Raw genomic sequence first — 115,343 nt, 5'->3', positions numbered from 1 at the left:
TGTCGATGAACACGAACCCAGTTCGTCGAGCGTTCTCTGATCGTATCATTCCCGGCCCGTCAACTATTCGAATATCGGCGAGAGCGGACAGTGGCACATGAGCACCCGACGGCGTGACGACAGGAAGATTTTCGAGCCGTTCCGGGCTGTCTCGCCATGCCTGAGGGTACCGAAGGTTTATAGGAAACCTCTCCAGCCCCTCCACAGATTCCGACACTTGCATACCGCCAATTGCGGTCTGCACTACGTCCTGAACTTCTCGAACACTCATCATGTATCGGGAGGCGGCATCACGCTTGACGTCGATTTCGATGAAACGCCCGCCAACAGGTCGCTCTGCGTAGGCGGAAGCCGTCCCTTCAATATCAGCGACCGCACGTTCTACTTCGATCCCTATATCTGTAATGACCTCCAAGTCGGTGCCGGATATTTTGACACCGACAGGTGTACGGATACCGGTTGCAAGCATATCGATGCGGTTCTTGATAGGTTGGATCCAAACATTTGTGACGCCCGGAACCTGAACAATTCGATCGAGCTCATTCCGGATTTTCTCCATTGTCATGCCGGGTCGCCATTCTTTTTTCGGCTTGAGTTGGATAGTGGTCTCCACCATCGTTAGAGGTGCTGGATCGGTTGCAGTCTCCGCACGCCCAACTTTACCGTGAACAGTTTCGACTTCAGGCACGGTCGCGATCAGACGGTTGGTCTGCTGCAGTACCTCACGGGCTTTTCCCGTCGAGATCCCGGGGTAGAAGCTCGGCATGTAGAGAAAATCACCTTCGTTCAACTCGGGCATGAATTCAGAGCCAATTCTCTGGTACGGGTACCACATGGACGTCACCAGAACGCCGGCCAACAGTGTTGTTGCCCATGGCCAGGCAATTGCCGCGTCCAGAAATGGGCGGTACACGAACACGACCAAGCGATTTAGCGGATTTTTTCGCTCCGGTAGAATACGCCCCCTTACAAAGTAACCCATCAAGACCGGAACCAGCGTTATCGAAAGGATGGCGGCTGCAGCCATGGCGTAGGTTTTGGTATAAGCGAGTGGCGAGAAGAGCCTACCTTCCTGATTTTCCAGAACGAAGACAGGCAGAAAACTAACCGTGATGATCGCCAGAGAATAAAAAAGTGCTGGTCCCACCTCAGACGCGCACTCTTGCACAATCCGCCATCTGTTCTCTGCTGTGAGCTTTTCTTTTTCCAACCGCCTGTGCATCGCCTCGATCATCACAATCGATGCGTCGACCATCGCACCAATAGCGATGGCTATGCCGCCGAGCGACATGATGTTTGCGTTTACTCCTTGCGCCTTCATCAGAATAAATGCGGCAAAGATTCCCAGAGGGAGCGACAGAAGAATTACGAGGGATGACCGCAGATGAAGTAGAAAAGCCGCGCACACAAGAACAACGACGATGAATTCCTGCGTCAATTTCTTCTGGAGGTTATCGATAGCGCGCTCAATCACACCAGATCGGTCGTAGGTCGTTATGATTTCGACCCCTTCCGGCAGGTTTGAACGCAACTCTTCTATGCGCGCTTCCACCGCTTTGATCGTCGCTAATGCGTTCCCACCCCATCGCAGGATGACCACTCCGCCAACCGCGTCTCCTTGCCCGTCGAGCTCCCCGACACCACGGCGCATTTCAGGCCCCAGGCGGATTTCAGCGACGTCTCCAAGCGTCAGAGCGGCGCCGCGCTCGTTGACCATCAATGGCGCGCTTGCAAGGTCTGACAATTCATCGATGTAGCCCGATGACCTGACCATGAATTCGGCTTCACCCATCTCAATGACGCTGCCGCCCGTCTCGCGGTTGGCCGCCTGAATAGCCGTCCTCAATTGTGCAAGTGTTATGTCATAGGCACGTAGTTTGTTTGGGTCGACGACGACCTGGTACTGTTTGACCATTCCGCCGATGGTGGCGACTTCTGAGACGCCTTCCACGGCTTGTAATTCGTATTTCAGAAACCAATCCTGCAGAGTCCTGAGCTGAGCCAGATCATGATTTCCGGTTCTGTCAACCAGCGCATACTGATAAATCCACCCGACCCCAGTCGCATCTGGGCCAAGTTGTGGTGACACGCCTTCAGGCAAGCTGCCGGTAATCTGGCCCAAATATTCGAGCACACGCGACCGAGCCCAGTAGAGGTCCGTCCCGTCCTCAAAGACGACATATACAAAGCTGTCTCCAAAGAACGAGAACCCGCGAACGTCTTTTGCACCGGGTACGGCCAATAGGGCTGTCGCAAGTGGATATGTGATTTGGTTTTCGACAACTTGAGGTGCTTGCCCGGGATATGGCGTGCGAACAATTACCTGGACATCCGAAAGATCCGGGATTGCATCAACCGGCGTCTCACGAATGGCCCAAATACCCGCAACTCCTATCATGAATGCGAGGGCCAAGATGACGAACCTGTTGGCAAGAGAAGAACGAATGATGGCCGTGATCACTGCGTAACACTCCCATCAAGCGCGACCTCTAACAGCGTCATCGAAAAGTCGGGATTGCGGCGAAGGATCAAAGAAACATCAATCCCTACAGGCAAGTTAGAAACCTCAATCCCCTCCGCAACCGGGAAATCCATGGTCATGCCCGGCATGCCGATCTCAGTCATCGGACCGTGTGTTACATTCGCGGTCCGCGCGTTTGCGTCGATACTGTTAATCCGGCCAGAAACCTGAAGCGGCGGCGCAATAGGCGTTGCCTCGGCCAATACCATTGTCATGCCATCTGCACGCGCGAAAGTCAGAGTCATTTCAGAACCGACTTCGAGCATGTTAGGGTCCAATGACGGCTCTAATGGGAAATCCATGGTCATCCCCGGCATACCAATCTCAGTCATCGGCCCGTGAGTGATGCTTGCAGTTCCCGCCTCAGCATTAACGAGGTTGATCGTGCCGGTGACCACAATCGGTGGAGCAGAAGGCGTCTTGGTTTCTTCAGGTTCAACAGAATCCGTTGGCGTGGAGCCCTCTTCGCGAATTGCCACAATCGAGAACATCCCCCCTTCTCCCTCAGCCAGATCAAACTCAATTGGCATGCCGATAGGCACGGTAGTGAGATCTACTCCGACAACCGACAAATCCATTGTCATGGCCGGCCAACCGAGCTCGGGGATTGGTCCGTGCTCAAGCGTCAATTTGCCATCGGAAGTGACGGCGCGCGCAACACCAGCTCCAGTTCCGGCAATACCGTCGTCCGGCGCAAGCTCCATCAGGCTCAGAAGCCCATCCGCACCCCGCGCGATCACGAAAGCAACCGCGTCGCCAGCATTCAAACGGTCGAGCGAAACACCAGACCTAACCGGAAACTGCGAAGTCATTGCGGGCCAATCGAGGCTTTCGAGAACATCGTGACGAACAGTTGCCATACGATTTTCGGCATCGAGTGAAACCAGGGTGCCTGCCCCGCGTGCTGGTTCGGTATCCGTTGGTGCCATTCGGGTGAAACCGGCGCTCAAAGCACTTTCACTGTCGATTAGAAACTGTGCGGATGCGACAACTTCCTCACCGGGTTCAAGCCCTTGCAGAACTTCTGTTCGACCCCCCTCGCCGAAACTGTCTCGAAGACCTGTGGTCACCAGTCTCGGGCGAAAAGTACCATCGCCTGTTTTCAAGATGACGCGTTCCGCCGAACCAGTACGAATTAGCGCCTCTGATGGAACAGTGAGAACATTCCGGCTTTCATCCGGTATAAGGCTAACGCTGCCAAACATGCCCGGCCGAAGAACGCCGTCGGTGTTATCGAAACTCAGTCTGACGGGAAGAGTTCGGGTTTGCGGATCAAGCTCAGGGTAAACATAGTCGATTTCGCCTTCGAAGGTGCGACCGGGTAGGTGCTCGAACCTTGCTATTGCGCGCATGTCCTCCGACAAACGTGCAATATCTCGTTCGAAAACATCGACGATCAACCATACTTCAGAAAGATCGGTGACCGAAAACGCAAGCGTGCCTGGCTGCAGGTACATTCCATCAGCGGCATTCAGCGCTATGACAACACCGTTTTGAGGCGCCTCAATTTGCACATTTCGAACCAACTCACCGCCCGCCTCGATCTCTGCAACCTGACGTGCGGACATACCGTGGCTGATCAACTTATTGCGCGCCGCGTCCAAAATCCGCGGGTCACCGGCTTCAACTGCGCGTACAAGATCGCCGGTCGCAGCTGCGATCAATGGTGAAAAGAGTTCAAATAAAACTTGCCCCTTCTCAACCCGATCACCGACCGCGCGAACTTTCAGTTGCTCAATCCAACCTTCAACACGCGTATGAACGTGATTGGTCAGGTGTTCGTCAAAGCCGACGAAACCCACCGTCTCGATGCGAGGTTCGATATCAGTCATGCGTGCAACCGCAGTCCGCACACCAATTGCGTTGATTTCCGCAGCGCTTAGGGTGACTTCTTCAGGGTCGCCGGTAGGTTCCTGCCCAGAATAAACCGGGATCAAATCCATACCCATCGGCGATTTTCCAGGTCCAGGCTGCCGAAAATTCGGATCCATCGGTGCTACCCAATAAAGGACCTCTGGTTCGTTCGACTGGCCCTGATCAATTGGATTCAGGTACAGTCTTTCAAGAATGACACCTCCACCCAGGCCAAACGCCAAGGCAAGTACTGATAGTGCCGCATATCTTCCACGCATAATAATCTCCCGACGGTCGCATTGAATGCTGGAACCGAAACAACATGAATGCCCGCGCTTGCGGGCCTGAGGATGTCAGGAGATTTGAGGAGGACGATCGGGAGTCAGAGGTCCCTGAGACAGATGGGTTTCCGAATCCATGTTTCGGTTTTGCTGCCCGAAAGCTGTAGCCAACACAGCAACACTCACTTGGGTAGGATATTCACCAACGCAGCAGATGCCGGAATGACATTCTCCGCTGTGATTTACGTGGCTATCAGTGTGGATTTGGCCAGTCGTCGGATGCAAACCGCTATGGTCGTGTTTGAAGTCTGATGACTTTGCAGCCATTGAAACGCCGTGAGGCTCAGAGGTGCTACTGTTTTTGACGTCACTGCTCGCGACCACAACAGTGCCGACGAAGGTCATCGCCAAGCAGACGCATGTCAGAAACGTCATTCGCAACACTGAGAAGAACTTCCACTCCATCCCGTGCAGTTAGGACGAACGTAACGTGTGTTCAAGCCAGTCGGAGAAAAAAACAGGTGAGTTGGTGCGCTGCATCGAAATGAAGCTGATTCCCGCGAATACACGTAACAAACTGCCAAAATCGGAGGCAGTTCATACGATGAGCGCATCTAAGTTTGGCCGAGGTTCTTCAGGATCGGGCAGTCAGGGCGGTGGTCGCCAGCACATTCGTCGATCAGATGAGACAGTGTAGCATGCATGGCCTTCAGGTCCGCGATCTTGGCATCTATCTCTTTTAGGTTCTGTTTGGCGATATCCTTCACGTCCGCGCTTGCGCGTTCTTTGTCCTCGTACAACGCCAGTAGTGAACGGCAATCCTCAATGGTAAAGCCCAAGGAACGGGCCCGCCCGATGAAGGCCAGTTTGTGCAGTTCCTTTTCGTCGAAATGTCGATACCCGTTCAGACTGCGCCTGGGTTTGATGAATCCGATATCCTCGTAATAGCGGATGGTTTTGGCAGGCAGACCCGAACGTTCTGCTACATCTCCGATATTCACAGCGGTTCTCCTTTTCTATTCAGCAGGCGCTGATCGCAGCGCCTGCTCTTCATTCTGCGAGATCTGTTCTCGCCCAACTTTGATCGGCTTAACCCAGCGCAACCGCAGCGCGTTGGTCAGGACAAATACACTGGACAGCGCCATGGCACCTGCAGCCAGAACCGGCGACAGCAACGGGCCGCCAAACGGATAGAGCACCCCCGCTGCAACCGGTATGAGCAGCGTGTTGTAGCTGAAAGCCCAGAACAGGTTTTGTCGGATGTTACGCATGGTGCGCTGACTAATATCGAAGGCGTTGACCACGCCTGTCAGGTCGCCTGACATCAGAACGACGTCGGCCGCCTCGATGGCGATGTCAGTGCCTGTCCCGATCGCAATTCCTACGTCAGCCGCCGCCAGAGCGGGGGCATCATTGATGCCATCACCCACAAAGGCCAGTTTTCCGCCATTTGAGCGCAGATCTTGCAACGCGGATACTTTACCTTCGGGCAGAACCTCGGCCACGACATGATCGATGCCAAGCTGCGCCGCGATGGATTTGGCTGTAGCGGTATTGTCGCCGGTAATCATCGCTACTTTCAGCCCCAGTCCGTGCAAAGCTTCAATTGCGTCTGGCGTTGTGGTCTTGATTGGGTCCGCCACGGCGATGACGGCTGCGATAACTCCGTCTACGGAGGCATAAAGTGGAGTCTTTCCGTTGATTGCGAGTTCAGCGCCCCGATCAGACAACGCGCCCATTTCAACCCCTTCGCGACTCATCAGGCGGTCGGCCCCGATCAAGATTGTATGGCCTTCGACCGAGGCGCTTACCCCGTAACCGGTGATCGACGTGAAGTCTTCTGGCTTCGAAAGCTCCAGACCACGGGTTTCAGCCGCGCGCACGATGGCCGTGGCGATCGGATGTTCGGATGTGACCTCAACGGCAGCAACAAGGCGCAGAACCTCATCCTCGGCCAATCCTTCGGCCACAATAAGGTCGGTCAGCTCCGGGCGCCCTTCGGTCAAGGTCCCTGTCTTGTCTACCGCAACAACAGTGGTTTCCTGCAGCATTTGCAAGGCGTCGCCCTTTCGGAAAAGGACACCCATCTCGGCCGCACGGCCGGTGCCGACCATGATTGAGGTGGGTGTGGCCAACCCCATGGCGCAGGGGCAAGCAATGATCAGTACCGCAACCCCGGCTACCAACGCCAGGCTGAGCGCGGGATCGGGTCCGAACAACATCCAAACCAGCACAGTCACAACGGCCACAGCGATCACTACCGGCACGAACCACAGCGTGATGCGATCGACCAGGCCTTGAATCGGAAGCTTGGCCCCCTGGGCTTGTTCGACCATTTGAATGATCTGGGCCAACATAGTGTCTGCGCCGACCTTTTCAGCCCGGTACGTCAATGCGCCCGCGCCATTGACTGTTCCGCCGACCACAGTTGCGCCCTCGGTCTTTTCGGCAGGAACCGGCTCGCCGGTGATCATGCTTTCATCGACATATGACGCGCCGGTCACTACGGCACCATCCACCGCGATTTTTTCGCCCGGTCGAACGTGCACAATATCCCCTACAACGATCTGCTCGATCGGTAGCTCGACAACCGATCCGTCGCGCTCAACTCGCGCTGTTTTTGCCTGCAGACCGACCAATTTTCGGATCGCTTCACCAGTTCGCCCCTTGGCGCGCGCCTCGAGGAACCGCCCCAGCAATATGAGAACCACGATCACCGCTGCGGCCTCGTAGTAGACGTTTGCGGTGCCGGCGGGAAGAACACCCGGCGCAAAGGTGGAAACAAGCGAGAACCCATAGGCCGCCGAAGTGCCCAGGGACACCAGAGAGTTCATGTCCGGCGCGCCTTTGAACAAGGAAGGGAAGCCCTTGGTGTAGAACTGCAAACCTGGCCCAAAAAGAACGATCGTGGTCAGAAGGAATTGCAGGTAATAGCTGTTCTGGATGCCGATCGTGCTCGCTATCAGGTGGTGCATGCCCGGAATAACATGCGAGCCCATTTCAAGGATAAAGACCGGCAAAGCGAGCAAGGCGGCAAAGCTTGTTCGCCGGGCCAATTGGCGAATCTCTTTGGCTTTGCGGTCTTGTGGTTCGGTCTGCGTCGCGGATCGCAGGCTCGCCGGATAGCCAGCAGATGCCGCAAGCGCCGCGATGGCTTCGGGTGTTGTGACTCCCTCAGCATAACGTACAGTTGCACTTTCGGTGGCCAGATTGACCGACGCGGACAAGACGCCATCATCTGCTTGCAATGCCCGCTCAACGCGCCCCACGCACGATGCGCAGGACATGTTCTGAATATCCAGCGTTACCTCTTCCGTCCGTGCCGGATATCCGGCGCTGTTTAACGCATCAGCAATGGCCGCTTTATCGGCTGGATCGCGGAAATCGACCTGAACGCTTTCGCTGGCGAGATTAACCGAAGCGGCATCTACCCCTGGCACATCTTTCAACGCGCGCTCGACGCGCCCTACGCAAGAAGCGCAGCTCATACCCTGAACTTGAAACCGTGCATGTGAAATTTCAGTCATATTGTCACCACAAATGTTCTGCTGACGGGCAACATAAGGGTTCCAGCAAGTGGAAGGTCAAGTGATGGGGTTGACTTTCTTTTCCACTAATTTTGGCGATCCAATTTTCACGACTTGACCTTCCTGTGCTGGAATACTTTAGCCGGGACAACGGAAAACAGGAGCAAACATCCATGACGACCCTAAATATCCCGGATATGAGCTGCGGGCACTGCAAGTCAGCAATCGAAAAAGCCGTTGCCACGGTGGATTCCTCCGCACAGTTGGACTTTGACATGGAAAACCGCAGGGTACGTGTCTTAAGCGCCAATCCACTTGATCAAATCCTTGCTGCTCTGAAGTCCGAGGGATACGAAGCCACGGTCGCATGAGACACTTAGGGGCGCATTCTGTCGCCGCCTTGGTTTTATCTTGCGTCTCTGACTGCCTCGATTAGCCGGGTCATTTCATCTTCGGCGATCAGCCCCGGGGCAAGAGCATCTCCAATCACAAACGAGGGGGTGCCACTGAAGCCAAGCTGTCGGGCCAATTCCATGGACACCTGAATATGTGCGTCGACTTCCGGCGCCTCCATATCTGCGCGCAATTGATCCTCGTCCAGGCCGAGTTCACGGACAACTTTCAGTACACTGGCCTCAGTGGCACGACCGTTCAGAGCCATAAGCGCCCAATGAAATTCTTCATATTTTCCCTGATTACGTGAGGCAAGCGCGGCGCGTGCCGCGAAGTCGGAACCTTCTCCGAGTATGGGCCATTCTCGATAGACAACTCGTACATCGGAATCGCCTGCGATTACGTTTTTCACGACCGGGGCAGCGCGTTTGCAATATGGGCAGTTGTAGTCAAAAAACTCGACCACGGTTACATCGCCTTCCGGGTTTCCGATGACAGGCGCATTCGGATCCTGTTCCAGCAATTCACGCTGATTTTCCAAGACGCTTCCAATTGCTTCGGCTTTTGCCTGATCCTCGCGCTGTTGAAGCAGTTGAATCGCCTGCATGATGATCTCAGGGTTTTCCAAAATGGCTTCGAGAGCCAGCCGTTTTACATCGGAGTCAGACAGCTCGTCGGCGCGTGCCATAGGAATGCCAATCGACATGGCGATAGCGACTAAGCCTGCAAGTATTCGTTTCACATCAGTTTCCTTCCGTTTGTTCTGCTTCGGTGCGTTGCTCTTGCAGCTTGCGTTCCCGATCCGGCCAACTCTCCTTGATGAAGGCGAGGATGTCCCAGATATCCTGATCCGACAGAGTGTCCCCGAAGCCTGGCATGCCGCTTTTGACGTCAGCGACACCCATCTGTTTCAAAGTTTGGTCCCCGCCAAACTTTGTATAGTCGAACAACAGCTTGTCGCCGTGATGCCAGGTGTGCCCGGTTCGGTCATGCGGGGGCGCCCGCAAGACGCCATCCGGATCAGGTGTTTGCCAATCCGGCTGACCCTCCAAATCTGCCCCGTGGCATGACGCGCAGTTTTCGGCGTACAAAACTGCACCACGTGCCGAATCCGCCGATGAACTGTTCTGCGCACGCCCACCCAGGCCCCAGCCAGCGACCGCGACAATGATCACCACAGCAGCCAGTGACACCCATTTCGCCGCGCTCTTGTTCATCACGCCACGCTCAGCCAGGTCTTCATACCAGCGGCCTGATGCGACAGCATGTGGCAATGAAACAGCCAGTCCCCCGGGTTATCCGCAACGAACGCAATCTCCCGCGTTTCTATCCGGTCAACCAGGATTGTGTCCCGCAGCGGCCCCAGGCTGCCGTTCGGCAGAACTTCCTGAAAGTGCGTCCCGTGCAAGTGCATAGCGTGCGGAAAGACGGTGTCGTTCTGCATCTGAATCCGGACTATGTCGCCACGCGAAACGGCAGCAAGTGGGTTTTCAGGTAACCCGGCGACACCGTTGAATGTCCAGATCTGCCCTTCCTGGACCAATTCATTGGTGCTCATGACCCGGCCGTTAAAAGTGCCTTGACGCAGTCCGCCCATCGCCCCGCCTTCCATCACCAATGGAACTGTCAAAGCGTCAGAAACATCTTCGAGAAAAGAAGCAGGGTTGGGTGGCAGGGCTGCGATCACACCGCGGTTAGCAGATGTGCCGCTTCCCGAAACCGGAATCTCAGCGATGACAAACGATTCATCGCGTTCGTGAAGAGTTATTTGAACGGATTCGTTCGATTCCGCTGTGACATCAACAATTAAGTCTGCTCGCTGTGCAGGCCCGAAAACAAGGGTTTCAAAATCCTCTGGCTGCCTTACAGGCATGCCATCATAAGCGACCAGTTTCCCGTTTGCGCCACCTACTGAGACATACATGATCCGATCAGTTGCCACGTTGACCATTCGAATTCGCAAACGCTGGTTCGTCAAAACTTCGGTCATGGGCGATATACGTGCGTGAACGTAGTTACCCATGCGACCTGCATGGGTCCAATCATGCATTGCACCAAAATCATCTACTATTTGAGCGTCCTTACCCAACCGCCAATCATCCAGAAGGATCGTGATGTCATGGTCCGTGTCCGGCGGGTCCGTTTCGTCGACGATGAACGCGCCGTAAAGGCCCCTGGCCACTTGTTCCGTTGACTGGTTGTGAGAGTGATACCAGAAGGTCCCCGCGTCCTTCAGAGGCAAGTCATACTGAAATTCGCCGCCGGTTGGTACAGCCTCCTGCGTAAGGCCCGGCACCCCGTCCATATTGTTCGGAACCCGCAATCCGTGCCAATGGATTGCCGTAGGCTGAGGCAGTGAGTTCAGGAGTGTCCGGCGAACCGTTTCGCCCTGCCTGGCACGAATTTCGGGGCCCGGAACACCGCCATCATATCCCCATATCTCGGTTTCAGGATAGCTGTCGGGGGCAACACGTGCCAATCCTGAACGCGCCTCGATTATTCGGGGGGCGGTAGCCGCCCTCCCGATAGTCGGCACTGCGATTAGTGCCGACGTGCCTGCAACGAATTGCCTGCGATTGAGCTTCATGAGGACTTCCCTCCAAAGAAAATTTGATCTCTCACTCGATTATCCCCCGTCGTGCACATCCAGCAGATAGGTCGCCATTGCCTTCCGGTCTTCGTCTGTCAGAAAGCTGGTGCCATAGTTTACGACCTCTCCCATGGCGCCGCCGAAGACATCGCCATCAGGCATGACGCCGGTGCGCAACGCGTAGGCCAAATCATCTACCGTCCAACCACGCTTTTGCAGGGTCTCAAAGTCGATGGCCGGTGCCTTGTCACCGCCCGGCAGGGAGTCACTTCCTTTGAAGTGTTCCGTGTCCGAATTTCTTGCGCCAGCCAGGTTCCTCCCGGTGTGGCAGGCCGCACAATGCGTAGCACCTTCGACCAGTAGCCGACCCCGGTTCCACACTTCGTCATTGCCCGGCACGGGATCAGTACGGGGTGGTTCCAGAAAAGCCGCGCGCCACAGCTTCAGGCCCCATCTCTGATTGAAGGGGAACGCCATTTCCTGCTCTTTTGACGGTTCCGCTACCGGTGCAACCGTTTGCCAGGCGGCCCAGAGATCGGCGATATCCTGATCCGTGAAATTGGCATAGAACGGATAAGGAAAGGCCGGGTAGTAGGGTTGTCCGCCGGGTGACACGCCTTGACGCACAGCGCGAGCAAACTCCTCGATTGTCCAGTCACCGATCCCGTGATCGGGATCTGTGGTCAGGTTCGGTGAAAAGAGCGTGCCGAACGGGGTATCCAACTCCACCCCACCGGCCAAGGGCGCGCCCCCTTTGGCAAAATCTGTGTGGCAAGCGATACAGCCACTTGCCCTTGCCAGATAAGCCCCGCGGTTAACGTCACCCTGAATGTCGAGAGCTTGTAAGGGCTGGCCAATTGGCCAAGCCATCACGGCAACAAGTCCCGCTGACGCCGTTACGGCGGCAGCAAGGCCCAATCGGAATATCGGTCTCATGACGCATTCCTATTCCGACCGAAACTGCGTGTGACATGCCGAGCATGTCTGGCTCAGCATCATGAACACACCATCTGCCGGCATTTCAGAAAGTTGTGCCTGGTTTGGACTGCCGCCCATCATTCCGGCACCCATCATGGATGCGCCGCCCATCATGCCCGAACCATGGCCCGACCCGGACATCATCAACCCGTTGTCCGCCGCAAGCACAAGGCCTTCAGAGTAGGTTTCCAACTGCCTGGCTAACTCTGCAAATGAACCCCAATCCTGCCAGATCTCCGATTTGGCCTCCGAGGGTTTGCCATCAGATCCCTCTGGAAACAGCTTTGTCATGCTCTCGCCAGCGTGACGCCCGATTTTCTTGGCCTCGCTTCGTACCGTTTGCGCATTGTAGGGCGTTTTCCCCTGCATCATCGGCGTAAGGATCTTCATGCTGTCCTTCATCGCGGACATACCATCCATGCGTTCTTTGACGATGCCGGTTGCGCCACCATGCGCCAGGGCGGCGGCTGCGAACAGAGAAACCAGGGCAACGCCTGTGGTCAATTTTAGAATGTTCATTGTTTTGTCCTTGTCGTCTGCTTCGACGCGCCCAAGTTGAGCGCAATTCGACTGGTCAGATCAGGACACGCGGCGGCGGTGGGTCAAACGCCGCGATACCGAGAACCCGGTATTGGGCTCGAGGGATCGAGTATCTTTGTTCAGTATCTTGGGGGCCAGGCGGTGGTGGACCCATCGAAAATAGACCAACAGCGTTGCAAATCGTTCCGCCATGACAATGTCCGGGATGACCCTGCTTGACATGCTCAACGTCCGCTGAGTCCGTTTGGTCAATCACGTGCTGTGAACCACTGCCATGTGCATGAGCAGAATCGGCCGTCACAAGCAGCCCGCCAATGGTCAGCACCATTGACAGTATGATGTAACGAATTGCACTGCTCATTCGGCTCGTCACCTTCAGAAAATCCCGTTTTCCTGCTGCAGCTCTCTGATATACGCCACGATGCCTTTCACATCCGCACGGGTCAAGCCATCGACCGGCGGCATATTGCCGAACTTCCAATGGTGTGCCCGAACTCCATTCTGGACTGCCACATAAAATGACTCGTCGGAATGGTGGCTTGGTTCATAGATTTTATGCACCAAAGGTGGTGCAAGGCCTTCCAGACCCGTTGCATTCGCGCCATGGCACGCCGAGCATTTGGCGTCGAATGCCACTTTGCCGACGGCCGCAAATTCGGTTAGCTGTTCCGGCAGATTGACGTTTTCGATTGGGTCTCCTGGCTCCAGTGCTGACGTATCGGGCGGCGTCATCGAGTGACCTGTTGGTTGCTGATTTAAGTTGTAGACGAACGCGGCGGCGCCTGCGATCACTACTCCGCCGATCAAGAGTGTAAGTTTATCCATCTCTGTTCTTCACATGATTGTCAGTTCTTAGGTTCAACGCGCGCAAAATAAATCGGCCTGACCAAGGTCAGATCAGTTTTACCTGAGTGCCCACAGTGGCCAGTTCGAACAATTCCGCAATCTGCTCGTTGTACAAGCCAATGCAGCCGTTGGAGGATCTTCTCCCGATCTTGCGCGTGTCGTTGGTGCCGTGGATGCGGTAGTATTGCCAGCTCAAATAGAGCGCATGTGTCCCCAGAGGATTCTCAGGACCCGGGCCTACATAGTCAGGCCATGCTGGATTGCGCTCTTTCATTGCCGGCGTTGGTCGCCAAGATGGCCCTTCGACCTTGCGAATAACCGTGGTGTAACCCAGCCTTGTAAGGTCTTCCGTGAGCGGTACACTGGTCGGATACATCCGGTAAACGCTTTCGTCTTCTGACCAATATTGCATGACCTTGGACTGTGTATCGGACAGGATTACCCCGTTTTTTAAGGTATCAAAGTGGTCCTGCCATTTAGCAACGCGGAATGAGGAAACATTGCGGCGCGTCCCCTCAGTTGCCGTTGATTGGGCCCAAACGGCAGGTGCTGGAAAAAGCGTCGTCGCAGCTAACGCGGCAATCACTTCACGTCGCGTAACAACCTTTCTTTCTTTGCTCCGTTTCATGCCTGCCATCCCAAAGTTTATTCTTTTTTTCCGACTCAAATAGCTCGTATGCCCGGTTCCTGCGCTGGAAGGTCAACACGCAAATGACATTTCATATGGGATGCCTCGTCTGAATTGTTGTTGCCGTCGGCGCAGGAATATTTCCTTGGAAGGCGGACCCAAATCATCAAGTCATTGTGGAAAAGCAGTTTTTCTTGGACGTAATTCCAGGCTGCTTTAAGCAAAACCTGACTTTCTTGAATCAACCGAGCACAAAAAAGCAACGCTAACAATTGCTTAGTTCTTGGTGAATTGATGTGATCACCCGTCGATGCGAGGGTATCAGGTACTACAAATGACAAACACAGTGGACTAAACACCATGTGCTTCAAGAAAGCTTTCCAAGCACTGGCCGCACTTATGCTCGTCGGCGCCTGCACCGAAACAACGTCGATATCTGCAGAAAGCGAGCCCGGAACGCTTTCCCGAGTTCCTGACGCCGTTGCCCAGATCGCTGCTCCGGGCCAGGACCTGAACGCCGTTAAAATCATGCCCGAGGACGGTTGCTATTGGTATCGCTACGTGGGGCCGGTTGAAACAACCTACCTGCCACTCAGGACTATTGAAGGGCGCCCAATCTGTACGCGCGCCTGACAAGCGCCTATCAGCTGGTCGCGGTCAGAAGGCGCTCGGGAGGGTAGAGATGAGCCGTGGACCCTGGCCTGACACGATCATAAAGCCCGATGATATGTGGCATCGCCATCCTTACGCAGCCAGAACTTGCGCGACCTCCGATAGATCTTGGATAAGGCGTTCCGTGAATTCGCAGGTATGTGTCGCGACCACCTTCGAACAGATAAAACGCCCTTGATCCCAATGGGTTTGTCGGCCCACCGGGCACACCATCTGCGAATTGCGCATATTCATCAGGGTCGCGTTCAATCATTTCGGCTGTAGGAGTCCAACGCGGCCATTTGGCCTTTCGCTTGATTGTGTAGACACCGGGCTCGTAAAGATTGCCTCGGGCAATGGCTACGCCGTAACGCATTGCTGTGCCACCGTCTTCGATGAAATACAGATATCGTGCCACCGCGTCGACATGAATGTCACCCGGAATAAGTGGTCGATTGGTTTGCACACGCTGAGGCAGGAAACGTGGGTGTAACCCCCAGGGATTGGATGTTGCGGGATCAAAATTGGCTGGCGTTACTTGCGCATCCCACTCCGACCATTGCGAGGCAGCCGCCGACGTCACTCCAAGAACCGGCTGAGAGAAAATGGCGAGCGAGGCTGCAACAAAATGTCGTCTGGTCAGCATTTATAGCCCTCCTGTTGCCTGGTTAGGGCCTGGAGTTAGTATCCAGGGGATTAGACAATCCGCGACGGGGGAAGATTTGTCCATTCAATTGTTCGTTCGATACCGCTACGATCCACCCGCGAGTTTTCAAGGCATAAAGTGACTTAGGCAGCTTCGTGTTTAACCTGAACCTTCACCAAGCCTCGGGACGACAATGCCTGCTATGTTATATCCCCTGAAATCTTCCAGGTTCGGACCGCGTCTATGTACCGAGTAACGCCCTGGGAATTGCAGAACTGGTTTGTCTGCTTCAAATTCGCTTCGCGCCAAATCAGCTTGACCTTCCATCGCGGGAAGGCGCTACCAGAGGTCTCCAATCCCAATTTTGGAGCTGAACGTGAAAGAAAAGCAGACCGCAGACGCGCCGCAAGCGGCAACACCGGTTACCGGTGGCAAGATCATGAAATGGGGCATGATGTCTTGTTGCATTGTCATGGTGACGCCGATCGCTCTCTACTTTATCGCCGGCGGAATGGTTGGCGGGCTTTCTGACTCTTTGAGTCTGTTCGCACCGTTGATCCTGTGCGTTGGAGCACATTTCTTGTTGCACAAGGCGATGGGAAAATCCTGCCATTCGACCAACTCGGAATCGGATCGGCCGAAGGCAACCGACGTCCCCGTGGGGCCGAACACGGTACCCCGGCAATAATCTTCAATCATGAAGTTTCGGTACTCAAGGTCGATCGCCGTGTCGCTGGCCGCTCTTTCGCTGGCGGCCTGCGCACCACGCCCTAAACTATGCCCGTTGCAACCGCCGCAGCCTGAATACGCACTGCCCCAAGGTTGCCGGGTTCAGTGGGAGGGCGCGAAGGTTTCGTGAGCTGATCGTGGGGATGTGACATTCCGGCTCGTTGACCCTCCAGCGCTGGAATCTGGCAGAGACGGGTGCAAAACAACCGATGGCAACGCGCAATGGCAAGAACACTCCTAAATTTATGTATTATGATCTTGGGGTTAATCTTTGGCCAGACTTCCGCCGGGACAAGCCTTGCAGCTACATCCCAAGCGTATGAATCAGAGCCCCTGGTCGCACACATAATTACCGCGCAGGACGGGATCGCGCCTGACGTCAAGACGATCACTGCAGGACTGCATCTGAAACTGGGCGAAGATTGGAAAACCTACTGGAAGTCGCCTGGTGAGGTGGGAATTCCGCCCAAGATCACTTGGAACGGCTCGCAAAACGTCAGCGACGTACAGTTTCACTGGCCCGCGCCGATCCGTTTTCGCGCCTTCGGGATCGAGAATTTCGGGTACAAGGACGAAGTGGTCTTTCCGCTGACCGTCACACTCGAGAACCCCGGAGCGCCAGTTGACTTGAAGGCCGCTGTGACAACGCTGATCTGTTCCGATATCTGTGTGCCGGTCGAGTTTTCGCTGGACTTGTCGCTGACTCAGGGAACGGGTCGGGATCAGGACTCGGCCCGGCTTATAAATGCCTTTCTGTCGCGGGTGCCAACCACGGGAAACACAAGCGGAATGAAGTCCGATGCCGCGACCCTGGATACCGTGTCCGAGATGCTGACGCTGAATTTCACCAGCGACCTGCCCTTTGATGCGCCTGATGTCTTTCCCGACATGGGACGTGATACCGCGTTTGGTGCACCCGACATCCGGCTCGCTGGCGACAGGCGTCAGCTATGGGTGCAGTTCCCGGTCCTCGCTCTGGCACAGGACCCCCCCTCCTTGTCCGTCACGGTTACCGACACCAACCGCGTGGCCGAGTTTTCGCCCCGTACCGACTCTCCCCCTACCCCGCCACCATATGAGATCGCGGCCGCCGAAACTTCAGCCAGCGCGCTGGTCTGGATCATTTTGCTGGCGGTGGGTGGCGGGTTGATTCTGAATGTCATGCCCTGCGTACTGCCAGTGCTTTCGATCAAGCTTTCCTCGGCGGTAAAGGCTCGCGACCGCTCTGCGGCTCAGATTCGCGCCGGGTTCCTGGCTTCGGCAGCCGGAATCCTGACATTCATGTGGCTGTTGGCGGCTATCACCATTGCGGCGCGGTCGCTGGGCTATTCCGTCGGCTGGGGCATCCAGTTCCAGAATCCGCTTTTCCTTGCGGTGATGATCGTGGTGCTGGCGGTTTTTGCAGCCAGCCTCGCGGGCCTGTTCGAGATCACGCTGCCGCAGTCGCTGAACACCCGGCTGGCCCATGTCGAAAAGGGCCGCGTGTCGCTGGTCGGGGATTTCCTGACCGGAACTTTTTCAGCAGTTCTGGCGACGCCCTGCTCGGCCCCCTTCCTCGGCACGGCGGTGGCCTTTGCCTTGACCGGCCGACCGGTGGATATCGTGGCGATCTTCACCGCAATGGGGGTCGGGCTGGCCATTCCTTACTTGCTGGTTGCAGTGCACCCGAAACTCACCACCGCTCTGCCTAAACCGGGGCGTTGGATGGTGGGATTAAAATGGGCCCTGTCGGCGGCACTGCTAACCACGATCGGCTGGTTGGTCTGGGTGATGATCGGGGTGGCCGGAGACACTGCTGCAACTGCTACCGTGCTGGCTGCAACTGTTCTGGTCCTATTGATCTGGAAAAGTACGACGATGCCACCCGTTTTGCGCTGGACAGCCCTGTTGCTGACGCTGACCGCAGCGTTTGCCGCACCGGTTGCGATTGCCGGCAAAGACCGGTCCAGGCTGCTTGAGGCAGCCGGAGAGATTCCATGGATTACCTTCAGCCGCTCCGAAATCGCCCGCCTTGTGTCGCGCGGCGAGGTGGTTTTCGTCGATGTCACAGCCGACTGGTGTCTGACCTGCAAGGCCAACAAAGCGCTGGTGCTGGAACGCGGCGAGGTTCTGGCAACACTGCAATCGGACAAAGCAATTCCGATGCAGGCCGACTGGACCCGCCCCGACGATGTGATCGCCCGTTTCCTTGACGACAATGGACGGTTCGGGATCCCCTTCAACATCGTCTACGGCCCGTCGGCCCCCGAAGGCATCGCCCTGCCAGAGATATTGACCACGAACGCCATTCTCGACGCGATGGAACAGGCCGCGCCGATTGCGGGCGGAGCCGTGGAAAGCGGATCCTGACCCCGGAGTTCACATATCCCGGACGCGGTTGCTCTGCTGCGCTAAACGCATGGTCTCGTGCTCTTCCATATCCAGTAGCGCCTGAAGGAGTTCGCGTGCATCGGGTATCTCGGCACGCCCGTGCAAATACCGATATAAGTCGATCACCTGATTGTGAAGATCGAAGACCGCTTCGCAGATCTCATCGACGCTCATCTGTGCGAACGGCCTGTCGCAGGCGCGATGTGGGTCGATCGGCTCATTGCCCAAATAGTCATATACCCAGGTGTTGAGCGCTTTGGGATCGGCTCGTTTCACGAAACCATCGACGATTTTCTCCAGAGCAGCCTCATGATCGGCGAAGTAGGTAAGCAACATCCTGGCCAACTCCTGCTCTGACTGTGTCGAACAGTGGGCCAAACATTCGGCGAGCCAATGATGCATTTCCCGCGTCCAGACAATTACATCAGAAAACGTTTCAACTTTCATGGTCTCAACCTCCTAAAGATCGGCATGCGATAGCCTAAACCGGAATTTTCCAGATGGCTCACTGGGCATCAGCGCGAAGTCGGCGCCGGCCCGATCCACGCCGGGCTGCGGGAATCAACCCCCCAGTTCCAGCAATGCCCGGTCGATTGCCACCTTGCGCGGATCCCCCTGCGGCAGGTCATCCGCCAGATCCCTTGCCCTGCCATAGGCGTTCCGGGCGCCGTCGGTCTCGCCCAGCACCGAATAGGCGTTGCCCAGCCGCATCCAGCCGTCCAGATCGCCTGGGTTTTCCTGCATCCGGCTCGCAAGCCGTTCTACCATCGAGCGGATGAAGGCCTGCCGGTCTTCGTCTGACATCTCCTCGGCCGCCGCCACCTGATCGGCAGTTGGGCCGGGCATGGAAGGGGCAAAAGCCGCCAGATTCACCGGAGCCCGTCCGATCGACGGGGCGATGCGGTTAAGCTGGGCCACAAAACTCTCCATCCATGGCCGGAACTCCTCTTCGGCGTCCATCCGCGTCTTCAGTAGGTCATAGGCCTTATCAGGCGATCCAGCCTGCTCCAGACCAACGGCTTTGTAGAATGTCGCTGCTGGGTTCGATGGGTCCAGTTCCAAGGCTCGTTCAAACGCCCGATCGGCCTTGGGCGTAACGACACCGTCATCGGCATAGACCAACGCCTCGCCATATTGCGACACCAGCGCTGAATTCGCATTGGGTCGGTCCAGCAACCCCTCGAACGCGTCTGCGGCATCTCCAAAGCGTCCCATCCGCATATAGGTCTGAGCCAACAACACCCATCCCTCGGTTGGCCCGCCGGTTTCATCCGCCTCAAGCCGCGACTTCAGGTGCACGGCAAGGTCGGCGATTTCACGGGCTTCGGCCTGCTCCCCCTCGCGTTGGGCAAATGGCTGGCTCGGGATGTAGGGACTACCCAGTTGCCAATAAAGACCGGCTCCGAGCGCTGGAACTACCAGCGCGGCAAGTAAAATCAGCGCACGCCCGGAATGGCCCATTATCGCTTTGTCGTCCGATTGCCGGTCAATCGCCTTCAGGCGACGTTCTATCTCGGCTCTGGCGGCCTTGGCCTCTTCGGCTGAGATAATTCCTCGTTCCAGGTCCTTCTCCACTTCGCCGATCTGGTCGGAAAAGATGGCAGAGGCGCTTTCGCGTCTCGACAAGTCCGAGGTCTTGCGCCCCAGGCCGGAGAGGGCGAGCGTCAGAAACACCGCCACGGCCATGAATGAAAAGATAATCCAGATCATGCGTGCGGCTCCGTGAGTGAATGGTTTTCGGGATTCCGTTCTTCGCTCGCGCCGCGTTCCGTCTCTTGTTTTCGCGACTTCCGATATCGGCGCGCATTTTGGGTCAATACCGCTGCAGTCGCGATACCACCCAGCCCCAGGATGACGATAGGCGCAACCCACAGAATGTAAGTTGATGGCTTCCATGGCGGGTTGAACAGAACATAGTCGCCATAACGCGCAACCAGAAAGTCCATAACCTGCTGGTCCGTGTCGCCTGCCACCAGCCGTTCGCGCACAAGCAGACGAAGGTCGCGCGCCACGCCAGCGTTAGAACTGTCGATGTCTTGGTTCTGGCACACCACGCATCGCACCTGTTTCGAAATCGCCCGGGCCCGCTCTTCCAATACCGGATCTGCAAGTATCTCGTCGGGCTCAACCGCGAATGCCGGCTGCGACACCAGCATCGCCAGAGTGACCGCGGTAATTACAATGCGACGTATCATGACGCCTCTCCTCCGGCCGCCCGCGCCTGATCCAGCGCGGTGCGCATCTTTGAAATTGCCTCGCCGCCCAGCACCGGGCCGACAAAACGGAATACGACCTTGCCCGCGCCATCAATCACAAAGGTCTCCGGCACGCCGGAAATCCCCCATTCGATCCCGGCTCGGCCGTCCAGGTCGGAACCGATGCGCTCATAAGGGTTGCCCAGATCGTCGAGCCATTTCCGCGCGTCCTGCGGCTTGTCTTTGTAGTTAATGCCCATCAGGCGAATGCCCTCATCGCGTACCATACGCGTCAGCACCGCATGTTCGGCCCGGCAGGGCACGCACCAGGACGCAAACACGTTGACCACGATCGGAGCTGACCCGTCATTTTCCACCAGATCGGTACTGGACAGCCCGTGGGTATCCAGCCCTTCGACCGGCGGCAAGTCGAACTCAGGCACCGGCTGCGAGATCAATACAGACGGGATTTCGTTTGGATCGCGATCGGGATTCAGTCCCCATAGCAGGAAGGCACCCAGGATGCCGGCAATCGTAATTGGGAACAGTGCAAATAGACGTTTCATTGCCCTACTCCGCCGCCACCGGAACGGAGCTCTGCCCAGTCCGCTTTCGTGGTGCACCGACGCGTAGACGCCGATCGGAGAGTGACAAGACACCACCAAATGCTAACAATCCTGAACCTATCCAGATCCAGACCACCAATGGCTCATACAAGATACGCAGGGTCCATTTGCTCTGTTCTGATTCCGCCGCCGGTTCCGATATCGAGGCGTAAAGGTCCCCTGCCAACGTCGTTCGAATTGCCGACTCGGTCGTACTGGTACCCGCCACGAGATAGGCCCTGCGCTCGGGTTGAAGCGTGGTGACATAAGCGCCATCGCGAAATACCGTCAGTGTGGCCGCGCGAGACAGATAGTTCGGACCGCGAAGCTGTTCCACACCGTCAAAACGCACGTCGAACCCTGCTATCTCAATCTGTGTTCCGGGCTCGGCAAAAGTCACGACCTCGGATTTCCAAGCGCTGGACCCGATAAAGCCGATCATACAGACAGCCAACCCCGCATGGGCCACGACCATGCCGTAATGAGAACGCGGTAGGCTGCGGGCCCGACGCTGGGACTCGGCCAACGGTGCCTCACCCAGCTTAATTCGGCTGGCCCACTCTGTCAGCACAGCGCCCAGCAACCAAACCGCAAGGCCGATCGACACTACCGCCAAGGCTGGGCCGCCGGTATCCAGATACCACACAAGCAACGCTACGAGCAGGCTAACCCCGGCCACCCATTTGAGCCGGGACAGAACACCGCGCAAATCCGCCCGCTTCCATGACAACAGCGGCCCAATCCCCATTACAACGACTAAAACCAGCATGATCGGCACGAAACTGGCGTTGTAATAAGGTGGTCCAACCGAAATCTTTTCACCTGTCACAGCCTCAAGCAAAAGCGGATAAAGCGTACCGAATAGAACCGTCGCCGTTGCGGTGGCCAGCAGCAGGTTGTTAATAAGCAAACCGGCCTCGCGGCTGATCGGGGCAAAAAGACCGCCGCCCTCCATCTCCGGTGCGCGTATGGCAAACAGCGTCAATGAACCACCGATCGCGACAGCCAACAGCGCCAAGATGTAAATGCCGCGTTCGGGATCGACCGAAAACGCATGGACCGATGTAAGCAAGCCTGAGCGGACAATGAATGTCCCCAACAAGGACAACGAGAAGGTCAAAACGGCCAGTAGGATCGTCCAACTTTTGAAGCTGCCGCGCTTTTCGGTCACAATGGCCGAATGGAACAGCGCTGTGCCAGCAAGCCAGGGCATAAACGAGACATTCTCGACCGGATCCCAGAACCACCAGCCGCCCCAACCCAGTTCGTAATAGGCCCACCAGCTGCCCAGAACGATACCAAGTGTCAGAAACACCCAGGCCGCCAATGTCCAGGGTCGGACCCACCGCGCCCATGCCGGATCGACCCGCCCCTCAATCAGGGCAGCCACGGCGAAAGAAAATACGATAGAGAAGCCGACGTAACCCAGGTATAGGAACGGCGGGTGCATAGCCAGGCCGACATCCTGCAACAGCGGATTTAAATCCTGACCATCCAGCGGTGCCGGAAACACCCGGTCAAACGGGTTCGAGGTGAACAGCATGAATGACAGGAACCCCGCGCTGATCCAGGCCTGCACTGCCAGAGTGCGCGCCTTGAGTTTCAGTGGGATGTTCCAAGCCAACAGAGACACACCCAGCCCGAAAATCACCAATATCAGAATCCACAACAGCAGCGACCCTTCGTGGCTACCCCAGGTCGCAGCCACCTTGAAAAGCATCGGTTTCAGCGAATGAGAATTGCTGGCCACATTTAGCACAGTGAAATCGCTGACCACGAAGGACCACATCAGAGCGGCGAAGGCGATAGCAACCAGCGCTGTCAGCAGGACCGAGGTCGCAGATGCCGATCGCATCCACATGACATTGTTCCGTGCTGCTCCAATCAAGGGAAATACGCTTTGCACCAAGGACACGGCCAGGGCAAGCGCCAGGGCGAACTGCCCGATTTCCGGTATCATTCCAATCCCTCCGGATTTCCGGTTTTGCGGCCTTGTCCGACAATCCAGCGCTGGAGGGTCAAGCGCATTATTGCCGCACCCCCTTCGGCTGATGCATGCTTGACGAGCGCAAATCTGGCCGGCGGCCTTGACCTTCCAGCGCTGGAGACCCCCACCATTTCGACTTCACCGATGGACGTACCGAACACTTTGTTTTCAGGGCAGGGACTCAGGAAACAAACGAACACGAGGGCATCATGACACGGAGCAACAGCAAGATTACGTGCGTCTGGCAACGCCTCCAGGCTGTAATACTGGCTGGGGGGCTGAGCCTTGGGTCAACTGCCATGGCCCAACCGGAAACCCGTCCGGCTGACAACGTGGCGATGAACCCGCAAGCCTCCAGCAACATGTCAGGTATGGGAAGCATGTCCAGGATGATGCGCCCCGACGCGGTGCCGCCAACGGGTGTCGTTGGCGGTATGCATCCACCCGAGGGTGTTTTGATGCCTGTGTTCTCTTACATGAACATGGAGATGGACGGAAATCGTACCGGAACGCAGTCGCTGTCTACCTCGAACGTTCTGTCGCAGTATCCGATCGCGCCGCTCAGCATGAGCATGAACATGGCGATGGTCGGCCTGATGTACGGTGTGACCGACGAGATCTCGGTGATGGCGATGCTGCCCTATACCCGCAAGACGATGAAGCACCAGACCCGCATGGGCCAGACCTTTGAGACCAGGGCACAGGGGTTTGGCGATCTGAAGATCATCGGCGGATATGATATCTACAAATCCGACGGGCAGGTGCTGGAACTATCTCTTGGCCTCAGTCTGCCGACTGGCTCGATAGACGAGACCGACACCACGCCAGCTGGGCCGGACCAGCTGCTGCCCTACCCCATGCAACTGGGTTCAGGCACCTACGACCTGCTGCCGGGCGTCACCTATACGGGCCAGAACGCGGATTGGTCTTGGGGCGCCCAGCTGGCCGCCATGATCCGGATGGGTGAGAATGATGCCGGTTACACCTTGGGTGACGTCTATTCAGCAACAGTTTGGGGTGCACGGCGCTGGAATGACCAGTTCAGCTCCTCGTTGCGGGTGGTCGGCGACATCGTGGAAAACATTGACGGGTCGGATGCGCGCCTGAACCCAGGCATGGTGCCCACCGCTGATCCGACCCTGCGCGGCGGCCAGTTTCTGAGTATCGGAATCGGAGTGAATTACCTTGTGCCGGGGTCGGGCGTTTTGGCGGGCACGCGCCTGGGTATCGAGGGCGTGATCCCTGTGTATCAAGATCTGGATGGGCCCCAGCTTGAACGCGATTACGCAGTCTCCTTCGCGATACGCAGGGCGTTCTGACCCTTCAGCCCCAAACCGACTGTAAACGGACAATCAGCGCCGCCGCGGTGGTCAGAACGACCACTGACACCGCCATCAGTAGCAGGGCCAATATCACAGGTCCGCCGCGCCCAGGTACGCGACGTGCCAGTTGGGCTGCAAATCCAGTACCGTGGGCGATCTGGCTCTGAACGACGGATAGGTATAGCGGCAGCGCTCCGACCAGCGTGGCGTACAGGTAAACGCCTGAGATGTTCTCGAAGTAGGCGGAGCGTACCAGCGTCGGACCGACTACCCGCAACGCCACTACGGGATCACCGCCGAAAGACCCGAACCAGTCTGCCGAAAGCGCGTAGATCAGCGCGTGCAGCGCGATGAACAGGACGGCCCGTAGCAGCAGGTCAATTAGCAGATACCGGGCCGGGATGGCCCCCCTGCCCCGCGCCCTTACCCCAACGGCGAAAAGAAAAAAGCTGAGATAATTTAAAAGGAAAACGACCGGCAACCCATTCGTCACCACCTGACGCAAAAACCGAACAAACGCGGGACCACTGTTCAGGAGGTGCGTCGCAAAGCCCGGCGTGCGCAAAACGAAGATGGCCAACAGCGGAAACAACGCAAGGCAACTGACGATCAGCGTGTTTCTGGCAAACTTCCAGAAAGGCAATTCAGTGGCAAAATATCTGTTCATTTCATTTAGTTTGCCAACGGTTCCAGCGCAATGTCGATGTCAATTGGTTTACAGACCTGCGACAGAACCTCCGATTTTATTATTCCGCAAGCCCTCTACCTACTTTACGCGCAAAATCTGTTACTTTTGCTCGGTACTTTTGTTGCGTTATCAGTTTTAAGTTACATACGATAAGTATCCCTTATCATGATATTTGAAATCTGACCCAAATTGACGCAGAATGGGTACATGAAGCCCTCTGCCCCATACCTCCCCGCCGCCGCCCCTGCCCTTTCGGAAACAGATCAGGAGGCGCTCACTGATCTTTATGTGCGCGGCACACCGGAAAACACATTGCGGGCATATGAACGGGATCTGCTTTATGTCACCGCCTGGAAAGCCGCCCGGTTCGATCTGGCGCTGCGCTGGCCGGAAGCGGAAGCGACAGCGCTGGCCTTCGTTCTCGATCACGCCCGGGATCTCAACGACGCGCCGCCTGAAGACCGAGCGCGACAGGTGGCAGAGGCGCTGATTGCTCAGGGGCTGCGCAAGTCCCTCGCCTGCCCTGCCCCGTCAACGCTGGACCGGCGCATCGCCTCCTGGCTGGCCTTTCATCGAATGAAGAACCTCGCCTCACCCTTTGACGCCCCGCAGGTCAAACAGGCCCGGTCCAAGGCGCGCCGGGCTGCAGCCCGACCGCCTGCCCCGAAATCGCAACACCCGATTACCCGGGATGTGCTGGAACAACTGCTGGCCACCTGCCGCGGTTCACGCCGGGATTGCCGCGACCGCGCAATCCTGATGCTGGGCTGGGCTTCTGGTGGTCGACGGCGCTCGGAGATCACCGGGTTGATGTTTGACGACGTCTCGCTGAAGGAATTCGACCAGAAAAGCCTAGTTTGGATTTCCCTGCTGGAAACCAAAACGACAACCAAAGGTGAAACGCCGCGGCTGGTTCTGAAGAGCCGCGCAGCCCAGGCGCTGGTGCATTGGATCGAGGTTGGACAGATTAAGACCGGGCCACTGTTCAGACCAGTCTCAAAAGCGGATCGTGTGCTGAAACGTCGGCTTTCGCCAGACGCTATCTATCAGATCGTCAAACATCGCCTCCGGTTGGCAGGGTTGCCGGAGGACTTCGCCTCGCCGCACGGTCTGCGCTCCGGCTTCCTAACCCAAGCCGCGCTCGACGGCGCCCCGATCCAGGCTGCCATGCGCCTCTCGCTGCACCGCTCCATGGCCCAGGCACAGAAATATTACGACGATGTCGATATTGCAGAGAACCCGGCCGCAGACCTGTTGGGGTGAGCACTTACTGATTGTTTTTAGAAACCCCTTCCTGAGGGATGCTCTGACCGCAACGCCTACGTCTTGTTTTCAGCTGCGTCTGTCAACGTGGCCAGCGCGGAAACATGTCGCGGCAGATCACAGCGGGAATGCAGGATATCGATTATGATCACGCTATCCGGCTGGTCCAGGTAGACCAGAAAGTGCTCCCCTGCCCTTACATATCTGAGATCAACCGCGTCCTCGACCAATATGGAACAGCTTCGGCTGGCCGCCGTGCCCTCCGTGATGGCCTGACAGCGCGCTATCAGTTCTTGTTCATAAAGATCGGCTTGATGCTGTCCAAACTTGTCGATGGTCCATCGGGCAATCTCCACCAGGCTAGCTTCAGCGCGGCGTGTTAGTCGAAAGGGTCTGGTCACGCCTTGGCTCGTGCCCTTGCAAAGGCACGACGGATCGCATCCGGACCGCTACCTTCTGCCAGATCTCCAGCCTGAGCCTGGGCCAAACCCTCCTGCAGGCCTTGTTTGAGAGACACTAGGCCCGCTTCTTCCCGCTCCAGAAGCCGAAGGCCGGCGCGCAACGCTTCACTGGCGTTCTGATAGCGACCGGAAGCAACCAGATTCTGTACCAGTTGATCCTGAGATTCTGTAAGAACCACATTGCGCGTTACCATGGCATAAGCCTCCTCCTTGGCAATATATGCCAACAAGACTGTCGATTCAACGATTTGGGAACCCATAATCGCTAATTCGAGCAAGCTGGTTTTATAGACGCCAAAGGGGCGTGAACACACGGATCGTGTCTGCGATCCCTTATGAATCCAACTACAGTAGCGACTGCGCCAATAGCCGCGCCGTGCAAGCACAGCTTCACTAGATTGAAGACAGTTCCCTGCTCCGTCGTAACTTAAAGGAACACAATACTCTAAACCCCACCTCTCCGTGCATGCTATTTCTTGGGCGATCGGCCAACGGCTGACTCTAGCCGGAGTGTCCGCGGGTTTTGCCTCTCCGCACGGGCTGCGCTCGGGGTATCTGACCCAGGCCGCCATGCCCTCTTCACTGCATCGTCCTCCCGTACTGGCGCAAAAGTACTATTGCGACGCCGATATCGCGAAAAACTCGGTAACGAATTCGTTGGCGGGAAAATTTGACCAATCAGATCAATTAGCTTCCTGCCCTTTCCAATTGCGCGATGTGCGCCACAAACCGTTCGGCCTTCACTCCAATTACATGCTAGAAGTGCTCTACTCAAAGCGGAGCTTTTGGAGGAGTTTTATTGGAATGCCTTCGCATGCCTCCGTTAAAACTTCATCGACTGAAAGAACCTGACCTGAGCCCCAAGTTTCCTCCATCTGACGGAGAGTCCTTGGAGTTTGTTTGATGGCCTTACGCGGCCAGTTTGTCCATTGTCATTTTCTCTGCAAATTCCATCGGTGTGAGATTGCCCAACGCCGAATGTGGTCTGTGGGTGTTGTAATCCTCCTGCCATGTTTCCAGCGTGTCTCTGGCCTCGGCCAATGAGCTGAAGAGCGTTTCATTGAGGCATTCATCGCGCAGCTTTCCGTTGAAGCTTTCGATGAATGCGTTCTGGGTCGGCTTGCCCGGCGCGATGTAGTGCCAGTCGATCCCGGTTTCCTGAACCCACCTCAGGATGGCCATACTGGTGAACTCGGTGCCGTTGTCAGAGACTATGGTGCCGGGCGTTCCGCGCTCTGCGATGATCCTGCCCAGCTCCCGCGTGACACGCAGGCCAGACAGGGATGTGTCTGCGATCAGCGCCAGGTTCTCGCGGGTGAAATCGTCCACAACGGCGAGAATACGGAACCGGCGACCATCGGTGAAGGCATCCGACACGAAATCAAGGCTCCAACGCTGGTTCGGACCATCCGGCAGCACCATCGGCCTTCTGGTACCCAGAGCACGCTTCCGGCCGCCCCTGCGGCGCACCTGCAGCTTTTCCTCGCGATAGATGCGCCTCAGTTTCTTGTGGTTCACCCTATGGCCCTCCCGTTCGACCATGACGTGGATGCGGCGATAACCGAACCGGCGGCGTTCTCTGGAAACCCGTTTGATCGCGTCGCGCAGATCAGCGTCATCGGCGCACCGGGATTGATACCGAACCATCGACCGATCCACATTCAAGGCAGAGCACGCCCGGCGCTGGCTCACCTGATGCACCTCCATCAGATGCGCCACCGCTCTGCGCTTGGCGCCGGGCGTTACCACTTTTTTGCGTTCACGTCGCGCAGCATCGCATTGTCGAGCATCTGTTCGGCCAGAAGCTTCTTCAGCCTGGCGTTCTCCGCTTCCAGCGCCCGCAGCTTCTTGGCATCCGACGGCTCCATGCCGCCATACTTCGACTTGTACTTGTAAAAGGTGCCCTGGCTGATCCCATAGCGCCTGCACACGTCCGCTGTCTTCTCGCCAGCTTCTTGTTCCTTGATCATCGAAATGATCTGTTCGTCGGTGAATCTCGGCTTCATTTGTCCGTCCTTTTGTTGGCCGGACTCTACACAAATCTGGAGGAGATTCAGGGGCTCAGGTCAAACCCTTGATCACGCTCAACAAGGTTTACAACTGTAAACCACCCTGCTCTCATGCAAAGCGTATGTAGTCCTCCGTGTTGGAAAACCTACAATATAGGCGAAAATCCTTGACTTAGCGCAATGAATCACGGCTGTTTGTCTCAAGTGGCGCAAAAATGACCACATTCTTTAATTTGAGGCAACTACATGATTCCCGTGACACCACTTGTGGCAGAAAAACCATCGGCACTCGCCACGGAAATATCTGAGAGATTAAACTCGGCTATCCGAGAACATCTACTTGCTGCATTTGCCCCCGACAACACCAAATCACTGCGAAATTTTGCAGCGCCAGAAGCTGCTGAACTCTTAGGAGTCTCAGGTCAATTCATGCGCAAAGTTCACGTAGAGGGAACTATTCCTGAGCCGCATGACGTACGCAGCGGTAGGCGTTACTATACTGCCCAAGAACTTTGGGAGGCTCGCGAAACGCTTGAGAAAACCTCACGCAAAAAAGGTCGCTATGTCCCTCGCCGGACTGAAGGAGAAAAGCTCCAAGTCTGGCAATTGATGAACTTCAAAGGCGGCAGCAGCAAGAGCACCACAACAATTCACTTGGCTCACTATTTTGCGCTTCGCGGTTACCGTGTACTGGCTGTTGATCTGGATCCTCAAGGCTCACTTACATCCATGTGCGGCATCAGCCCGGAAATAGAGTTTGACGGGCTGACGATTTACGATGCTATTCGATATGAAGATCCGGTAGATATGGCAGACGTCGTGCTTCCGACATACTTCACCGGTCTCTCTGTGGCTCCGTCACGGCTTGTTCTTTCCGAATTTGAGACAGAATCTGCCGTTCACTCCAACCCGGACCATCCGTTCTTTACGAGAATACGGAATGCCTTGGCCCAGGTAGAAGGCGATTTTGACCTTGTTCTGATTGATAGCCCACCTCAACTTGGATTCTTGACAATAGCCGGGATGGCCGCCGCCAATTCATTGCTTGTGCCACTGACACCTTCGATGCTGGACGTGTCTTCGACGGCTCAATTTCTCGAACTCGCTGGTGCTTACATGGCAGTCATTGAAGATGCCGGCGCTACGCTCGAATACGACAACTTCAAATTCCTGATAACGCGCGATGAGCCGACAGACGTACCGTCTCAACAACTGGCTTCGTTCATGCGAGCACTGTTTCAGGATCGCGTTATGTCAGCTACTGCCCTCAAAAGCACCGCAATCAGTGACGCCACAATGCTCAAACAATCAATTTACGAGGTCGTGCGGTCGGAAATGACACGCGCAACTTATGATCGGGCAAAGAACTCAATGGATGCGATCGGCTCTGAGGTAGAACAAATGATCCATCAAGCATGGGGACGCAGCTAATGGCTAGAAAATCGCTTCAGGAGATGTCTGGGATCGCAAACACCATCGCGCGCTCTAGCCCCAAGGCCATCGATAAAGCCCCAAAACCCAATGCCCCTGCACTTGGTGCGCTTCAGGGCTCTCTTGCCGCAATCAGGGAAATTGACCCTGCTCTGATCGACGATTGGGGCCCAGCCGATAGGCTTGGTGAGTTTACAGCTGTAAACACTGACGAAGAAGACGATAGCTTTGAAAGCTTGATGTCGAGTATCCAAGACGGTGGCCAACAAGTACCCATTCTTGTCAGAAAATCGAAATCCGACGGCCGATACGAGGCTATTTATGGGAGGAGGAGGCTCAAAGCTTGTCGTGAACTCGGTATTAAAGTCCGCGCCAATGTTCAGGATATCGACGATGCTTCAGCGCTTCTCGCCAAGGGGCTTGAGAATGCTGCGAGGCGCAATCTTTCCTTCTACGAGAAAGCACGTTTCGCCGAGGCGATCCTGACTTCCGGGCATGACTCTGCAACGGTGCGGCAAGTATTGAACCTTTCGAAATCAGGGCTGTCTCACCTTACAAAAGTTACGCAACATGTTCCTGCAAAGATTGGTGACATGATCGGTGCAGCCCCAAAATCTGGCCGCCCAAAATGGACCGTGCTTGCAGAACACTTCGTTGCAGGCAAGCTGGCGGAAGATGAAGCGGCCAACCTGCTTGCAACCATTGAGCCATCGATGTCGTCAGATGATCGGCTGGAAATGCTCCTAAAAGCAGCTGCCAAACGTGGTGCACGACACAGAGAAGGTGCAGCCGAAGTAAGCCCAATTGAAGGCGTTACAATCAAATCCACCAACGGATCACTAACTGTTTCGGTCAAAAGGACCGGAGCTAACGCTGGCTTCGCCTGCTGGTTGGACAAAAACATGGCTGAAATCATCAAGCGCTCACACGCTGAGTTTACAGCTGTAAACACCGAAAAAAAGGACTGAGGACGAGCAGAAAGGAGGAAGGCAAACAAACAAAACCCCCGAAACCGGAGCTTCGAGGGCTGCTGCGCAAAGCGCAATTCTTAGATTAGACACCTAGAATCTAGCAGCACCCGAATCGCCACACAAGAAAAAAACGCTCCTGAGCGAACGGGTAATTTTTGTCTGCCGATAGAAAGTCATGAAAACAGTAGCAGTATTGGCTCCAAGTGGAGCAACCTTGTCCGGAACGGCAGGGCAGGGGAGTAGTACGCCCAAAAAGTGGATACTTCTTCGCGCCGTTGAAGAGGCCAGAGAACCTCTTGGGTTGAAATCCACAACTCTCAATGTCCTGAGAGCGATGATTTCCTTTGTGGGCGGTGATCAGATTGCTGCGGACCAAGATGATCATCACATCTGCTTCGCTTCCAACGCGGCGATCGCCAAGCGAACTCATGTCAGCGTGCAGACAGTTGAGCGTCATATCTCGACGCTGGTTGAGCTTGGACTTATCCGCCGCGTCATGAGCGCAAACGGCAAGCGATGGGCGCGCCGGGATCGACAGGGCAGGGTGGTCACCGCAACAGGGCTCTCCTTGATGCCTTTGTCTGAACGGCACCCTGAGTTCATCCAGGAAGCCCAGAGGCATGCTGATCGAGTTCTGGAGTTCACTGTACTCCGTGACAAGGTTTCCGCCGCTCTGGCGCGCCTTAGAGAACTCGTAGCAAATGACACCGCGATCTCTGATTTGATGACCACCGTACGCAATGCTCTGCGTCGCAAACCAGATGCGAATGTACTCAGCAAGCTGCTGGCAGAAATCTCTGTGGAAATCTCCGAGATAACGCAGACAGATACAGAAAATTTGAGGGCCAATGACACTGAAATTGAGGGGCACAAAGAGGACTCTTTGAATCCGAAAGTTAAGAAAGAAAAATTCTCTCAGATTCAGGTTTCCCCAGATCAAATGGAGCGCAGTTTTCCCAGGCTGTGCTCAGAACTGCGCTTTGCAAAAGATCACGTCCATTGCGATCAGCTCATGGATAATATCGCCGAGTCTCTTCGGCTTGGCCAAACTTGGTATGCAATGAAGTCAACGTTTGGCCCGGCTATTCGTTTCATCGTTCTCGGATACATTTTTCAACGTACTGAGAACATACAGTCTCCAGGGGCTTACCTGATTTCATTGCTGGCTAAGATCGAGAAGGGAAAGCTGTCCCCAAAAGCAATGCTATCGCGGACCTCCAATGCTACGTAAATTTGGGGAAACAGGATGAGATTTACCGTTTTCAGATTACACGTCCAATCGATGATCGGATTGAAGGTTTGAAAAAAAATGAGGAATAGGATTGACCTCTATAAATCACAAAACCATAAATAGTGAGCTATAGAAGGGAGGCTTATACCTCACGATGTGGAACTGGCAGAACTCTAATTGGCCAACTTTTCGTTACGATGCCGCAAGACTCGAACCATACGAGCAACAGTTCCTGTTGTCCTCAGGGGAAGTTCTTGGAGCGGTTCATCATGTGAACACATCGGATCGAGATCAATTGCGTATCGACCTTCTAAGCGAAGAAGCGATGAAGACCAGCGCAATCGAAGGTGAGATGCTGGATCGTCTCAGCGTGCAATCTTCCTTGCGTCGGCATCTTGGATTGGCTCCAGACAGCTATCCATCCAAACCGCGCGAACAGGGCGTTTCTGGAATGATGGTGGATGTTTATTCCAACTATTCGGAACCACTGTCGCACGACACACTGTTTCGGTGGCATGACATGCTTCTGTCCCATGATAAGAATCTGGAAAAGATTGGAGCATACCGGAGCCATGAGGATGCTATGCAAATCGTCTCAGGCAGGCTCGACCGCCCAACGGTGCATTTCGAAGCGCCACCTTCGCGTCAGGTTCCTGCTGAAATGGACCAGTTCGTAACCTGGTTCAACCGGACCGCAGCGGATGGTTCCGAACCACTACGCGCACTGATCCGGGCCGGTTTGAGCCATCTGTATTTCGAGAGCATTCACCCCTTTGAGGACGGCAATGGCCGGTTGGGTAGGGCGCTGGCCGAAAAGTCCCTGGCACAAAACATTGGTCAGCCAAGTCTGATTGCACTCGCTTTCACGATTGAGCGAGAGCGGAAGGCTTACTACGATCAGCTCGAACGCCATCAAAAGACGCTAGACGTGACACCGTGGCTTATCTGGTTTGCCGAGACCGTCCTTACAGCGCAGCAGGTGACTCTTGAGCGGGTTGGGTTCTTCATATCCAAGACGCATTTCTATGACCGGCATCGTGATCAATTCAACGTCCGCCAAACTAAGGTCATCGCCCGGTTGTTCAAGGCTGGGCCAGATGGATTCAAAGGAGGGTTGAGCGCCGAGAACTATATCTCGATCACGGGAACGTCCCGCGCCACGGCGACGCGCGATCTCCAGGATCTGGTCGAGAAGGGCGCCCTGAGCCGAACGGGTGAACTCCGATACACGCGATATTGGTTAAAGCTGAATCGGGACGGGTAGGGGGCTGAAATACGGCACGAACGGCGGGAAGCAGACCTTCTCTGCGGTTGCGAGACAACAGATTCAGAACTTTGGAAGCAGGCATTCAAATTTCTTCAAACCCTGTGTTTCTACCGCGCCAATTCAGGACGAGCTTGAATCCCCAGTGGATCCTGATGACAAAGCTGAATGGTCGCAATACTGCTAAGGCAGCTTGCATTTAAGCGCTGCTCTGCGGTGGAGGACCCAGGGTCGGCACGACCGAGGGGGCTTTCAGTTCGCGTAACATCCAGTCGCGAAGAGCGGCGATATTCGGCCGCCGAGAATGCGCCTCGGGATAAACAAGATAAAACGTTGACCCAAGAGGAATTGCCAGGTCGAACAGTTCGACTACGCGTCCGGCCTGGACATCTTTTGCCGACAGAAATCTCCATCCAAGCACAACGCCAGCACCATCAATGGCGGCCTGTAACCCATGGTCCGGCAAGCTGAAGTGCATCCCATGCGAGGCGTCAACGTCGCTTGTGCCACTTGCGTCAAGCCAGGTCTGCCAAGTTGGGGCATTGGGATCGAAGTCCATCGAGTGATTGTGCAGAAGCACATGTTTTCTGAGATCGGACGGTGTCCGAATGGCGTTTGGACCTTCCAGAAGGCTGGGGCTGCACATCGGAATGACGGATTCATCGAAGAGCTTGATGGCTTTAACGCCGGGCCATTGTCCGTGACCCAGTCGGATGGCGGCGTCAAAGTCGTCTCGTTGAAAATCCACCAGACCCAAGCTCGTCGAAATACGGACGTCGATGGCCGGGTGTTGCGCGTAGAATTTCTGTAGCCGCGGGATCAACCACATCGCGGCGAATGTGGGCGCGACGGTCAACGCCAGCGAGCCGCCTTTGTCTGCCTCCATCACGTGCTCCATCGCACGGTCGAGGCTGACGAACACCACGTTCAGCTCTTTGGCCAAGAGCTGTCCCGCTTCGACCAGGACAAGGCCGCGCGTCCTACGGCGAAACAGCGGGACGCCGAGAAAGTCTTCGAGCTTCTTGATTTGGTGGCTGATCGCGGCCGGGGTTACGGAAAGCTCTTCGGCTGCAGCAACAAAGCTGAGGTGGCGTGCCGCCGCTTCAAAGGCGCGCAGCGCGTTCAGGGGATAGTTTTTCCGGTTCATCACTATGACTTATTTTTTCTAACCCTGCGATAGACATCGTCGTTTGTCAATTTGCGGATCAAAGCGTAAATTTGCAATCAGAAACAGCCCGACCCGGCCTTCCACTTAAGAAAACTAATGAGTATCCGAAAGGAAAACGCCATGGCACGCGCCTTTGCGACCATCGCCTTTACGCCTGCAGTACGGTCACAGCAATCCCGGATGGGCTCTGCTGATGGCTACACCAGGTTCCTGTCTGGCGACGAGACCTCCCTCGATGAACTGGGGCCCCAAGAGGTCGACTTCATCACCGCTCGTGACGGGTTCTATCAGGCGACGGTGTCACAGACCGGGTGGCCCTATGTGCAGTTTCGCGGCGGTCCGATCGGCTTTCTGAAGGTGTTGTCATCCAGAACGCTCGGGTATGCCGATTTTCGCGGTAACCGGCAGTATATCAGCACAGGGAACCTGTCTGGCAACGATCGCCTGTCGATGATCCTTGTGGACTACCCCAATCGCCGTCGCCTGAAGCTGTGGGGGCGGACCCGCTTGGTCGAAGGCGCCGACAATCCCGAAATTCTGGATCAGCTCCACGACCCGTCTTATCGGGCCCGCCCCGAGCGCGCGGTGCTCATCACCGTCGAAGCCTTCGACTGGAACTGCCCCAGCCATATTCCACGGCGCCTCACCATTGATGAGACGCACCAAGAGATTGCGGCCCTGCACCGCGAAAACGAGGCCCTGAGGGCCGAAAACATTGCCATGCGCGCCTCTACAGTGTCTGGCACCCCACCCAAATCCTGAAAGGACCTGAAACATGAAACAATATTTGCGCATTCCCGTTCTCGCAGCGCTGCTGACCGGCGCCACGCTGCTGCCAGCGATCCAGCCAAACAGCGCTGTCGCTGCTGAAAGCCCCTTTGCCGTGGACATGAAATCGATGGAGATCGAGGGCCAAACCATCGCCTATCGCGAGGCGGGCGACCCGTCGAATCCCACGGTCCTGCTGCTCCATGGGTTCCCCACCTCTTCGCACATGTTCCGCGAGCTGATCCCGGTCCTGGCCGAAGACTACCACGTGATTGCCCCGGACTATGTCGGCTTTGGCGCGTCGGACATGCCGCCTGCCGACAGCTATGACTACAGCTTTGCCAACGCGGCAAACTCCATTACGCGTTTGATCGATGCCAAAGGGGTGGACGCCTACTCGGTCTATCTGATGGATTACGGTGCGCCTATCGGCTACCGCATGTTCGCCGAGCATCCCGAAAGGGTCACCGGTTTTGTCATTCAGAACGGCAACGCCTATGACGAAGGCCTGCGCGAGTTTTGGGACCCGATCAAGACTTATTGGGCCGACCCCAGCGAGGAAAATGGCGATGCATTGCGTGGCTTCCTGACGCTGGACGCCACCAAATGGCAATTCACCCACGGTGTTGGCGATGTCTCGACGGTGAACCCCGACAATTTCTGGCACGTCCAGTACCTGCTGGACCGGCCGGGGAACCAAGAGGTGCAACTGGAGATGTTTCTGGATTACGGCACCAATGTCACCGAATATCCCAAGTGGCAGGCCTTGTTCCGGGAACACCAGCCTCCGGCGCTGATTGTCTGGGGAAAGAATGATCACATTTTCCCGGCCGAAGGCGCGCATCCTTACAAAGCCGATCTCAACGACGTGGAATTCCATCTACTTGAGACGGGGCACTTTGCGCTCGAGGAATATGGCGATGTCATCGCTGCCGAGATGCAGGACTTTCTGGCCCGGATAAACAAGTGACCAAACTCAGCTCCGGCGGAACATTCCGCCGGGGTCAATTGGAACCGTTCAGTCGCGCCTCCAAGGGTTTTGGCTGTCCGTTCCTGGATTGCAACGGTTGAAAAGGATCAAACCCATGAAAGATACAGGGACCCCAAACATTCTGCGTGTCGCGGCTTTCTCTGATGGCTCCGAAGGCGGCAACCCCGCGGGTGTCGTGATTGGTGAAACCCTTCCGTCTGAGGCCGAAATGCAGCATCTCGCAAGAGAAGTCGGATACTCCGAAACCGTCTTTGCCGCGCCTCAAGCCGACGGGTGGCGCGTGCGGTTTTTCTCACCCGAGGAAGAAGTGGCGTTCTGCGGACACGCCACAATTGCATTGGGCAATGCTCTGACTGCGCGCGAGGGACCGGGGCTGTTTCAGCTTGACCTGAACTCGGGTCGCATCAGTGTCGAAACCAAAGATGACGGCAGCGCAACCCTGACATCTCCGCCCACCCACAGCGCCAAAGCGGACCCGGATTTGTTGAAGGCTGCGCTTGCGCTCTTTGAATTAGACGTAACTGACCTTGACGATGCTCTGCCACCGGCACTCGCCAATGCCGGGAACAATCACCTGATCCTCACGCTTCACGACAGGCTGACACTTGCCGGGATGTCGTATGATTTGACCAAAGGCGCAGAGCTCATGCGAGGGTATGACCTGACGACGATCAGCCTCTTGTGGGCGGAAACGCCACGGCGTTTCCACAGCCGCAATGCCTTTGCGACCGGGGGCGTGCCCGAAGACCCCGCAACAGGGGCCGCCGCCGCCGCACTGTCTGGATATCTGCGCGACATTGGATGGCCCCATGACGGCGAGATCAACATCGTGCAAGGAGAGGATATGGGCGCAAGGTCGCTCCTGAAAACAGAGTTCAGCACCATACGCGGAGAGGGAATTCGCGTCTCGGGAACGACTCGGATCATCGAAGCGGACGCAACATCTCGCAAATCCAGGCTGCCATCGCAGCATTAAACCACGACGCTCGATGATCGCTTTGGGCCGTGAGACCCAGTGGGCAGGCATTGGAGCTGCCTGCCCTGCAAGGATACGTGACTATTCACGCCGATGCGATTTGGGGCCTATCTGCCTTAAGCAGTCGCGCAAAGATCATCACGTGCGTTACCAAGAGTACCGGCACAAGGAATGTTGGTATGAACCATGTGGGTCCAAAGTAGTTAATTGCCTCGGCTTGGCGCAAGGCGTTCACCAGATCGACAGTACCAAGGATGTTGAAACCCCACACCAACGGAAGGGCGGCCACTGATCTCCATCGCAAAGCGATAAGCGCGACGATTGCCAGAAACGCCGAGAGCAAATCGCCATAGCTGGCGCTGGTTGCAAACGCCTCGGGCAACCCTCCGTTGTTGAGATTTGGTACCAAGAAGCTCATTCCAATGTGTCGGAAAGCATGCGGCAGCAGCAGGATTGAGAGCGCCGCCGCCGCCGACAGCCGTGCAAGCCAGGGTGCAACGTACCACGCCGCGATCAGAGCGAAGACAAAGAGACTCATCGCGAATTGAAGAAGGAATATTACTGTGGGGGTCATCTGATCGATCCTTTCGATATACGTCTGTTTACGTGAGGTGTAGGTGGCAGGCCTTCATCCTCGAGCCGCAGTTTGCGATACGCTCGCCTCGGCCCGGATGGTCCCCAGTGAAGCGGACGGAGCGATCTTATGGGCTGTTCCAGTAGCGACATCGTAAAGCAAGGCCGAGACGGTTATTGCGTCCGGCACCTCCTGTGCCGCCGCTAAGCGATTGATATCTGTTGAAAGGTCGCTTTCCTGATCCGTGATCGCGTATTCGGATACGTCGATCCCGAGCTTTTTCTGCAGCGCGTCCTGAAGGTCCGGATTGGACAGCCGCTCGGCTCCACATTGTGTGTGCTGCATAAGGATGACGTTGAACCCCTGTTCGCGGCCTTCCGTCATAGCGCTCATTAGAAAGGCGAGGGTGGCGATTTCTTCGATTGCGGCGCGTGTAACCCTTCCGCCATTGTTTCGGATCACAACCGCGTCGCCAAGCTCCAGTCCGAGGATGTGCGCGGGATCGACCCGGGCATCGCCGCAGGTCAGAACAACCGTTCGCAACTTTGGCAGGATCGGTAGGTCAGCACTGTTAAAGCCCGCCGCGAATTCTTGGTTTCGAGAGATGAGTTCGTTTTGAACGTTCATTCGGAGGTCCTTTCGTCTGCAGGCTCAATCCTTCGTAGTACGCAATATCAAGCGACACGTATCGAAGCGGTCTTTCTGGCGGTGGGTTGGTGCCTTTCAGACCAAGCCGCATCGTCTTGGCAGTACGAAGGGGACGAAAGCCGCACGTAATCGCGTTGGGCCTGGGCACGGTCGAGGTCGAAGGGGCGCATAGTGAGAATCTTCAGGAAGTTGCCGATCGCATTGAGGCTGCCGGACATGTTGCGCTCCAGATCGGGTTGTTCAGCGACCTTGCGCCGTACGATGCTTTCAAAGGCTTCAGGTGCGTGCCCGCTAACTTGGAACACATCCTCGGTCGGGGCGTTTACCGCGAAGGTACCTCGCCTGTACTCTTCTGAATAAATCGCCAACTGGGTGACAGCCGCTTCTGAATAGTTTGCAGGGCGCAGGGCTTTCAGGGCCTTGACCATCATCCTTTCGGAAATGTCGACATAGCGTACCCGCCGCCCCAGCGCGCGGCCCATTGCATCGGCGATCTCGATGGGTGACAGCAGCATTGGACCTGTTGGGCGGTAGGTCTTTCCCGCATGGTGTGCCGGATCCGTCAAGGCACCGACCGCCACACGGGCAATGTCTTCGTTCGAGGGGGCCGCATTCTTCTTCACGCCGCCGTCGCCAAGAGGCATTGTGAACTGCCCAAGATGGGCCGCCATACCCAGTACCATTAGGTAGTTTTCAGCAAACCAGCCGACATTCACTGTAGTCACAGACATTTCGGGGCGCATGCCGATCAGGATGTCGCTCAGGTAGACTTCGCGTGTAAACAGTGATGGGTGATCTACGCTCGAAAGCCATTGGCTTAGCGTAACAACGTGCTCAATCTTAGCTTCGTAAGCCGCAACGGTGAAGATCGCATTGAAGTGCAGCCCATTGGGTGCCGTTGGTGCGCATTGATAAGCCCGCTGCACGCCTTTCAAGGCATTGCGCATGTCACTCAGGGAATACTGGTCACCCACGAATAATTCGGCACCCGCACGCTCAAGTAGGTCAGAGCGATAATCTCTCTGCCGTATGAACGCGCGGACAGGATAAGCCTTAGCTCTGAGCTGAAGTGCGACTTGGAGCCCGGTTTTACCGCTTGCGCTTGTGACGAGAATCTTAGGCTTGGCAGGCATAGCACGCTCCTTTTAGATGATACTTGCAATCTATAATATAGATGATAGACATAATCTTAATTGTCAACCCCACCAGGGAGCGCGAGTATGCCAAGAATGTCGGAAGCGGAAAAACAACGCAGTCACAGCAGGATACTGGATGCTGCAGCGCAGTTGTTCCGCGAACGCGGTGTCGAAGCGACCAGCGTCGCGGACGTCATGAAGACAGCCGGAATGACCCATGGCGGTTTCTACCGACACTTCGATTCGAAAGAGGATTTGATCGCGGCATCCTTCCGGCACGCAGTCGACGATGTGGTTTCCGACATGGAGCGCGAAGAAACCAGCGACGGGCGAAAGAAGGAGCGCCAAGACTATATAGCCAAGTATCTTTCCCAAGCTCACGCTCAAGATAGTCGGAACGGATGCCCGTTGGCGGCGATGGGAACAGAGCTTGCCCGCACAACGGGCGCGCCCCATCAGGCGGGCGCACAGGCGTCAGATCGCATGGCGGCCCTTTTGCAGGACACGTCGGAAATCGGTTCGGGTCAGGGCCTGGCCGCGATGGCGCTCTTGATGGGCACGATTACCTTGGCTCGTCTGACTGAATCCGAAGAAAAGGCAGACCGAGCGCTGGAGGCAGGGCGCACAGCCATAGGTTTGCTTCAGGATTATTGGCCGAAAGAAAGGTCCTAACTAAAGTTCTAACTGCGGCAGAGTATTCCGAGAATTTGCCGTCACCCGTTATTTGACAATGCTGCAAGGTGTACGAACGGCAGCAATGCGCAGGCTGCTCTGCGGCTTCGAGTGGTGAGGCCAACGGCTGGTTAGGACCGGAATTCTCCAGGTGCCACCGACGTCCGCATTCGTGTTCGTTACGCAAGCACAAAGTGGTCTGAAACAGTTTTCACACGGTTTGCATCCGCGACGAGTTGTTAAAGATCCCGAAAGGCTTCAACCGTTAATTGGCGGTCGTCTACGTTGGGCTGCAAAACAAGTTTCGGCTATTTTTTCCCAGATCGGCGTTGTGGAACCATCTGCTGTTTATGAAGCGACTATCCACACTCAGAACCCATTCCGCGGCGCTGGCCGGTCTGCCAAGCCTGTCTCAGACCCAGATATCGAACCGATGGCAACTGCATTCGGACACGGTGCGCCGGGTGCTGCGAGAATACAGCATCCGTCCTGCACCCGGGCCATGGAAGCGGCCGCGCTATGCCATCACGGATGTCTGGCGGGTCGAAGGCGTACCTCATGCCGAGATGCTGGATCAAGATCAACATCCGGCGCTGCTTGAGCCACTGCTGACTGGAAAAGACCTTGCTGAGGAACTCGGCTGCGTTCCGGCAACCATCCGCAATTACGCCCGCGACAACATTATTCCAAGCCTTCGCATCGGTGGCTCGATCCGGTTCCGGAAACACCAGATTGAGGGGCTCTTTGATGTTGTGTGAGGCCGAAAACACCGTAATTCGCACGTTTGCCAGATCTGGAAAAAGTGAGGAATACGCCCACAAAACCTCACCTCAACACGTTTTGTAGCCCTTTTCCTCATTTCGCTTCCAGAGTGCCGAAATTCGAAAAAAGAACCTCAAAACGCATCTCTGAAGATCACCCGAATTTCCAAGAACAACCGCGTCACTAACGCCAAAAAACAACACCAATGATGGAGGCAAGAATGCAGATGACCCTCGAGCAAGCTGTCGAAAAACTCGACGCCGGAGACTACCCATATTCACAAGCAAACGCGAAGAAGATCCGGGGATCCGCAAACAAATGTAGGAAATTGCCAGGGTATAATTGTCCGCTGGCGATGATCCCAATCGATGTCGATGCCTTCGTCAAACGATGGTCAAGTCACATCGCCAACAAGGATGCGCCGGAAGGCTTCAACACTTTCAAGCAGTTTGAAACGTGGCACGGCAACGTAAAGAGCCTGATGGCGCACGCGTCAGGATTGCGCGCCGAGGAAAAGCGTCTGCGCGGGCAGGAGGACGACTGGTCACAGCTCCAGAAAGCTGCGACCGCGCTGATCCAACCGCGTAGAAAAGGCAATAACATCCAAACACCGGAGCTCATTGCGCTTACCGTTCTGACAAGCCTGGCAAGAAGCAAGGGCGTACAGCCGGCGCAGCTGAATGTTGATATGTTGCACCTCTGGATGAAAGACTGTCACGATCAGGGCCGCAAGAACGCAATTCGTAAAGCCGCGCGTCTACTGGATCGCCTGCATGAGTTTCCGGAAACAATCGAACCTGCGCTGTTGCCAGCAACGATCGGTGAAATTCCGAAGGCCACACGCCATCGCGTGACGCCGGCTCTACCGACCGAAATCACGTCAGCTATTCGCGAATACCAGGCGACGATGAGCCTCGGTCGACCTTATGATGGGCTCCTGGCAGGACGCCGTCGCACCCCACTTTCTCCGCAGACCGTCAAATCTGCCGGGGATGATCTGAACTGGTACTTCACCTGCCTCTCAGAACTCGGTCGATTGGATTTGGACGGCGGTCAATCCATCGCTGAATTGACCACGGCAGATATTCTGTTCGCGGCCTTTGATGCGGAAGTGGGCGGCGAGTATTATTGGAAGCCGCTCAGTGCCAGAACACTAAAGAAAAACATGGGGGCAGCATTTCGCTTCGCCCGTGAGTTCCACCCCGATCTCTCAAAAGTTCAAAAAGAGTTCTTCGAGACCGAGTACTTCCAAAACTGGGATACAATGACGGAGGCAAACCAAGCTTTCTGTCGGCGCCTTGTCACGTCACCTCGGCGTGTCGAAAAGTTTCTGTCTCTCGCAGGTGAATTTCATAGCCAGGCTTTGCCGCTGATCCAGAACTACAATCATATTTCGATGGGTGACCAGGCTCGTGCGGTGAGACTTTCACTTGCCGCTGCCATGGCCAGTGTTTTGACCTTTATGCCGCTGCGGGTTGATACACTGGTCAACCTGTCAATCACTGGCGAAAACGCCAATGTTTCCTTCCCGAGTGGTACGCGAACTATCAACTTCGCCATTCCAAAGGAAATGATGAAAAACAAGAAACCTTTGACGGCGTCGATAAAGAAACGCGGTAAGGTTGATCCTCGTCACATCCTGGAATGGTGGCTTACCGAAGCGCGTCCGCACTTCATGAAGCGGCTTCGCAACCCAAACCCACAGCTTCTGCTTGGGGGAGCCCGGTACAGCAACGCGGCCGATGCCTGGCGTTACGCCACCGCTTCGGTCGATTTATACATGAAGCTGCATCAGGCGCGTCACGCCATCGCTTCTATCCTGATCAATCAGCCCGGCGCCGATCTGAACGTCATAGCTGCACTTCTCAATAACTCTCCAGCCACGGTTGCGAAGACTTACGCATTCTTTGACCAAACTGCAGCGATTGAACGCGGCCAAGATGGGTTGGATGCCGTCAACAACGCACTCGCAAAAGGGAAAAACAGATGAAATACCTGATCACGGAACAGGAATTGCCACCACGTATGCGTCGGTATCTCGCCGACGTCGATACTGGACGGGCCTATTATGCAAAAAATCTTCACCCGAGCAGGCATGCTCTTTCCTCAGCCTTTCGCGGTCTCATCGAGACCGCGCGACATCATGGTTATGCGGAAAAGCTATCGCGGGAGTCAGGAATGGCTTTCTTTGATCGCCTGAGGACGGAAGGTTGGCAGGAAAACAGCCTGAGTAGTCAAGCCGTGTTGCTTCGGAAATACGCATTTGAAACCGGTGAGGGCATGGATTGGGCACTTGAGAGCGGCGCATTTGACCGCCGCCCGATCGAACTCGTTTTCCGCGCGCCGCATTGGTCGCGATTTCTCGCAATCCAATCGGAGTTGCAGGAGGTCTGCGAGCCTTCGCTGATCCGTCTTGCCGATCGCTGGATGCGCTGGCGTCAGTCGATGCCTCGACTTGATGATGCCACAATGCAAAGCTTCAAGGCAGACGCGCGTAACCTCGGGCTTCTGGCTGAATTGATGTCGGAAATTGATCCGGAGAACCCGGACACAATTTTCCTACAACAATGTCAACGCATACGTCGAACGGTTACCCGCCCAAAATCGCCTTCGCATAAGAAGCCCTCGTTTCATGACCTTCCGGAACCTTTCTATTCGGAAATGGCTCGGATCGCCGCGCGGTCCGATAAGCCCAACGGGTTGTCCAGTGCCCGGATCGAATTGTTGTCCTGCGCTCTGCGACGCTTGGTTCGGATCACCAATAGCAGGCAAATGCCAGTGGAGCTTTCGATGGAGACGGCGAAAGCCTTCGCCGAAGACGTCTTCGACAGCGACATCAAAACGCGAAGCAAAGCAAATTACTGCGACGCACTCGCAGGCTTTGCAAAACACGCCAACTATCCCAGCGAAATTCGCGAGGCGCTTATGGAAACGCACAATGCATTGAAGCTGGAGTCCTCGTCCGATCTGCGTCGGAAGGAGGTGGCTTTGGCACAGAACCCATTGAATCTGGTTGACCTCGCAGAAATTGCCCATGCGCGACTTCGACAGGCTCCTCACCAGGATCATATCCGTACCCGTCGTCGTGACTACGCGCTTGCTGGCGCTATGGCTTTGTTGGCGAAACTGCCATTGCGCTCTCTCGACCTACGGACCGGGCGGATCGGTAAGGAATTCCATAGAGATAGTGAAGGTTGGAGCGTGGAGATCGAGACGTCCAAGACCGGAACATTCATCAACGGTCGACTTGCAGATTGTCTGATTCCTTATCTGGATGCGACGCTACTAATGGGAGTCGGCGAAATGCATCTATGGACCGTCTATGAGGCGCGGGTCGGAACGGCACTATTCGGCAATCCTGCTCGCGGTTGGAAACCTTTCGGTGACAATTGGCTATGGGAAAACATGCGGCGACTGACCGGCCACGGGCCACATATCGCTCGTAGTCTCACATATGATGCCGTGGTGGAGGACCCCGATCTGGATCTACGCGTCGCGCAAGCGCTCTGCGGTCACGCCCAAGAGACAAGCCGACATTTCTATGAGCTGAACGCAGATCGCTACCGGCGATTGGAAGCGCAAGACATCCTCGCGGAAATTGCTGAATCGAGACCGAACAAAAAAGCCTTCGGCGCCTTTGTTGAAAACGCGCTTCTACAGCTGGATCGAGAATGCAAGACCCAGACAATACAAACGTAATCGCGATACAATTCACCGCGCCCCAGATTGATAACAAGTGCGGCATAGGCGGCAAGATCTACTCAATGGCCCTCGGCTACTCCTCACTTCGATCGGTCGAGTGTCCAATAGGGTGTGAAGTATCCCGGCCCTGACTTCCTCTCATCTTGCTACGTCTTTGTGAGCAGCAAGATGAGAGAAAGCTCAGAGCTCAGATCAACAGAAACTACGTGCAGGGTGAAAGGAGAGCGCCCCCGCCTGCGTGCTTGTCGTCCGATGGGGGCGGCGTTAACACAGGGTAATTCCCCATGAATAAAAACAAAATCCTGACGCAGGTCGGCGAGTTCCTCGAATCTGCAGATCTCGATCTTCAACATGCAGTGTTGCTGCTCGGTGGATCCGCAGCCCTGATGCGCCTGCAGCGACTGCGCGCGTCGGTCGCAACTGCCAACGCCTACACGGTCCAGCATCGTCGTGGCCTGGAATGGCTGCGCGACCTGCTCACTCTGGAGCACGTCGGTGATCCGGACCGTATTGAAAGCGGATTTTTCGCTAAGATTTCACCGGAAGATCCGGCGGTGCTGGTCATCTGCGGGCTGACTGACCAGCTGGAAGCTTTGATCGCCAGAATTGATGATCCAACGCTCACGCCTGTAGTGGCTGAGACTGAAGCGGCGGCGTGAGGAGATCATGATGAGCTACACATACATTCGCCGGGAACAAACGCTCGAGGAGCTGGGTGCTTGCGTGATCTCGCAAGCGGCCGCTTTTGCAGACGACTGCGCGCGGCATGGGCCAATTCCGCGCGGGCTGATGCGGCGCAACTTTTCGCATATGCTCGAGCGGCTGGAACGCGGCGATGTTCTCGATGAGCGGGACGATGCGTGTATCGCAATGGTCGGCAAGGATCTCGTCTCCGCTGCAAACGCTCGGTGCGCGGGTTACGGAAACAAGGTGCTCGAGATGGACACTGAAGAAGATGTTCTGATCGACAGCGAACTGGAGCGGCTACGTCTCCGAATTCTGACATGGAGTCAGTTTCAGTTTCTACGAAATCGCCTACGGGCGCGGGTGAAAGCGCAATCTTTGATCGGCAAGTATGATTGACGAACGAAGTGGCAGCGCTTCAAGCCCGAATTGCTCTCTGTCGCTGCCCAATCAAAGCCGCCACTTAAAGAGGCAAAAGGAAGCTTGGTAAACCCGGTTGGAGGCCGACATCTACGCAGATGCCGGCTTCCAGAAACAACTTAGTTCCTACTTTGCTTTATTCAGTTTTTTGCCGCTTTGACGTAACGGTTTCGACTTGAATGACGTCAACAACCAGCCCTGCTCATTGTCGAAAGAGAACATCTTTTCCTGTGCGAGGCGCTCCTGCAGCAAATCGTAAGCTGAAGCCATGTCATCTTCGGATGGTAGAGGAAGGACAATTTCATCCTCGCCGTAAGTCAAGACAGTCTCCATGATGACCGGCATCAAGCCTGGTCGACCGAGTTTGTCTGTCCAATCGGAACGGAGACACAACGGTCCGGTAACTGAATGGCCTCTGTGGATAAGCGTAAATTGTATCCTTCTTGCGTCTTCACTTAGACGCAGGATTCCATTTGCAATGGTCTCAATTATCAGATCGGACAAGGATTTCTGTACGGACATAGTGCTCTCGTTGTGATGTAGTGTTACTGGTTAGCAAAAGATGTGTTGTTTCAAAAAAATGAGAAACTGCTGTTCGATCCACGCAATGCCAACTTCGATCGGCCAGCTTTCAGGGCTCAACGAGGATGCCTCGACGTCGATGAATACGAGCTTTTTCGGATAGACTATTTTCCCATGCTCATCGAGCCCGACACCGAGACCAAGGGAGCGACGTTTGGCAAAAAATGCTTCTTCTTCCGGCGTCGGCCGGCTGATTGAGTTCAATAGGTTTTTCAGGTCATCCTGAGACATGATCTTTCAGTGGCAAGTTGGGCTCAGACCCACAGGTTCCGGTTTTCGTCAAGTGTCATGGCAGGTTCTGCGGTTACGGGAATGCAACTTATCAATTGTGGGAACATCAAAATGACAACGTGGGAAATCGCCTTCAATATTGCGGCCGCGGGAGCGACAATCATTCTTCTTCTTCAACTATGGCGGCTACTGAAAACGTGCGAGCGGGATCGTTCAAACGACGCTGAACTCGTGAAACAGTTTAGGGACACCGCGCCATATGACAATCTCGAAGACCTATTATCGAACAAAGAATGAATATTGATCGGTGACGAGTAAGCACCTCTCATCTGTCTTTTAACGGCACGAAAATCTCGATTTCGGATCCCAGCATGTCGTCAATTGGGTCGCAGTGCTTGAACCGTGCTCCGTCAATCGCGCCCAGAACCTTTGCCTTCCGGTCAGGCAATCTTGCCCAACTGGCATAACAGTGCACTTACTGATCCAGTGCATGTGCGCTGGATCAGCAAAAATACGATGCTTTTTTTGAATTTGGATAGACATGTTCAATGAAGAGGTTCTCCTCAGGTTTTCTTTCTGTCTTTCTTTCAGCCAACGCCACCTGATGCGGCTGTGCGGCCCGTCGGAGGAGACATCCGCCGCGAGCGCTATATCCAATTCAACTCGAACTCTTGGATTGCGGGACTTTTGCCTGTCGTCGTATTGAGAACAGACACGCATTTGGCGACATCTCTAAATGAAACGATGACCTCGGCTGAACCCATACCTCAATCTCCGGATCGCACCCTTGTCGGCGTTGCGCTGATGCTGGGATTTTGCCTAACCGCTCCTTTGCTGGATGTGTCTGCGAAACTCGCGTCGACCAGTGTGCCGGTTGGGCAGATTACGGCTGCGCGGTTTGTGGTGCAATGCGCTTTGATGGCGCCTTTCATCTGGATAATGGGGCTGTCGTTGCGCGTGGCGAAAGGTCAGTTGATGGTGCTGGTTTTTCGCTCATTGCTGTTGGTGTTCGCAACATTTTGCTTCATTGCCGCGATCCGGGTGATGCCCCTTGCCGATGCGCTGGCAATCGTGTTCGTTGCCCCGTTCATCGTCTTGTTGGTCGGCAAGTTCTATCTTGGTGAAGACGTCGGCCCGCGTCGCGTCAGCGCGGCGCTTGTGGGGTTTGTCGGGGTGTTGTTCGTCATTCAGCCCAGTTTCGCAGCTTTCGGCGCGGTTGCCATTATTCCGCTTGGCACGGCAGTTGCCTTCGCTTTCTACATTCTTTTGACCCGGGGGTTGTCGCGTCGGGTGCACCCTGTGACCCTGCAATTCCACACTGGCCTGATCGCCACCTTGTTTTGCATTCCAGCTCTAATTGTTGCGCAAGGTTCCGGCTCTGATTTGTTTGATCCCGTTTGGCCGACAGACATCGCGTTGTTGTGGCTTTTGGGCGCTGGCTTTTTCGCGACGGTGAGCCACATGATGATGACCTATGCGCTGTCTTTTGCGCCTTCCGCTACGCTGGCGCCGCTGCAGTATTTTGAGCTGCCGGTCGCAACCTTGTTCGGCTATCTTGTCTTCAACGACTTCCCGAACACGCTTAGCCTGCTTGGCATTGCCATCATCATCGGTGCGGGGCTGTATATGATACATCGCGAAAGGGTGGCAGCCAGACAGTCGGTCACCATACGTGCCGTACCTCCAATCTAAGGCTACACGCCCGGCCCAAAACGGACATACAAAGTGCAATCACATGCTGCGTTGCAGCTGATCAAGAGCCGACGTTCGAACTAATCTCAGATTTTGGTCAACCTGAAATTCGGCCAATCCTACAAATCGTGCTCGAGATCTCTCGACTATTTAATGCAGCTACGCTGCTCCAGGATTGGACTTCAGCGGCCACTCTCAATTCCCACTGTATGTGTTGCACTCATCTGTTTGCTCCTGAAGCCGAGCGTCACAAACGTAGTCGCTTACGCCGGAGAAAAGGTAGATTTATATTCAGATTGGATTGAGTGTTAGGGTGCAGTCACAACAATGCACCCGCACCTTCAAGCAAAGGTGCTCTTGGATTTTGGGGGATCGAGTGATCGAATTTTACAAATCTATCTTGAGAACTACGGGACATCGTCAGGTGGTCAACATCTTGCTGTCTCTGGCCATTGCCGCTCTGGCGGCGTTTCCACTGAACTACCAGAAGGAAATCGTGAACGGTCTGACCGAAAAGAACATAAGCCCCGGAGGCTTACTGTGGCTTGGTGCTGCTATGGGCGCGCTGATAACCCTGAGCCTCGCGCTGAAATGGGTGCTGGGGTATCTTTCGAGCGTCCTTGGCGAGGACATGATCCGCAAGCTGCGCAAGCGTATTTGCAATCTGTCTCGCGAAAACCCGGCGGGTTCCGAGAAAGTCGCCTACGGTGCCAAGGCAACAATGGTGTCGGCCGAAGCCGAACAAGTAGGAAAGTTCTCCGGTAGCGCCTTGTCTGAACCCATCGTACAGGCCGGAACCCTTGTTGTGATTGTCGGGTATATTGCGGCCAATCAACCCTCTCTGGGGTTGATTGCAATCGGTATGATTATCCCTCAGGTGTTTATCGTTCTTCTCGTCCAGACGCGTGTAAACTCCCTTGTGTCAGACAGAGTTCACACATTGCGCAAAGCCACAAACTGGCTTGTTGACCCTGATCGCTCGGCCGCAGAGATCACTCCTAAATTTGACGAGATCTACGACACCCGTTCCCGGATATTCGTCTGGAAGCTGTCTTCGAAATTTGTACTCAGCGCCATTAACGGAGCCGGGACGGTGGGTGTTCTTGTCGTGGGCGGTTGGCAGGTCCTGGAAGGCAATACGGATGTCGGCACAGTCGTCGCCGCCACCGTAGGTTTGACACGTCTTCAGGGCCCGACGCGGCAGCTAATTGCCTTTTATCGACAGGTCAGTGCAACAGCTGTGAAGTTTGAACTGCTGCGGGAAGCAGGCGTGGATATGGCTGACGCGACCACCTGAAATTTGCACGCATGGATGGACGCCCTATCGTTTGAAGGGGGTAATATAATGACGAATGAAGCCGGGTTTGTGTTCGCTCTGATTGCCGTTGCGGGTGTGCTGATGGCAAGCAACCGTGTTCGCTATGACTTCGTTGCCTTGATAGTTGTTCTTGCGCTTGCCCTCAGCGGCACGCTGACAATTGGGGAGAGCCTATCGGGCTTTGGGAACAGCGTTGTAATCCTTGTCGCCTGCCTTCTTGTGCTGGGCGAAATGTTGGATAGAACCGGCGTTGCTCGCGCAGTAGGGGACGCCATCATGCGGCACGGTGGTCGTGGTGAAACTGGATTGCTTGTGCTTATCATGATCAGCACGGCGCTTCTGGGGAGCGTTATGAGCTCGACAGCCGTCGTCGCAATTTTCATACCGGTCATTCTGCGAATTGCTCAAGAAACGGCAAATGACAAGGCTCGTTTCTTGATGCCAATGTCCTATGCCGCGTTGATAAGTGGCATGCTGACCCTGATCGCCACGCCTCCGAACCTTGTCGTAAGTGATGAGTTGGTGGCGCAGGGTTACCAACCTTTCGGTTTGTTTTCCTTTTTTCTGATCGGTGCGTCGGTTCTGGTTGTTGCAGTCCTGTTTGTCTTGTTTTGGGGCCGCTATCGGTTGAAAACCAAGTCGACCCCTGATGAGCAAGAGTTCGCAATTTCCGGAACGACGCTTGCTGGTATGTGGGAAACCTTTGGTTTGGATAGGCATTCCGCGACTTTGAAGGTCACTGGCAAAGTACTCTCAGAGGACGTTGAAAAGTTGACGGGAAGTGGCACAGCAATACTCGTTCGTCTGAGGCCTGGCGCCAAAGGAAAGTACCTCGCAGCCATGTTTCGTGAAGGTATGGAACTGCTACCGGGTGACATTGTTTTCATTCGAGGAGCCCAAGACGCACTGGCGGAGTTATCAACCAAAGCGTTGTTTGCCAAAACTTTGGGTTTTCAGAAATCAAGTGCCGTTTGGATCGATCAGTTGGGTCTTGCGGATGTATTGATCCACCCCGAGGCAAAAGTGATTGGTCGACAAATGCATGATGCACCCGGGTTCGAATCCAAGGGGATTGAGATTGTTGGCCTGGTGAGAAACAGCGAGCCCGTCGAACACCCCAACACTACAGTTTTGCAATCAGGCGATCGTCTTATGCTTGCCGGATCATGGGAAGACTTGGATCGTGCGGTTGAAAGGCATGATATGTTGGTGCTTCTGTCCTTCCCAAATGAGCGGACATCCATCCCACCGGCAGCTAAGGGTTTTTGGGCTGCGATTGCCATCATGGCCACGATGGTTGCCCTGACGGTTTCAGAACTCGTCTCAATAACTACTGCAGTACTGATGGCTGCGGTAGCGGCAGTCTTGCTTCGCACTCTGTCCGCCGAAGACGCTTATCGCGCCGTAAAGCTTCCAAGCCTCGTTCTTATCGCCGGGATGTTGCCACTTGCTGACGCGCTGCAGGCTACGGGCGGATCGGACATAATCGTTGACCAACTGCTTTACCTTGTCGGAGAAGCCAGTCCGCGCGCAGTCATGGCGGCGATCTTTGTTTTAACGGCCCTATTAGGCTTAGTCCTATCCAATACTGCCTCTGCGGTACTTGTTGCGCCGATTGCTATTTCAGCCGCCGAAGCGCTTGGGATTTCACCATACCCAGTTGCGCTGTGTGTTCTGATAGCTGCATCCGCATCATTTTCGACTCCGATCTCAACGCCTGTGGTCACATTGGTCGTTGCACCCGGGGGGTATAGTTTTGCTGACTTCCTAAAGCTCGGTGTGCCGCTCACAATACTGACCGGCTCTGTCGCGGTGATCGTCGCTCCAATGCTGTTCCCTTATTAAAGGTTTCAGGCATCCTCTCCTCCCAGAGAACGAGAGATCAGGAAAACGATACGCAAAGAAATCGCTACAACAAGCAACTCAGCGGTTAGCGTCAAAAGTAGGGTCATGATGCTGACTGCATCGACCGCCGAAATCGTGTAGGGGCTGGCACCGGTTTCAGCTGCGGATATCTGCAAGCCAACTTGAGGGTTGGCCAGCATTGTGACCAGAAGCGCAAAAGCTGCTCCAAACAATGAAACAATTGTCAGAACAGCGCCGATCGTTCCGACCCAAACGCCGATCCACACGCGACTTTGAAGCCGGGCGGCTGAGGGGTCATCTCCAGTCTCTTTCAGCTTTCGTCCCAAAGACAAATAATGCCAACACCAAAATGTGGTGAAAGCGGGCAGGATCAAACCCAAGAAGGACAACACGTTGCCCACGCCTGCGCCACCTCCGACAACGCCAAGGACAACGCCGCCCAGTACAACGACAATGATCAAAAAAACCAGCTGAACCCAGAAACCGATCTGGCCAAGCTTAACGAGCGCATCTGCGACGCGCCCGGTGTTTTCCCCATGCCAATTAGCGGATTCGCCTACCATATTGCAGTGCTCCCAACCTAAACCCTATGATTTGAAGAAGGTCGTCCACACTTTGGCTTGGCGACCGATCTCTATCAAAAAATCACTGGCTATGCGCAGCGGCGAGCGCTTCGCGGAGTTTGTCTTCTTGTTCCTGCGATAGGGACGTCTGAAGAATCCTCGGGTCGTATTGTTCGATCTCGGCGATCACTTTGTCCGGTGTGGCCTTGGCGACAAGCAGAAACAGAGCCGATGAATTTGGTTGGATGGTCTCGCCCAGTTCTTTGATGAAATCATCATTGATGCCGTAATCGGAAAGGGACCCTCCAAGCGCTCCCATTGCCGCCCCGGCCAAACCTCCCACTGCCATGCCGGCGAGTGGGTTGAGAACAAGAATACCGGCCAACATACCAACTATTGCACCGGTGCTCAGGCCCGTACTGGCGCCAATTCGGGTCATGTTCACTGACTGCTTAATGTGTATGTCTCCCTCTTCGGGTCGCACAACGACGCAGGCGTCCAGCAGGTCGATCAATTCCTGTTTTTTGAGCTGTCGTAGTTTTGTCAAAACAGCATCTGCACTGTCGACACCATCAAATGAAAGAACAACAAGATCAGCCATTGGAGTCTCCTCGGGTGATTTGGATTACATCGTCAAAATCGTATTGGAGTGTAAAAGTGGGTAACGCGGGTCCGAAGGGACCCGCGCAAAACATCATTCGATAACGACCTGACCAGTCACCGCCTGCAACGGCTCGGCCTCTGCTACCTCTGTTGGACCGGTACTTGTCCCAGGCAAAACTTCGAACAGAGGATCGAACTCAATCATGGCTCCAGCGAGTTTGATCAGAACGCTGACGTCACCATCAGCCGTTGCACGACCGTCGGCCAGCAAGTCCTCGAAATCAGCCTCTCCGGTCATCACAAGTTCCAAATCGGATCGGTTCAAGGTCAGAGTCAGATCTGGCTCATCGAAGGCGAAACCTTCGACATTTGTGAGTGTTGCCTTGGCCAGCTCGATCGCAAACATCTCACCATTGTCGGGTGTGCTTAGGTTCATCGTAAACTCGATGCCTTCGGCCTTGCGGCTGTCCATCTTGATCGCAAGGAAATCAAGGAACAGCTCAGTCGACATCGCGCGTATCACCTCTGGGCTGGACGTGTCGGCCGTTTCACCGGTAGGGATGCCAGAACGAAGTTCATAGGCACCGGACAGGAAGCTGTTCCGCAGGCCCGGGTTTTCTTGCTGGTAGCCAAGCTGTTCGTAAACGTCTGCTAACAAATCTTTTACTTCCTGATCTGATGGATCCGACAGGAACAGTTTGTTCAGAATCTCGGACGCTTCGAAATATTGCCCTGCATTGTGTAGTTCCAAACCCTTGGCCATAGTTGGATCTTTGCCGCCCATCATCTCGACGTAGAGCGGAGCTGAAGCTTCTGGTTCTAACGGTATCAGGGTCGCGGGATTGCAATCCCAGAATCCAAGGAACCGCTGAACAACACCGCGCGAATTGTGCTGAGGTGAGCCGTGATAGCCACGGGTATGCCATGTCTGCTGCAAACCCTGTGACGGCTCATAGTGGTGATGTATCTGGTTAATCGTCACGCCCTGATTGGCCAGATGCAGGGTCTGGTTATTCATATGGGCATAAAGATCGCGCTGATCTTTCAAAACCTGCTGCACGCGGTCATTGCCCCAGCGCGGCCAATGGTGCGAAGCGAACATGACCTCTGCCTCTTGCCCGAACAGGAACAGGGCGCGAGAGATATATTTTGACCACCGCAACGCATCGCGCACCGGCGCACCACGCAATGTGTAGATGTTGTGCAATGTGGCCGTCACGTTTTCCGCCATCCACAGGGCCTTCATGTCTGGGATGTAAGTATTCATCTCTGACGGCGCTTCAGTGTTAGGTGTGTTCTGGAAGATCATCCGCACGCCGTCGACCTCGAACTCTTCGATGTCATCCTCGACAATTCGGGTCGGCGCGATAAGGCCTACGGCACCGGCGGAAACACGTTTGCCGAGACCTTGGTTGACGAACCCATGCGGGGCCACGGGCAACAGCAAGCCATATTGATAAAACAGTCGGCGGTTCATAGCGTTGCCTGCAAACACGTTCTCGGAAATCGTGTGTTCCATGAAATCACGCGACGCAATGATCTCAACCTTACCAGAATCCACGTCTTCTTGAGAGACGATACCACGCACGCCGCCCCAGTGATCCCCGTGGGAATGTGAATAGATCACGGCCGTAATCGGCAACCCTTCACCTTTGTGTTCCGAGAACAAGTCCCACGCGGCTCGGGCCGTTTCGGCTGAAACCAACGGGTCAATGGCAATCCAACCGGTCTTTCCGCGCACGAATGAGATGTCGGACAAATCAAACCCACGTACCTGATAGATACCGGGTATCACCTCGTACAGACCATAGTTCTGATTCAGCTTGCTGATACGCATCAATGACGGGTGGATACTGTCGTACTCATCTTGCTCGTCGATGAAATCAAATGCGCCCCTGTCCCAGGCAACGTTCCCCGCATCCGCCATGATCTGAGGTTCCGGCATCTGGGCAATAAAACCCTTGGCAACTTCTTCAAAGTCCTGAGTGTCCGAGAAAGGCAGTGTTTCTTTCGCTTCGGCCAGGATTTTGAGGGTGTGCTCGGACGGTGCTTTGCCTTTAGGGTGAAAGTGGCCTTCTAATGGCGCGGCTGTCGATGTGGTTTGTGCTGCTGCTTCTTCCGACAAAAAAGTAGGACTTACCGCAAACGCGGCCCCAATTGCTGGAACAGTTTTCATGAAGTCGCGCCGATCAGGTGCCATCGTATTTCCCCCTATTGATAAAATTGTCTGATAAGCAGTGCCTCACATCCTAACATTTAAATGTCATTGTGGAACGATTAAGATTTAGGCAGTCTTGCACGGCTCGCGGATGTATTGAATACCTGAGTGATTTCTGAAGATTGGGCCGTCTTCAGTGAGCGCAGCAACAAAGGACGCGATCTAAAAATAGGTGGATCGCAGATCAGGGGGAAACGCGATGGCAGCTACCTGCAATGCCTCTCTGTCGAGGCGAGATTTTATCAACCTGGCCGCTGCTGCATGTCTTTGTTGCATCTCAAGTTGTGCCCCGTTCGACCGCAGTAGTTCGATCAGCGACATAAATTCTGAGCTCGCAGCAGCGTTGGAACGGATACCTTCTGATGATGGCTCAGATCTGGTTCAGATTGCCCGGGAGATTGAGGCGAATTCAACACAGATGATCCAGGCGCACGCGGCCTTTGTTGAAGAATTCAACCGGTTGTCCGCCAACCGCTCTGTAAAACGTTCCAAGTTGATAGCTGTTTCAGACAGATATGACACCGAGCGCCGTTCGCAACGCGATAACCTGCTGGTATTGCAGGGGCAATTGCAGGCAGCAGTCCCGGAAGACTACTGGCCGGAAGTTTCTGAAATTTTGTACGAAAAGGCAGACATAGTCGCTTTGGGAACCAGCTTGGAGTTATGATATGCCAGTAATTGCGACGATAACGGCGGTCACTTTCTTGTTGGACGGATCGTCTGATTTAGCACCATCATTTCTGGAGCCCAATACGCTGAGACCCGCCTTGGAAAAGGCTATGTCGCCCGCAGACAGCGATGTCCGGACCGCAGCCTTGAAAATTGTGAGCGACTTGGAAGTTGCCGTTGATCGGTTCCGTACCGCGGTCGAAGGTTCTGCGGACAATGCCATTCTCGGTTCCACGGACAAATCAGCATCGGCATCGTCCACAAGAGCCATTTTTAGTGAACTGGATCGGGAAAGAGATCGAGCGATAAGCGCGGTACTCGACTCGCGTGATCAACTCGTTTCGCTTTTGGATCAGGAGACCTGGTCGCGAGTATTCGATGGGTAATGTCTATTGAGAAAGGGGGAAATGTCCACCCTGTCGTCGCCGCAACGCTATCCATAAAGTCGGCGAATACGTTTGTTTGGTGAATTGGATGATGATGCATCCCATCAGGCGTGCTCAAAGTGATCGCAGACGATGCCGCTACTCTTTGTCTTTTCCCTTCTTTTGTTCCTTTGAGGGCGCTCGCCAAAATGAGGCCGCGCCCCAAATCACCAGAACAACCGTAACTATGCCGCCCACAATAAATTCCATATCAATATGATAGCCACACGAGCTTGTTGGCGCAACTTTTCAACACCGCGAATTAGACAGAGGGACGTTCAGCCTTCCCTTTCAATTTCGGACAAACCCTCTGCATTGTCCATTTTGGGTCAAGTTTTAAGGGCGTTGCGGATACCAAAAAAGAACTACCTCTCAGACCGCTCGCTTGAACGTTCGGGTGTAAGGCTAAGTTTGGCTGCCTACAGGTAAGGGGAAAGTAGCCGGGCGAAACCGTTGCGCAATTTGGCCAAAAGCGGGAGATCATTGATCTCTTCGAGGCTGATTTCTCGAGCGCCAAGTGCTTTTGAGTCAAGTATGGCATGGAGTTCTTCCGACAGCTCTCGATGATAGCATTCAACATTGAACTCAAAATTCAATCGCAGGCTTCTGGGATCCCAATTTGTGCTTCCAACAAGAGCCCAAACGTCGTCCACGAGCATGAGTTTCGTGTGATCGAACGGTGGCTTGGTGAAGAAAACCCGGCAACCATGTTCCAAAATTTGCCCGATCTGCCCCATAGCTGCCCACTCGACAACCTTAACGTTGTTGTTGGATGGCAGGTAGATTTCGACCTTGATGCCACGGAGCGCCGCCACTGAAAGCGCTTCTATCAGCCGAGAATCTGGCAGGAAATAAGGGCTGACAATACGCACCCGTTCCCGCGCGGCCGACAGCGCTGCGAAAATGAGTTTGCTGAGCGTCTCGAAATCCTCGTCTGGTCCGTGCGAAATCCCCCGCGACCAGACTGTGCCATGGCGGGTAAGCTCTGGAAACCATGCCGGGCCGCTCAACTGTTCACCTGTGGTGAAGGCCCAGTCCGTGACAAACACTTGTTTGAAGTGGCTTACAACCGGCCCCTCGAATTTGAAGTGCAGGCATTGTGTCGGCGCCTCGGGATCGAGGTTCAGGCAATGCGCTTCACGAATATTGGTGCCGCCTGTGAAGCCAATGCAGCCATCCACAACAAGGATTTTTCTGTGATTTCTGAGGTTTGAAAAGCGGCGTGAGGAGAACCCGCTTGTAGGAAGAAAACTCGCGGCTTCAATGCCCACCTCTTTCAAACGAGCAACCATGTTTTCCTTGCTGTAGCGCGCGCCAACGCAGTCGATAAGCACGCGCACTACCACGCCGCGATCCTTAGCGCGGACGAGCGCATTCAAGAACTCTTCTCCTGCTCGGTCGCTGTCAAAGATATAGCTCAACAATCCAACCGATAAATTGGCACTATCTATGGCCGCGATCATCTCCGGAAAGGCCTCATCACCATCTCGCAGGCAATCGACCGTGTTTCCCGGCAAGAGTGGCTTTGCGCTAAGAGCTTCCCCGGCACGGGCTAATCCGGCCAAGTGAGGTAGTTGGATATTAGCCTCTTCAAACAACACTCTCTCACTTTCCGAGAGAGAGAAACCTGGAATTCGGCGCATGGTGTCTGACAGGCCCATCCGTGTGCCAACCCGGTTGATCCGATTGACGCCCAGTATGATGTACGCCAACGAGCCAACAAACGGCGCAAGCCAAGCAAGAGCTGACCAGCCAATGACCGCGCGCGTATCGCGCTTTCTCAGAACGGCATGCACAGTGACTCCGAAGGCTAAAGACACCTGCGAAAGCGTGACGAGAAATGCCCACAGGTAGACGAGGCTCAAAATACGATCCCCCAAATGCAGTTACACCACTTGAAGCCTCACCCTATCTCTTTTGACCAACAAGGGTGCAGAAAGTTTGGTTTGGAAATGCTTGGATTTAGCCCTTCGACCACCGACATCACGCTTGACGCACCTCATACGCTGTCTCCGAGCCTAACCAACGCCTGCTTAGCTCCATTCTGCGGACCTCGATGAACAGTGCAGCGAACTTCCGCTTCCAGCCCGACCCCGCGCAAATCGTATGACCGGCAAACTCGCTAACGTCCAAAAAGTCAAAAGCAGAAAAGTGAGGCACAATATTGGACACAAACCAATTTCCGAACACTACCCATTGACCCCACTTCCTTTATTTTGTTAATTTTCAATATGTTGACAAAAAATCCTACCACCCCAGCCATTTTCCACATAAAAGCAGCTCTGACCAAGGACAAGAAATCCGACCCGCCATCCGATGTTGCGAATGGCGCGGCCAGATCTTTTGGATGTAGGGCAAGCCGGTCCAATCTAGTTGAAAAAGACCTTTAGCCCTACATAGGGCCCTTGCTGCGTGACGTCATAGGCGAAGGGGCCGGTTGACGTTGAATCACTGTAGTCGACGCTGAAATATCGGTAGCCAAAGGTGATCGCGGTTCGATCCCACGGCTGGTAGTCAAAGCCGATATTTGCGCCGACCTGCAGATCGTTGCCTCCGGCCCCGAATCCGCCAAGTTCCAGCGATGCGATGGTGGTCCACCGGTCGTTGAGACGCCACATGCCCCGGGCTCCCACAACGGGCTCAACCCAGCCTTCGTCACCGCCTTGGGTGGGCGGGTTCGTCGGCCCCGGAGTCGTGAACCTGATTTCCTGCCGGATCGAGTTGTAGCGAATGCCGCCTTGCAGATCGACGGTGTAGCGCTGGTTGTTGGCACCATAGGTCCCATCCGCGACGCGGTAAGCGCCCATGAGTGCGAACCATTTCTGCCGCACATCCACATCCACTGCAGTTGCGGCCGGGCCGGGGAGGGTGGTGTCCTCTCCGATGCCGACGTAATTGGCATCAACGATGATCCCAAAGTCGCCGTTCCAGGCTTCATACCGCCCGGCTGCTGCGAAATCGAGAACATCCAGCACGTCGCCAAGATCGAGGTCGATTTCAGCTGAAACCCCCGAGACTGTCGAGGTTCCATGCGTGCGCAGCGGGGTGAACAGGTAAAAGCCAAGAGTGTGCCGCCAGCCTTCTTCAGTCTGACCCGGCGCAGGCAGGGATTGAGCGTATGCTGCGCTCGACAGTAAACAGGACAGGGCCGTGACGCCTGCCATCGCGGCAGCGGATCTGATAGCCATTGGTGAATCTCCTTACTTTCAAATTGCGCGACGACCTTGTTGCAAGGCGTCAGTGTCCGGATACACGGTCATCTACCAACCGATGACTGTTTGAGCAGAAAGGCCTCGACAGCGGCTTGGGTTTCTGGGCGCAGGTTTTCGATGCCTTCATAAGGCACGCCACGGGCAGGTTCGATGTCTGGGTATTTTTCCTTGCGTTTCAGATGGCGCCCCAGAATACGAACAAACTCTTGCCCGCCCCAAGCCCCAACCTCGGTTGAGACTGGGTATTTCTCATGCGTATCGCGGTAGACATCGAAGAAATCAGCCAAAATCGCGCTTTCCCCGGCTCCGGGGATGCGCAGTTTTAGTTGATCCTTGATGATCGCGCGGGGGGTGTGTACGGAGTAGACGATCAGGTGATCGCGCCGTCCTTTTGTCTCACCCAAGAGCAGCAGCGAGGACTGGTCGACACCATCCACCAGCCGGTCCCGAGGAATGCCATCCTCGGCCCCGGCGAACCGGGCGAGCGTGGTATAGAGATCCGAGACGTGGACGATATCTCCGACGATGCCGTCCGCCTCGATCATGCCGGGCCAGCGAATGAAGCTGTCGACCCGAATTCCGCCCTCGGACACATCACCTTTGCCACCGGCGAAAACCATCGGGGTGAACCCTGATTGCGGCGAATACTTGGTGAAATGGCCGTTGTCGCCCATCACGATGACAATGGTGTTGTCGGCTAGGCCAAGCGCCTCCATCTCGTTGAAGATATCGCCCAGCCAGCTGTCGAGCTGCTGCATCTTGTCGACATAGAGCCCTCCGTTCGGCGATTGCGGCCCCGAACGACCAGCGCGCGTGTTATCCAGCGGAATGAGTGGCCAGTATTGCAGGAAGAAAGGCGCGTCCCCGCCAGCCAGCTCGCGCATTTTTTCAAGCGTCTGGTTCTGATAGCGCTGGTTCATTTCGTCATATTTTTCGGCGGTCCAGCGCTCGCCTGCGGTCATGTCGACTTCGCGTGCAAGACCACCACGTTCAGCTTCAAGACCGGTGACCATCGCGGCGGGATCGGGGCGAAAGAAGTCGTCGAGTACGAAACGGTCATCGAAATCCGCGATCCCGACCGAGACCTGTTCCTTGACTGCGTCGTCGTTGTAGATGGTCAGCTGACCCTGCTGGTGAACCGGGAACCCCGCCCAATCGAAGCCTTGGTTATGGGGCCAGGCCTCGGGGATATCGCCCATGTGCCACTTGCCCACATGCACCGTCGCATAGCCCGCATCTGACAGGATCTCGGCCAGCGTGACTTCGTCGGCGGGCAGTCCGAACCCGGCGATATCCACGGTGGTGTCGCCCATGCCCATCCGAACCGGAAGCCGTCCGGTCATCATCGCAACCCGCGTGGGCGTGCAGGAGGGTTCGGTATACATGCGCACCATGCGCATCGCCTCATCCGAGAAGGCGTTGATATGAGGCGTGGAATACCCGCGCACCGCGTTGAGTTCAGGGATACCAAGATCGCCAAAGCCGATATCGTCAATCAGGATATTGATGATGTTGGGCGGTTTGCCGTCGTTCGAGCTTCGGAAGTCTTCGAGCAACTGGTCGACCTCGGCATTGTCCGCAGCCCATTGTTCGGCATTCTGCGCTTCGAGGATGTAATACTCGGCATCATGGATGATCGGCGCATCCTGAGCGGTTGAGATCGTGGCTGATAGACAGAACAGCACCGACAGGCTGGATAGGGTTTTCATTTCAACAATCCTCATTCGCTTTGGGCGGGGGTCTGGCGGGGGTCAGGTGTGGTGTGGAGCGGGCCGGAGCGGTTGATATCCGTGCCGGGGAAGAACTCGACCCAGACATGCCAGAACATGCCCGATCGAAGGGTCTCAACGCGGGTCAGCTGGCCGCAATCCGCGTGTCCGAAGAAATCGACATGGGTGATGGGTGCGCCGCTGTCATTGTACCAGACGCCAACGCTTTCATAGATTGGGTCGTAGGACACTACGACGTCACGCCCGCCGACAGTGGTGTTGATCAGTCCCTTATTTTCGGCCAGGAAATCATCGGTCCAGCAAACTGCATCGTCACCGATCGTGATGCCCCAGACATAGGTTTTGTTGGGCAGGCGGTTGTCGCTGTGGCTCATGTTATCCATGACCGGCGCTTCTTCTTGGTGCTGCTTGGCGATGCCCGAGGAGAAAACCGTTTCAGTAAAGGTGTCGAACAACCTGAGAAGCGGGTTCGAGGAGGGCTTGTTCAGAAAGACCTCACCATCTGGATAGGCCTTTTGAAATCCCCGAAAACTCATCCGAAAGGTGGGCCACGGCTGCATCACCGCTGTCTTCGAGGCATCGCTGTCGAAGCGACCATAGATCTGCTGGATTGGCTCTCCGGTGGTGTTGTCGCGCAGGATCAGGTTGTTGCCGTGCTGGGCCATCACCTCAAGATCCAGACGTTTGCCGTGGATCTCGGGTTTGTAGGCCTGCCCCAGATTGGCCATGGCACAATAGGTCATAACGATGTCATCGCCGCCCAACCCCTTATCGTTGCCGGCCAGATGAGGGCGCATCAGCTGGGCGTCGGAGTGCGCCCGCGCGTGACCGTTGTTTTCAATCACCAGAACACTGGCGGATGGGTTGATGTATCGCTGCGCCTCAGAAATTGGGTAGTAGCGGGCGGTGTTTTGCTGGTTGCGCAGACCGATATGGACCCAAACCCATGGAAACACGAATAGGAACACGATCACCAGTGTCACTGCAGGCACGCCGAGGAAAAACAGCCAGCCCGGACCGCCGCCAAGGAAATGCCCGACAAGCATCAGCGCAAGCCCGGCGAATCCGGCTGCAAGATAGGTGTTCTCATTCCGGATAAAGCGGATCATGTTATTGCGCTTGACCTTCAGCACCATCTGGCTGACGTCACCGAGATCGCGGAAATACATGAACCCGATGCTCAACGACACGATGAGCCCGACGTAGAAGAGAAGATTGGCAAACATTTGAATCGCCTTTTTGCGTCTTGATTAGCCCTCGGGCGGGGCCGAATGGGACGAAAGGTAAGTTTTGATTTCGTCCTCAAGCCCTCGGAGGCTGTCGATGAGATCAGAATTTCTTGGGTCGCTTGCATCGCAGGGTAGTAGAGCGGCCAGGCTTTCAAAGTCAGCGCAGATTTGCGCAAAGACTGTGTCTGAGCTGCGCAGGCGCCGGATGTCATTCGCCTGATCAGGAAAGTGTATCGACAAGCAAGCCATCATAAGCCTCACGGTGTCTGAACCTAGTTGTGCCCCGCGATGAGGTCCGTTCCCCTCCTTTGCAAATCATTCTGTCTGAAATTCATTTACACATTCAGGTATCTTAACGTATGTTACGGGGTAACATGTTATTTTTCAGATGCTTGCAAGCAGCCAGCGGTTAACAAAAGCGATGTCAGACGCCAGCGTAAAGTCAGATCTGGATCAAAGAACGCTCTCGGATGAAGACATTCAGCGGGCGCTGAAGGCGGTCCTGGACAGCCCGGAATTCGATGGGGCCGAGCGGCTGCAGTCTTTCCTCCGTTACGTTGTTGATAAGCTGCTGACGGGCCAGTCCGAGGATATCCGCGCCAAGTCGATTGCCGAGGATGTCTACGGAAGGGCGTTGGATTCCGGGGGCGACCCCATGGCCGTCGTGCGGGTCGATGCGGGGCGCATGCGTCGGCGGTTGGCCAACTTCTACTCGCACTCAGGTAAAGATCAGAGGCTGCGCATTCATATGGATCCGGGCGGCTACGTCCCCCGGTTTGAGGTTTTGGACCCCGACATACCGTCAGACCGAGCGCGTCCCTCAAAGAGGATCTGGGTCTCAGCAGCGGCTTTGACCGCGTTGGCTATCGCGGGCGGCGCGGTTTTCTTTTCCCGCACGCCCCAATCACCGCTCAGCCCGGTTGCAGTCTCTGCAAATGCCAATCAGGAACAAGCTGTCAGAGAGGCGCTTTTCTCGACAAACCCGAGCAAGCTGCAGGCCGTTAATCTGGCGAGTGAGGCGCGCCTGCTGATGTTCCCGGTTCTGGACCGCGACAGGGTTCAAGCCGTGCGCGGTATGTTCGAACGCGCCATGGCCTTGGATGAGACGTATTTCGGCGGCTATGCCGGTTCGGCACAGGCGATCAGCATCCTTGCCTTAACAACCCCGCCCGGAGCTGAAAAACAGGCGCTTCTGACCCTCGCCAAAAACCGCGCGCAGCGAGCGTTGGAGCTGGCGCCAGACAAAGGTTGGAGCCATTCCGCCCTTGCCCTGGCTTCATTTTGCTCGCGCGAGCATGAGGCCGCGCTCGCACAATCCGCACGCGCAACGCGGCTTGCCCCTGATGATATCCACGTCACGAATTTTGATGCCCTGTTCGCTTTGTTTGGCGGGGATTTTCAGCGTGCTATAGCGTCCGCCAATCGGGCGCAGGGTGTTAATACGACCAACGGAAGATTTCCCTATCGCAGCGTGTTGGCTTCATCCAGCTATCACTTGGGCGAGTATCAGGCGTCTGTAGACCAGTTCAACGAGGCGGTCAGGCTGGGTGATCCGGTCAGCGCGATCTCGATCGGTTATCTGGCGGCAAGCTATCAACGGCTCGGAGACGATGAGCGCGCTCGGGCCACAATCTTGTTATTGGACGAAGCCTGGCCCGGCTACCCTCTGGCGGCGCTGTTTCGGACTTTGTTTGCCGATCCGGATCACGCAGAAGACATCATAAGCGCGCTTGACGAAATATCGGCTTTACCAACTGACTAGGGGCTTGAAAAAAGGGCTACTCTCGGATTTCCGACGGATCGACGCCCCAGAGGTTGGCTTTCAGCGTCCACCCCTTGTAGCCCCCCGCAGAAATGCGACACCAGTCCAGAGAACACGCGCCAAGACGGGCGACCACTCCGGTTTCGAAATGCGCGTTGACGGTCGAGTTCGGATCGGGTCGGGCATAAACTGGCAGCATCTCGGATTCGATCAGCACAGTGCGCACGCCGGACAGCAGGGCGTAGTGAACCCAGCCTCCGGCCCCGTCGCGATCCTGTACCTTGCGCCAGTTGCCGTATTCCGCTGTGATCTGCAGCGGCATACCGCGCCGCTTGAAGACCCAATCGATTCGGTGGGTCAGAGACGGACCGCGGCGCACGTTGCCTTCGGCAGCCTTCATCGAAACATAGCGCGGAAGGGGCAGGTTGGTGACCGGGCCGCGCACGTCTTGGGCTGCGACCGGCGCGTAGCCGAACGCAAAGAGATACGCGGATAGGATCGCCAAACAAAGGCGTTTCACCGGTAGAAGACCACTCACTGACTGCCTGCTCTTGTGCCTGTTGATCTGCTTTCGAAAAAAGGTCGACTCAATGCCTTTGGGGTTCTTGTGCCCCGCCTTATCCTGCGCCACGATGCCATGACGCAAGCGCGTTTGCAAAGCAGTGGGAGGGCGGAAGTGCCAAGAGAACGTCTGAGTGTTGTTGTTACGCGACGGTTGCCGGAAGCAGTGGAAACGCGACTTAGTGAGCTGTTTGATGTTCGTCTTCGCGACGATGACACCCCCATGACCCGTGAGGAACTGGTCGCCGCGGTGCAAGAGGCCGACGTGCTGGTGCCGACGGTGACCGACACAATCGACGGTGGTTTGCTGGGGCAGGCTGGTGAAAAGCTGCGCTTGATTGCCAATTACGGGGCGGGGGTTGACAATATCGACGTCTCAACCGCGCGTCAGCGTGGCATTCTGGTCTCGAACACTCCGGGTGTTTTGACCGATGATACGGCCGACATGACTATGGCGCTGATCCTGGCAGTGACGCGTCGTTTCCCCGAAGGCGTCGCGCTGATGCAGCAGGGCGATTGGTCCGGCTGGGCTCCGACCGCTTTGCTTGGTGGCCGGATCGGAGGGCGCCGTTTGGGTATTCTGGGCATGGGCCGGATCGGTCAGGCTGTCGCGCGCCGTGCCAGTGCTTTCGGGATGCAGGTTCACTACAACAACCGCCGCCGGTTGCGCCCCGAGATTGAACAGGATCTGGAGGCCACCTATTGGGAAAGCCTTGATCAGATGGTGGCACGGATGGATGTGATCTCGGTCCACTGCCCCTCGACCCCTTCAACGTTCCACCTGCTGAACGCGCGTCGGTTGAAGCTGCTGAAGCCCTCGGCTGTGGTCGTCAACACTTCGCGTGGTGAGGTGATCGACGAAAATGCGCTGACGCGGCTGATCCGGTCCGGCGATATCGCGGGCGCCGGGTTGGATGTGTATGAACACGGCACGCAGGTGAACCCACGCCTTCGTAAGCTGCCCAACGTGGTGCTGCTGCCCCATATGGGATCGGCCACGCTGGAGGGGCGGATCGAGATGGGTGAGAAAGTTATTATCAATATCAAGACCTTCGAGGATGGGCACAGACCACCGGATCAGGTGGTCCCATCCATGCTGTAACCTTTTCCAGGAGCACACTATGCGTATCAATCGGATTTCAGGATTACTTCTGTCTGTCATAGCCTTTGCCGCTCCGGGCTTTGCCCAGGAAACAGCGGACTCCGTGGCCCCTGAAGGCGCGAGCGAAGGTCAGGTGCAGGCTCTGACCGACGAGTTGATCGCGGCGCTTGAGGCCAAAACAAATGGCGTGCCCGTACAGTCCGAGAATTGGATGGTCGCTGCGGCCAACCCTCTGGCGGTTGAGGCCGGGGCAAAAATCCTGCGCGCCGGTGGATCGGCAGCGGATGCCATGGTCGCGGTGCAGGTTGTTCTGGGCCTGGTCGAGCCGCAATCCTCGGGCCTTGGGGGTGGGGCGTTTCTGGTCTGGTACGATGCCGCCACTGGACAGCTCACAACTCTGGACGGGCGTGAGACGGCCCCTTTGGATGCAACGCCGACCCTGTTTCAGGATGAAAACGGCGAGCCCTTGCAGTTCTTTGATGCCGTCGTTGGAGGGTTGTCCGTTGGCACGCCCGGCACGCCTGCCTTGCTGGAAGAGGCGCACCGCCGTTGGGGCCGCTCACCTTGGCCCGGGCTGTTCACTGATGGTATCCGGCTGGCGGATGACGGGTTTCTGGTCTCGCCTCGTCTGGCCAGTTTGGTCGCCAACGACGCCGAGCGTCTGTCGCGCTTCCCTGCAACGGCTGAGTATTTCCTGCCCGAAGGCGAGCCACTGCAGCAAGGCCAACGCCTGATGAACCCGGCCTATGCGGATACACTGCGTGCTTTGGCCGAGGACGGTGCCGCCGGGTTCTACGGCGGGCAAATCGCGTCAGATATCGTTCGGACCGTCCGCTCCGCGCCCGGCAATCCCGGCGTATTATCTGGCACCGATCTGGCCCTGTATCAGGTCATTGAACGCGATCCGGTCTGTGCGGCTTACCGCACCTATGAGGTCTGCGGGATGGGGCCGCCGTCGTCCGGGGCGCTGACCGTTGGGCAGATTCTGGGTATGCTGAACAGCTATGATCTGGCCGCGATGGGACCTGAGAGCATGGAGACATGGCGCCTGATCGGCGAAGCCTCGCGCCTCGCCTTTGCGGATCGGGGGCGGTACATGGCGGACAGTGATTTTGTGCCGATGCCGACCGCCGGGCTGGTCGATCCGGACTATCTGGCGCAGCGCGCGGAGCTTTTGAATGCCGAGGGCGCGCTGACCGACGTCGCTCCGGGCAACCCTGAGTTTGATCATGCGATGAACTGGGCTGATGACGAGTCATTGGAGCTGCCTTCGACCTCGCATATCTCGATCGTGGACAGTTACGGCAACGTCTTGTCGATGACGACGACGATTGAAAACGGCTTTGGCTCCCGCCTGATGACCAACGGGTTTTTGCTGAACAACGAACTAACTGATTTTTCGTTCCGCACCCATCGCGACGGAGTTCCCATCGCCAACCGTCTGGAACCCGGCAAGCGCCCACGTTCGTCCATGAGCCCGACGATCGTCATGCAGGACGGCGCGCCGGTTCTGGCCATCGGGTCCCCCGGAGGCAGCCGTATCATCGGTTATGTTGCCAAGTCGATCATCGCCTGGGCGGATTGGGATATGGACGTTCAGCAGGCGATCTCGCTGCCGCATCTGGTCAACCGGTTCGGGACCTATGATGTCGAGGTGGACACTGCGGCCGAAGGTTACGCAGATGCGCTGATCGAGATCGGGTTCGAGGTGAACCCCCGCGACTTGACCTCGGGCCTGCATGCGATTGAGATCGGCGAAACTCTCAGCGGTGGGGCAGACCATAGGCGTGAAGGGATCGCGCTCGGCGAATAAGACCTGGGTCTTGCCCGGTTCGGGCGGGCCATTTCGACATATTGGGAAAGGCCCGTGCATCTGGCGGGCAGTAGAGGGTTGGCATGGTGCAAGCGACGGCTTTGCCGAGAAATGAGGCTGGGATTGGTACGGCGCTCGGCATCTTAAAGCAACAGTTTGGGGATCGGCTGCAAACCGGTGCGACCATCCGCGAACAGCATGGCCACACCACGACTTGGATCACCAATCAAAGCCCGGACGCGGTGGTGTTTCCCCACACCACTCAGGAGGTCGCAGAGATTGTCAAAACCTGCGCCGCGCATAAGGTGCCGGTGATTGCGTTTGGCACGGGCACGTCGCTTGAAGGGCATGTGAACGCGCCTGCCGGTGGGGTGTCGGTCGATCTGACCCAGATGAACAAGGTGCTGGCGGTGCATGCCGAGGATCTTGATTGCGTCGTGCAACCCGGTGTCACGCGTGAAGATCTGAACACCCATCTGCGCGATCAGGGCCTGTTCTTTCCGATTGATCCCGGTGCAAATGCCTCACTCGGCGGGATGGCTGCAACCCGTGCCTCCGGGACCAATGCGGTGCGTTATGGCACCATGCGGGACAACGTGCTGAGCCTTGAGGCGGTGATGCCGGATGGGCAGATCATCCGAACCGGCAATCGCGCTAAGAAATCCTCGGCGGGGTACGATTTGGCGCGGCTGTTGATCGGGGCCGAAGGCACGTTGGGCATCATCACCGAACTGACCCTGCGCCTGCATGGCATCCCCGAGGCGATCAGTTCGGCCCGCTGCTCTTTCCCTACCGTCGATGCCGCCTGCCGGGCGGTGATGATGACGATCCAATACGGCGTGCCCGTCGCGCGGATCGAATTGCTGGATGAACTCTCCGTCAAAGCCGCCAACGCCTATTCCGGCCTGACCCTGCCCGAAACGCCTCTGCTGCTGTTGGAGTTCCACGGCTCGGACGCCAGCGCCGCCGAACAGGCCGAGATTTTCGGCCAGATCGCGGAAGAGTTTGGCGGCACGGACTTCGCGGCAACCTCAACCACCGAAGAACGCAACAAGCTTTGGCAGGCGCGTCACGACATGTACTGGGCCAGCCTTCAGTTGCGACCGGGCGCCAAGGGGATCTCGACCGATGTCTGCGTACCAATATCCCGTCTGGCCGAGGCAGTAGGGGCCGCTCAGGACAAAGCGGCCGAGCTTGACCTACTTGCGCCTATCGTTGGGCATGTCGGCGATGGGAACTTTCACACGCTGCCCCTGATCGACATGGACGACGCCGAGGAAGTCCGCCGGGCCGATGAGTTCGTCGGTTGGCTCAACGATCTGGCCATCTCGATGGAGGGCACCTGCACGGGCGAGCACGGCATCGGGCAGGGCAAGCGCCCCTATCTTGAGAAAGAGCTGGGGCAGGCTACACACTACATGGCCGCGATCAAGGCGGCGCTGGACCCCGACAACATCATGAATCCGGGAAAGATACTGACCGATCACACCTAGCAGTTTCCGCGATCTTGTCCGCTTTGTGCCCACAAAACGTCTAGGTGATGTGGTGTCTTGCCGCGAAAGACGAACAGGTGATCGACATGAGTGCAAAATATCTGGTGGGCTTTATCGCGGTGGCGGGGCTGGCGGTCGCGGGGCTGGACTACTACCAGAAAGCGAAAGCCTCGGGTGACGGGCTAAGCGCAAGCGACTATATCGCAGCCTTCACTGGCGGGCCCGAGGATGAACCCGCAAGCGTTGACAGCACACCTGAAGCTCAGGAACCGCAAGCCGCCGAGCCGCCCGGCAAGCTGGTGTGCAAGACCGTCGGAAACACCAAACGGTGTCGTTCGGAAGGCTGATGGCTGGATCATAAGTCGCCATTTAACGACCTGCATCTCCCGTGCGGGTCGTTTTTCTTATATCACTGGTCGGATGGCTTCCGCGATTGATTTCGGAATCAAGCCATATGGTGGCAACAGATTCCAAGGGGAGACACCCGGTTATGAAAACCCAAGTCAAAGCACTGGTCGTTGGCGGCGGCGCCGTCGGAACATCGATTGCCTATCACCTGGCCAAAGCGGGCTGGGATGATGTGATGTTGATCGAGCGGGACGAGCTGACTTCAGGCTCGACCTGGCACGCGGCTGGCTTGCTGCCGCTGTTCAACATGTCCTACGCGACGACCCACATCCACAAATATTCGGTTGATTTCTACAAGCAGCTTGAAGAAGAGACCGGCCTGAACGCGGGTTTCGCCGTGGTCGGCAACCTGCGCATGGCGCAGACGCAAGAGCGTATGGACGAATACATGCTCTATGCGTCTACAGCTGAGACCTGTGACGTCGCTTACGAGTGGCTGACACCCGAGCAGATCAAGGAACGCTGGCCGCTGATCGAAACCGGCGACCTGAAAGGCGCGATCTATCACACCGAAGATGGCTATATTAACCCTGCTGACGTGACCCAAGCGATGGCCAAAGGTGCCCGTCAGCGCGGCGTCGACATCGTTCGCAAGATGCAGGCGGATGCCTTCTACTGGAACGGCACGCATTGGGAAGTGACCTGCACCAAGATGGTCGAAAAAGGCGGCAACCTTGTTCCCTCCGACGAGCAGGTGGTGATCACCGCCGAGCATGTCGTGACCGCATCGGGCAACCACGCACAGCGCACCGCTAAGATGCTGGGTATAAAGATGCCAGCGATCCCGGTCGAGCACACGTTTATTGTCATGGACAAAGACCCCGAGCTGGTCAAATGGCGTGAAGCGGGCAACCCCGAGCATCCTGTCGTGCGGGACGCCGACAACGAATCCTATGCCCGCGAAGAACGCGGCGGCTGGATTTTGGGTATCTACGAGCACGGCGCTCCCGCGCGGTTCGAACATGGCGTGCCGGACAGCTTCCGCGCCGACCTGTTCCCGCTGGATCTGGATCGGATTGCCGATCAGTACATGGCGATGGCCGAGCGCGTGCCCTCCTGCGCTGAATCCGGCCTGAAGGACGATTTCAACGGCCCGATCTGCTATACCCCAGACGGCAACCCACTGGTTGGTCCCGCTCCGGGCCTGCGCAACATGTGGCTGGCCGAGGGCTTCAGCTTCGGCATCACCGCTGCAGGCGGCACCGGCTATTATCTGGCGCAGATGATGGTCGATGGCGAAGCTGAGATCGACATGGCCTCGCTGGACCCCAAGCGGTACTCGTCCAACTGGATGACCACCGAGTTTGCGGCCCGCAAGAACGAAGAATGCTATGAGCACGTCTACATCCTGCACCACCCGGATGAAGAGCGTGAAGCCTGCCGCCCGCTGCGGACCGTTCCGGCATACGATCGCCAGAAAGCGCGCGGTGCTCAGTTCGGCTGGGTGAACGGTTGGGAACGTCCGAACTATTTTGGCCCTGTTGATGCGCCGGACAATTTCGACAAGGAAAGCCGTTCCTTCCGTCGTGGTGGCTGGTGGCAATATGCGGTCGAAGAAGCGAAAGCCGTTCGTGAAGGCGTTGGCCTGATCGACGCATCGGCCTTCACCAAACACGTCGTCAAGGGCCCCGGTGCGACCCAGTTTCTGGACTGGTTCACCTGCAACAAACTGCCCAAGGTCGGTCGTATCAACCTGACCTATGCGCTGACCGCGCATGGCACCACCCGCACCGAATACACCATCGTCCGCAATGGCGAGAACAACTACTACATCGTTTCTGCTGGCGCCTGGACCGAATATGACGCGGACTATCTGCGCAAAGCGGCCGAGGACAAGATGGAGGAGTTCGGCTATATTGAGATCCAGGACGTGACCACCCAGTGGGGCGTCTTTGCCATCGCCGGACCGAAATCGCGTGACGTTCTGAAAGAGGTCATCAAAGACGCTGATCCGGAAACCGCACTGTCCAATAAGCGCTTCCCGTGGCTGTCGGCTCGTCAGATCGAACTGGGCATGTGCCCGGTCAACGCGATCCGCGTGGCCTATACCGGTGAGCTGGGCTGGGAACTGCACCACCCGATTGAAATGCAGAACTACCTGTTCGACCTGCTGGAAAAGGCGGGTGAGAAGCACGGTATGAAGCTGGTCGGTGCGCGCGCCCAGAACTGGTTGCGTCAGGAGAAATCCTATCGCGCCTTCGGCACCGAATTGGGCCGCGACGCGACCCCGCTGGAAGCCGACCTACCGCGCTTTGTCGACCTGTCGAAAGACTTCTACGGTAAGGCCAAGCTGGAAGAGACCGGTGTGCGCTTCAAGTGCTGCACCCTGCTGATCGACGGACCGGAAGATGCCGACCCGTGGGGCCGCGAGGCGCTCTACACGCCGGAAGGCACACGCGTGGGTCGTCTGACCTCGGGCGGTTACTCGGTGGCGTTCGAGAAATCCATCGGCATGGGCTATGTGACGCCTGATCTCGCGGTTGAAGGTACAAAGCTGAAGGTCAAGATTCAGGACAAGCTGTGGGATGCGGTCGTCACCTGCGACAGCCCCTACGACCCGAAAAACGAAACCATCCGCAAGGACGGCTGATATCTTGGGAAACTGCGGCGGCGCGAGTGAATGCGCCGCCTGCGGCGACACATGCCTCCGGCGGAGGTATTTTCAAACAGAAGAAGCGGGGGCTGGTGCAAGATCCAGCCCCCCTGCTTTTGGCAAGGGGGGCCTTCTCCTGTTGCGGTCATCGGCGCCTCCGCCTGTACCGCAGATCCACAGTCTCAAATCAGAGTTAACCGTCCGTTACTTCTTCTGTTCAAAAATACCTCCGCCGGAGGCAAGCCTGCGCCAGCAGGCTTTGATCGACCCCAACCGAAGATCAGGTTTTCGGCCTTTGAGCAACAAACGCCAGATTGTTGGAGGGCATTTCGACCAAGTGAAGCAGTTGCAGACCGTAGTGCTGAAGGCAGGCTTTGATCTCTGTGTCGTTCTTGTACCCGATCTCTGGATCTTGTGAGACCAGGGCTTCGTGAAACTTCTCGTCGCCTGGGCTGGTCAAAGCGCCGTCTCGCATGAAGGGGCCGTAGATGATGAGGCGACCTGCCGGACTCAGAGCCTGTGAGGCCTCGCTGAGAAACGTGTCAGTTTCGGGCCATGAGATCAGGTGCAGCAGGTTGATCAGAACGATCAGGTCCTGCTCTTGGAATGCCTCATGCCAGCCTGCGGAGGTCGCATCCAGATCGGTGGCGGGACGGATATTGGAGACTTCCGTCGCATAGGCGTCGATGCTGGCGCGGCGTTCGGGGTCGATTTCTGTGGGGTGCCAGACCAAGTTGGGCAGTGTCTGCGCAAAGGCGGCAACATGCTGCCCAGTGCCACTAGCGATTTCCAGTGCGCGACCTGAGGCAGGCGCCATCTTGGCCAGCAAGGCGCATAGCGCGTCCGAGTTGCGGCTGGCGGCTGGGGCGATCATACGGGCCCCATCGCCTTGCGTCGCGACGCTGGCATTCGAAGGCAGAACGCGTTTAGTCATGAGCGCAACCTTTCCACATGCAACTGATTGACGATGTCCTGAGGCAGTTCAGACGGTGTGCCCGTCACAAGGCTGGCGAGATGGGAGGAGGCAGCCGGCGATGTCTGGAACCCGTATCCACCCTGACCCGCGCACCAAATGAACGAGCGGTCCTGTGGGTCCGGCCCTAGCACCAACGTGCCATCCGACACGAAACTACGCAGCCCGGCCCAGTTCGCCTCAAGCCTTGTGACAGGTGTTGTCACCACCGCCTCATACCGCGCCAGACCTTCTGCAAGAACCAGATCGTCGGCATAGGCGTCATGCGGCGTTGTCGGCTCGGCTTCGGAGGGTGAGACCAGATACTTCCCGGCATCAGGCTTGGCGTACCAGCCCTCGCCCGGTCCCATCAGCATGGGCCAGTTGGAAACATCGTGCCCTCCGGGTGCGGGAATCCGCGCCATGGAGCGGCGCTTCGGCACGATGCCAATAGGCGGCAAGCCAGCCATTGCGGCGACCTCATCCACCCAAGCGCCGGCTGCGTTGACCAAGTTTCTAGCCTCGAACACATCGCCTGCCTGTACCACCCAATGGCCGCTTTTGCAGATATCGGTGACGGCCTGGCGGGTAAGGACCGCGCCGCCATTGCCCCGGATCACGCGTGCGAAGTCCTGCATCAGGCGGTCGGTGTCAATGTCGAAGGCGTCCACGCTGACGGCGGCGTGGGCGAGAGCGTCCGGGTTCAGGATCGGGACTTTGTCGATGGCTTGCTGCGGCGAAATAGGGCGTACATTCAGCTCTTCGACGTCTTTGGCAAACAGGTCAGCCTGATCGTGGCCTGCAACCAGCATGAGGCCTCGGGGGGTCAGGTAGCCTCCGTTCGCGGATCGCAGGTAGTCGACCCCGGCCTGATTGAGCGCAACCACCGAGGGCGGGCCGTAGTTTTCCTCGAACATCGCGGCCGAGCGGCCAGATGAGTGATAGCCCAAAGCGTCCTCGGCCTCGAGAACAGTGACTGAGCCATGAGCAGACAAACGCGCACCCGCGCTGAGGCCCGCGATGCCGCCGCCGATGATTAGAAAGTCGATCATCGCAGGGGGACCGGGACGGATTGTGATGAAACAGATGTCATAAGGCTCTTGGTGCTTGCGATAAGAATATGCTTGGATTTCGGGAAACTATAAGCAGGCTTGAATTTGGCGATCAACCCGGCCAAAGACGCGTCATAGAAAAGAAGGAGATTATGGTGACTGCAGCGGACCTCCATCCCATGGCCACGGGACATATCCCAAAATATGTCGTCGCAGCCGATGGGAGCGACTACCTCTTTTCGGTAATGGTCGTGTTTTTTGTCGTTTTGGTTGTTTTGATTGGTGTCGGATATCTGACGCTGCATTCGGTGCCCGAGAAAATGGCGCATGAGAACAATCACCCGCAGTTCCAGTTGGTGGGCATTTTGGCGCTGCTGGCGCTGTTTACGCATAACGGTATCTTCTGGATCGCGGCCGTTCTGGTTGCCGGGTTCCAATTCCCCGATTTTGCAACGCCGATGCGAAACATAGCGGATGCCATTCGCTCACTCGGGCAGTCTCTTGCGCATCAGCCCCCTGCCGAACCGGCCCCTCCGGCGGCCCAACCCAAAACCACGCCGGAGCAGTAAGTCATGATCGAAACAATGCTCTGCGCCCTGATTACGGTGCTGCCGGATTTCCTGTTCCGACGCTTTGTCCAAGGCAAGCGGATCGGGCATGAGATCACCCTATTTACCATGTGGTATGAGCTGCGCTGGGGCCTGACCACCTGTGCCATTCTGGCGCTAACCGTGATCACCACGCTGTTCTACTTTCATCCGGCCTCCAGCACGGCAGCCTCGTATTTCCGGACGGTCACGATCCTGCCGCAACTGGGCGGGCGGGTGTCCGAGGTCTACGTCAGCAACAACGAGACTGTGACCGCGGGCCAGCCGATTTTCCGGATCGAGGATTTCACCCAGCAAGCGCAGGTTCAGGCGGCCCATGCAGAGATTGCGCAGGTTCAAGCCTCACTGAAAGTGGCCGAGACGGATCTGGCGCAGGCGGATGCCGGGATCGCCGGAGCGCGCGCGGCTTTGGCGCAATCGGTCGAAGACCTAGAGCGCAACAACACACTGCGCGACGAAGGCTCCAGCGCGGTGCGTTTGGCCGAGATCGAGCGGTTGGAGAACCTCGTGGCCGAGCGCGAAGCGCAGGTCACCGCCGCCCAGTCGCAGCGCGCCGCTGTAGTACAGCAGATCGAGGAGCTGATCCCGGCCCAACTGGCCAGCGCCAATGCGCAGCTGGATGCAGCCCTGACCGAGCTGGACAAGACCGTGATCAGCGCGGGTGTTACCGGTCGGATCGAACAGTTCGGTCTGGAGGTTGGTGACTATGTCAGCCCGCTATTGCGCCCGGCGGGCATTCTGGTGCCTTCGCACTCGGGCCATGACCGTTTTCAGGCTGCGTTCAACCAGCTGTCTGCTCAGGTCATCAAACCGGGCATGATCGGCGAATTGGGCTGCATGACCAAACCGTTCACCGTGATCCCTATGGTCGTGGTCGAGGTGCAGGACGTCATCCCATCGGGCCAGATCCGACCCACGGATGAGCTACGGGACGTGCAGAGCAACCGGGTGCCCGGTTCCATTCTGGTGTATATGGAGCCGCTGTATAAGGGCATGGCGGATGACATCCCTCCGGGCAGCAACTGTTTGGCCAATGTCTATACCGACAACCACCACAAGCTTGAGGATGAAAGTCTTGGCTTCTGGAATAAGGCCTTCCTGCATGTGGTCGACACGATCGGAGTGGTCCACGCCGCAGGCCTGCGGCTGCGCTTGATTCTGATGCCGGTGAACACCTTGGTGCTAACCGGGCACTGAAGCCTGTTTCTTTGGGGCGACTAGCCCTCCTGAGATCGCTCGAATTCCATACGGGCGGTCCTGACCTGATCCATTTGTTCATGTGACCAGAAGACCAGCGGCTTCAGCCTGTCCAGCAGGCTGCGGCCCAGCGGTGTCAGCTCGTAGGACACGGCCACTGGCGGCCCCGGGTCGACCGTTCGCGTCAGATAGCCATCCCGTTGCAATCCACGCAGGTTTTCTGTCAGCACCCGTTGGGTGACGTCCCCGATACAGCGTTTCAACTCACCAAATCGTTTGGGCTCATCCTCAAGCGCGAGGATGATGATCATGCGCCATTTGCCCGTAACGTTGGACAGGATGGACCGGATCGAGCAATCCGATGCCTCGGCTTTTGAGTTCACACCTATTGGCAGCATGGAGACCTCAAGTTCGAAATGAATACCTAAGGCGATATTAGTACCAAACGGTCCTGTTTTAAAGATCTGATTACAAACAGGTATCCTTGAAGTAACCAGATGATTTAAAAGTGCGTAATTGATATGTGGTGCAGAATTAATACTAACTATCACCACAACGCGAATCGTGAGGAGACCTTCCATGACACCTAAAGAAATCGTACTCGCTCTGTTTTCCGCCGCCTTTGTCGAACATGACCCACAGGCGGCCGGTCAGATGGTGACGTCCGGCTATATCCAACATAATCCGCAAATCCCGACGGGCGCCGAGGGCCTGATGGGCCTGATCCCGCTGGTCGAACAATCTGGCATGACAGTCACCACCCACCGGGTCATCACCGAGGGCGATATGGTCGTGCTTCACAACACCTATGACAATGCGGACGCGTTCGGCGCATCGCAACTGGCTGCATTTGATATCTTCCGGGTCGAAGATGGCAAAGTCGCGGAACATTGGGACAACCTGCAACCGGTGCCCGCCACCACGGCCTCGGGTCGTGGAATGACTAACGGACCGGTCGAGATCATGGATCATGACCAGACCGAAAAGAACAAGGAACTTGTTCTGGGTTTCGTGCGCGATGTACTGGCTGGGCAAGCGCCCGAGAATGTCACGAACTACATGAACCCCGAAGTCTATAAGCAGCACAACCCCTCGATCGACGATGGTCTGGACGGGCTGATGGCCGCGATCGAGTCGTTCGCTGCGCAAGGCCAGGTCATCACCAAGTTTGAGCCGCAATTCGCAGTTGCTGAGGGCAACTTCGTCTTCGTTGCCACCGACGCGATCATGGGTGGCGCGCCCTATGCGTTCTTTGACCTGTGGCGGGTCGAGGATGGCTTGATCGTCGAGCATTGGGATGTTGTGTCGCCCATCCCGGCGGAAGCGGTGCATGACAACGGCAAGTTCTAAGGCCCACCGGGTCAAATAAAAAAGGCCCGCTTCCCCGCGGGCCTTTTCTTTGTAAATGATCGAAGCTTACTGCGGGATCTCGCCTTCCAGGCCTTCGATGTAGAAGTTCATGCCGGCCAAGGTGCCGTCATCAGCAACCTCGCCTTCGGCCAGCCAGTCGCTGCCGTCTTGTTTTTTGATCGGGCCGGTGAAGGGGTGGTATTCACCTGCGGCCATGGCCGCTTTCAGCGCCAGAGCCTCTTCTTTGACATCAGCGGGAACCGCGTCCGAGATCTCGCCGATTGCAACCATACCTTCGCGGATGCCGTCCCATGTGTTGGCGCTTTCCCATGTGCCATCCATGACAGCTTTGGTCCGTGCGATGTAGTAGGGTGCCCAGTCATCGATGATCGAAGATACGCGCGGGAACGGGGCGTATTCGCTCATGTCCGAGGCCTGACCGAAGGTCACGACATTGCCAGCCTCTTGCGCAGCCGCCTGAGGCGCGGTCGAGTCGGTGTGTTGCAGGATCACGTCCGCGCCCTGTTCGATCAGAACAGTAGCGGCGTCAGCTTCTTTTGCAGGGTCGAACCAAGTGTAGGCCCAAACGATTTTGAACTCGACATCCGGGTTCACCTTCTTGGCGTGCAGATAGGCCGAGTTGATGCCACGGATCACCTCAGGAATCGGGTAAGACCCGATATAGCCGATGATGTTCGACTTGGTCATCTTACCCGCGATGTGGCCTTGAACGGCACGACCTTCATAGAAACGGGCCGAGTAGACCGCGACGTTGTCGGCGGTTTTGTAACCGGTGGCGTGTTCGAATTTCACATTCGGGAACTTCTTCGCCACGTTAATGGTCGGGTCCATGTAGCCGAACGAGGTTGTGAAGATCAGGTCAGCGCCTTCCAGCGCCATTTGCGTCATGACGCGCTCGGCATCCGGGCCCTCGGGAACGGATTCGACAAATACGGTTTCAACCTTGTCGCCGAACTCTTCCTCGACGGCCAGTCGGCCTTTGTTGTGTTCGTAGGTCCAGCCGCCGTCGCCTACCGGACCGACATAGACGAAGCCGACCTTGGTCTTGTCGTCGGCAGCCATGGCCCCCGAGGCCAGACCCAGCGCCATAGCGGCGCTTGCCAGAAGTGTCGTGAATTTCATGTGTTACTCCCCAAGTTGGTTCAGTTGGCCCCTAGTGCGAGGCGTGGAAAATCCGGCCCAGTGAGGCAGGTGCGCTGCTCTTGTCGGCCGAAAGGATCACAAGCACAAGGATCGTGATGATGTAGGGCGACATTGCCAGATACTCGACAGGAATGGCAACGCCCGCTGCTTGCAAATTAAGCTGCAACACGGTGATGCCGCCAAACAAATAGGCACCCAGCAAGGCACGCCATGGCTTCCAGCTGGCGAACACCACCAGCGCCAGAGCGATCCAGCCGACACCGGCGGTCATGCCTTCGGTCCACTGAGGGACACGGATCAGGCTGATATAGGCGCCGCCCAGCCCGGCGCAGGCCCCGCCGAACAGGATCGCCATGATGCGAATTTTGATCACCTTGTAGCCCAACGCATGCGCCGCATCGTGGTTTTCGCCCACAGCGCGCAGGATCAGACCGACACGCGTGTATTTCAGCGTCGCCCAAACACCCGCAGTCAAAGCAATGCCGACATAGAGGATCGGGTCATGCTGGAAGAAGATCGGCCCGATAACAGGGATATCGCTGATCAGCGGGATATGAATATCCCCCATGCTCGGCGGTTTGACCCCCACATAGCTTTGGCCCAGCAGGGCACTGAACCCGAGGCCGAACAGTGTCAGCGCAAGGCCACTGGCCACCTGATTGGCCAAGGCGACCTGTGTCAGCAATACGAACAGCAGAGACAGAACTGCCCCGCCGATCGCTGATGCGATAAAGCCCAGCCAGGGCGATCCGGTCTCGACCGAGATCGCAAAGCCACTGATGGCGCCGACGATCATCATGCCCTCGACACCGAGGTTCAGAACGCCGGCTTTCTCGACGACCAGCTCTCCGATTGCGGCCAGCAGCAGGGGGGTTGCGGCCACCATCAGCGAGGCGACCAGAAGGACGGGATTGATTTCACCAAGGTCCATTACGCTACCTCGCTACGTGCCGCACGGATGCGGTAGTTTGTCAGAAGATCGAATGCCAGCAGGAAGAACAGGAGCATCCCCTGGAACACCTGAATGGCAGCGGCAGGAAGGCCCAGCTGAGACTGCGCGATTTCACCGCCGATATAGGTCAGTGCCATCAAGCCACCCGCCAGCAGGATACCCACCGGGTGCAGGCGGCCGAGGAAGGCCACGATGATCGCCGTAAAGCCGTAGCCTACGTTAAAGTCGATGCTGACCACGCCCGAGGGGCCGGACACTTCGAACATCCCCGCCAGACCTGCCAGAGCGCCCGACAGGCCCAGACAGAACAGGATCAGCCGCGCCGGATTTACCCCGGCGAATTTCGCCGCGCGCGGAGCTTCACCGGTCAGACGGATGTGAAAGCCCAGCATGTGACGGTTCAGAAGGATATAGGAAAAGATCACTGCGATCAGGGCCGTCACGACACCCCAGTGCATGCCCGATCCTGCGATCAGCTCGGCATTATGCGCACTGTCATAGGATTGCAGGTTACGCGACCCGGGAAAGCCAAACCCCTCGGGGTTCTTCAACAGGCCCAAAGACACCGAGGCCAGCATCTGCTCGGCCACGTAAACCAGCATCAGCGAGACAAGGATTTCGTTGGTGCCAAAGCGCACTTTCAAAAAGGCCGGGATCATCGCCCAAAGCCAGCCTCCGAACGCGCCCGCGATCACCATGATCGGAAAGATGTAGAACGCGTCCAGAGGGTAAAAGGCCAGCCCGGCCCCAGCCCCAAAGATGGCACCCATGATGTACTGCCCTTCAGCCCCGATATTCCAGATACCCGCGCGGAAACCCAACGCCAGGCCAATCGCAATCAGTACCAATGGCGCGCCTTTCACCAGCAGTTGCGGGCGGTAGTAAAATGCGAACTCGCCGAACAGGGGCTCCCAAAAGATGGTGCCAATGGCTTCAATCGGGTTCTTGCCCAGAATGGCGAACAGGATGCCGCCAAAAACCATCGTGGCAATCACCGCCACCACGGGGGTCGCATAGGACCACGCTTTCGACGGTTGCGGTCGTTTCTCCAACACAATCATGTACTTATTCCCCGCCCGTCTTCATCTTTTTCCAAATACTCTCGCCGAAGGCCACGCGACAAATCACACATGCGCCACCTCCATGCCATGGGCACCGCCCATCATCAGGCCGATCTCATCAACGGTCAGGCCTGTTGTCTCCCGAGGCGCGCTCAGCCGCCCTTCGTTCAGTGCCGCAAAACTGTCCGAGATCTCCATCAGCTCGTCCAAATCCTGACTGATGCAGATCACCGCCGTTCCCTTGGCCGCCAGATCCAGAATGGCCTGCCGGATCGACGCAGCCGCAGCGGCATCCACACCCCAGGTCGGTTGGTTCACCACCAGCACCTCAGGGTTCTGCAAGACTTCCCGACCGATCACGAATTTCTGCAGGTTCCCGCCTGATAGCGACCGTGCTGCGTTTTCAGGGCCGGGCGTTCTGACGTCAAACGCGCTGATGATCTTTTCAGCAAAGCTTTTGGTCTCGGACCATTTGAGGAACCCTTTGTTCTCCAAACCTTCGCGCACCGACCCGGTCAGCAGGGCGTTCTCGGTCAAGCTCATATCCGGCGCAGCGGCATGGCCCAAACGTTCCTCGGGCGCAGTCAGCACGCCCAGTTTCCGGCGGGCAGTGGGCCCGAGTTTGCCGATCTGCTGACCATTGAACTTGATCGCGTCAGCAGCGGTTTGAATCTCACCGGACAGCACGCCCAGCAACTCATCCTGACCGTTGCCAGCAACACCGCCGATGCCAAGAACCTCGCCCTTGCGGACCGTCATATGGACGTTCTTCAGCGCCGTTCCAAACTCCGAAGGCGACGGCACCGATAGACCGCTGACATCCAACGCAACCTCGCCGAATTCACGGCCCGAGCGTTCGGGCGTTTGCAGCGTTGATCCCACCATCATCTCGGCCATATCGCGCGCTGATGTTTCGGCCGGAATGCACTCGCCGACATTCTTGCCCAGACGCAGGATCGTAGCGTGGTCACACAGCGTGCGGATTTCTTCGAGCTTGTGCGAGATATACAGGATCGAGGTGCCCTCAGACCGCAATTTGTTCAGCGTTTCAAACAGGATCTCGACCTCTTGCGGGGTCAGTACGCTGGTTGGTTCGTCCATGATCAGCAGCTTGGGGTCCTGCAGCAGGCAGCGGATGATCTCGACCCGCTGACGCTCCCCCGCGGACAGATCGCCGACCGTGCGGTACGGGTCCAACGGCAAGCCGTAGGTCTCGGACACTTCGCGGATCCGCGAGGCCAGATCGCCCATCGGCGGCGGATTCTCCATCCCCAGCGCAATATTCTCAGCCACGTTCAGCGCATCGAACAGCGAAAAGTGCTGGAACACCATCGCAATCCCATCCGCCCGCGCCGCGCGGGGTTCCGCTGGGGCAAAGGGTTGGCCGCGCAGCATCATGGTGCCGCTGTCGGGCTTCACCAGCCCATAGATCATCTTGACCAGCGTGGATTTCCCCGCGCCGTTTTCGCCCAAAAGCGCATGTACTTCGCCTTCGCCGATGTCGAATGACACCTGATCATTGGCCACGACGCCGGGATAGGCTTTGGTCAGCCCTTGCAGGCTTAAGAGAGGAGTGGTCACGCGCTCAGGTCCTTCTTCAACTCAGTCTGTCGGGCCGGACGCAGAAGCTGCGCGGCGACGCCAACGGCGATCATTTGCGGGTGTTTGCCCAGAGCGGGATCGCCGATTGGACAGGTGATCCGGCTGATCTGTTCAGGTGAATGCCCAAGAGCTGCCAGCCGCGACCGGAATCGCGCCCATTTCGTAGCCGAGCCGATCAGCCCCGCAAAGCGGAAATCATGCGAAAGCAGCCGGTTGCATAGCTCTAAATCCAGATTGTGTGAATATGTAAGCACAAGGTGCTCGGCATTGGACGGTGCATGGCGCACCAGTTCAGCTGGTTTGGCCGCTGGAACTGTGGTGACACCTGTCGGCACCGAGGCTGGGAAGCGCTCGGGTCCGGTGTCGACCCATGTGATCGCGATGTCGGGCAGGGGGGACAGAACATCGACCAGCGCACGGCCTACATGTCCCGCGCCCCATATCCACAGGTTTCGGGTTGGCTTGTGAACGGGTTCCACCATCCAGCCGTCAATCATCTGCGGTGAGGGGGCAATTCCCTGACCACGCGCAGTTGCTAGCAACCGTTTCACGGACAGAGGCATTTCGCCTGCAGAAGCGGATCGCGCTATGACCGTGTCGTCGAGCGCTTCAAGTGCCTTTTGATCAAAGACCTCGCTGAACAGTGAAACTGCACCGCCGCAGCATTGGCCCAATTCAGGGCCAAGCGCGTGATGGGTCAGACGGGCGGGTTGGGATTGGACCCGTGCGGCTTCGGCAGCCTGAAACTCCAACGTGCCGCCGCCGATCGTTCCGCTCTGGCCATCCGGCCAGATCAGCATCGAAGCGCCAACCTCGCGTGGGGACGACCCCTTGATCGCGGCGATGACCACGCGGGTGACTTTCCCGTGGGTTTTGACCGCCTCCCTCAAAGCCTCCAGATCAAATCCCATCAGATGCCTCCTTTCATCCGCTGGACACCGCGCCAGACTTCTTCGGCCGTGGCGGGTGCATCCAGGGCCGGATAGCTGTCGCCGCAGGCTGCGACCGCATTCGACAGGGCCAACCATGCCGATATGCCCAGCATGAATGGCGGTTCACCCACCGCTTTTGAGCGATAGATCGTTTCCTCGCGGTTCTCGCCACCCCAAAGCGCGACATTGAAGATGTCGGGCCGGTCCGAGCAGGCAGGGATCTTGTAGGTCGAGGGCGCATGCGTGCGTAGATTGCCCTTGCCATCCCAGACCAGTTCCTCGGTCGTCAGCCAGCCTGCACCTTGGACATAGCCGCCTTCGACCTGTCCAATATCGAGCGCCGGGTTCAGAGATGCGCCCGCGTCATGCAGGATATCGGTGCGCAGGATGCGGTTTTCGCCGGTCAGCGTGTCCACGGCCACCTCGGTCACAGAAGCCCCATAGGCGAAGTAAAAGAACGGACGCCCCCGACCTGCGATCCGGTCCCATTCGATCTTTGGCGTCTTGTAGAACCCGGTCGCTGACAGGCTGATGCGGCCCTGGTAGGCCAAAGCGGCGGCCTCAGAGAAGGTATAGCGTTCCGCACCGACTGAGACGTGACCGTCCGAAAAAGTAACAGTCGACGGGTCGGCCTGATGACGCTCGGCCAGATAGTCGGCCATGCGGTCGCGGATCGTGTCGCAGGCGGCTTTGACCGCCATGCCGTTCAGGTCACTGCCCGAAGACGCCGCCGTTGCTGAGGTATTGGGCACTTTGGCCGTATCGGTTGCGGTGATCTTGACCATCTCCAGCGGAATGCCAAAGCGCGACGCCGCGACCTGTGCGACTTTCTGGAACAGGCCTTGCCCCATCTCGGTGCCGCCATGGTTCAGGTGGACCGAGCCGTCCTGATACACATGCACCAACGCACCCGCCTGATTCAGGTGGGTCAGCGTAAAGGAAATCCCGAACTTAACCGGAGAAAATGCGATACCCTTCTTGATCACACTGTTCTCGGTGTTCCATTTTTCGATGGCAGCCTTGCGCGCGGCATAGTCGCTGGATTTCAGCAGCGCTTCGGTCATGCCATGCAGCTCGAAATCGCTGACCTCCATGCCGTAGGGCGTCGTGTTGCCGCCTGCAGGCAGAGGGCGCACGGGCGCCTCGCCCATCTCAACTGCCCCCCGGCTGGTCAGGTCATCATGCGGGTCAGGGTGGCCCAGCGGTTTCTCTGCCGGTGCAGCCTCAGCAACCTTGTGGGCGGGTTCATAATAGTTCCGACGGCGCAGCTCGACCGGATCCAGACCCAGTTCGTGCGCAGCGTGGTCCATCACACGCTCGATCCCGACCATGCCTTGAGGGCCTCCGAACCCGCGATAGGCGGTGGCGGATTGGGTGTTGGTCTTCAGCCGGTGGCTCTCGATCCGCGCATTGGGCAGCAGATAGGCGTTGTCCGAATGCAGCATCGCACGATCTGCGACAGGCAGAGACAGGTCCTGCGCCCAGCCGCAGATCGCGTGGTGCAGGAACGAAACGCCTTGTATGTGGCCGTTTTCATCGAACCCGGCTTTGTAGGAAATGCGGAACGCGTGGCGCTTGCCGGTGATGATCATGTCATCATCGCGATCATAGCGCATCTTGCAGGCCTTGCCGGTTGCGCGCGAGGCGATAGCACAAGCCACTGCCAGAGCGTTGCCTTGGCTTTCCTTGCCGCCGAACCCTCCGCCCATCCGACGGGTCTCAACCCGTACTGCGTGCATGGGAACGCCCAGTGCATCGGCCACCTTGTGCTGGATCTCGGTCGGGTGCTGGGTTGAGCTATGGACCAGTATATCCGCGCCTTCATTCGGCACGGCAAGCGCCGCCTGGCCTTCGAGGTAGAAATGCTCCTGCCCGCCAAGCTCGAAGCTTCCTTCGATGACATGGGCCGCAGTGGCGATGGCGGCATCCGCGTCGCCCTTGGCGTAGATGCGGGGGCCATCCTCGAAACGGCTGTCGGCGGCCAGAGCGTCTTCGATGGTCAGGATCGGGGTGTCTTCGGCATAGTCGATCTTGCCCAACCGCGCGGCCTTTCGGGCAGCGAGATGGCTGGTGGCGACGACCAGAAACACGGGCTGACCGATATAGTGAACCGTGCCATCCGACAGTAGTGGTTCATCATGGATCGAGGGAGAGACGTCGTTGGCAAAAGGCAGATCCTCGGCCGTCATCACCTGCACCACGCCATCCGCAGATTTCACCGCCGACAGGTCCATCGCGGTGATCGTACCTTTGGCAATCGGGCTCAGGCCAAAGGCCAGATGGAGGGTGCCCTTTGGCGTCGGCATGTCATCCACGTAACGTGCGGCGCCGGCCACATGCAGCGGGGCCGCGTCGTGGGGGAGGGGTTTGGTCACGCTCATGCCGTCACCTTCAGCACGTCTGTCACTTCGCCCTGATCTTCCAGGAAATACCGCTCCAGCATCGCTTTGGCAGTCTCCAGCCGATAGGTTGCCGAGGCGCGCATGTCCGTGAGTGGTGAATAATCCTCGGCAAAGCTGGGCAGCGCGGCGTCAATCACCTCGCGCGTCCAGGGTTTGCCGATCAGTGCGGCCTCGACATGGGTTGCCCGTTTCGGAGTACCAGCCATCCCGCCAAACGCAATGCGCGCTTCGGTGACGGTGCTCTCTGAGACGGTGATATTGAAACACCCGCAAACGGCCGAGATATCCTGATCGAATCGTTTGCTGAGTTTGTAAGCCTTCAGTCGATCCGCCTGACGCGGGAAACTGACGGCTTCGACAAATTCGCCGGGCGCGCGGTCTTGTTTGCCGTAGTCGATGAAGAACTCTTCCAAAGGAAGGGACCGACGGGTGTCGCCTTTGCGAAGGTGCAGAGTTGCACCCAAAGCGATCAGCGCAGGCGGGTTGTCCCCGATGGGTGAGCCGTTGGCGATGTTGCCACCGACGGTGGCTGCGTGGCGCACCTGAACGCTGGCGTAGCGACGGATCATTTCAGCGTAGGAGGGGTGGAGATCAGCAATAGCCTCGCCCATCCGGTTCATGTCGACCATTGCCCCGAAGCGGATTTCGTCGTCGGTGATTGTGATCTGTTTGAGGTCTTCGCAGCCGTTGAGGAAGATCACAGGGTCAAGCTCACGCAATTGCTTGGTGACCCAGAGGCCGACATCGGTTGCGCCGGCGATGAGTGTCGCGTCGGGGTGCTGGGCATAGACTTCCGCCAATTCGTCGGATGACGTGGGAAGAAAGGGGGGCTCTGCCCCCCGGCCTGCGGCCTCCCCCCGAGGTATTTTTGAACAAGAGAAGGATTGGTCGTAGGTAATCCAATGCGGGACGGGTTGCGGCTCGGCGGCTTTCGCGGCGCGGATGATCGGGGCGTAGCCGGTGCAGCGGCACAGGTTACCCGCCAGTTGGGTGTCGTGGTCGGTTGCGCCATTTGCGTGACTGGCAACCATCGACATCACAAAGCCGGGGGTGCAGAAGCCGCATTGTGAGCCGTGCAGGTCGACCATTGCGCTCTGGACTGGATGAGGTTCATCGTTTGGGCCGCTTGCGCCCTCGACGGTGCGGACGGCTTTGCCGTGCAGTTGGGGCAAGAACAGGATGCATGCGTTCAATGCCTTGGCGCTGCCCTCGTCGGTGACCATCACGGTGCAGGCGCCGCAATCGCCTTCGTTGCAGCCTTCTTTCGTGCCGGTCAGGCCACGCTCCTCACGCAGCCAGTCAAGCAGGGTGACCGTCGGACTGACATCCGTCAGCTCCACTGTCTCTCCGTTCAGAAGAAACGTGATGTCCATTCGTGAAACCCGTCGCCTTACCCGGTTGCGCCCGTTGGGCCCTCCTTCGATGCGACGTAGAAAGAGTGGCGGGCGAAGTGCTTGCCGTCAGATGTTAGAAACAGCGCACCTTATCTGGCAAGAAAAACTGCCTATATGATGCACCATTGGACCCGCACGGCCTGTGAATGTTGCAGTTGTTTAGAAGTCAGGCACTTGTAAATAAAGACCATTTTTGAAGCGGTGCCGAGTCTGGCCCGAAGCACCTTCTAAAAAATCAGAATAATCTCTGCTGATTTTTTAAGCAGTCCACAGAGTCGGTTCCCGCTTTTTCGTCGCTGCTGACTGGGATAACTTGCGGGGTATGAGCAGTACCCCTCGATTCATTCACCTTCGCGTTCACACTGAATATTCCCTGCTGGAAGGCGCTGTGCGGCTGAAGAAGCTGCCCGGCCTTTGCGAGAAGGCAGAGATGCCCGCCGTTGCAGTGACCGACACCAATTCGATGTTCTCGGCTTTGGAGTTTTCTGTCACTGCCAGCGGGGCAGGGATACAGCCGATCATGGGCTGTCAGGTTGATCTAACCTATGTGCAGCCGCAACCCGGTGAGAAGCCGAAAGCGCCTGCGCCTCTGGTGCTGCTGGCGCAGTCCGAGGTTGGATATGAGAACCTCATGAAGCTCAGTTCCTGCCTCTATGTGGACAAGGGCGGGCAGTTGCCGCAGGTCACGTTGGAGGAGCTGGCGGATCGGTCGGAGGGTCTGATCTGTTTGACGGGTGGACCAGAAGGCCCAGTGGGGATTTTGCTGCAGCAAGGTCAGCGCCCGGCGGCTGAGGCTCTGGTCGACCGGTTGGCGGGGATGTTCCCGGATCGTTTGTATATTGAACTGCAACGCCATCCGGGCGAGGACGGCCAGCCTGAGGCAGAGCGCCTGACCGAGCGCGGCCATGTCGAGATGGCCTATGCCAAGAACCTGCCTCTGGTCGCCACCAATGACGTCTATTTTCCGACCTCGGATATGTATGAGGCCCATGATGCGCTGATCTGTATCGCCGAGGGGGCCTATGTCGATCAGCAAGCCGGTCGCCGCCGTCTGACCGCGCAGCATTATTTCAAGTCGCAGCAGGAAATGGTGACCCTGTTTGCAGATTTGCCTGAGGCCATCGAGAACACGGTCGAGATCGCGCGCCGTTGCGCCTTTATGGCCTATCGTCGTGACCCGATCCTACCCAAGTTTGCCGATGATGAAGTGGCCGAACTGCGCCGCATTGCGAATGAGGGTCTGCAGAAACGTCTGGCCGTGATCCCTCATGCGGTGACGCCCGAGGAATATCAGGAACGTCTGGATTTTGAGCTTGGGATCATCGAAGGCATGGGGTTCCCCGGCTATTTCCTGATCGTTGCGGACTTTATCCAATGGTCCAAGGATCATGACATTCCGGTGGGGCCGGGGCGGGGCTCGGGTGCGGGATCTCTGGTGGCCTATGCCTTGACGATCACCGACCTTGACCCGCTGCGCTACAGCTTGCTGTTCGAACGGTTTCTGAACCCTGAGCGGGTCTCAATGCCCGACTTCGATATCGACTTCTGTATGGATCGCCGGGAAGAAGTGATCCGCTACGTTCAGCAGAAATATGGGCGTGACAAGGTGGGGCAGATCATCACCTTTGGTGCATTGCTGTCCAAGGCTGCCGTGCGTGACATCGGGCGGGTTTTGCAGATGCCTTATGGGCAAGTCGACCGGCTGTCCAAGATGATCCCGGTTGAGGGAGTGAAGCCGGTCTCGATCGAAAAGGCCCTGAAGGACGAACCGCGCCTGCGCGAAGAAGCGCGGAATGAAGAGGTTGTGGAGCGGTTGCTGAATTACGGCCAGCAAGTCGAAGGGCTGTTGCGGAACGCCTCGACCCACGCGGCGGGGGTTGTGATCGGCGACCGGCCTTTGGACGCGCTGGTACCGCTTTATCAGGATCCACGCTCCGATATGCCTGCGACCCAGTTCAACATGAAATGGGTGGAACAGGCCGGGCTGGTGAAGTTCGACTTTCTGGGTCTGAAAACGCTGACTGTGATCCAGAACGCGATGGATCTGATCTTCAAATCCGGGCGGCCTCTGCATGTCGCGGCGGACGGGACAGAACTCTATGAACCAGCTGAAGGGGCCGAGAACCAGATCAACGCCATCCCGCTGGATGATGAGGCGACGTATAAGCTCTATTCCGCGGCCAAAACGGTAGCGGTGTTCCAGGTGGAATCCTCGGGCATGATGGACGCGCTCAAGCGCATGAAGCCGACCTGTATCGAGGATATCGTGGCCCTCGTTGCGCTGTACCGTCCCGGCCCGATGGAGAACATCCCGACCTATTGTGAGGTCAAGAACGGGCAGCGGAAAATCGAATCCGTGCATCCTCTGATCGACTATATCCTTGAGGAAACGCAGGGCATCATCGTCTATCAGGAACAGGTGATGCAGATCGCTCAGGTGATGGCCGGGTACTCGCTTGGCGGCGCTGACTTGCTGCGCCGTGCGATGGGTAAAAAGATCAAAGAGGCGATGGATGCCGAGCGCCCGAAATTCGAAAAGGGTGCGGCGGAAAATGGCGTGGATGCCAAGAAAGCCTCTGAGGTGTTCGACCTTTTGGAGAAATTCGCCAACTACGGATTCAACAAATCCCACGCGGCCGCCTATGCGGTGGTCAGCTATCAGACCGGCTGGCTGAAGGCGAACCATCCGGTTGAGTTCATGGCAGGCGTCATGAACTGCGATATCCACCTGACCGATAAACTGGCCGTCTACTTTGAAGAGGTCCGCAAGGGATTGGAGCTGCCGTATATCCCGCCTTGTGTAAACCGCTCTCAGGCCACGTTTGATGTGGACAATGGGCATCTTGTCTATGCGCTGGGCGCGTTGAAAAACGTCGGTGTCGAGGCGATGAGCCTTGTGGTCGGCGGTCGGGGCGACAAACCTTTCGTCAACCTCTTCGACTTTGCCCGCCGCGTTGATCTGAAAAAGGTCGGCAAGCGCCCGTTGGAGATGCTGGCACGGGCCGGGGCCTTCGACGAGTTGGACAAGAACCGCCGCCGCGTGTTCGAAAGCCTCGATCCGCTTGTGCAGTATTCGACGGCGATCCACGAACAGAAGAACTCGAACCAGGTGTCATTGTTTGGTGAGGCCGGGGACGACCTGCCCGAACCGCGCCTGTCGCCGACGCCGGATTGGCTGCCTGCCGAACGCCTGAGCGAAGAGTTCAAAGCCATCGGGTTCTACCTGTCGGGCCACCCGCTGGACGACTACATGCCTGCGCTGAAACGCAAACAGGTGCTGACCCTGGATGAGGTGACGGAAAAAGCCCGCTCTGGCCCTCTGATCGCGAAGATGGCCGGGGTTGTTGCCGGCCGGCAGGAACGGAAATCGGCCCGAGGTAACCGCTTTGCCTTTGCGCAGCTTTCGGACCCAACCGGTGCGTATGAGGTCACGCTGTTCTCGGAAACGCTGGAGAAGTCGCGCGAGTATCTTGAGACGGGCGCGCAGGTGGTTCTGACCGCCGAAGCGACGATGGAGGCCGATCAGTTGAAACTGCTGGGTCGTTCGGTTGGTCCGGTGGATTCGGTTGTGGCCGAGGCGGGTGCGACCGGCCTGCGCATTTTCGTCGATCAGCCGCAGGTGTTGCCCACGGTGGCAACCGTGCTAGCGGATGCCGCCAGTGCTGCGAAGGGGGCTGCCAAGGGGCCGATCCAGCTGTGTCTGATGGACCCAGGACTGCCAGGCGATGTCGAGATGGATTTGGGGCAGGACTTCCCGATCAACCCGCAGATCAAAGGCGCGATCAAGTCGCTGGATGGCGTTCTGTCTGTGGAAGAGGTCTGATCCCGGCTTTGTTGCCACAGTGATGTCACCCGGCTAGGCTGTATCAGCACACTCTGCGACAGGTGAAACAGGAGGGTTAGGGTTTGGCACTTTCAGCTATGGGCTCCAAAGCGCTGGTATTGGCGGGGGTGATCTCGCTATCTGTGGCGACTGCGGCTTTTGCAGATGACAAAAAGAAAAAACAGACAATCGAAGGCGCATTGATCGGCGCCGGAGTTGGGGCCCTGATCGGTGACGGCAAGGGCGCGGCAATCGGCGGTGTGGCCGGTGCGATTATCGGACATAACTGGAAGTGATTGCAATGCGGATGAAAACTCTCAAGCCTGTTGTCTTGGCATCCCTTTTGGTGGCTCCGGTTTGTACTTTTGCCGACGAAGCCGCCGAACAGATGGTGCAAGATGCCCTGCCTGTCATGCACTACACCTGCGCCTCAATCGCCGAAGAGGCGGACGGGGATGAGGCCTTTGTGGTCGAGGTCGTGGGCAAAATGACGGCCCTGTCGCTCTATAATCGTCAGATCAATATCGAAGACCACGCCGCCACGGATGAAGACAAAGCGCAACTGCGCGAAGCGTTCATTGCCGCTCTGTCCGAGGGTTGTGCTGCGGATAAAAACGCTCTTCTGGGTGGGGTTGTCGACAATGCGGTGAAATCGTCGCTGGGGTTGTGAGTTTGGCGGTCTCGGCAGTCGGCGCTAGAGCGTGCCGACCGACGCCCGGACCAGCCCCCAGCCTTTGTCCACTCCGGCGGTTTTCAGGCCCGAGGCGAGGGCTTCGGAGAGGAAGAGGATACTAGGGACTTTGGGGTCAATCCAGATATCCGGGCCGTTCAGTGCCTCGGGTAAAACCACTAGGTCTTTTTCCTTACCGCCTCTTGGAAGATATACAACTCCGCCCCCTCGACAGTTGAGTGGCGCGCGAAGGTCTCCTTCTGGACCCAGAGCCTCATAGTTTCCCATGGATCGTTTGTTACACACGTTGAGAAGGTAGTAAGGTTCGGACGTTGTCGGCACTGTTTCTGTCGGGTCCAACAGCCTCAACGGGTGAAACACCGTATGCCCCAGATCGAACTGCTCCAGGACCGATTTGGTGGTTTCTGAGACAAGCGGGTAGCCACCGCCGTTGATAAAAGGATCGGTGTGGTATTCAGCTTTGGAATTGTAGAACCAGACGACCCCGACTTGCTCGGCGGTCAAAACGTCTCCACGTCTCCATGTTTGAGCTGCCTCATCCACCATCCGGTTGGACCATTCGACATCTTCCGCAGACCGTCTGGCTTTCCATCTGTCACCGAACTCTTTGCGCAGCACAGATTCAATATTGATGCCGTTCATCGTCGTGGCAATCCACACGCAGCGGTCATCCATGCCTTGGCTCTCCATCCCGAAGCCTCTCAATAGTGGGGTGGGCGTTCGTCTCCAAACACAACCCCGCCCGAGCCTTCTTGCGCCCGTTCAGCCTCGCGCTGCAGCAGCATTTCGACGCGGCGCGTCAGGCGGTCGATCTCGGATTGCTGGCTTGTGACGACGGTGTTCAGCTCTTCGACCGTGCGGGTCAGGTGGGCGATCTGTTCTTCCAGATGCTGCATTTGGGTCTCCTTCAGGGACGGTCATAGCGGGCCTGCAAAGCCAAGACCAGCGAAAGCGCGCCTTGCCCCGATGCGGGCCATGAGATAGACCGCGCGCGGAACATGACCCGTGAAGGACGCCCCCGATGGCCAAGCCCAAGAAACAGCCCCGCCCCAAGGCCGTAACGCCGAAAGGGTTCCGTGACTATTTCGGCGAGGAAGTCACGCAGCGCACCGAGATGCTGCGGACGATTGCGGGCGTGTATCATCGGTACGGGTTCGACGCGTTAGAGAGCAGCGCGGTCGAGACTGTCGAGGCGCTGGGCAAATTCCTGCCCGACGTGGATCGCCCGAACGAAGGCGTCTTTGCGTGGCAGGAATTTGACGAGGGCGGAAACGGTGATTGGATGGCCCTGCGCTATGATCTGACCGCGCCTCTGGCCCGCGTCTACGCTCAGCACCGCAACGACCTGCCGACGCCCTATCGCCGCTACGCGATGGGTCCGGTCTGGCGCAATGAAAAGCCGGGGCCGGGGCGGTATCGTCAATTCTATCAGTGCGATGCGGATACGGTCGGCACCGCCTCGATGGCTGCGGATGCCGAGATCTGCGCGATGCTGTCGGACACGCTGGAGACTGTCGGCATTCCGCGCGGCGACTATCTGGTGCGGGTCAATAACCGCAAGGTTCTGAACGGTGTGCTTGAGGCAATGGGGCTGGGTGAAGACGCCGCCGCCCGCGACAACGTTCTGCGCACCATCGACAAGTTCGACAAGGTCGGTGAGGCCGGTGTGCGCGAACTGCTGACCAAAGGCCGTCTGGATGCCTCGGGTGCATTTATCGACGGTGTGGGTCTGAGCGATGATCAGGCCGAGCCTGTGCTTGCCTTCCTGACCTCCAAAGCTGCGGATACCGCCGGAACGCTTGCGAACCTGCGCGCGGCCGTTGGTGACAGCAAGATCGGTGCAGACGGTATTGCCGAACTGGAACAGATCGGGTCACTGCTGGACGCAGGCGGCTACGGTTCGGACCGGATCGAGATTGATCCGTCGGTCGTGCGTGGCTTGGGCTACTACACCGGCCCCGTCTATGAGGCCGAGTTGACCTTTGAGATCTTCGACGAGAAAGGCCGCAAGCGGCAGTTCGGGTCGGTCTCGGGTGGCGGGCGCTATGACGATCTGGTCAAGCGCTTTACCGGGCAGGAAGTGCCTGCGACGGGTGTGTCGATCGGTGTTGACCGCCTGCTGGCCGCTTTGCGCGAAAAGGGTCGTCTCAGCGCGCAGGCGACAGGGCCTGTGGTCGTCACCGTTATGGATCGCGACCGTATGGCCGACTATCAGGCGATGGTGGCTGAGCTGCGGAATGCCGGCATTCGGGCCGAAGTCTACTTGGGCAATCCGAAGAACTTCGGCAATCAGTTGAAATATGCGGACAAACGGAATTCTCCCATCGCAGTGATCGAAGGTGGTGACGAAAAGGCGAATGGCATCGTTCAGATCAAAGACCTGATCCTCGGTGCGAAAATTGCCGAAAGCGCCACGCTGGAGGAATGGAAAGAACGCCCCAGCCAGTTCGAAGTGCCGCGCGGTGATCTGGTCGCAAAAGTGCGCGAAATTCTGGACAGTCAGGACTGAGCCATGGCCAACCGTTCCCAGATACAGGCCCGCGCCGCGATGATGCGTGTCCGGTTCGAGGCCGCAGGCGCGCAGGTGGTCGATACGCCTCTGTTGCAACCGGCCGAGACCTTGCTGGACCTCTATGGCGAAGACATCCGCGGGCGCGCTTATGTCACGTCGGACGCTCTGCGGGGCGAGCAGATGCTGCGCCCGGATTTCACTCTGCCGGTGGTGCAGATGCACATGAGCGACGGCGCAGAACCCGCGCGCTATACATATTCCGGAGAGGTCTTTCGCCGTCAGGAACATGACCCGGATCGGTCGAATGAATATATCCAGGTGGGCTATGAGGTCTTTGATCGCGACGACCCATCCGGTGCGGACGCCGAGGTGTTCTCGCTGTTTGCTTTGCAGTTGCGGGGTCTGCCTTTGCGGGCAGCGACCGGGGATATCGGAATTCTGACCGCAGCCGTCGAGGGCCTTCGCACGACCGAGCGTCGCAAGACCGCCCTGATGCGACATCTGTGGCGCCCCCGCCGGTTCCGTATTCTTCTGGATCGGTTTGCCGGCCGCAAACCCGGTCCCGAAGGGCGAGACGCGTTGCTGAATGCCGCAGATCCTCTGGACAACGACATTCCGATGATCGGGAAGCGTCGTGCGTCCGAGATCGAGGCGCGGATTGAAGCGCTGCGTGAAGATCGCGACACGCCCCCCATCTCAGACAACGAACTGGCCGGGTTGGAGACGTTGTTGAATGTGCGTGAGACCATGCCATTCGCGCTTGAACAGCTGCGCGATGTGGCGGTCGACCTGCCGCAAATCACGCAGGCTCTTGATCGGCTTGAAGCCCGGATCGCAGCGATGCAGGCGCGGGGTGTGGATGTTGAACGGTTGGATTTCGAGGCTGCGTATGGCCGGACCTCGATGGAGTATTACGACGGGTTTGTCTTTGGCTTTTACGCCGAAGGTCGCCCCGATCTGCCTCCGATCGCCACTGGCGGGCGCTATGATGCGCTGACCCGGCAGTTGGGCAGTGGCGAAGAAATCCCGGCTGTTGGCGGCGTCATCCGCCCCGACCTGATGCTTGAGATCGAGGAGGACGCGCAATGAGCCTGAAACTGGGCGTGCCCTCTAAGGGCCGGTTGATGGAGAAAACTTTCTCGTGGTTCGAAAAGCGCGGCATCACTCTGTCGCGCAGCGGGTCGGATCGGGAATATGCGGGTAAGGTCGAGGGGATCGAGGATGTCTCGTTGATCCTGCTGTCGGCGGGGGAAATCCCGCGTGAACTGGCTGCGGGTCGTATTCACCTGGGGGTCACGGGCGTTGACCTTGTGCAGGAAAAGCTGCCGCGCTGGGAACAACAGGTTGAAGAAATTGCCGCGCTTGGCTTTGGCAAGGCGGATCTGATCATCGCCACTCCTGCCTGTTGGGTGGATGTGGATACGCTGGACGATCTGGATGCAGCCGCCGCTGCGTTCCGCAGAACACATGGTCACCGGCTGCGGATTGCGACCAAGTACCACCGTTTGGTGCGTGAGTTTCTGACCGATGCCGGGGTGGCCGACTATGCTCTGGTCGACAGCCAGGGCGCGACCGAAGGTACCGTGATGAACGAAACCGCCGAGGCCGTTGCCGATATCACCTCGACCGGTGAAACATTGCGGGCCAATCACCTGAAGATCCTGTCGGACGGTCTCATCCTGCAATCGCAAGCGACCCTGTGGCGCAGCCGTGTGGCGAGCTACGATGCTGGCGACAAAGCGGTTTTGTCCGAGCTGTTGGATCGCCTGCGCTGACTACAATATGCCGATTTCGGCCAGAGCGCGGTTCAGGTCGTCGGGCAGGGCGTCGTCCTGCTCACGCGTTTTTGGAAGATCGGCAGGGGTGTCTTCGGGTTTCAGATAACGCCAGCCTTGAAAGGGGCGTTTTAACGCGTTCTGGGTGCGATGCACCTCGGGGTCGAGAACAATGGCGCAGCGACGGATACCGTCCTCACCGCGTACCTCATCAAGGCGCAGGATACGCTGGCGGCATTGGATTACGCCTTTGATCACCCAATAGATCGAACCTCCGTTCAGGATCTCGGCCTCGCGCTTTGGCCACATGCGCGTCACGTGGCGCGGGCAGCCATCCGCGTAAAGCGGCTTGCGGCTGTCCTGCCAAGCCATCAGCGTGTCGACGCTGTCGGACCCGACCGAAAGTTTGACGAGGTTTACGAAATTATCCACAGCTTACCCACAGAGTCGCCCCAAAGGAATTGGTTAAGAAGGTAGGGCTAACGGGTTATTGCATCAAGTCATAGTAGCGCTAGGTGGCCAATTTGGTCTATCTTGTATGCCTCGCAGCTGAATAGGAATCACCAATGAGCCGCTTTGCCGCCCCCATCGCCGAGCAGATCTGGGACATGAAATACCGCTTTAAACAGGCGGATGGCACGCCCATCGACCAGACGATCGAGGACAGCTGGCGACGTATCGCGCGCGATCTGGCGCGGGTTGAGGCTGACCCGGCGCATTGGGAAGAAAAGTTCTACGCCGCGCTGGAGGATTTCAAATACCTGCCTGCCGGCCGCATCACCGCAGGCGCTGGGACCGCGCGACAGGTGACCCTGTTCAACTGTTTTGTCATGGGCACCGTGCCCGACAGCATGGGCGGTATTTTCGATATGCTGAAAGAGGCCGCGCTGACCATGCAGCAGGGTGGCGGGATCGGTTATGATTTCTCGACCATCCGCCCGCGTGGGGCGGATGTGAAAGGCGTCGCTGCGGATGCATCGGGGCCGTTGTCGTTCATGGATGTTTGGGACGCCATGTGCCGGACGATCATGTCCGCAGGCTCGCGCCGGGGCGCGATGATGGCGACGATGCGCTGCGATCATCCGGATATCGAACAGTTCATCACTGCCAAGTCTGACCCGGCGCGCCTTCGCATGTTCAACATGTCGGTGCTGGTGACTGACCCGTTCATGGAGGCCGTCAAAGCCGACGGCCCGTGGGAGCTGGTGTTCGGCGGAAAGGTCTATCACACCGTTCAGGCGCGGGACCTGTGGAACAAGATCATGCAGGCGACCTATGACTATGCGGAGCCAGGCGTGATCTTCATCGACCGCATCAACGCGGCCAACAATCTGAGCTATGTCGAAACGATTGCCGCGACCAACCCCTGTGGCGAGCAACCTCTGCCTCCTTATGGCGCGTGCCTGTTGGGATCGATCAATCTGGCCCGGTTGGTGGCTGAACCTTTCGAAGACGCCGCGCATCTGGACGAGGACGCTCTGAAAGAGCTGGTCGCTACCGCTGTGCGCATGATGGACAATGTGGTGGACGCGTCGAAATTCCCTCTGCCCGAACAAGAGGCCGAGGCGCAGGCCAAGCGCCGCATCGGACTGGGTGTGACAGGTCTGGCGGATGCGCTTTTGATGCTGGGCCTGCGCTATGGCTCTGACGAGGCGGCGCGTCAAACCGAGCGCTGGTTGCACGCGATCGCCCGCGCCGCGTATCTGGCCTCGGTGCAATTGGCGAAGGAGAAGGGGGCGTTTCCCTTGTTCGATGCCGAGAAGTTCCTCGCCAGCGGCACGATGCAGCAGATGGATGACGATGTGCGCGATGAAATCCGCGCGCATGGGATCCGTAACGCTTTGCTGACCTCGATCGCGCCGACGGGCACGATCTCTCTCTATGCTGGGAACGTGTCGTCGGGGATCGAGCCGGTCTTTGCCTATGCCTACACGCGTAAGGTGTTGCAGAAGGATGGCTCGCGCACCGAAGAAGAGGTGGTGGACTATGCCGTGCAGATGTGGCGCGACAAGTTTGGCGACAAGGACCTGCCGGAGTTTTTCGTGAATGCTCAAACGCTGTCTCCGTCCGATCACGTGAAAATGCAGGCCGCGGCGCAGAAATGGATCGACAGTTCGATCTCCAAAACGATCAACTGCCCTGAGGATATCAGTTTTGATGCTTTCAAGGATGTCTACATGCAGGCCTGGGATCAGGGTTGCAAAGGCTGTACGACCTATCGCCCCAATGATGTGACCGGCTCGGTCCTGACCGTATCGGAAAGTGCCGATACGGCGCCGGGCGAAAGTGCGGCTGCCCCGCATGAGGTCGATGGCGGTGACGTCGTTTACATGTCCGAGCCGCTGGACCGCCCGCAGTCGCTAGAGGGGTCGACCTACAAGTTGAAATGGCCCGACAGTGAGCATGCGATCTATCTGACGATCAACGATATTGTCATCGGAGGCCGTCGCCGTCCGTTCGAAGTGTTCATCAACTCGAAGAATATGGAGCATTACGCCTGGACGCTGGCGCTGACCCGCATGATCTCGGCCGTGTTCCGGCGGGGCGGGGATGTGTCGTTCGTGGTCGAGGAGCTGAAGGCCGTGTTCGATCCGCGCGGTGGAGCCTGGGTGAAGGGCAAATATATTCCCTCGATCCTGGCAGCAATTGGCGGGGTGATCGAGCAGCACATGGTCAACATCGGCTTCCTGGAGGGAGAGGGGATGGGACTGAAGTCCGACCCTCAGGCACAGGTCGTCAACATGGATGCACCGCGCGGCAAGGCATGCCCATCCTGTGGGCAGTATGACATGGTGATGATAGAAGGCTGCATGACGTGCAGAAGCTGCGGTTATTCGAAATGTGGCTGAGGTGAGGGCGCGGAGTTTGATTTCTCGGATTACGGAGATTTACGACTACCGGCCATTTAGGCGTTCCTCAGTCCAGAACTATCTTCGGAAAGTAGAATGAGACCGTCCAGTTCGGGATGTCAACGATCTCACTGATCCGTAGGTCGCCGCAGACCGAGCAGAGCATGTAGGCATCAAGAGCTGACATCCCCGTCGTGGCCGAGATCCAATCGACCATGCCCGCCACCGCATCGCGGGCGGCCTGCATGAGGTCCTCGCCTATGCCTGTTGTCGCCTTGTAGCCGGAGGCATCGAAATGGCGGGTGACGGGGCCGTTGGTTTCAAACCGGGGATAGGGCAGGTTTTCGCCTTTGAGAAGGTCGACTTTGATGGCCACGTCCATAGGGCTTTCGATGGCGGTGCCGCAAATCTCGCCATCGCCTTGTGCCGCATGGGTGTCCCCCAAAGACAGCATCCCACCCGCCACTTCAACCGGGAGGTATAGCGTTGTGCCCACGCAATTGTCGCGGATGTCCAGATTGCCGCCTACACGACGGGGAGGGACGACGGAGTGCAGACCCGGCTCGGCCAGCGCCAGGCCGATTGTGCCGACGAACGGCTTCAGCGGTACCTTCCCACCCGGGCCGAACAGGGCAGGGGTCATTGCATTGGCGTCATAGTTCCAGATATGCAGGGCTGCGTCGGGAAACTGATCGGTCAGCAGGCCAAAACCGGGGATGTTGGCGGTCCAACCCCAGCCCGAAGGCTTGAAATCCAGAAAGGTCACGGCAACCGTATCACCGGGCTCGGCCCCATTGATGTGGATCGGCCCCGTGACCGGATTGACCGCGTCGAAAGACAGCTTGCCCAGATCGGCCAGGGTCGAGGAAGCGTTCAACTGCCCGCCCGAACTGTCGATGGTTTCGACCTCAACGGTCTCGCCGGGGTCGACGCTCAGGACGGGTTCGATGGAGTTGTCCCAGCCGAAATGGTGGTTGTGTTTGTGAATAGTGTGGTTGCAACCCATGACTTACTCCTGTTTTTTCAGAACCAGGTCTTCGATTTCTTGATCACCCATGATCCCTCCGGGGCGCAGGGCCATAGTCAGTACAATGACTGTTCCCAGAGCAATACCCGACAGGCCCAGCACTTCGGGCAGGTCGATGCCCAGCAGGACCGGGCCGGTTTCCAGCCAACGCACGCATTCCAACCCGAACGAGATCAAAAGCGTGCCCAGAACCGCACCTGTGACCGTCCGCATTCCCCCAAGGATCAGCATGGCGAGTGTCAGGAAGACGTGGTTGAAATAGAAGGGCCGCGCGCTGATCGTGCCAAGGAAATACGCGTAGGCAATCCCGGCGACTGCAAGCAGTATGGCTGACAGGACCCAGGCAATCAGGCGTAACCGGCGAATGTTTACACCCATTGCGGCGGCTCCGACCTCATCATCGGCGCAAGCACGCAGCTGGATGCCCCAGCGGCTTTCGCGAAAAAGGCGCACGATGAACACGACGAACACGGACAAGATCACGATTGACGTCAGTGAAAACACCTGCGGAATGCCGAAAAACGCCTGATTTCCTTTGAAAATGTCGGTGCGGTACAGGAATACCGAATGCACGATGACCAGGACGGCTAGGGAAAAGATGGTCACGCCAGATCCCGTCAGGCGCACGACAAACAGCCCAACGATCAGGGCCAGAACAGCGGTGATCACTATCGCAAGCAGTGCCGAACTGACCGGGTCCAACGAAAAGGCATTCAACCCCCAAGGCGCATCCGGAAGAGAAATGGATTTGACCGTTACCGGCGTCACGCAGATCGCGGCCACATAGGCACCGATCCCCATAAAGGCACTGTGGCTGAGGTTGGTCAGGCGCGCGTTGCCCATGAACACCTGCATAGCCAATACGACCAGCAGGTTCACATAGGCGCTATAGACCAGCCGCAGTTGGTAGCGCGAGCCGAAATAGGTCACGATCAGCCCAATCGCGATCAATACGACGGCTAGGATCGCAGCGCCCACCAGCCCGCGTTTCTGACTGGGGTTCAGAATCATATCTTGTCCCCCTTCTCAGTGGGGGGCGACAGGATGCCATCCGGCCTCCAGACCAGAACAAGGGCTATGATTCCAAAGACAAAAGCGTCTTTCATACCGCCATATTCCTGCGGTAGCAGGACCAGCATCGCGACCTCGATGGCGCCAAGAAGAAAGCCGCCCAGCACGGCTCCGGGCAGGCTGCCGAACCCTCCGACGACGCAAGCCACAAAGGCCTTGAGGACCGGGTTGAACCCCAAATGCGGATCAACCGACCCACGCCGCGCCATGATGAAGATACAGGCCAGCCCGGCAAGCAGGCCCGACACCATGAAGGCCACTGCAAACACCCTGTTGGATTTGACGCCGACCATCCGGACCATCTCAAAATCCAAGGAGGCAGCGCGCATGGCCAGACCCAGTGTTGTGCGTTTGAGAAACAGCATCAGTCCGACGATCACCAGTACCGTCGTCACCGCCTCGAACACCTGAAGGGAGGATACCTGAACGCCGAAAAGCTGCACGGGCCAGTCGAGGAAGTACAACGATGTCACGGCCACGGGGCGTGGTGAGACTGCAAGCAGAAACACGTTTTGCAGAATGATTGAGACACCAAAGGCGGTCAGCAGACCGGTTGTCGGGTCCGCGTATCGCACGGGTCGGAACGCCACGCGTTCAAGCAGAAGGGACATCAGGATCGCAGCGGCGATCGCTCCGCCTATCACGATGAACGGGTTGTTCAGTGCCAGTGCGGCAAAGGCTACCATTGTGTAGCCGCCAACCGCGATCACCTCACCATGGGCAAAGTTCACCAGCCCCATGATCGAAAAGACAATCGCAAGACCGAGTGCAATCAGCGCATATTCAGCACCAAAGGCGAGCGCGTTCATCATCTGCTGGGCCACATATTCCATGTCAGGCGATCCCCGTCAGTTCCGCCATAAGCGCGCTGCTTTGGCCCAGTGTTTCCTTCGTCCCCTCGGCCACGATCCGTCCGTTGTTCAGAAGGTAGGCGTAGTCCGACAGGCGCAGCGCTTGCGTTGCGTTCTGTTCGACCAGAAGGATCGTCATTCCCTGCGCCTTCAGCTGTTCGATCATCTGGAAAATCTGGCTTACGATCTTGGGGGCCAGACCCAGGCTGGGTTCGTCCAGCAGCAGGATCTTGGGGCGTGTCATCAAGGCGCGGGAAATGGCCAGCATCTGCTGCTCACCGCCCGACAAGGTGCCGGCGGGTTGGTCTTTGCGTTCGCCAAGGATCGGAAAGGTCTCAAGCCAGTGGGCGATGTCGGCTTCCTTAGCAGTGCGGTCAGAACGCGTTGCTCCGCCGAGCACCAGATTTTCCTCGACGCTCAGGTTCGAGAAGATCCGCCGCCCTTCGGGCGCCACGGACATACCCGCCTGCACGCGGGCTTCCACAGGCAACGCAGAGATATCGGCCCCGTCAAAGGTGATCCGGCCCGAGGACTTGACCACACCCATCAGTGCCGAGATGGTCGAGGTCTTGCCCGCGCCATTGGGGCCCAGCAAGGACACACAGCGGCCCTTGTCCACGGCGAAAGAGATGCCGTGCACGGCCTCGATCGGACCGTGAGAAACTATTAGGTTTTCAACATTCAGCATCGGATTGGAAACGGGGGCTGGAACCACCCCCGTCTTTTGGCTCAGTTCCAGTCTTTCGGTGTGTTTTCGGGAATTTCGTTGGAGATCAGAACCCTCTTGCCATCTTTGTAGCCAATCACAGGGATCGTGCGCTGGGCATAGGTTTTCGTGTCCTTGAACGAAATGCTGTCGACTGTCAGCACTGGGATCGAGTCGGCTGTACGGATCGTTTCCGCAATCACCGCCGGGTCGCTGCTGCCGGAGGTTTCGACCGCCCAGGCAACGGCCTTGACTGTGTCGGCACCGGTGGCCGGGAACAGTCCGGGCACATCATGACCCATTTCCTTGCAATCAGCCATGAACTTGACCACGGCGCTTTCGTCATGGCTGGGTGCCAGCGTGGCAAAGAACACTTTGTCCAGGATTGAAGGATCATCGGCGGCGACCGCATCCAATGAGGGGTCATCAAAGCCATCCGAGCCTACGACCCACGCATCAATCCCGGCGCTGCGCAGCTGTCGGACCAGCACACCGATATCGGGCATGATCGACGAAATATAAACGGCATCGATCTCTTCACCCAGTGCTTTCATGTCGGCGATCTGAGGCGACCAGTCCGATGTGCCAAAGCTGAAGTTCATCTTGGCCAGTACTTTGCCGCCACCCTCTTCGATCACTTGACCGAACCACAGCGGGGTACGCGCGGACCACGACCCGCCTTCGTCCGAGGTCAGTAGAACCACATTTTTGACGCCTTCGCTAAGCGCGTGGTTGGCAGCTGCCGTTGCCGTGAACGGATCAGGCGAGACGCCGGTAAAGAAATTGTCGACGATGCCCGCGTGCATCTCGACCTGCGTGGATTGCGGCTGGAAGATGGAAACGCCGTAAGGCTGGGCGATCTGCGCCACCGGGATCATCGTGTCCGAGAACGGCGTGGTGCCCAGCATCACAACGCCTTCGTCCAGAAACTTCTGCGCCAGTGAGATCGCGGCCTGCGTATCACCTGCGGAATCCTGAACCAGAACTTCGATCTTCTTGCCTCCGGCACCGCCATCGGCGTTGATCATGTCGGCCATGCAGCGCGCGCCGAGATATTCGGAATAGATCGCCAGATCACCTGTCATCGGTACGCCCAGCCCGATCTTGATCGTGTCTTCGGCGACAGCCGGCATCGCCAAACTCATGGCGGTCAGAGTGGTAAGGGTCAGCTTCTTCATACTTGTTCTCCTGTTGACAGCCGCCTGCATCACGCGGCGCGTTCATCGGTTTCGCCAAGATAAGCGTCGATAACCTCTTGGTTCTTGGTTATTTCTTCGGGCGCACCTTCGGCAATGACGGTGCCCATATTCAAAACTGTGATCCTGTCGCATAGCGACATGATGAATTTCAGATCGTGATCGATCACCAGGATTGCGCAGTCCGAATGCGACCGGACCCAGGTCAGCGACCGACCCAGCGCTTCGGTCTCTTGTTCGTTCATGCCTGCCGCAGGTTCATCCAGCATCAGAACACTTGGATTCAGGGCCAGCGCGCGCACGATCTCAAGCCGCCGAAGCTGACCGTAGGCCAGCGAGCCCGCATTTTGGTTGAGCTTGTCCGACAGACCGAACTCGGGGATCGCGGCGTCGACGATTTCGGCGCCGCGGCCGGAATAGCGGGCGACGTCGATGTTTTGCGCGACGCTGAGGCTTGGAAAGACCCGCAGGTTCTGAAACGTCCGCGCCACACCGCGCGCCGCGCGTTCGTGGGCGCGCAAGTTGTCCAGCGGCTCGCCATCCAGCGACAAGCTACCCGCCGAGTGGGTCAACAGCCCAGAGATCAGGTTGACCAGCGTCGTCTTGCCTGCGCCATTGGGGCCGATCAGACCGCGCACCTCGCCCGGCGCGACGGACATGGTCACATCCTCGACGGCGTGGACCCCGCCAAAGGTCTTGGTGATGCCGTTCAGATCAAGCACCGGCCAATTCCTCGACCAGTTCTTTTGTGGTGACCTGTCGGCAATAGCCTTTGATCGCGCGCAGAGAATTGTCGTGCCGGTCCTGCGTATGGGTCAGGCAGGCATCTTCGACCTGAGTGACAAGGTAGCCCAGATCACACGCGTCCCGGATGGCGCTTTCGACGCATTGATCCGTCAAAAGGCCGGACAAAACAACCTGACGAACGCCAAGGTTGCGCAGGATGTAGTCAACATGCGTGGACACAAATACCGAAGAAGAAGTCTTTGGCAGCACGATCTCATCCCCTTGGGGCGCGATCTGGTCAATGACCTTTCCGTCCCAGCTGCCCTTGGGAACATGAAAACCCGTGATCTTGTAGTCCAGTGACCGGTCGCGCCCGTCGAGCGTCAGGCTTTCGATATTGGTGTACATGACCTCGACGCCGGCGGTGCGACAGGCGGCTTGTATGGCCTGCATGTTCGGGATCACGCGGGTGTCCAGTTGATCGAAATACCAGCCGTATTTCTCATTGAATTCGGCTTCAGGCATGTCCTTGAATTCGGCGCCGTCGCGATGTGCCGAATAGTTCTGTACGTCAATGAACAACAGGGCAGATTGCGATGGGATCAGTGGAACATTGCGGGTCAAACTCACGTCTTGGTCTCCAATATCCGGGTAAAGGCCTCGGCGAGAAGCTGCGCCCAATCCTCGACACCTTTTGCATCGCGGATCAGGTCATTGCGGATTTCGACCAGCGAATGCGCTAGTCCGCGAGGTTCCGCGAAACGAGGTATGAACCAGTCGCTTTCGCTGTCGATTTGATAGGGCTGATTCAACGCCATATGCAGATCGGGACGTAGGGCCGAGATATGGTCGATCGCGGCCTGCCCCGTGGTCGGGTCAACGCGCGTCAGAAATCCAGCGTGCCAAGGCCGCGCCTCACCATCGACTTGTGCGGCGAAGGAGTGGATCGACACCGCAAGCACGCGCGGCGCACGGTCCAGCATATCTTCAATGGCACCGTTCAGAGGGGCCATAATCTCGCGCTGACGCGCTGTGCGATCCGCAGCCGTCAAGTTCAGATTGGCTGGGATCTGCTCTCCAAAGCTGTTTGGCGGAATTGAATCCGGGGCTTCGATCGGGCGGTTGCAATCAATCACAAGGCGGGAGTAGCGTTGCAAGATCAAAGGTGCCCGTAGGAGGTCAGCCAATTGCCGGGCCACAGCCTCGGCCCCGATGTCCCAACCGCGATGGCTGGCCTGCACCTCTTCCGAGACACCCAGATCGCTCAGCTTTTGCGGGATCGCGCGCCCGGCGTGTTCGCAGAGCAGCGCGATCTTTGCATCACTGTCACGATTCACCCATTCCACCGGGGCGGGATCCCCGGCGACCAGCAATTCTTGGGTTGCGGCTGATGTGTTCATGTGGCCCACGTTAGAGAACAAGTTTTTTCAGAGTCAATGAAAAATAGATTGACTGAAATTTTTATTCCATGCGATCCATTCAGATCAGGAGGTGCCGCTTGCTTGTTAGGCAGAGGATTGAAGCGAAGGCCGAAAACATGACCGCCAGCGAGCGCAAGCTGGCCGCTGCTTTGCTCAGCGACTACCCCTATGCGGGGCTGGTCACGATTCAGGAACTCGCACGGCGCGCCGAAGTCTCGGCCCCGTCGATCTCGCGGTTTGTTACCAAGATCGGATTGGGGGGCTATCAGGAATTCCAGCGTGCCTTGTTGTCCGAGTTGAAAGAGGGCCAACGCTCGCCAACCGATCTGCATGGCGAGGGCCGCAGTGTCGATGGAGGGTTCTTGCGTGATTTCATCGCGCGCGCCTCGTCTCAGATGGCGCTGTCGGCAGAAGGCATCACCGAGGCGCAGTTTCAGCGCATTTGCTCGGTACTGAGCCAGCCTAAAAGCGATGTCTATATCTTGGGCGGTCGGATCAGTGACACCATCGCGCAGCATTTGTCCTTTCACCTGCGCCAAACCCGCAGCGGCGTGTATCATCTTCCGGCCAACAATGAGGTCTGGCCGGAATACCTGCTGCGGATGAAGCCTGCGGATATCCTGTTTTTGGTCGATTTTCGCCGTTACCAACCTGCGCTGGCGCGATTGGCCGCTACTGCCGCGCAGGATCGAGGGGTTCGCGTTGTCCTCATGACGGACAAATGGCTGTCGCCCATATCCCGGCATGCGGCAGAAATCTTGCCAGTTCCAATCGAAAGCGGCACGCTCTGGGATACGTACACAGCGGCCCTTGCCGTCACCGAAGCGCTGGTGACGCGTATTGCCGAAGACAACTGGGACCAAACGAAATCCCGCATCGAAGCCTGGGATGCCATGCGATCCCACAATCAGGACCCTAACCCATGATGCCCAAAACCCCCTTGATGTTTGTCGCCACCTCAGACCTTGCCGGGAAAATGCGAGGCAAGGCCTTTCCGGCGGATCAACTGAACAAGCGGTTGCAGCGTGGGGTCGGGTGGACACCCACGAATGTTCAGATCAACTGCTTTGACGGAATTGCCGAAAGCCCGTTTGGCGCGCTGGGCGATCTTCTTCTGATCCCGGACGCCACGGCCGAGGCAAAGGTCGAGTTCGGCGAAGACTCCGGCCTGCACTTTCTTATGGGCGATATCGTCACGCTGGACGGAGACCCGTGGGACTTCTGCACGCGCAGTCTCTTGAGGGCGGCGCTGGAGCGGCTGCATAAGGTCTCAGGAGCAAATCTATTGGCTGCGTTCGAGCATGAGTTCCAGCTGAAAGATCCGCCAAGCCAGGCCAACGAAGCCTATGGTCACCGGGGCTTTGGCCTGCAGCGTGATCTGTGCGAGACCTTGATCAACGCGATTTCCCAGGTCGGTCTCAAGCCGGATTCGATCATGAAGGAATACGGCCCAAACCAATATGAGGTCGTCATCGGCCCCGAGCTGGGTGTTCGCGCGGCGGACGCGGCCATCATGGTGCGTGAACTGACCTATGCGACTGCACAGGCCTATGGCGAGCGGGCCACCTATACCCCTATTCGCGATGTCGCGAGCGTTGGGAATGGGGTCCATATCCACATGAGCTTTGTGGACGACAATGGCGCACCGCTGACCTACGCCGAAGACGGGCCTTGCGGCATGTCGGACCTGACGAGCGCTTTCGCCGCCGGAGTTCTGAAATATCTTGATGCGATCCTGGCTCTGACTGCGCCTTCGGTGATCTCATATGAACGCCTGACACCGCATCGTTGGTCTGCTGCTTTCAACAATCTGGGTTTCCGCGACCGCGAGGCTTCCTTGCGGATTTGTCCTGTGACCGCAAAAGACCCAGCCTCAATCGCGGGGCAGTTCAACATCGAATACCGTGCGGCGGATGCTGCAGCTTCGCCTCATCTGGCGCTTGCGGCGGTTGTCATGGCCGGAACGCAGGGGATCGAAGAGGGGCTACCCGCGCCCGTTCCAACTGAAGAGGATCTTTCGCTGTTGGACGTCGCAGAGCTGAAACAATGGGGGCTGGTGCGCTTGCCTCAGACCTTGGAAGACGCACTCGACCGGTTCGTTTCCAACCCGGTTGTGACCGGCTGGTTCCCCGAAGGCTTTGCCGAGGTTTACCAAGCCCACAAACAATCCGAGATCGCGACAACCGAACATCTGGACACCGACGCACGTTGCCGATTGTACGAAGAAACATATTGACCTGAGCGGCTGGTCTTGCGGAAGCTCGTCGAATGCAACCTCTGGAGCGTCGGTCGGGTAGTGTCGCGCCGTATGACGCCGCGCAGGCTGTCTAGCTCAGGATAGGGATGGAACATGAACCGTTCAGAAACCGAAGCCATCTTGAATGTGCATAGGCTGGCTTTTGGCGAAGCGGAAGGTGAAGAAATCGCTCAACTCGCCGAAGATCTCCTTGAGCATCCGGAAACGATTTCAATCAGCGTAAGGCGCATGGGGCAGATCGCGGGCAATGTCATGTTCACCCCGTTTGTCTTTGAGGATCAACCGGACGTTAAATGCTATCTTCTGGCGCCCTGCGGTGTCTCACCCGAACATCAAGGCCTAGGTGTTGGCAGAGAGATGATGGAGACCAGCATCAACCACTTGAGGTCCATTGGAACAGACGCTGTCTTCGTGTTGGGCGTGCCGACATTCTACCCCTTATTCGGGTTTGTGCCGACCGACAAAGAGACGCCATATCCGAACCTTCTGACGATCCCCGAGGCATGGATGGTGCTTGAGCTCATTGCAGGTTCGGTTGAAAAACTGGGGGGCAAAACAATTGCGATTGCGCCCTTCATGCACGCGCATCTCTGGGACACATCACAACACGGGTGAATTCCATTTTTTTGTTCTTGCCTCAAGCCGCAGCCCTGTTTCAGGTTTCCATTTCTGCTGGGCATGTCTGTTTTGTTTCTGGAAATGTCGCAAGGCTTTCAGCCGAGATTCCATCCCCGCGTAGGTTGCGTGTGTGAGGTGCTGCTGTCTGATTCTCAGGTGGCAGAGAATTGGGAAGCCGGTGCAATTCCGGCGCTGCCCCCGCAACGGTAAGGAAGGTCAGGTTCGACAGGTGACCACTGGGAGGAGGATCCCGGGAAGGTGTCGAAACCGGGCGCAAGCCCCTTTCAAGTCCGGAAACCAGCCTTGCATATATGTCAAACCGCGGGTGGCGGTGGGGGCACAAGTTTCGGACGTGATCCTCGCACGGCTCCGGACTGGCCTCTGGTGTCATCTGCCCAAGCTAAGCCGCGGGGCGCGGCAGGAGAGCCAGAAGTGAGCAACGTTCAAAGCCTGTTGGCGCGTCGAAACCCGGCCTATGCCCTTGAACAGGCGTTCTACACCGATCCAGACGTCTTTCAGGCGGATCTTGAGGCCATCCACTACCGCGACTGGCTGTTTGCCATTCCGGCATGTGAACTGGTGAAAACAGGCGACTATGTGACCTACACTGTAGGAGCATACCAAGTGATCATCGTGCGCGGCGCGGACAACCAGATCCGGGCCTTCCACAACAACTGCCGCCATCGCGGGTCGATCATCTGCAAAGCGGCCAAGGGCAACTCGCCCAAACTGGTCTGCCCCTACCACCAGTGGACCTATGAGCTTGACGGTTCATTGATATGGGCACGTGATATGGGCCCTGATTTCGACCCCAAACAACACGGGCTGAAAACCGTCCACTGCCGGGAACTGGCCGGGCTGGTCTATATCTGTCTTGCAGATGAAGCCCCCGATTTCGACACTTTCGCCAACAAAGCGCGTCCCTATCTGGAGCCGCATGATCTAAGCAACGCCAAGGTCGCCTTTGAAAGCACGATCATCGAAAAGGGCAACTGGAAGCTGGTCTGGGAAAACAACCGCGAGTGCTATCATTGCGGCGGCAACCACCCTTCGCTGTGCCGGACCTTCCCTGATGATCCCTCGGTAACCGGTATCGAAGGGGGTGAAACTCCGGCCTTCATGCAAGCTCACTTCGACCGGTGTGAGGCCGCAGGCATGCCGTCTCAGTTCTATCTGCATGATGACGGACAATACCGACTGGCGCGCATGCCGCTGAAGGAAGGGGCGGAAAGCTATACTCTGGACGGTAAATCCGCGGTGCGCCGCTTTCTTGGCCGTTCGCCCTTTGCCGATGCGGGGACGTTGCTGAAGTTCCACTATCCCAGCACGTGGAACCACTTCCTGGCCGATCATTCGATTGTCTTCCGGATCACGCCGGTCAGCCCGACCGAGACCGAAGTCACCACGAAATGGCTGGTCAACAAGGATGCGGTCGAAGGGGTCGACTATGACGTCAAGCGTCTGACCGAGGTCTGGATGGCCACCAATGACGAAGATCGCCGTGTGGTGGAAGACAACCAGATGGGCATCAACAGCCCGGCCTATGTGCCGGGACCGTATTCGGGGATTCAGGAGTCCGGTGTTTTGCAATTCACCGATTGGTATTGCAGCACTCTGGCGCGCCACCTAGCACCTGACACGATGGCGGCGGAGTGACGGAGATGAAGGACCTGAACGCTGTTGCCTCGATCTGGCAGGATAGTGAGGCGCTGGAGTGCGTCTCGGTCGTGCCCGAGGCCCCAAATACCGCCAGCTTTACGTTCCGCGCCCCGTCCGGTGCCTTGTTCGCCTACCATCCGGGTCAGTTCCTGACGCTGGAAATTCCGGCGCCGGGGCAGCCGGGTGGCGTTGTGCATCGGACCTATACGATCTCGTCATCTCCATCGCGTCCTCGGTCCATTACGATCACGGCCAAGGCGCAGCCCGACAGTATCGGCACGCGCTGGATGCTGGATAATTTGCAGCCGGGTATGCGGATGCGGGCGATTGGCCCGGCAGGTCTGTTCACCAATGCGGAGAGCGCCGCCTCTAAATATCTGTTCATCTCGGCGGGCTCGGGCATCACGCCGATGATGTCCATGACGACCTGTATGTGGGATGAAGGCCGCGATCTGGATGTTGTCTTTATCAACTGCGCCAAGCGTCCGTCCGAGATCATCTTCCGCCAACGGCTCGAGCAGATGGCAAGCCGGACGCCGGGTCTGGATCTGAAGTTCGTTGTAGAGGAAGCGGATCGTTACAGCCCTTGGACCGGCTACCAAGGTCAGTTCAACCAGTTGATGCTGGGTCTCATGGCCCCCGACTATTTGGACCGTGAGGTCTATTGCTGCGGTCCCGAGCCGTTCATGCAAGCCGTCCGGGACGCTCTGGCGGGTCTTGGCTTTGATATGGATAACTATCATCAGGAAAGCTTTGGAGCCCCGGTTGAGACCGAAGCAGATCAGCCTAATCTGGATGATGTCATACCCGACGATGACAGCGCCGCCGAGATCGTGTTTGCGACTTCGGGCGTCACCGCCAAAGTTGCCGAGACGGACACGGTTCTGGCCGCCGCACGTGCGGTCGGGTTGAACATTGCCTCGGGCTGTACGTTTGGCGTTTGCGGCACCTGCAAGGTCAAAAAGACCTCGGGTGAGGTTCATATGGTCCACAACGGCGGTATCTCCGAGGATGACATAGCGGCAGGTTACATCCTGGCGTGCTGTTCGAACCCGATCGGCAAGGTTGAAGTTGAGGTGTAGACGGGAAGTCTCAAGCTGAAACTGCGGGACGGCTACGGCCGCCTGCGGTTCCAGATTCTAAAATATTAGTATTGATCTCAGATACTTGCCGCCTCTATACGCGCTTCGGAAAGTTTGGGTGGCACAGGTTTGCTCACGAATAGTTGATTCTATTCGGCAACATTCACGTGATTGCTCAAATTCTGTCTCTTTTCCGCCGGAATCTCCCCTGATAAAGCGGGTTGAGTACTGGGTGGGGTGTTGATAAGTGCGAGCAGGTATATGAGAGCCGGATATAACGGTCGTGTAGCCATTTCATGGAATCAAACTGAGCTTGATGGGCTTGAGGCAGCGCCTTTGGCCTTTTTGGCGGTCGGGTCCGCTTGGTCTTGGCGTGGTCAGGCGCTGGTGTTGGGCGAAGAGGCAGAACAAAGTCTTGAGCAACTGGGACATATGGGTTCTACCGCTATGCGCACCCGCGACGTGTTCTCAGCCCCGCAAGATATCTCGGGCGAGTATTGCGGTACGGTCACATTGACCAATGGGGCGCAACGCTTTTCGGCAGACTTGGTTATCACCGATGACGAACAATGGCCGACTCTGGTGTTCAAAACTGGCTGTCCGCCTCGGGATCAGGAATTCTGGATCAGCGAAGTAACGCATGCCGGTGCTGACCTGCAGAGCGTACCGCAGCCGACCGCAAAGGTGGTGGCCTTTCCAGGAAAACCCGTGCCGGGTTACTTTTCATAGGTTTGGTTACCTGGCTGGCGTTGAACCCGCTGGCCTAAAAACCCTTCAAGAAATTTGAGCAGGGCCGTCGGGACGTGTTGACTCTGACAGTTCTGCAGATATAAGCGCAGCTTCATTGGTGTTGGTGGCCCCCGCAAGGGGATGCCTGTCATGGGGGAAACCTCAAGAGGACAACGCCCTTTATAACCCGGCACCACGCCTGGTCTGAACTGAACTGCCCGGTCCGAGCGGAGACGCTATTTCGGACCGAAAAGTGGGAACCGGTTTTCGGATCAAGCTGAAATGCCACTTTAAAGGAGATCAGCCGTGACCAAACGCACGTCTGCCAAGTACAAAATCGACCGCCGGATGGGCGAAAACATCTGGGGTCGTCCGAAATCCCCGGTCAACCGTCGTGAATATGGCCCCGGCCAGCACGGCCAGCGCCGCAAGGGCAAACTGTCGGACTTCGGTCTGCAGCTGCGCGCCAAGCAGAAGCTGAAAGGCTACTATGGCGACCTGACTGAGAAGCAATTCCGTCGCATCTACGCCGAAGCTGAGCGTGTAAAAGGCGACACCGGTGAAAACCTGATCGGTCTGCTGGAGCGCCGTCTGGACGCCGTTGTCTACCGCGCCAAGTTCGTACCGACGGTCTTTGCTGCACGTCAGTTCGTGAACCACGGCCACGTCAAAGTGAACGGCAAGCGGGTCAACATCCCGTCCTACCGTGTCAAAGAAGGCGACGTGATCGAAGTGCGTGACAAGTCCAAGCAACTGGCTGTTGTTCTGGAAGCTGTTGCTCTGGCCGAGCGTGATGTTCCTGACTACATCGACGCCGACCACTCGAAAATGACCGCGACCTTCGTACGCGCACCGGGCCTGAGCGATGTGCCTTACCCGGTCATGATGGAACCGAACCTGGTTGTCGAATTCTACGCGAAGAACTAATCTTCGCGAGCACCCGAGATTAAAAAGGCCGCGCTTTCAGCGCGGCCTTTTTAGTTTCTAAGCTATGCATTTTGACCCGATGTCCTGACGAGGTGGCACTCCGAATTTGCGCGAGTATTCCCGACTAAACTGGGTCGGGCTTTCATAGCCAACCTCAAAAGCCGTCTGAGATACACTCAGCGAACCGTGCGACAATAGCCTGCGGGCTTCTAGCAGCCTGAGGTCTTTTTGGTACTGCAGTGGAGAGGTGGCTGTTACCGTTTTGAAATGGGCGTGAAAGGCAGAAACGCTCATTCCAGCGCTTTGTGCCAGATCGCAGACGGGCAGGGCTGTTCGAAAATCCGCGCGAATGATGTCTATTGCGCGCGCGATACGGCTGGCGGCGCTATCGCGCCAAAGCATTTGCCGCAGCATGCCACCGTGATCTGCTTGCAGCAGTCGGTAGTGGATTTCACGGCTGATCATCGGTGCGAGAATTTTTGCATCTGTGGGGTTTTGACTGGCGTGAAACAGGCGAGCCATAGCGTCAATCAGATCGGGCGAAGCTTTTGACGCAGCAAGGCTTTGGACTGTTTCAATTTCAGCAGGTTCTGAGCCAACAGAGTCGTAGAGACCACGTAAGATGGACAAGTCCAACGAGAATACGAGGCCGACATAGGGCTTTTCCCGACTTGCTTCGGTGACAGCGGCCAAAACCGGAAGGGAATGGCTGACGATCAGAGAGTCGCCTGCTCCGAAGTGAACAAGGCGATCGCCGATACGTGTTTCTTTCTTCCCCTGTAGAACTAGGCAGACAATCGGTTCATACACCTGTGCTTCGATTGATTTCGTTTTGACATCATGAAGCAAACCAAAACCGTCCAGTGCAGTGGGGTAGAAAGCAGCATCTTCTGCCTGTCCGCCCACAGCTTCGCAGATTTTTTCAACTAAATCATGTTGTGTCATGGTATCCCCACTGCCTCATTCAGCATATTTTGCGCAAGAGGTCAGTGCTAGCCAGAATCCTAACGGCCAGAGAATTAGGCAGATATTGAGGAGAATTCGGCAGGCGTATCGCAGTTTTCTAACCTATCTAGTGGTCAGGCTAACAATTGCGGAGAATGACCATGGCACAGACTATCCTCATAACTGGCGCTTCATCTGGTATTGGCAGAGTTACGGCCGAACTGTTTCATAGGCAGGGCTGGAACGTCATTGCCACAATGCGGAACCCCAGCAAGGAAGCCGAGTTGACGCAACTTGAGAATGTTCTGGTCACACGTCTTGACGTCACCGACGAGGGTTCAATTGCGACCGCAGTTGCAGAAGGGATTGAGCGTTTTGGTCAGATTGACGTTCTCTTGAACAACGCGGGATACGGCGCTTACGGCCCGCTAGAAGCCTTCCCGATGGAGCGTATCCGGCGGCAATTCGATACCAATGTGATCGGGTTGTTGGCTGTGACAAAAGCCGTTCTGCCGCATCTGCGCGCAAATGGTTCGGGCTGTATCGTCAATATCTCGTCCATTGGTGGACAAATTACCTTCCCCCTTGGAACGCTTTATCACGGCACAAAATTCGCGGTTGAAGGCCTGTCAGAGTCTCTGCACTACGAGCTTGCTGCGGCAGGTATCAAGGTCAAGATTGTCGAGCCTGGTCTGATTGCTACCGATTTTGGTGGCCGCTCGTTTGATTTCGTCAATGACGAGAGCATGGCCGAGTATCAACCTGTCGTGCAGGCCTTGTTCAGCACGTGGGGCTCGGAAGAAATGGCAGCGCGAACGTCGCCGCCAAGTGTTGTCGCCGATGTCATTTTGACCGCCGTGACGGACGACACTGACACTTTGCGCTATCGGGCCGGCGAAGACGCTGTTGAATTCCTCGACAATCGCAAGGCTCTGGACGACGCAACTTTTATCGGCGGCATGAAAACGATGCTTGGGTTGGCCTGAGTTCAGATCGGAAGTGGTCGCCCTTCAGCGATCGCTTCCATCGCAAAATATGAGGTCACGCTGTCCAGTTCTACTTTCTCGATCAGGCGTTGGTAGACCTTGTCATATGAGGCCATATCCTGGGTCACGACTTTCAGTTGATAGTCATAGTCACCGCCGATCCGATGGAAATCCACAACCTCGGGAATGGTCAGAACATGGCGGCGAAACGCTTGCAGCCACTCGGCTGAGTGATGGCGGGTGCGCAGCATGACGAAAACCACGAGGTTCAGCC

107 protein-coding genes and 1 riboswitch (2 of these 108 running past the window's edge) are annotated in these 115,343 nt (G+C 57.0%); of the genes, 48 read left to right on the top strand and 59 right to left on the bottom strand.

Features of this window, described 5'->3' with window-relative positions; translation table 11 throughout:
- The 4 genes from J7394_RS05455 to J7394_RS05440 all read right to left on the bottom strand — a co-directional run.
- Positions 1-2,461: the 5' portion of an efflux RND transporter permease subunit gene (locus tag J7394_RS05455; protein WP_209251487.1), read on the bottom strand. Its footprint begins 719 nt before the window's first position; 2,461 of the gene's 3,180 nt are visible here — the first part of the coding sequence; the start codon lies at positions 2,459-2,461; the stop codon falls past the left edge of the window.
- Positions 2,458-4,653 carry an efflux RND transporter periplasmic adaptor subunit gene (locus J7394_RS05450; protein ID WP_170634709.1) on the bottom strand — a complete coding sequence of 732 codons (2,196 nt, stop codon included), beginning with the start codon at positions 4,651-4,653 and terminating at the stop codon, positions 2,458-2,460. Before J7394_RS05450 ends, J7394_RS05455 begins: the two co-directional genes overlap by 4 nt.
- A 617-nt stretch (positions 4,654-5,270) precedes the next feature.
- Positions 5,271-5,657: a Cu(I)-responsive transcriptional regulator gene (gene cueR / locus J7394_RS05445; RefSeq protein WP_152460772.1), complete on the bottom strand. Its 387-nt coding sequence runs from the start codon at positions 5,655-5,657 to the stop codon at positions 5,271-5,273.
- Between the two features lie 15 nt (positions 5,658-5,672).
- Entirely contained in the window at positions 5,673-8,183 is a 2,511-nt protein-coding gene (locus tag J7394_RS05440; RefSeq protein ID WP_170634712.1) for a heavy metal translocating P-type ATPase, read from the bottom strand.
- A 173-nt stretch (positions 8,184-8,356) separates the two neighbouring features.
- Here J7394_RS05440 and J7394_RS05435 point away from each other — a divergent pair, with 173 nt between their 5' ends.
- Positions 8,357-8,554, top strand: coding sequence for a heavy-metal-associated domain-containing protein (locus J7394_RS05435; protein WP_170634714.1), 198 nt, complete (start codon positions 8,357-8,359; stop codon positions 8,552-8,554).
- Positions 8,555-8,589: 35 nt separating this feature from the next.
- On the opposite strand, the gene J7394_RS05430 is transcribed toward J7394_RS05435, so the two are convergent.
- From J7394_RS05430 to J7394_RS05395, 8 genes are all read right to left on the bottom strand, one after another.
- Entirely contained in the window at positions 8,590-9,282 is a 693-nt protein-coding gene (locus J7394_RS05430; RefSeq protein ID WP_170634755.1) for a DsbA family protein, read from the bottom strand.
- Between the two features lie 37 nt (positions 9,283-9,319).
- Positions 9,320-9,793: a c-type cytochrome gene (locus J7394_RS05425; RefSeq protein ID WP_170634716.1), complete on the bottom strand. Its 474-nt coding sequence runs from the start codon at positions 9,791-9,793 to the stop codon at positions 9,320-9,322.
- Positions 9,793-11,163: a multicopper oxidase family protein gene (locus tag J7394_RS05420; RefSeq protein ID WP_170634718.1), complete on the bottom strand. Its 1,371-nt coding sequence runs from the start codon at positions 11,161-11,163 to the stop codon at positions 9,793-9,795. Before J7394_RS05420 ends, J7394_RS05425 begins: the two co-directional genes overlap by 1 nt.
- A gap of 39 nt (positions 11,164-11,202) precedes the next feature.
- Complete coding sequence (locus J7394_RS05415) at positions 11,203-12,102, bottom strand: c-type cytochrome (RefSeq protein WP_050605716.1); 900 nt, start codon at positions 12,100-12,102, stop codon at positions 11,203-11,205.
- Positions 12,103-12,111: 9 nt separating this feature from the next.
- Positions 12,112-12,663 carry a cytochrome c gene (locus J7394_RS05410; RefSeq protein ID WP_170634721.1) on the bottom strand — a complete coding sequence of 184 codons (552 nt, stop codon included), beginning with the start codon at positions 12,661-12,663 and terminating at the stop codon, positions 12,112-12,114.
- A gap of 60 nt (positions 12,664-12,723) precedes the next feature.
- Positions 12,724-12,906 carry a hypothetical protein gene (locus tag J7394_RS05405; RefSeq protein WP_152460779.1) on the bottom strand — a complete coding sequence of 61 codons (183 nt, stop codon included), beginning with the start codon at positions 12,904-12,906 and terminating at the stop codon, positions 12,724-12,726.
- Between the two features lie 153 nt (positions 12,907-13,059).
- Positions 13,060-13,509: a cytochrome c gene (locus J7394_RS05400; RefSeq protein WP_170634722.1), complete on the bottom strand. Its 450-nt coding sequence runs from the start codon at positions 13,507-13,509 to the stop codon at positions 13,060-13,062.
- 67 nt (positions 13,510-13,576) lie between these two features.
- Positions 13,577-14,167, bottom strand: a complete 591-nt coding sequence (locus J7394_RS05395) for a L,D-transpeptidase (protein ID WP_170634724.1) — start codon at positions 14,165-14,167, stop codon at positions 13,577-13,579.
- Between the two features lie 351 nt (positions 14,168-14,518).
- On the opposite strand from J7394_RS05395, the gene J7394_RS05390 reads away from it, so the two are divergent.
- Positions 14,519-14,791 carry a hypothetical protein gene (locus J7394_RS05390; protein WP_152460782.1) on the top strand — a complete coding sequence of 91 codons (273 nt, stop codon included), beginning with the start codon at positions 14,519-14,521 and terminating at the stop codon, positions 14,789-14,791.
- Between the two features lie 10 nt (positions 14,792-14,801).
- On the opposite strand, the gene J7394_RS05385 is transcribed toward J7394_RS05390, so the two are convergent.
- Complete coding sequence (locus tag J7394_RS05385; RefSeq protein WP_170634726.1) at positions 14,802-15,455, bottom strand: L,D-transpeptidase; 654 nt, start codon at positions 15,453-15,455, stop codon at positions 14,802-14,804.
- A 376-nt stretch (positions 15,456-15,831) separates the two neighbouring features.
- Here J7394_RS05385 and J7394_RS05380 point away from each other — a divergent pair, with 376 nt between their 5' ends.
- Positions 15,832-16,143, top strand: a complete 312-nt coding sequence (locus tag J7394_RS05380) for a DUF2933 domain-containing protein (RefSeq protein ID WP_267362933.1) — start codon at positions 15,832-15,834, stop codon at positions 16,141-16,143.
- Between the two features lie 293 nt (positions 16,144-16,436).
- The gene (locus tag J7394_RS05375; RefSeq protein ID WP_170634728.1) at positions 16,437-18,533 is read left to right on the top strand and encodes a protein-disulfide reductase DsbD; all 2,097 of its coding nucleotides are present in this window, start codon (positions 16,437-16,439) and stop codon (positions 18,531-18,533) included.
- A gap of 9 nt (positions 18,534-18,542) precedes the next feature.
- Here the strand turns inward: J7394_RS05375 and J7394_RS05370 are convergent, their stop codons facing one another.
- The 5 genes from J7394_RS05370 to J7394_RS05350 all read right to left on the bottom strand — a co-directional run bounded on the left by J7394_RS05370 (position 18,543) and on the right by J7394_RS05350 (position 23,314).
- Positions 18,543-19,001, bottom strand: a complete 459-nt coding sequence (locus J7394_RS05370) for a hypothetical protein (RefSeq protein ID WP_209251485.1) — start codon at positions 18,999-19,001, stop codon at positions 18,543-18,545.
- 114 nt (positions 19,002-19,115) lie between these two features.
- Positions 19,116-20,264 carry a c-type cytochrome biogenesis protein CcmI gene (gene ccmI / locus J7394_RS05365; RefSeq protein ID WP_170634732.1) on the bottom strand — a complete coding sequence of 383 codons (1,149 nt, stop codon included), beginning with the start codon at positions 20,262-20,264 and terminating at the stop codon, positions 19,116-19,118.
- A complete protein-coding gene (locus J7394_RS05360; protein WP_170417876.1) occupies positions 20,261-20,749 on the bottom strand; it encodes a cytochrome c-type biogenesis protein in 489 nt (162 codons plus the stop codon). The genes ccmI and J7394_RS05360 overlap by 4 nt, the downstream gene beginning before the upstream one ends.
- Positions 20,746-21,315, bottom strand: coding sequence for a DsbE family thiol:disulfide interchange protein (locus tag J7394_RS05355; RefSeq protein WP_170634734.1), 570 nt, complete (start codon positions 21,313-21,315; stop codon positions 20,746-20,748). The genes J7394_RS05360 and J7394_RS05355 overlap by 4 nt, the downstream gene beginning before the upstream one ends.
- Positions 21,316-21,319: 4 nt before the next feature.
- A complete protein-coding gene (locus J7394_RS05350; RefSeq protein WP_170634736.1) occupies positions 21,320-23,314 on the bottom strand; it encodes a heme lyase CcmF/NrfE family subunit in 1,995 nt (664 codons plus the stop codon).
- Positions 23,315-23,640: 326 nt separating this feature from the next.
- Between J7394_RS05350 and J7394_RS05345 the strand changes: the two genes are divergently transcribed.
- Positions 23,641-24,660 (top strand): transporter, encoded by a 1,020-nt coding sequence (locus J7394_RS05345; protein ID WP_170634738.1) that lies wholly within the window; start codon positions 23,641-23,643, stop codon positions 24,658-24,660.
- A 4-nt stretch (positions 24,661-24,664) separates the two neighbouring features.
- Here the strand turns inward: J7394_RS05345 and J7394_RS05340 are convergent, their stop codons facing one another.
- Positions 24,665-25,330, bottom strand: coding sequence for a hypothetical protein (locus tag J7394_RS05340; protein WP_170481383.1), 666 nt, complete (start codon positions 25,328-25,330; stop codon positions 24,665-24,667).
- A 228-nt stretch (positions 25,331-25,558) separates the two neighbouring features.
- On the opposite strand from J7394_RS05340, the gene J7394_RS05335 reads away from it, so the two are divergent.
- Entirely contained in the window at positions 25,559-26,614 is a 1,056-nt protein-coding gene (locus J7394_RS05335; protein ID WP_209251479.1) for a tyrosine-type recombinase/integrase, read from the top strand.
- A 56-nt stretch (positions 26,615-26,670) separates the two neighbouring features.
- Here the strand turns inward: J7394_RS05335 and J7394_RS05330 are convergent, their stop codons facing one another.
- The 3 genes from J7394_RS05330 to J7394_RS05320 form a co-directional block, all read right to left on the bottom strand.
- On the bottom strand, positions 26,671-27,015 hold the full coding sequence (locus J7394_RS05330) for a type II toxin-antitoxin system RelE/ParE family toxin (protein ID WP_209251477.1): 345 nt from the start codon (positions 27,013-27,015) through the stop codon (positions 26,671-26,673).
- A complete protein-coding gene (locus tag J7394_RS05325) occupies positions 27,012-27,269 on the bottom strand; it encodes a type II toxin-antitoxin system ParD family antitoxin (RefSeq protein ID WP_209251624.1) in 258 nt (85 codons plus the stop codon). Before J7394_RS05325 ends, J7394_RS05330 begins: the two co-directional genes overlap by 4 nt.
- A 715-nt stretch (positions 27,270-27,984) precedes the next feature.
- Positions 27,985-29,081 (bottom strand): IS3 family transposase gene (locus J7394_RS05320; RefSeq protein WP_209251475.1). Its coding sequence is split into 2 segments (ribosomal slippage): positions 27,985-28,835 and positions 28,835-29,081, totalling 1,098 coding nucleotides; the frame shifts between segments, so codons are not numbered across the junction.
- A gap of 249 nt (positions 29,082-29,330) precedes the next feature.
- On the opposite strand from J7394_RS05320, the gene repA reads away from it, so the two are divergent.
- The 4 genes from repA (at position 29,331) to J7394_RS05300 (ending at position 33,981) form a co-directional block, all read left to right on the top strand.
- Positions 29,331-30,515, top strand: a complete 1,185-nt coding sequence (gene repA, locus J7394_RS05315) for a plasmid partitioning protein RepA (protein ID WP_209251473.1) — start codon at positions 29,331-29,333, stop codon at positions 30,513-30,515.
- Positions 30,515-31,483 carry a plasmid partitioning protein RepB gene (gene repB / locus J7394_RS05310; RefSeq protein ID WP_209251471.1) on the top strand — a complete coding sequence of 323 codons (969 nt, stop codon included), beginning with the start codon at positions 30,515-30,517 and terminating at the stop codon, positions 31,481-31,483. Before repA ends, repB begins: the two co-directional genes overlap by 1 nt.
- 178 nt (positions 31,484-31,661) lie before the next feature.
- On the top strand, positions 31,662-32,717 hold the full coding sequence (locus J7394_RS05305) for a helix-turn-helix domain-containing protein (protein WP_209251469.1): 1,056 nt from the start codon (positions 31,662-31,664) through the stop codon (positions 32,715-32,717).
- Between the two features lie 154 nt (positions 32,718-32,871).
- Positions 32,872-33,981, top strand: coding sequence for a Fic family protein (locus J7394_RS05300; protein WP_209251467.1), 1,110 nt, complete (start codon positions 32,872-32,874; stop codon positions 33,979-33,981).
- Positions 33,982-34,180: 199 nt separating this feature from the next.
- Here the strand turns inward: J7394_RS05300 and J7394_RS05295 are convergent, their stop codons facing one another.
- The gene (locus J7394_RS05295) at positions 34,181-35,128 is read right to left on the bottom strand and encodes a transcriptional regulator GcvA (protein ID WP_209251465.1); all 948 of its coding nucleotides are present in this window, start codon (positions 35,126-35,128) and stop codon (positions 34,181-34,183) included.
- A gap of 117 nt (positions 35,129-35,245) precedes the next feature.
- Here J7394_RS05295 and J7394_RS05290 point away from each other — a divergent pair, with 117 nt between their 5' ends.
- The 3 genes from J7394_RS05290 to J7394_RS05280 all read left to right on the top strand — a co-directional run bounded on the left by J7394_RS05290 (position 35,246) and on the right by J7394_RS05280 (position 37,884).
- Positions 35,246-35,911 (top strand): pyridoxamine 5'-phosphate oxidase family protein, encoded by a 666-nt coding sequence (locus tag J7394_RS05290; RefSeq protein ID WP_247748070.1) that lies wholly within the window; start codon positions 35,246-35,248, stop codon positions 35,909-35,911.
- A 13-nt stretch (positions 35,912-35,924) separates the two neighbouring features.
- Positions 35,925-36,887, top strand: coding sequence for an alpha/beta fold hydrolase (locus J7394_RS05285; protein ID WP_209251463.1), 963 nt, complete (start codon positions 35,925-35,927; stop codon positions 36,885-36,887).
- Between the two features lie 115 nt (positions 36,888-37,002).
- On the top strand, positions 37,003-37,884 hold the full coding sequence (locus tag J7394_RS05280; RefSeq protein ID WP_209251461.1) for a PhzF family phenazine biosynthesis protein: 882 nt from the start codon (positions 37,003-37,005) through the stop codon (positions 37,882-37,884).
- Between the two features lie 85 nt (positions 37,885-37,969).
- Here the strand turns inward: J7394_RS05280 and J7394_RS05275 are convergent, their stop codons facing one another.
- The 3 genes from J7394_RS05275 to J7394_RS05265 are packed head-to-tail and all read right to left on the bottom strand — an operon-like array spanning position 37,970 to position 40,239.
- A complete protein-coding gene (locus J7394_RS05275) occupies positions 37,970-38,458 on the bottom strand; it encodes a hypothetical protein (protein WP_209251459.1) in 489 nt (162 codons plus the stop codon).
- Between the two features lie 54 nt (positions 38,459-38,512).
- Positions 38,513-39,085 carry a carbonic anhydrase gene (locus J7394_RS05270; protein WP_209251457.1) on the bottom strand — a complete coding sequence of 191 codons (573 nt, stop codon included), beginning with the start codon at positions 39,083-39,085 and terminating at the stop codon, positions 38,513-38,515.
- Positions 39,086-39,132: 47 nt separating this feature from the next.
- Entirely contained in the window at positions 39,133-40,239 is a 1,107-nt protein-coding gene (locus J7394_RS05265; RefSeq protein ID WP_209251455.1) for an NmrA family NAD(P)-binding protein, read from the bottom strand.
- 87 nt (positions 40,240-40,326) lie between these two features.
- Between J7394_RS05265 and J7394_RS05260 the strand changes: the two genes are divergently transcribed.
- The 6 genes from J7394_RS05260 (at position 40,327) to J7394_RS05235 (ending at position 46,461) form a co-directional block, all read left to right on the top strand.
- The gene (locus J7394_RS05260; protein ID WP_209251454.1) at positions 40,327-40,914 is read left to right on the top strand and encodes a TetR/AcrR family transcriptional regulator; all 588 of its coding nucleotides are present in this window, start codon (positions 40,327-40,329) and stop codon (positions 40,912-40,914) included.
- Between the two features lie 350 nt (positions 40,915-41,264).
- Positions 41,265-41,672, top strand: coding sequence for a helix-turn-helix domain-containing protein (locus tag J7394_RS05255; RefSeq protein WP_170460316.1), 408 nt, complete (start codon positions 41,265-41,267; stop codon positions 41,670-41,672).
- Positions 41,673-41,896: 224 nt separating this feature from the next.
- The gene (locus tag J7394_RS05250; RefSeq protein ID WP_209251453.1) at positions 41,897-43,666 is read left to right on the top strand and encodes a hypothetical protein; all 1,770 of its coding nucleotides are present in this window, start codon (positions 41,897-41,899) and stop codon (positions 43,664-43,666) included.
- Positions 43,663-45,375, top strand: coding sequence for a hypothetical protein (locus J7394_RS05245; RefSeq protein WP_209251452.1), 1,713 nt, complete (start codon positions 43,663-43,665; stop codon positions 45,373-45,375). Before J7394_RS05250 ends, J7394_RS05245 begins: the two co-directional genes overlap by 4 nt.
- 287 nt (positions 45,376-45,662) lie before the next feature.
- A complete protein-coding gene (locus tag J7394_RS05240) occupies positions 45,663-46,037 on the top strand; it encodes a hypothetical protein (protein ID WP_209251451.1) in 375 nt (124 codons plus the stop codon).
- A gap of 10 nt (positions 46,038-46,047) precedes the next feature.
- Positions 46,048-46,461, top strand: coding sequence for a hypothetical protein (locus tag J7394_RS05235; protein WP_170460324.1), 414 nt, complete (start codon positions 46,048-46,050; stop codon positions 46,459-46,461).
- A 147-nt stretch (positions 46,462-46,608) separates the two neighbouring features.
- On the opposite strand, the gene J7394_RS05230 is transcribed toward J7394_RS05235, so the two are convergent.
- Positions 46,609-47,004 (bottom strand): hypothetical protein, encoded by a 396-nt coding sequence (locus tag J7394_RS05230; RefSeq protein ID WP_209251450.1) that lies wholly within the window; start codon positions 47,002-47,004, stop codon positions 46,609-46,611.
- A gap of 30 nt (positions 47,005-47,034) precedes the next feature.
- Complete coding sequence (locus tag J7394_RS05225; protein ID WP_209251449.1) at positions 47,035-47,295, bottom strand: hypothetical protein; 261 nt, start codon at positions 47,293-47,295, stop codon at positions 47,035-47,037.
- Between the two features lie 744 nt (positions 47,296-48,039).
- On the opposite strand from J7394_RS05225, the gene J7394_RS05220 reads away from it, so the two are divergent.
- The 3 genes from J7394_RS05220 to J7394_RS05210 all read left to right on the top strand — a co-directional run bounded on the left by J7394_RS05220 (position 48,040) and on the right by J7394_RS05210 (position 52,150).
- Positions 48,040-48,987 carry a DMT family transporter gene (locus J7394_RS05220; RefSeq protein WP_371811958.1) on the top strand — a complete coding sequence of 316 codons (948 nt, stop codon included), beginning with the start codon at positions 48,040-48,042 and terminating at the stop codon, positions 48,985-48,987.
- Between the two features lie 424 nt (positions 48,988-49,411).
- Positions 49,412-50,284: an ABC transporter ATP-binding protein gene (locus J7394_RS05215; RefSeq protein WP_371811949.1), complete on the top strand. Its 873-nt coding sequence runs from the start codon at positions 49,412-49,414 to the stop codon at positions 50,282-50,284.
- A gap of 48 nt (positions 50,285-50,332) precedes the next feature.
- On the top strand, positions 50,333-52,150 hold the full coding sequence (locus J7394_RS05210) for an SLC13 family permease (protein ID WP_209251445.1): 1,818 nt from the start codon (positions 50,333-50,335) through the stop codon (positions 52,148-52,150).
- 5 nt (positions 52,151-52,155) lie between these two features.
- Here J7394_RS05210 and J7394_RS05205 read toward each other — a convergent pair whose 3' ends face one another.
- The 3 genes from J7394_RS05205 to J7394_RS05195 form a co-directional block, all read right to left on the bottom strand.
- Complete coding sequence (locus J7394_RS05205; protein WP_209251444.1) at positions 52,156-52,734, bottom strand: DUF3611 family protein; 579 nt, start codon at positions 52,732-52,734, stop codon at positions 52,156-52,158.
- A gap of 82 nt (positions 52,735-52,816) precedes the next feature.
- On the bottom strand, positions 52,817-53,335 hold the full coding sequence (locus J7394_RS05200; RefSeq protein WP_209251443.1) for a DUF1269 domain-containing protein: 519 nt from the start codon (positions 53,333-53,335) through the stop codon (positions 52,817-52,819).
- Between the two features lie 93 nt (positions 53,336-53,428).
- Positions 53,429-55,537, bottom strand: coding sequence for an alkyl/aryl-sulfatase (locus tag J7394_RS05195; RefSeq protein WP_209251442.1), 2,109 nt, complete (start codon positions 55,535-55,537; stop codon positions 53,429-53,431).
- A gap of 217 nt (positions 55,538-55,754) precedes the next feature.
- On the opposite strand from J7394_RS05195, the gene J7394_RS05190 reads away from it, so the two are divergent.
- Both J7394_RS05190 and J7394_RS05185 read left to right on the top strand, forming a co-directional pair.
- Positions 55,755-56,222, top strand: a complete 468-nt coding sequence (locus J7394_RS05190) for a hypothetical protein (protein ID WP_209251441.1) — start codon at positions 55,755-55,757, stop codon at positions 56,220-56,222.
- Between the two features lies 1 nt (position 56,223).
- Positions 56,224-56,610, top strand: a complete 387-nt coding sequence (locus J7394_RS05185; protein WP_209251440.1) for a hypothetical protein — start codon at positions 56,224-56,226, stop codon at positions 56,608-56,610.
- 458 nt (positions 56,611-57,068) lie between these two features.
- Here the strand turns inward: J7394_RS05185 and J7394_RS05180 are convergent, their stop codons facing one another.
- The 4 genes from J7394_RS05180 to J7394_RS05165 all read right to left on the bottom strand — a co-directional run bounded on the left by J7394_RS05180 (position 57,069) and on the right by J7394_RS05165 (position 62,817).
- Positions 57,069-58,514: a phospholipase D-like domain-containing protein gene (locus tag J7394_RS05180; RefSeq protein ID WP_209251439.1), complete on the bottom strand. Its 1,446-nt coding sequence runs from the start codon at positions 58,512-58,514 to the stop codon at positions 57,069-57,071.
- Positions 58,515-59,018: 504 nt separating this feature from the next.
- A complete protein-coding gene (locus J7394_RS05175) occupies positions 59,019-59,837 on the bottom strand; it encodes a hypothetical protein (protein ID WP_209251436.1) in 819 nt (272 codons plus the stop codon).
- Positions 59,838-59,905: 68 nt separating this feature from the next.
- Entirely contained in the window at positions 59,906-61,570 is a 1,665-nt protein-coding gene (locus J7394_RS05170; RefSeq protein ID WP_209251434.1) for a sulfatase-like hydrolase/transferase, read from the bottom strand.
- Between the two features lie 11 nt (positions 61,571-61,581).
- A complete protein-coding gene (locus tag J7394_RS05165) occupies positions 61,582-62,817 on the bottom strand; it encodes a DUF3179 domain-containing (seleno)protein (RefSeq protein WP_209251432.1) in 1,236 nt (411 codons plus the stop codon).
- A 424-nt stretch (positions 62,818-63,241) separates the two neighbouring features.
- Here J7394_RS05165 and J7394_RS05160 point away from each other — a divergent pair, with 424 nt between their 5' ends.
- A complete protein-coding gene (locus J7394_RS05160) occupies positions 63,242-64,582 on the top strand; it encodes a tetratricopeptide repeat protein (RefSeq protein ID WP_209251430.1) in 1,341 nt (446 codons plus the stop codon).
- Positions 64,583-64,598: 16 nt separating this feature from the next.
- Here the strand turns inward: J7394_RS05160 and J7394_RS05155 are convergent, their stop codons facing one another.
- Complete coding sequence (locus J7394_RS05155) at positions 64,599-65,087, bottom strand: SH3 domain-containing protein (RefSeq protein ID WP_209251620.1); 489 nt, start codon at positions 65,085-65,087, stop codon at positions 64,599-64,601.
- Positions 65,088-65,258: 171 nt separating this feature from the next.
- Between J7394_RS05155 and J7394_RS05150 the strand changes: the two genes are divergently transcribed.
- The 5 genes from J7394_RS05150 to J7394_RS05130 all read left to right on the top strand — a co-directional run bounded on the left by J7394_RS05150 (position 65,259) and on the right by J7394_RS05130 (position 72,549).
- On the top strand, positions 65,259-66,245 hold the full coding sequence (locus tag J7394_RS05150) for a D-glycerate dehydrogenase (protein WP_170460359.1): 987 nt from the start codon (positions 65,259-65,261) through the stop codon (positions 66,243-66,245).
- 19 nt (positions 66,246-66,264) lie between these two features.
- A complete protein-coding gene (gene ggt, locus J7394_RS05145) occupies positions 66,265-68,058 on the top strand; it encodes a gamma-glutamyltransferase (protein ID WP_209251428.1) in 1,794 nt (597 codons plus the stop codon).
- An 83-nt stretch (positions 68,059-68,141) separates the two neighbouring features.
- Positions 68,142-69,551, top strand: coding sequence for an FAD-binding oxidoreductase (locus J7394_RS05140; RefSeq protein ID WP_209251426.1), 1,410 nt, complete (start codon positions 68,142-68,144; stop codon positions 69,549-69,551).
- An 86-nt stretch (positions 69,552-69,637) separates the two neighbouring features.
- Complete coding sequence (locus tag J7394_RS05135) at positions 69,638-69,898, top strand: hypothetical protein (RefSeq protein ID WP_209251424.1); 261 nt, start codon at positions 69,638-69,640, stop codon at positions 69,896-69,898.
- Positions 69,899-70,041: 143 nt separating this feature from the next.
- Positions 70,042-72,549: an FAD-dependent oxidoreductase gene (locus J7394_RS05130; protein ID WP_209251422.1), complete on the top strand. Its 2,508-nt coding sequence runs from the start codon at positions 70,042-70,044 to the stop codon at positions 72,547-72,549.
- 283 nt (positions 72,550-72,832) lie between these two features.
- Here J7394_RS05130 and J7394_RS05125 read toward each other — a convergent pair whose 3' ends face one another.
- Together J7394_RS05125 and J7394_RS05120 are read right to left on the bottom strand one after the other, a co-directional pair.
- Entirely contained in the window at positions 72,833-73,486 is a 654-nt protein-coding gene (locus J7394_RS05125; protein ID WP_209251420.1) for a DUF938 domain-containing protein, read from the bottom strand.
- Positions 73,483-74,556: an FAD-binding oxidoreductase gene (locus J7394_RS05120; protein ID WP_209251418.1), complete on the bottom strand. Its 1,074-nt coding sequence runs from the start codon at positions 74,554-74,556 to the stop codon at positions 73,483-73,485. Before J7394_RS05120 ends, J7394_RS05125 begins: the two co-directional genes overlap by 4 nt.
- 152 nt (positions 74,557-74,708) lie before the next feature.
- Between J7394_RS05120 and J7394_RS05115 the strand changes: the two genes are divergently transcribed.
- On the top strand, positions 74,709-75,125 hold the full coding sequence (locus tag J7394_RS05115; protein ID WP_209251416.1) for a hypothetical protein: 417 nt from the start codon (positions 74,709-74,711) through the stop codon (positions 75,123-75,125).
- Positions 75,126-75,128: 3 nt separating this feature from the next.
- Positions 75,129-76,361 carry an HlyD family secretion protein gene (locus J7394_RS05110; RefSeq protein WP_209251414.1) on the top strand — a complete coding sequence of 411 codons (1,233 nt, stop codon included), beginning with the start codon at positions 75,129-75,131 and terminating at the stop codon, positions 76,359-76,361.
- Between the two features lie 20 nt (positions 76,362-76,381).
- On the opposite strand, the gene J7394_RS05105 is transcribed toward J7394_RS05110, so the two are convergent.
- Positions 76,382-76,759, bottom strand: coding sequence for a helix-turn-helix domain-containing protein (locus tag J7394_RS05105; RefSeq protein ID WP_209251412.1), 378 nt, complete (start codon positions 76,757-76,759; stop codon positions 76,382-76,384).
- Between the two features lie 181 nt (positions 76,760-76,940).
- On the opposite strand from J7394_RS05105, the gene J7394_RS05100 reads away from it, so the two are divergent.
- Entirely contained in the window at positions 76,941-77,711 is a 771-nt protein-coding gene (locus J7394_RS05100) for a nuclear transport factor 2 family protein (RefSeq protein WP_209251411.1), read from the top strand.
- 66 nt (positions 77,712-77,777) lie between these two features.
- On the opposite strand, the gene J7394_RS05095 is transcribed toward J7394_RS05100, so the two are convergent.
- The 7 genes from J7394_RS05095 to xdhA all read right to left on the bottom strand — a co-directional run bounded on the left by J7394_RS05095 (position 77,778) and on the right by xdhA (position 87,197).
- Complete coding sequence (locus J7394_RS05095; RefSeq protein ID WP_170374472.1) at positions 77,778-78,854, bottom strand: BMP family ABC transporter substrate-binding protein; 1,077 nt, start codon at positions 78,852-78,854, stop codon at positions 77,778-77,780.
- A gap of 31 nt (positions 78,855-78,885) precedes the next feature.
- Positions 78,886-79,806: an ABC transporter permease gene (locus tag J7394_RS05090; RefSeq protein ID WP_170374475.1), complete on the bottom strand. Its 921-nt coding sequence runs from the start codon at positions 79,804-79,806 to the stop codon at positions 78,886-78,888.
- Complete coding sequence (locus tag J7394_RS05085; protein ID WP_170460377.1) at positions 79,806-80,888, bottom strand: ABC transporter permease; 1,083 nt, start codon at positions 80,886-80,888, stop codon at positions 79,806-79,808. The genes J7394_RS05090 and J7394_RS05085 overlap by 1 nt, the downstream gene beginning before the upstream one ends.
- Positions 80,889-80,951: 63 nt before the next feature.
- Positions 80,952-82,469, bottom strand: coding sequence for an ABC transporter ATP-binding protein (locus J7394_RS05080; protein WP_209251410.1), 1,518 nt, complete (start codon positions 82,467-82,469; stop codon positions 80,952-80,954).
- Positions 82,466-83,401, bottom strand: coding sequence for a xanthine dehydrogenase accessory protein XdhC (gene xdhC, locus J7394_RS05075; protein ID WP_209251409.1), 936 nt, complete (start codon positions 83,399-83,401; stop codon positions 82,466-82,468). Before xdhC ends, J7394_RS05080 begins: the two co-directional genes overlap by 4 nt.
- Positions 83,401-85,803: a xanthine dehydrogenase molybdopterin binding subunit gene (xdhB, locus tag J7394_RS05070; RefSeq protein ID WP_209251408.1), complete on the bottom strand. Its 2,403-nt coding sequence runs from the start codon at positions 85,801-85,803 to the stop codon at positions 83,401-83,403. Before xdhB ends, xdhC begins: the two co-directional genes overlap by 1 nt.
- Positions 85,800-87,197 carry a xanthine dehydrogenase small subunit gene (gene xdhA / locus J7394_RS05065; RefSeq protein WP_209251407.1) on the bottom strand — a complete coding sequence of 466 codons (1,398 nt, stop codon included), beginning with the start codon at positions 87,195-87,197 and terminating at the stop codon, positions 85,800-85,802. Before xdhA ends, xdhB begins: the two co-directional genes overlap by 4 nt.
- Before the next feature lie 343 nt (positions 87,198-87,540).
- Here xdhA and dnaE point away from each other — a divergent pair, with 343 nt between their 5' ends.
- From dnaE to J7394_RS05050, 3 genes are all read left to right on the top strand, one after another.
- Entirely contained in the window at positions 87,541-91,041 is a 3,501-nt protein-coding gene (gene dnaE, locus J7394_RS05060) for a DNA polymerase III subunit alpha (protein ID WP_209251405.1), read from the top strand.
- A gap of 83 nt (positions 91,042-91,124) precedes the next feature.
- The gene (locus J7394_RS05055; protein ID WP_247748068.1) at positions 91,125-91,337 is read left to right on the top strand and encodes a YMGG-like glycine zipper-containing protein; all 213 of its coding nucleotides are present in this window, start codon (positions 91,125-91,127) and stop codon (positions 91,335-91,337) included.
- A gap of 5 nt (positions 91,338-91,342) precedes the next feature.
- Entirely contained in the window at positions 91,343-91,711 is a 369-nt protein-coding gene (locus J7394_RS05050) for a YmgD family protein (RefSeq protein ID WP_247748067.1), read from the top strand.
- A 24-nt stretch (positions 91,712-91,735) separates the two neighbouring features.
- Here the strand turns inward: J7394_RS05050 and J7394_RS05045 are convergent, their stop codons facing one another.
- Positions 91,736-92,407: a hypothetical protein gene (locus J7394_RS05045; protein ID WP_209251401.1), complete on the bottom strand. Its 672-nt coding sequence runs from the start codon at positions 92,405-92,407 to the stop codon at positions 91,736-91,738.
- A 26-nt stretch (positions 92,408-92,433) separates the two neighbouring features.
- Positions 92,434-92,628, bottom strand: coding sequence for a SlyX family protein (locus J7394_RS05040; protein ID WP_170384915.1), 195 nt, complete (start codon positions 92,626-92,628; stop codon positions 92,434-92,436).
- 125 nt (positions 92,629-92,753) lie between these two features.
- On the opposite strand from J7394_RS05040, the gene hisS reads away from it, so the two are divergent.
- The 3 genes from hisS to hisG are packed head-to-tail and all read left to right on the top strand — an operon-like array spanning position 92,754 to position 96,019.
- Positions 92,754-94,241: a histidine--tRNA ligase gene (gene hisS, locus J7394_RS05035; RefSeq protein ID WP_170480563.1), complete on the top strand. Its 1,488-nt coding sequence runs from the start codon at positions 92,754-92,756 to the stop codon at positions 94,239-94,241.
- A gap of 3 nt (positions 94,242-94,244) precedes the next feature.
- Positions 94,245-95,333: an ATP phosphoribosyltransferase regulatory subunit gene (locus J7394_RS05030; RefSeq protein WP_209251399.1), complete on the top strand. Its 1,089-nt coding sequence runs from the start codon at positions 94,245-94,247 to the stop codon at positions 95,331-95,333.
- The gene (gene hisG / locus J7394_RS05025) at positions 95,330-96,019 is read left to right on the top strand and encodes an ATP phosphoribosyltransferase (RefSeq protein WP_209251397.1); all 690 of its coding nucleotides are present in this window, start codon (positions 95,330-95,332) and stop codon (positions 96,017-96,019) included. The genes J7394_RS05030 and hisG overlap by 4 nt, the downstream gene beginning before the upstream one ends.
- Here the strand turns inward: hisG and J7394_RS05020 are convergent, their stop codons facing one another.
- Positions 96,020-96,451: a DUF1489 domain-containing protein gene (locus tag J7394_RS05020; RefSeq protein ID WP_209251395.1), complete on the bottom strand. Its 432-nt coding sequence runs from the start codon at positions 96,449-96,451 to the stop codon at positions 96,020-96,022.
- A 134-nt stretch (positions 96,452-96,585) separates the two neighbouring features.
- Here J7394_RS05020 and J7394_RS05015 point away from each other — a divergent pair, with 134 nt between their 5' ends.
- Positions 96,586-98,868 carry an adenosylcobalamin-dependent ribonucleoside-diphosphate reductase gene (locus J7394_RS05015; protein WP_209251393.1) on the top strand — a complete coding sequence of 761 codons (2,283 nt, stop codon included), beginning with the start codon at positions 96,586-96,588 and terminating at the stop codon, positions 98,866-98,868.
- 67 nt (positions 98,869-98,935) lie between these two features.
- Here the strand turns inward: J7394_RS05015 and J7394_RS05010 are convergent, their stop codons facing one another.
- Genes J7394_RS05010 through J7394_RS04975 form a run of 8 tightly spaced genes read right to left on the bottom strand, consistent with a single transcriptional unit; the run spans position 98,936 to position 105,845 of the window.
- Positions 98,936-99,874 (bottom strand): acetamidase/formamidase family protein, encoded by a 939-nt coding sequence (locus tag J7394_RS05010; RefSeq protein WP_209251391.1) that lies wholly within the window; start codon positions 99,872-99,874, stop codon positions 98,936-98,938.
- 3 nt (positions 99,875-99,877) lie between these two features.
- On the bottom strand, positions 99,878-100,906 hold the full coding sequence (locus J7394_RS05005; RefSeq protein WP_209251388.1) for a branched-chain amino acid ABC transporter permease: 1,029 nt from the start codon (positions 100,904-100,906) through the stop codon (positions 99,878-99,880).
- Positions 100,903-101,799 (bottom strand): branched-chain amino acid ABC transporter permease, encoded by an 897-nt coding sequence (locus J7394_RS05000; RefSeq protein WP_170643166.1) that lies wholly within the window; start codon positions 101,797-101,799, stop codon positions 100,903-100,905. Before J7394_RS05000 ends, J7394_RS05005 begins: the two co-directional genes overlap by 4 nt.
- A 1-nt stretch (position 101,800) precedes the next feature.
- A complete protein-coding gene (locus tag J7394_RS04995; RefSeq protein ID WP_209251618.1) occupies positions 101,801-102,505 on the bottom strand; it encodes an ABC transporter ATP-binding protein in 705 nt (234 codons plus the stop codon).
- 41 nt (positions 102,506-102,546) lie between these two features.
- Positions 102,547-103,701, bottom strand: a complete 1,155-nt coding sequence (locus tag J7394_RS04990) for an ABC transporter substrate-binding protein (RefSeq protein WP_209251386.1) — start codon at positions 103,699-103,701, stop codon at positions 102,547-102,549.
- 29 nt (positions 103,702-103,730) lie between these two features.
- Entirely contained in the window at positions 103,731-104,441 is a 711-nt protein-coding gene (locus J7394_RS04985) for an ABC transporter ATP-binding protein (RefSeq protein ID WP_209251384.1), read from the bottom strand.
- Positions 104,434-105,075: an isochorismatase family cysteine hydrolase gene (locus tag J7394_RS04980; RefSeq protein ID WP_170492405.1), complete on the bottom strand. Its 642-nt coding sequence runs from the start codon at positions 105,073-105,075 to the stop codon at positions 104,434-104,436. The genes J7394_RS04985 and J7394_RS04980 overlap by 8 nt, the downstream gene beginning before the upstream one ends.
- Positions 105,072-105,845 (bottom strand): N-formylglutamate amidohydrolase, encoded by a 774-nt coding sequence (locus J7394_RS04975; protein WP_209251382.1) that lies wholly within the window; start codon positions 105,843-105,845, stop codon positions 105,072-105,074. Before J7394_RS04975 ends, J7394_RS04980 begins: the two co-directional genes overlap by 4 nt.
- 68 nt (positions 105,846-105,913) lie before the next feature.
- Here J7394_RS04975 and J7394_RS04970 point away from each other — a divergent pair, with 68 nt between their 5' ends.
- From J7394_RS04970 to rpsD, 7 genes are all read left to right on the top strand, one after another.
- Complete coding sequence (locus tag J7394_RS04970; RefSeq protein WP_371811947.1) at positions 105,914-106,792, top strand: MurR/RpiR family transcriptional regulator; 879 nt, start codon at positions 105,914-105,916, stop codon at positions 106,790-106,792.
- Positions 106,792-108,102: a glutamine synthetase family protein gene (locus J7394_RS04965; protein ID WP_209251617.1), complete on the top strand. Its 1,311-nt coding sequence runs from the start codon at positions 106,792-106,794 to the stop codon at positions 108,100-108,102. The genes J7394_RS04970 and J7394_RS04965 overlap by 1 nt, the downstream gene beginning before the upstream one ends.
- 114 nt (positions 108,103-108,216) lie before the next feature.
- A complete protein-coding gene (locus J7394_RS04960; RefSeq protein WP_209251380.1) occupies positions 108,217-108,738 on the top strand; it encodes a GNAT family N-acetyltransferase in 522 nt (173 codons plus the stop codon).
- Positions 108,739-108,857: 119 nt separating this feature from the next.
- Positions 108,858-109,062: riboswitch (cobalamin riboswitch) on the top strand.
- Positions 109,063-109,173: 111 nt separating this feature from the next.
- Complete coding sequence (locus J7394_RS04955; protein ID WP_209251378.1) at positions 109,174-110,397, top strand: aromatic ring-hydroxylating dioxygenase subunit alpha; 1,224 nt, start codon at positions 109,174-109,176, stop codon at positions 110,395-110,397.
- A gap of 5 nt (positions 110,398-110,402) precedes the next feature.
- A complete protein-coding gene (locus tag J7394_RS04950) occupies positions 110,403-111,482 on the top strand; it encodes a hybrid-cluster NAD(P)-dependent oxidoreductase (RefSeq protein WP_209251377.1) in 1,080 nt (359 codons plus the stop codon).
- A gap of 261 nt (positions 111,483-111,743) precedes the next feature.
- Positions 111,744-112,211, top strand: coding sequence for a hypothetical protein (locus tag J7394_RS04945; RefSeq protein ID WP_209251376.1), 468 nt, complete (start codon positions 111,744-111,746; stop codon positions 112,209-112,211).
- 306 nt (positions 112,212-112,517) lie between these two features.
- Positions 112,518-113,138, top strand: coding sequence for a 30S ribosomal protein S4 (rpsD, locus tag J7394_RS04940; RefSeq protein WP_170374584.1), 621 nt, complete (start codon positions 112,518-112,520; stop codon positions 113,136-113,138).
- A 57-nt stretch (positions 113,139-113,195) separates the two neighbouring features.
- Here rpsD and J7394_RS04935 read toward each other — a convergent pair whose 3' ends face one another.
- Entirely contained in the window at positions 113,196-114,083 is an 888-nt protein-coding gene (locus J7394_RS04935) for an AraC family transcriptional regulator (RefSeq protein ID WP_209251375.1), read from the bottom strand.
- Positions 114,084-114,244: 161 nt separating this feature from the next.
- Between J7394_RS04935 and J7394_RS04930 the strand changes: the two genes are divergently transcribed.
- Positions 114,245-115,069, top strand: a complete 825-nt coding sequence (locus tag J7394_RS04930) for an SDR family oxidoreductase (protein WP_209251374.1) — start codon at positions 114,245-114,247, stop codon at positions 115,067-115,069.
- A gap of 2 nt (positions 115,070-115,071) precedes the next feature.
- On the opposite strand, the gene J7394_RS04925 is transcribed toward J7394_RS04930, so the two are convergent.
- Positions 115,072-115,343, bottom strand: the 3' portion of a protein-coding gene (locus J7394_RS04925; protein ID WP_209251373.1) for an Lrp/AsnC family transcriptional regulator. 190 nt of this gene lie beyond the right edge of the window; only the last 272 of its 462 coding nucleotides appear in the window; the start codon falls outside the window, past its right edge; it ends in the stop codon at positions 115,072-115,074.

The organism is Ruegeria sp. R13_0 (genome assembly GCF_017743995.1).
In the GTDB taxonomy this organism is placed as follows: Bacteria; Pseudomonadota; Alphaproteobacteria; order Rhodobacterales; family Rhodobacteraceae; genus Ruegeria.
The sequence above is the reverse complement of the archived record's forward strand: the minus strand, read 5'-3'. Positions and strand labels throughout refer to the sequence as shown.

Excerpts from the sequence above, each read along its gene's own strand:
- J7394_RS05390 (WP_152460782.1), top strand. The coding sequence starts at position 14,519 with ATGTGCTTCAAGAAAGCTTTCCAAGCACTGGCCGCACTTATGCTCGTC.
- J7394_RS05165 (WP_209251432.1), bottom strand. The coding sequence starts at position 62,817 with ATGTTTGCCAATCTTCTCTTCTACGTCGGGCTCATCGTGTCGTTGAGC.
- J7394_RS04975 (WP_209251382.1), bottom strand. The coding sequence starts at position 105,845 with ATGAACACATCAGCCGCAACCCAAGAATTGCTGGTCGCCGGGGATCCC.
- J7394_RS05405 (WP_152460779.1), bottom strand. The coding sequence starts at position 12,906 with ATGTCAAGCAGGGTCATCCCGGACATTGTCATGGCGGAACGATTTGCA.
- J7394_RS04995 (WP_209251618.1), bottom strand. The coding sequence starts at position 102,505 with ATGCTGAATGTTGAAAACCTAATAGTTTCTCACGGTCCGATCGAGGCC.
- J7394_RS05450 (WP_170634709.1), bottom strand. The coding sequence starts at position 4,653 with ATGCGTGGAAGATATGCGGCACTATCAGTACTTGCCTTGGCGTTTGGC.
- J7394_RS05190 (WP_209251441.1), top strand. The coding sequence starts at position 55,755 with ATGGCAGCTACCTGCAATGCCTCTCTGTCGAGGCGAGATTTTATCAAC.
- ggt (WP_209251428.1), top strand. The coding sequence starts at position 66,265 with ATGCGTATCAATCGGATTTCAGGATTACTTCTGTCTGTCATAGCCTTT.
- J7394_RS05415 (WP_050605716.1), bottom strand. The coding sequence starts at position 12,102 with ATGAGACCGATATTCCGATTGGGCCTTGCTGCCGCCGTAACGGCGTCA.
- J7394_RS05395 (WP_170634724.1), bottom strand. The coding sequence starts at position 14,167 with ATGGCAGGCATGAAACGGAGCAAAGAAAGAAAGGTTGTTACGCGACGT.
- J7394_RS05355 (WP_170634734.1), bottom strand. The coding sequence starts at position 21,315 with ATGAAACGTCTATTTGCACTGTTCCCAATTACGATTGCCGGCATCCTG.
- J7394_RS05370 (WP_209251485.1), bottom strand. The coding sequence starts at position 19,001 with ATGAAAGTTGAAACGTTTTCTGATGTAATTGTCTGGACGCGGGAAATG.
- J7394_RS05275 (WP_209251459.1), bottom strand. The coding sequence starts at position 38,458 with ATGACCCCCACAGTAATATTCCTTCTTCAATTCGCGATGAGTCTCTTT.
- J7394_RS05010 (WP_209251391.1), bottom strand. The coding sequence starts at position 99,874 with ATGGGTTGCAACCACACTATTCACAAACACAACCACCATTTCGGCTGG.
- J7394_RS05185 (WP_209251440.1), top strand. The coding sequence starts at position 56,224 with ATGCCAGTAATTGCGACGATAACGGCGGTCACTTTCTTGTTGGACGGA.
- J7394_RS05375 (WP_170634728.1), top strand. The coding sequence starts at position 16,437 with ATGATCTTGGGGTTAATCTTTGGCCAGACTTCCGCCGGGACAAGCCTT.
- xdhA (WP_209251407.1), bottom strand. The coding sequence starts at position 87,197 with ATGGACATCACGTTTCTTCTGAACGGAGAGACAGTGGAGCTGACGGAT.
- J7394_RS05230 (WP_209251450.1), bottom strand. The coding sequence starts at position 47,004 with ATGTCCGTACAGAAATCCTTGTCCGATCTGATAATTGAGACCATTGCA.
- J7394_RS05435 (WP_170634714.1), top strand. The coding sequence starts at position 8,357 with ATGACGACCCTAAATATCCCGGATATGAGCTGCGGGCACTGCAAGTCA.
- J7394_RS05040 (WP_170384915.1), bottom strand. The coding sequence starts at position 92,628 with ATGCAGCATCTGGAAGAACAGATCGCCCACCTGACCCGCACGGTCGAA.
- J7394_RS05000 (WP_170643166.1), bottom strand. The coding sequence starts at position 101,799 with ATGGAATATGTGGCCCAGCAGATGATGAACGCGCTCGCCTTTGGTGCT.
- J7394_RS05130 (WP_209251422.1), top strand. The coding sequence starts at position 70,042 with ATGAAAACCCAAGTCAAAGCACTGGTCGTTGGCGGCGGCGCCGTCGGA.
- J7394_RS05135 (WP_209251424.1), top strand. The coding sequence starts at position 69,638 with ATGAGTGCAAAATATCTGGTGGGCTTTATCGCGGTGGCGGGGCTGGCG.
- J7394_RS05345 (WP_170634738.1), top strand. The coding sequence starts at position 23,641 with ATGGCCCAACCGGAAACCCGTCCGGCTGACAACGTGGCGATGAACCCG.
- J7394_RS04950 (WP_209251377.1), top strand. The coding sequence starts at position 110,403 with ATGAAGGACCTGAACGCTGTTGCCTCGATCTGGCAGGATAGTGAGGCG.
- J7394_RS05030 (WP_209251399.1), top strand. The coding sequence starts at position 94,245 with ATGGCCAACCGTTCCCAGATACAGGCCCGCGCCGCGATGATGCGTGTC.
- J7394_RS05090 (WP_170374475.1), bottom strand. The coding sequence starts at position 79,806 with ATGGACCTTGGTGAAATCAATCCCGTCCTTCTGGTCGCCTCGCTGATG.
- J7394_RS05325 (WP_209251624.1), bottom strand. The coding sequence starts at position 27,269 with ATGGTAACGCGCAATGTGGTTCTTACAGAATCTCAGGATCAACTGGTA.
- hisG (WP_209251397.1), top strand. The coding sequence starts at position 95,330 with ATGAGCCTGAAACTGGGCGTGCCCTCTAAGGGCCGGTTGATGGAGAAA.
- J7394_RS05225 (WP_209251449.1), bottom strand. The coding sequence starts at position 47,295 with ATGTCTCAGGATGACCTGAAAAACCTATTGAACTCAATCAGCCGGCCG.
- J7394_RS05015 (WP_209251393.1), top strand. The coding sequence starts at position 96,586 with ATGAGCCGCTTTGCCGCCCCCATCGCCGAGCAGATCTGGGACATGAAA.
- J7394_RS05260 (WP_209251454.1), top strand. The coding sequence starts at position 40,327 with ATGCCAAGAATGTCGGAAGCGGAAAAACAACGCAGTCACAGCAGGATA.
- J7394_RS05240 (WP_209251451.1), top strand. The coding sequence starts at position 45,663 with ATGAATAAAAACAAAATCCTGACGCAGGTCGGCGAGTTCCTCGAATCT.
- J7394_RS05335 (WP_209251479.1), top strand. The coding sequence starts at position 25,559 with ATGAAGCCCTCTGCCCCATACCTCCCCGCCGCCGCCCCTGCCCTTTCG.
- J7394_RS05360 (WP_170417876.1), bottom strand. The coding sequence starts at position 20,749 with ATGATACGTCGCATTGTAATTACCGCGGTCACTCTGGCGATGCTGGTG.
- J7394_RS05265 (WP_209251455.1), bottom strand. The coding sequence starts at position 40,239 with ATGCCTGCCAAGCCTAAGATTCTCGTCACAAGCGCAAGCGGTAAAACC.
- J7394_RS05110 (WP_209251414.1), top strand. The coding sequence starts at position 75,129 with ATGATCGAAACAATGCTCTGCGCCCTGATTACGGTGCTGCCGGATTTC.
- J7394_RS05245 (WP_209251452.1), top strand. The coding sequence starts at position 43,663 with ATGAAATACCTGATCACGGAACAGGAATTGCCACCACGTATGCGTCGG.
- J7394_RS04945 (WP_209251376.1), top strand. The coding sequence starts at position 111,744 with ATGAGAGCCGGATATAACGGTCGTGTAGCCATTTCATGGAATCAAACT.
- J7394_RS05305 (WP_209251469.1), top strand. The coding sequence starts at position 31,662 with ATGAAAACAGTAGCAGTATTGGCTCCAAGTGGAGCAACCTTGTCCGGA.
- J7394_RS05280 (WP_209251461.1), top strand. The coding sequence starts at position 37,003 with ATGAAAGATACAGGGACCCCAAACATTCTGCGTGTCGCGGCTTTCTCT.
- J7394_RS05385 (WP_170634726.1), bottom strand. The coding sequence starts at position 15,455 with ATGCTGACCAGACGACATTTTGTTGCAGCCTCGCTCGCCATTTTCTCT.
- J7394_RS04965 (WP_209251617.1), top strand. The coding sequence starts at position 106,792 with ATGCCCAAAACCCCCTTGATGTTTGTCGCCACCTCAGACCTTGCCGGG.
- J7394_RS05050 (WP_247748067.1), top strand. The coding sequence starts at position 91,343 with ATGCGGATGAAAACTCTCAAGCCTGTTGTCTTGGCATCCCTTTTGGTG.
- J7394_RS05195 (WP_209251442.1), bottom strand. The coding sequence starts at position 55,537 with ATGGCACCTGATCGGCGCGACTTCATGAAAACTGTTCCAGCAATTGGG.
- J7394_RS04930 (WP_209251374.1), top strand. The coding sequence starts at position 114,245 with ATGGCACAGACTATCCTCATAACTGGCGCTTCATCTGGTATTGGCAGA.
- repA (WP_209251473.1), top strand. The coding sequence starts at position 29,331 with ATGATTCCCGTGACACCACTTGTGGCAGAAAAACCATCGGCACTCGCC.
- J7394_RS05085 (WP_170460377.1), bottom strand. The coding sequence starts at position 80,888 with ATGATTGTGTTGGAGAAACGACCGCAACCGTCGAAAGCGTGGTCCTAT.
- J7394_RS05250 (WP_209251453.1), top strand. The coding sequence starts at position 41,897 with ATGCAGATGACCCTCGAGCAAGCTGTCGAAAAACTCGACGCCGGAGAC.
- J7394_RS05300 (WP_209251467.1), top strand. The coding sequence starts at position 32,872 with ATGTGGAACTGGCAGAACTCTAATTGGCCAACTTTTCGTTACGATGCC.
- J7394_RS05200 (WP_209251443.1), bottom strand. The coding sequence starts at position 53,335 with ATGGCTGATCTTGTTGTTCTTTCATTTGATGGTGTCGACAGTGCAGAT.
- ccmI (WP_170634732.1), bottom strand. The coding sequence starts at position 20,264 with ATGATCTGGATTATCTTTTCATTCATGGCCGTGGCGGTGTTTCTGACG.
- dnaE (WP_209251405.1), top strand. The coding sequence starts at position 87,541 with ATGAGCAGTACCCCTCGATTCATTCACCTTCGCGTTCACACTGAATAT.
- J7394_RS05440 (WP_170634712.1), bottom strand. The coding sequence starts at position 8,183 with ATGACTGAAATTTCACATGCACGGTTTCAAGTTCAGGGTATGAGCTGC.
- J7394_RS05125 (WP_209251420.1), bottom strand. The coding sequence starts at position 73,486 with ATGACTAAACGCGTTCTGCCTTCGAATGCCAGCGTCGCGACGCAAGGC.
- J7394_RS05170 (WP_209251434.1), bottom strand. The coding sequence starts at position 61,570 with ATGAAAACCCTATCCAGCCTGTCGGTGCTGTTCTGTCTATCAGCCACG.
- J7394_RS05205 (WP_209251444.1), bottom strand. The coding sequence starts at position 52,734 with ATGGTAGGCGAATCCGCTAATTGGCATGGGGAAAACACCGGGCGCGTC.
- xdhC (WP_209251409.1), bottom strand. The coding sequence starts at position 83,401 with ATGGGATTTGATCTGGAGGCTTTGAGGGAGGCGGTCAAAACCCACGGG.
- J7394_RS05105 (WP_209251412.1), bottom strand. The coding sequence starts at position 76,759 with ATGCTGCCAATAGGTGTGAACTCAAAAGCCGAGGCATCGGATTGCTCG.
- J7394_RS05095 (WP_170374472.1), bottom strand. The coding sequence starts at position 78,854 with ATGAAATTCACGACACTTCTGGCAAGCGCCGCTATGGCGCTGGGTCTG.
- J7394_RS05255 (WP_170460316.1), top strand. The coding sequence starts at position 41,265 with ATGAAGCGACTATCCACACTCAGAACCCATTCCGCGGCGCTGGCCGGT.
- J7394_RS05045 (WP_209251401.1), bottom strand. The coding sequence starts at position 92,407 with ATGGATGACCGCTGCGTGTGGATTGCCACGACGATGAACGGCATCAAT.
- J7394_RS05220 (WP_371811958.1), top strand. The coding sequence starts at position 48,040 with ATGACCTCGGCTGAACCCATACCTCAATCTCCGGATCGCACCCTTGTC.
- J7394_RS05140 (WP_209251426.1), top strand. The coding sequence starts at position 68,142 with ATGGTGCAAGCGACGGCTTTGCCGAGAAATGAGGCTGGGATTGGTACG.
- J7394_RS05175 (WP_209251436.1), bottom strand. The coding sequence starts at position 59,837 with ATGGCTATCAGATCCGCTGCCGCGATGGCAGGCGTCACGGCCCTGTCC.
- J7394_RS05270 (WP_209251457.1), bottom strand. The coding sequence starts at position 39,085 with ATGAACGTTCAAAACGAACTCATCTCTCGAAACCAAGAATTCGCGGCG.
- repB (WP_209251471.1), top strand. The coding sequence starts at position 30,515 with ATGGCTAGAAAATCGCTTCAGGAGATGTCTGGGATCGCAAACACCATC.
- J7394_RS04970 (WP_371811947.1), top strand. The coding sequence starts at position 105,914 with ATGCGATCCATTCAGATCAGGAGGTGCCGCTTGCTTGTTAGGCAGAGG.
- J7394_RS04935 (WP_209251375.1), bottom strand. The coding sequence starts at position 114,083 with ATGACACAACATGATTTAGTTGAAAAAATCTGCGAAGCTGTGGGCGGA.
- J7394_RS05340 (WP_170481383.1), bottom strand. The coding sequence starts at position 25,330 with ATGAACAGATATTTTGCCACTGAATTGCCTTTCTGGAAGTTTGCCAGA.
- J7394_RS05235 (WP_170460324.1), top strand. The coding sequence starts at position 46,048 with ATGAGCTACACATACATTCGCCGGGAACAAACGCTCGAGGAGCTGGGT.
- J7394_RS05285 (WP_209251463.1), top strand. The coding sequence starts at position 35,925 with ATGAAACAATATTTGCGCATTCCCGTTCTCGCAGCGCTGCTGACCGGC.
- J7394_RS04960 (WP_209251380.1), top strand. The coding sequence starts at position 108,217 with ATGAACCGTTCAGAAACCGAAGCCATCTTGAATGTGCATAGGCTGGCT.
- J7394_RS05420 (WP_170634718.1), bottom strand. The coding sequence starts at position 11,163 with ATGAAGCTCAATCGCAGGCAATTCGTTGCAGGCACGTCGGCACTAATC.
- J7394_RS05210 (WP_209251445.1), top strand. The coding sequence starts at position 50,333 with ATGACGAATGAAGCCGGGTTTGTGTTCGCTCTGATTGCCGTTGCGGGT.
- J7394_RS05005 (WP_209251388.1), bottom strand. The coding sequence starts at position 100,906 with ATGATTCTGAACCCCAGTCAGAAACGCGGGCTGGTGGGCGCTGCGATC.
- J7394_RS05160 (WP_209251430.1), top strand. The coding sequence starts at position 63,242 with ATGTCAGACGCCAGCGTAAAGTCAGATCTGGATCAAAGAACGCTCTCG.
- J7394_RS04990 (WP_209251386.1), bottom strand. The coding sequence starts at position 103,701 with ATGAAGAAGCTGACCCTTACCACTCTGACCGCCATGAGTTTGGCGATG.
- J7394_RS05290 (WP_247748070.1), top strand. The coding sequence starts at position 35,246 with ATGAGTATCCGAAAGGAAAACGCCATGGCACGCGCCTTTGCGACCATC.
- hisS (WP_170480563.1), top strand. The coding sequence starts at position 92,754 with ATGGCCAAGCCCAAGAAACAGCCCCGCCCCAAGGCCGTAACGCCGAAA.
- xdhB (WP_209251408.1), bottom strand. The coding sequence starts at position 85,803 with ATGAGCGTGACCAAACCCCTCCCCCACGACGCGGCCCCGCTGCATGTG.
- J7394_RS05410 (WP_170634721.1), bottom strand. The coding sequence starts at position 12,663 with ATGAACATTCTAAAATTGACCACAGGCGTTGCCCTGGTTTCTCTGTTC.
- J7394_RS05115 (WP_209251416.1), top strand. The coding sequence starts at position 74,709 with ATGGTGACTGCAGCGGACCTCCATCCCATGGCCACGGGACATATCCCA.
- J7394_RS05400 (WP_170634722.1), bottom strand. The coding sequence starts at position 13,509 with ATGGATAAACTTACACTCTTGATCGGCGGAGTAGTGATCGCAGGCGCC.
- J7394_RS05120 (WP_209251418.1), bottom strand. The coding sequence starts at position 74,556 with ATGATCGACTTTCTAATCATCGGCGGCGGCATCGCGGGCCTCAGCGCG.
- J7394_RS05295 (WP_209251465.1), bottom strand. The coding sequence starts at position 35,128 with ATGAACCGGAAAAACTATCCCCTGAACGCGCTGCGCGCCTTTGAAGCG.
- J7394_RS05100 (WP_209251411.1), top strand. The coding sequence starts at position 76,941 with ATGACACCTAAAGAAATCGTACTCGCTCTGTTTTCCGCCGCCTTTGTC.
- J7394_RS05350 (WP_170634736.1), bottom strand. The coding sequence starts at position 23,314 with ATGATACCGGAAATCGGGCAGTTCGCCCTGGCGCTTGCCCTGGCCGTG.
- J7394_RS05430 (WP_170634755.1), bottom strand. The coding sequence starts at position 9,282 with ATGTCGATTGGCATTCCTATGGCACGCGCCGACGAGCTGTCTGACTCC.
- J7394_RS05425 (WP_170634716.1), bottom strand. The coding sequence starts at position 9,793 with ATGAACAAGAGCGCGGCGAAATGGGTGTCACTGGCTGCTGTGGTGATC.